Here is a 109,269-nt window from a genome sequence, read left to right as displayed (position 1 = left end):
TTACTCATGTCAGCATTCGCACTTCCGATACCTCCAGCAGCCTTCTCAAGCCACCTTCACTGGCGTACGGAACGCTCCTCTACCGCGCATAACAAAGTTATGCACCCCAAGCTTCGGTTTCGTGCTTAGCCCCGTTAAATCTTCCGCGCAGACCGACTCGACCAGTGAGCTATTACGCTTTCTTTAAAGGGTGGCTGCTTCTAAGCCAACCTCCTGGCTGTCTGTGCCTTTCCACATCGTTTTCCACTTAGCACGAAATTTGGGACCTTAGCTGTGGGTCTGGGTTGTTTCCCTTTTCACGACGGACGTTAGCACCCGCCGTGTGTCTCCCATACAGTCCGTCTTGGTATTCGGAGTTTGCAATGGTTTGCTAAGACGCGATGTCCCGCTAGCCATAACAGTGCTCTACCCCCAAGAGGATACATATGAGGCGCTACCTAAATAGCTTTCGAGGAGAACCAGCTATCTCCGGGTTCGATTAGCTTTTCACTCCTAATCACACCTCATCCCCTACCTTTGCAACGGGAGTGGGTTCGGGCCTCCAGTACCTGTTACGGCACCTTCACCCTGGGCATGACTAGATCACCCGGTTTCGGGTCTACTGCCCGCGACTATGCGCCCTTATCAGACTCGGTTTCCCTTCGCCTCCCCTATACGGTTAAGCTCGCCACGAACAGTAAGTCGCTGACCCATTATACAAAAGGTACGCAGTCACCCCGAAGGGCTCCTACTGCTTGTACGCACACGGTTTCAGGGTCTATTTCACTCCCCTCTCCGGGGTTCTTTTCGCCTTTCCCTCACGGTACTGGTTCACTATCGGTCGGTCAGGAGTATTTAGCCTTGGAGGATGGTCCCCCCATGTTCAGACAGGGTTTCTCGTGCCCCGCCCTACTCGTCTTCACTGAGGTGGCCCTTTCGAATACCGGGCTGTCACCGTCTATGGCGTCTCTTTCCAGAGACTTCTTCTAAAACCATCTCAGCTTAAGGGCTGTTCCCCGTTCGCTCGTCACTACTCAGGGAATCTCGGTTGATTTCTTTTCCTCCGGGTACTTAGATATTTCAGTTCTCCGGGTTTGCTTCCAGCAGCTATGAATTCACTGCAGGATACCTATTGCTAGGTGGGTTTCCCCATTCGGACATCGCGGGATCAAAGCTTGTTGCCAGCTCCCCCGCGCTTTTCGCAGGCTGCCACGTCCTTCATCGCCTCTGACCGCCAAGGCATCCACCGTGTGCGCTTATTCGCTTGACCATATAACCCCAAGTCGCCTCGGGATTGATGTGTTCGCGGGGTACAAATCCGCAAACGCGAATATCAACGACATTCAAGTTTCAGGGGCTCGAAGCCCCCGCCTTAGCCTCAACGACACGTCTAGATGAAAATCTAAAACGCTCGCTACGTCCCAAGTTGTCAAAGAACAACAAGCCGGCCTCAACGCCAAGCTCGTGAAATCTTTTAGTGTGCGCGCAATCCAGAGTTTCGTAGCTGGCCCGACCTGTATTGGTGGGTCTGGGAGGACTCGAACCACCGACCTCACCCTTATCAGGGGTGCGCTCTAACCACCTGAGCTACAGACCCAAAAGTCGAGTTCAGATGGTGGAGCCAGTCGGGATCGAACCGACGACCCCCTGCTTGCAAAGCAGGTGCTCTCCCAGCTGAGCTATGGCCCCGTTTGTGCGGGGTTACTCTGAATGCAGGTTACTTGTGTGGGCGCCTGACAAGAAGCGCTTGTCGTGCTCAAAAGGAGGTGATCCAGCCGCACCTTCCGATACGGCTACCTTGTTACGACTTCACCCCAGTCATCGGCCACACCGTGGCAAGCGCCCTCCTTGCGGTTAAGCTACCTGCTTCTGGTGCAACAAACTCCCATGGTGTGACGGGCGGTGTGTACAAGGCCCGGGAACGTATTCACCGCAGCAATGCTGATCTGCGATTACTAGCGATTCCGACTTCATGGAGTCGAGTTGCAGACTCCAATCCGGACTGAGATGGGGTTTCTGGGATTGGCTCACCCTCGCGGGTTTGCAGCCCTCTGTCCCCACCATTGTAGTACGTGTGTAGCCCTGGTCGTAAGGGCCATGATGACTTGACGTCATCCCCACCTTCCTCCGGTTTGTCACCGGCGGTCTCCTTAGAGTTCCCACCATTACGTGCTGGCAACTAAGGACAAGGGTTGCGCTCGTTGCGGGACTTAACCCAACATCTCACGACACGAGCTGACGACAGCCATGCAGCACCTGTCTCACGGTTCCCGAAGGCACCAATCCATCTCTGGAAAGTTCCGTGGATGTCAAGACCAGGTAAGGTTCTTCGCGTTGCATCGAATTAAACCACATACTCCACCGCTTGTGCGGGCCCCCGTCAATTCCTTTGAGTTTCAGTCTTGCGACCGTACTCCCCAGGCGGCGAACTTAACGCGTTAGCTTCGATACTGGGTTCCAAGTTGAACCCAACATCCAGTTCGCATCGTTTAGGGCGTGGACTACCAGGGTATCTAATCCTGTTTGCTCCCCACGCTTTCGTGCCTCAGTGTCAGTGCTGGCCCAGGTAGTCGCCTTCGCCACAGATGTTCCTTCCGATCTCTACGCATTTCACTGCTACACCGGAAATTCCACTACCCTCTACCGCACTCTAGTCGCCCAGTATCCACTGCAATTCCCAGGTTGAGCCCAGGGCTTTCACAACGGACTTAAACGACCACCTACGCACGCTTTACGCCCAGTAATTCCGAGTAACGCTTGCACCCTTCGTATTACCGCGGCTGCTGGCACGAAGTTAGCCGGTGCTTATTCTTTGGGTACCGTCAGAACAACCGGGTATTAGCCGATTGCTTTTCTTTCCCAACAAAAGGGCTTTACAACCCGAAGGCCTTCTTCACCCACGCGGTATGGCTGGATCAGGCTTGCGCCCATTGTCCAATATTCCCCACTGCTGCCTCCCGTAGGAGTCTGGACCGTGTCTCAGTTCCAGTGTGGCTGATCATCCTCTCAGACCAGCTACGGATCGTCGCCTTGGTGGGCTTTTACCCCGCCAACTAGCTAATCCGACATCGGCTCATCCAATCGCGAGAGGTCTTGCGATCCCCCTCTTTCACCCGAAGGTCGTATGCGGTATTAGCGTAAGTTTCCCTACGTTATCCCCCACGACAGGGTAGATTCCGATGTATTCCTCACCCGTCCGCCACTCGCCACCCAAGGAGCAAGCTCCTCTGTGCTGCCGTTCGACTTGCATGTGTTAGGCCTACCGCCAGCGTTCACTCTGAGCCAGGATCAAACTCTTCACTTAAAACTGCATGCCTTGCGGCAAAGCTTTTAGCTGCAGAATTCGATCACAAGCCTACGTATCGCTTGCATATCTACAATTGACAAGATGCTCATGAATCGAACGTCTGCAAGATGGACAGCTAGTCCTTCCTACAGGCGCCCACACAAGTCACCTGCGCACACTGTCAAAGAGCATCGGAGTCGGCCTCAGCGCCTTTCCCCGTAACCCGACGTTTCCGTCGAGGTGAGCCGCACATTATGGCGGGCTTTTTTCGAATCGTCAATACCTCGTTCGAGGAATTTTTCGATTCGCCCTTCGCCGGGTCGCTTCCGCTTGGAAAGCTTTCCGTCGGAGGGAGCCGCACATTCTGGCCGGTCCTTCCCGGATCGTCAAGTCCTTTTTCAAGGAATTTTTCGATCCGTCCTCTTCGCGAGCCGCTTCCGTAGGGAAGACGTTTCGTCCGAGGGAGCCGATTATTCTAGCCGGCTTTTCGAGAACGTCAACACCGCATCGCGAAGTTTTTCGTTCCCGCCTCCGTCGCGCTCGGCCCGGTTTCGCGGGCCCGACACGTCGAAGGGGCGCGCATTTTGCACATCCGAAAGCGCGTTGGGAAGGGGGTAGCAGCGAGATCGTCGAAACATGCGGCTTTTCGCAGCCGAAATCGCCTAGCCACGCGGCCACGCGCGCTCCGGCGCGCCACCCGCCGACGTTATTTCAGCCGGCAACCAGCCTGACGCGGGCGAAATTGCGCTTGCCGACGGCCAGCACGCCTTCGAAACCCGGCTGCAAGGTCAGCCCCGCATCTTCGACCACGGCACCATCGAGCTTCACCGCACGCTCCTTCAGCTTGCGATTGGCCTCCGAATTGCTCGGCGTGATGCCTGCGGCGGTCAGCAGGGCGGCGATGCGGATGCCTTCCGCGGGGATCGCCACGTCCTTCAGTTCCAGCAGCGTGGTGTCGCCCTGCCCGGTCACCGCCGCATGCCAGCCGGCGATGGCGGTCTCGGCGGCGGCCGCGTCGTGGAAGCGCGCAGCGAGCTCGCGCGCCAGGCGCAGCTTCACGTCGCGCGGATTCAGCACGCCGGAAGCCACCTCGGAACGCATTTTTTCCGCTTCTCCGGCGCTTATTTCGAAGCTCAGCAACTCGATCCATTTCCACATCAGCTGGTCGCCGATCTTCATGGTCTTGTTGACGATGTCGATGGCGGGCTCGGCGATGCCGATGTAGTTGCCCAGCGACTTCGACATCTTGTTGACGCCGTCCAGGCCCTCCAGCAGCGGCATGGTCAGCACGATCTGAGGCGGCTGGCCATGGTGTTCCTGCAGGCCGCGCCCCATCAGCAGGTTGAACTTCTGGTCGGTGCCGCCGAGCTCGACGTCGGCCTGCAGCGCCACCGAGTCGTAGCCCTGCACCAGCGGATACAGGAATTCGTGGATGGCGATCGATTGCTGCGCGGCGTAGCGCTTGGCGAAGTCGTCGCGCTCGAGCATGCGCGCGACGGTGTGCTGCGCAGCCAGCTTGATCATGTCGGCGGCGGTCATCTTGCCGAACCATTCGCTGTTGAAGCGCAGTTCGGTCTTCTCGCGGTCGAGCACCTTGAACACCTGGTCGGCGTAGGTCTTGGCGTTCGCCTCGACGTCCTCGCGGGTCAGCGGCTTGCGGGTGACGTTCTTGCCGGTCGGGTCGCCGATCATCCCGGTGAAGTCGCCGATCAGGAAGATGACCTGGTGCCCCAGATCCTGGAACTGCCGCATCTTGTTCAACAGCACGGTGTGGCCGATGTGCAGGTCGGGCGCGGTCGGATCGAAACCGGCCTTGATCCGCAGTGGGCGGCCGAGCTGCAGGCGGGCTTCCAGCTCTTCGGGCTTGAGGATTTCATCGGCGCCGCGGGCGATCAGGGCGAGGGCTTCGGACAGGGACGACAAGGGGGTTTTCCGTGTTGTGGGCGTCCACGAACATGAACGCCTGGTTAAATCGGGGTTAATTGGTGACCGGAGTCAGAATTGTCAATGAACTCAAGGGTTTGACGCAAACTTTTCGCGTGTTTATGGTACGCGGATTGGCGGCGAGCTGGCCGGGGACACAATAGATGCACGCACACGGTGACGGCCGCGGCCATCGCGAAAATGATCTTAAGCGCTCTTCCGACCGGCAGCGCTTCAAGGAACGCTTGGAAATCCTTCGCGATTCGTCCCTGCACCGTCAAGTGAAGCAGCACCTGGCCGCGCATCGCTGGACGCGTCGGCAGTGGATCCATGCCAGCTTGTTCCTGAGCATCGGCGTGATGCTGGCGACCATCGTGCCGGGCTTTTCCTCGGCCACCCAGGCGCCGTCGATCAGGCCGTTCTCCACCACGACGCTTTCGCTGCCGGCATTGTCCGCGCAGCAGCGCGGCGGTACCGCCGGCGACAGCTGGCAACTGATTAAGGTCAAGCCGGGCCAGACCCTGCGCGCGGTGTTCAAGCAGCTGGGCATCCCGGCCGAAACGATGAAACTGGTGTTGTCGAACCGCAACGCGAAGACGGCGTTGACCCAGCTGAAGCCGGGCAGCGAGCTGGCCTTCGACCTGCCGGTCGGCGGCAGCCTGCGCACGCTGCGCTACGACCGCGATGCCGACCACCGCGTCGAGCTGGCGCTGGATGGCGACCAGGTGCGGGAGAAGGTGATTTCCCGCGACAGCATGACCCGCACCGTGGTGCTCAGCGGCACCGTCGGGCGGTCGCTGAACCGTTCCGCGCGCAAGGCCGGCCTGACCCAGGCCAACCTCAACGCGCTGACCGACGAGATCTTCAAGTACGACATCGACTTCGACTCCGACCTGGATCCGAACGACCGCTTCAGCGTGGTTGTCGACCAGACCTGGCGCGACGGCGAGCTGATCAGCACCGGCCCGGTGCAGGCCGCTACCTTCACGGTCGACGGCAAGCTGCACTCGGGCTTTCGCTTCGCCCGCGCGGGTGGCAAGCCGGAATACTTCACCCCGGAAGGCCGGCCGCTGAAGAAGATCTTCATCCGCATGCCGATCCCGTATGCGCGGCTCAGCTCGCGCTTCGGCAACCGTTTCCATCCGGTGCTGGGTCGCATGCGCATGCACAAGGGCGTCGATTACGCCGCGGGTACCGGCACGCCGATCATGGCCGCGGGCGACGCGCGCGTGCAGTTCGCCGGCCGCCAGAACGGCTACGGCAACGTGGTGATCCTCGACCACGGCCGCGGCTACACCACCCTGTACGGGCACATGTCGCGCTTCGGCAAGATCCGCACCGGCCAGCGCGTCGCGCAGGGCACGGTGATCGGCTACGTCGGCAGCACCGGCCTGGCCACCGGCCCGCACCTGCATTACGAATTCCGCGTCAACGGCGTGCACCGCAACCCGCTGTCGATCACCATGCCGCCGCCGGAACCGCTGGGCGGCGCGCAACTGGCCGCGTATCGCAGCTATACCGCGCGCGCGCTGGCGCAGATCCGCACGGTCGAGAACATCATCTATGCCGATGCCGGATCGACCGCGGACAAACCGGTCGTGGCGGTGGCGGCGAAGCCGAAGAACGGCGCGAAGACGAAGAAGGGCTGAGCTTCAGACGCGGATCTAGGCGGATCAACTCCGCTTCAGTTGCTTTATTCGCGTTTATCCGCGTAAATCCGTGTCCAGCCGCTTTTTCGCTTCCCGCGCATGCCCGATCTCTACCTTGGCCTGATCTCCGGCACCAGCGCCGACGGCATCGATGCGGCACTGGTCGCCTTCGAGCCGCAGCTGCGGCTGATTGCGGGTCGTACCTATGCCTGGAATGCGGCCACGCGCGAGCGGCTGATCGCCTTGGGCCAGGGCGGCGACGCGAAGTCGCTGGACGAACTGGGCGAACTCGACGTGCAGGTCGCGCAGGCCTTCGCGGATGCGGCGACGAAGCTGATCGACGAGGCTGGCGTCGCGCGCGCCGGGGTGCGCGCGCTGGGCTCGCACGGGCAAACCATCCGCCACCGGCCTGAGGCGAAGTATCCGTTCACCTGGCAGATCGGCGATGGCAACGTCATCGCCGAACGCAGCGGCATCGCGACCGTCGCGGATTTCCGCCGCCGCGACGTGGCCGCGGGCGGCCATGGCGCGCCGTTGATGCCCGCTTTCCACGCGGCGATGCTGCATTCGCCGGACGAGGACCGCGCGGTGCTGAACCTGGGCGGCATCGCCAACTTCACCCTGCTGCCGCGCGAAGGCGCGGTGCGCGGCTTCGACACCGGGCCGGCCAATGCGCTGCTGGATGCGTGGTGCGAACGCCACACAGGCGACGCCTTCGATGCCGGCGGTGCTTTCGCCGCCCAGGGCAGGATCGACGAAGCGCTGCTCGCACGATTGCTGGACGAGACCTGGTTCGCCCTGCCGCCGCCGAAAAGCACCGGCCGCGAGCAATTCCACCTGCCTTGGGTCGAATCGCGCCTGCGCGGCGATGAAGCGCCCGCAGACGTGCAGGCGACGCTGCTGGAACTGAGCGCGGCCACCGCCGCCGATGCGCTGCGCGCGACCCAACCGCAGACTAAGCATGTGCTGGTCTGTGGCGGCGGCGTGCACAACCCGTTGCTGATGGCGCGGCTGGCCGCGCGATTGCCCGGCTGCGTGGTCGAATCGACCGCCGCGCACGGACTGGCCCCGGATTTCGTCGAGGCGATGGGCTTCGCCTGGCTGGCCCGCGAAACCCTCGCGGGCCGCCCGGGCAACCTGCCTTCGGTCAGCGGCGCGGCAGGGCCGCGCGTGCTCGGCGTGGTTTATCCAGCCTGACGCGATCCGCTTTGCGTAGCGTCGAGCTTGCTCGACTGCCGTTGCTGTTGCTGTTGTAAAAGCCGGGCTTGTCCCGGCTTGCTTCTTGCTACCGTCATAAGATCAAAAACGTGTCGGGACAAGCCGGCACCTACGAGGCAGGAGCAGTCGAGCAAGCTCGACTCTACACAGGCCTATTCTTGAGTCGCGGCGACGCGGGCCCGCAACCGTGGGGTCAGCAGGATGTACAGCATCATCGCCGGCAGCAGCGCCAGCACGGTGATCACGAAGTACATGCCGTAGCCCGTAGCGGTCGCGATGCCGCCCGCAAAGAAGCCAAGCACCTTGCCCGGCAGGTTCACCAGCGAGCTCAGCAGCGCGTACTGCGTCGCGGTGTGCTCGCGATTCACCAATGAAGACAGGAACGCCACCGTTGGCGGCCCCAACATGCCGAGGGTCAGGTTTTCCGCGGAGATCACTGCAGTCAGCATCCACAGGTTGCCCTGGTTGGGAATCAGCAGCAGGTACAGCAGGTTGCAGGCGCCGCAAACGACGATCATCACGCCAAGCGATTTCCAGGCGCCCCAGCGCGCGACCATCGCGCCGCCGATGAACACGCCAATGATGCCGATCCATACGCCCCAGATCTTGGTGATCGAGCCGATCTCGGTCTTGCTGAAGCCCATGTCGCGGTAGAACGGGCTCATGATGCCGCCGATGGTGGCCTGTTCGGGCACCTTGAACAGCAGGATGAACGCGAGCAGGGTCAGCGCGAGTGCGATGCCGTAACGACGGAAGAAATCGGCGAAGGGGTCGATCACGGCGAGCTGCATCGCGTGCGACCAGCCCTGCGTCTTGACCTGGATGACATCGGGTTCGCGCGCCAGCAGGTTGGCGACGACCGGGATCAGCATGCACGCCGCCATGATCGCGTACACGGTCGGCCATGGGATGTGGTCGGCCATGATCGCTGCGAACGCACCCGCAATGATCAGGCCGATGCGATAGCCCAGCGCGTAGGTCGCGACCAGCGCGCCCTGCGCGGATTCGGGGGCGATTTCGATGCGATAGGCGTCCACGGCGATGTCCTGGGTCGCGCCGAAGAACGCGACCGCCACCGTCGCCAGCACGAAGGCCTGCAGCCGATCCGGGGTGAACGCGGCCATCGCCAGCAACGCCACCACCACGCCCAACTGCGAAAACAGCAGCCAGCCGCGGCGGCGGCCCAGCCGTCCGAAACCCGGCAGGCGCCAGTGGTCGAGCAGCGGCGCCCACACGAACTTGAAGGTGTAGAGCAGGCCCGCGCTGGCGATCATGGTGATCTCCTTCAGCACGATGCCTTCGTCCTTCAACCAGAACGCCAGCGTGCCGGCGACCAGCAGGAACGGCAGCCCCGAGGAGAAGCCGAAGAAGAACATCGTCCACGCGGCCGGCTGGGTGAAGGCCTGCCACACGGAGGGCTTTTTCGCCTTCGCTTCGCTCATTCGGCGTACTCCACCACGTAGGGCGCATGATCGGAGAAGCGCGGCTCGCGGGCGATCGCGCAGGCCTTCGCGCGCTTGCCCAGCGCGGGCGTGGCGAACTGGTAGTCGATGCGCCAACCGACGTTGTTGGCACGCGCGGCGCCGCGGTTGCTCCACCAGGTGTAGTCCTGGCCCTGCGGGTGCAGCGCGCGGTAGCTGTCGACCCAGCCGTTCGGCCGGGCCGGCGTGCCATCGCTGCCGCCGTCGTCACCAAGCATGCCGTTGAGCCAGGCGCGCTCGGGCGGCAGGCAGCCGGAGTTCTTCTGGTTCGACGACCAGTTTTTGATGTCCAACTTGCTGCGCACGATGTTCCAGTCGCCGCACAGCACGTAGTCGCGGCCGCTGGCCAGCCACTGGTCGAGGATCGGCTTGAGCCACTCCATCACTTCGAACTTGAAGCCTTGGCGTTCCTCGCCGGAACTGCCGGACGGGATGTAGAACGACACCACGCTCAACTTGCCGTAGCGCGCCTCGATGTAGCGGCCTTCGTCGTCGAACGGCGCCCAGCCCAGCGACGTGCGCACCTCGTCCGGCTCGCGCTTCGAGTAGATCGCCACGCCGCTGTAGCCCTTCTTGGTGCTCGCGTCGCGGTAGAAGCAGTGGTGGCCGTCGGGGCGGAAGCAGGCGTCGGTCAGCTGGTCTTCCTGCGCCTTGGTTTCTTGCAGGCAGACCACGTCGGCGTTCTGTGGCTTCAGCCAGTCGAAGAAGCCCTTGTTGGCGGCGGAACGGATGCCGTTGGCGTTGAAGCTGATGATTTTCACGGGCGAACCGGATCGGAGGATGGGCGGAAGCATAACCCGCGGCCGTGCGGCGCAAGGTCGTCGCCCGCGATGGGTAAACTAGCCTTCGCCCCCATCCTTCCCCGCGACCATGCACAAGTCCCGATTCCTGCAACTGGCCCTGCATGCCGAGGCGCTCCGCTTCGGCGAATTCACCCTGAAGTCGGGGCGGCACAGCCCGTACTTCTTCAATGCCGGGCGCTTCGACAGCGGCGCGAAGCTGGCCGAACTGGCCGCATGCTACGCGGACGCGATCGACGCGGCCGGCGTGCAGTTCGACCTGCTGTTCGGTCCCGCCTACAAGGGCATCCCGCTGGCCACCGCGCTGGGCTGCGAGTATGCGCGTCGCGGCCGCGACCTGCCGCTGGCGTTCAACCGCAAGGAAGCCAAGGCACATGGCGAGGGCGGCACCCTGATCGGCGCGCCGCTGGCCGAGCGCCGCGTGCTGATCGTCGACGACGTGATCACCGCGGGGACGGCGATCCGCGAGGCGCTGGCGATCATCGCCGATGGCGGCGGCTTACCGGCGGGGATCGTCGTCGCCCTGGACCGGCAGGAAATCCTGCGCGAGGACGACCCGGAACGGCGCTCGGCGGCGCAATCGGTCGCGGTGGAAACCGGCGTTCCCGTGATCGCCGTCGCCAACCTGCACGACCTGCTTGCATTCGCCGGGGAAAACGCCGAACTTGTCGGCCATCGCGACCAGTTGCTGGCCTATCGCGCGCGCTACGGGAGCGCCGCCGCCGGCTGACCCGGGGGAGGTTGCATGAACATGAAGCTGATTCCGTGGCTGGCGCTGGGTTTCGCCGTGCTCGCCGCGCCCGCCTTCGCGCAGCAATCGACGAAGAAGCTGTATTGCTGGAACGACAAGGGCAACCGCGTATGCAGCGACGCGCTGCCGCCCGACGCGGTGAACCGCGCCCGCGACGAGATCAACTCGAAGAGCGGCATGCGCACCGCCAGCGTGGCCGCGCCGCAGACCGAAGCCGAGCGCGCCGCCGCGCAGGCCGCGGCAGCGCAGGCGGACGCGCAGCAGGCGGCCGCCAAGCTGAAGGCTTTCTCCGACCAGGGGCTGCTGCAGAGTTTCGGCGGCGAGGAACAGCTGCAACGGGTGTTCACCGAACGCCGGCAGATGCTCGAGGACAACCTGCGCACCGCGCGCTTCAACCTGGTCAGCCTGCGCGGCGGCCTGATCGCCCTGCTCGACCAGGCCAGCAGCCGTGAACTGGCCGGCAAGCCGGTCGTCGAGCAGATGCAATCGGACATCCGCACCCGCCATGCCGAACTTGCGCGCCAGCAGGCGCTGCTGGTGGGGTTCACCCGCGATCGTGCGGCGCTGGATGGGGAGATTGCGGAGACGTTGGCGAGGTATCGGGCGTTGAAGGCGGGGAGCGCTATCCAGACGGATCCTACCTCGCAGGCGACAACGGCGGCCAAGCAGTAGCGGGCCAACGAATGAGTTTTCTGATCAAGCCAATGCTTGCCCTTTCAGCATTGGGGCTTGCGCTCAGTCTCATCGCCCATCTAGCCGCAATTGCGGGGATCGACCTGAAACTCGGCAATTCGATTTTCGCGCTGCATATCGGCATCTTCGTCGTATGGCTTCCCGCAGTATTGCTGACCGTCAGAATGCGTCGCGACACAAGAAACTCAGCATGGGGCTTCGGAACCATGTCCTGGAAACAAGTTCTCTCTGGCTGCCCCAGCTGGATGACATACTTGTTATACGGTCTCTTTGCCTACGTCTTCTTTAACTTTCTCTTGTTCATGGGGCATGCCGAAAGCGGCGCCTCGTCAGACGAATCGCCTTCTGCGCCGCAAGTGGTTAGAGGATTCTCGGGCCATTGGCTGCTCTTCTATTACGCAGCCTTTGCAATTGCCTACTCGGCATTCAAGAAGCCCGAACTTCTGGGCGACGCCGTGTGCCAAGCGGGACACAAGGCATTGCCGAGCGACAAATTTTGCTCCGAGTGCGGTAGTCCTGTCTCCATCAAAAAGAATTCGTAAGGTGGGCTTCAACCCATCCTAGTTCCTCCATGTCGTCGGAGAAGGCAGCTCAACACCCGCTCTGCGCAATAAAGCATCTCGGCTATAGCCGCCCCCACGAGTCAGCATCGTAGGGTGTAACCCGCGCAGCGGATTCCGCCGTTCGATAACGCCCCACATGCCGGATTTCGTCGGAATAAAGCCCCAACCACGTCCGCGCAGAAGGTCGGGGCGTTACCCCGACCTACGGATTGAGCGGAAAAGCATCGCGGCTGTAGCCGCTCCCGCACTCAGAACGTCGGCTTCAGATCCGCCGCGACTTCGCGGAGATGGTCGCGGAACGCACCTTGGATGCGGCCCAGCGCCTCGCGATTGTCGGCCTCGAAACGCAACACCAGCACCGGCGTCGTGTTCGACGCGCGCATCAGGCCCCAGCCATCCGGCCAGTCGGCGCGCAGGCCGTCGATGGTCGACAGCTCCGCGCCTTCGAAACGCACGGCCCGGACCAGGTGGGCGCGCTGGATGAATCGCGCCACCACCGCGTGCGGATCGCCGCTGGGCACGTCGACCTTGATCTCCGGCGTGGCCACGCCGCTGGGCAGCGCGTCCAGCACCTCGCTGGGCACGTCCGGCCGCGCGGCGAGGATCTCCAGCAGTCGCGCGGCCGAATACAGGCCGTCGTCGAAGCCGTACCAGCGCTCCTGGAAGAAGAAGTGCCCGCTCATCTCGCCGGCCAGCGCCGCGCCGGTTTCGCGCATCTTCGCCTTGATCAGCGAGTGCCCGGTCTGCCACATCAGCGGCTCGCCGCCATGCTGCACGATCCAGCCATGCAGCTTGCCGGTGCACTTCACGTCGTAGATCACCTGCGCGCCCATGTTGCGGTCGAGCACATCGGCGGCGAACAGCATCAGCAGACGGTCGGGGAAGATGTTGTGGCCGTCCTTGGTCACCACGCCGAGGCGGTCGCCATCTCCGTCGAACGCCAGGCCGAGGTCGGCGTCGAACTGGGCGACGCTCTTCACCAGGTCCTCGAGGTTGTGCGGCTCGCTCGGATCCGGATGATGGTTGGGGAAAGTGCCGTCGATGTCGCAATACAGCGGGATCACTTCGGCACCGATGGCTTCCAGCAGCTTCGGCGCGATTTCGCCGGCGACGCCGTTGCCGGCGTCGACCACCACCTTCAGCGGGCGTGCCAGGTGGATGTCGCCGGCGATGCGCTGGATGTAGTCGGGCGCCAGGTCGCGCTGCTGCAGCGACGCATGGGCCGGAGCCTCGAACAGGCGGCCGTCGCGGATGCGGCGGTACAGGTCGGTGATCGCGTCGCCGGACAGGGTCTGCGCGCCGATGACGATCTTGAAGCCGTTGTAGTCCGGCGGATTGTGGCTGCCGGTGACCGAAACGCAGCAACCTGTGCGCAGCTGGTACGCGCCGAAGTAGGCCACCGGCGTCGGCACCATGCCGATGTCGACGACATTGCGACCGGCCTTGCGCAAGCCCTCGATCAGGCCCGCGGCCAGGTCCGGACCGGACAGGCGGCCGTCGCGGCCGACCACGATGTCGTTGAGCCCTTGCTCCTGCATCACCGTGCCGATGGCCTGGCCGATCTGTTCGGCGACACGCACGTCGAGGTTCTGGCCGACCACGCCACGGATGTCGTAGGCGCGGAAGATGCCGGGGTCGAGCTCGTCGGAGCTGGGCGGCGAAGCGGAAGTATTTTCGTGCACGGGAACCGGGGGAGGTGGCGGGGGAACGGGAGCGCGTTGCACGGCCTGCTGCAGGGTCAGCTCGGCTTCTGTCGCCGGCGACTCGCCGCCTTTGCCGCGCATGCGGAACTTGGAGAAGCCGAGACGCGGGCCGACCAGCGCCAGCACGGCAAGAACGACGCACAGCAACGCGGCCACGGCGCAACCCTGCCAGCCGAGACCGAGGGGACCGCTGGCCGCATCGGGCACCGCGGCGACCACGCGCAACGGGCTGCCGGGCACGGCGCGGGCCAGGCTGTCCGAATGTTCGGCCAGCGCGGTGTCGCCCTTTTCCAGCAACACGGCGGTGCCATGGCGCAAGGCGAGGTAGGTGCCCGATGGTGGTTCCGCGCCCTGCAGCACGGCGGTCAACGGCGATTGCGGCAGCATCGCGAATGCGATGCCGTGCAGGCGCTTGTCGGCGTCGTATGCCGGCGCGGCCACGCCCAGCGCGTTGGCGGCGCCGTCGCGCACGCTGCCGGCGACCGCGGCATTGGCCTGCATCGCCCCTTCCAGCAGGGCGAGCCGGGCGTAACCGGACTTGGGCAGGCCAGCGTACGCGGCTTCGAGATCGAAAGGCACGATTTCGACCTGTTTCGCACCGTTCCAGCCTTGCGCCAGCGCGCTCGAGGCGTCGACGAGGTTGCCGGAAGCCAGCGCGGCCTGGACCGGCGGGCTGGCGAGGCGCTGTTCCAGTTGCTTGCGTTGCGCGGCCAGCGCCTGCCCCGCCGAAGCCACGACATGGTCGCGCAGGCCTTCCAGCGCGCGCAGCGTGCCTTCGTCGCGCCACTGGCTGTACGCGCTCCAACCCAGCCACAAGGCCAGCACGCCGAGCAGTGCCGCCAGTGCCTGCCACAGGCGCGCCGGCAGCGCGCCCAGCCTGAAGTCGCCCGTTCTGGAATTCGCCATTTCGTTCCCCTCAGCGCAGCCCCGTGTGGCCGAAGCCCCCTTCGCCACGCGCGCTGTCGGCGAAAGTATCCACTACCTGCAGCTGTACGCGTGCGATGGGCATCACGACCAGCTGTGCGATGCGGTCGCCGGGCTGGATGGCGAAGGTTTCCCGGCCCCGGTTCCAGACGCTGATCAGCAGGGGGCCCTGGTAGTCGGCGTCGATCAGGCCGGTGCCGTTGCCCAGCACGATGCCGTGGCGATGGCCCAGCCCGGAACGCGGCAACACCACCGCGCACAGGTGCGGGTCGGCCAGGTGGATCGCGATGCCGCTGGGCACCAGCGCCGCATCGCCCGGATGCAGGGTCAGGGTAGCGTCCAGCGCGGCGCGCAGGTCGAGCCCGGCGCTGGCTTCGGTGGCGTAGGCCGGCAGCGGCCATTCGTCGCCGAAGCGCGGGTCGAGCAGTTTCACTTCCAGGGGATGGTTGCGACTCATGCGTTCAATCGTTCCACGATCAGTGCGACGAGGTCGTCGGCGAGCTGGGTCTTCGGGGCGGAAGGGAAATCGCGTTCGCCATCGGCCCAGTACGCGGTCATCGCGTTCTGGTCGCTCTCGAAGCCGCCGTCGGCGATGCCGACCCGGTTGGCGACGATCAGGTCCAGCCGCTTGGCGACGAGCTTGCCGCGCGCGTATCCGGCGACGTTGTCGGTTTCGGCGGCGAAACCGACGACCAGCTTCAGCTTGCCCTGGGTCAATGCGGCGACTTCCGACAGGATGTCCGGCGTCCGCACCAAATCCAGCGCCAGCGATTCGCCGGTCTTCTTGATCTTGCTGGCCGCCGCCACGCGTGGCGTGTAGTCGGCAACGGCGGCCGCGCCGATGTAGATGTCGGCCGGGAACGCGGCGAACACCGCCTCGCGCATTTGCGCCGCCGAACGCACGTCGACGCGCTTCACCCCGGCCGGCGTTTCCAGGTGCACCGGACCGGCGACCAGCAGCACGTCGGCGCCCTGCCTCTGCGCTGCCGCGGCGACCGCAAAGCCCATCTTGCCGCTGCTGCGGTTGCCGAGGTAGCGCACCGGATCGAGGTCTTCGTAGGTCGGGCCTGCGGTGACCACGACCCTCAGTCCTTTCAGCGCGCCACCGGGCGCCGCAGCCGCAACAGACTTCGGCTCGACTGGCGCCGCCGCCAGTTCGGCGACGATCGCATCGGGTTCGCGCAGGCGCCCGGGACCGGACTCGCCTTCGGCCAACGGGCCGTCGTCGGGACCGATCACCTGCACGCCGCGCTCGCGCAAAGCCGCGACATTGGCTTGGGTGGCCGGGTTCAGCCACATGCGGTGGTTCATCGCCGGCGCCACCGACAACGGCGCGGTCGTGGCCAGGCACAGGGTCGAAACCAGGTCGTCGGCGTGGCCGTTGGCCAGTCGCGCCAGCAGGTCGGCGGTGGCCGGGGCGACGATCACCCGGTCGGCCCAGCGCGCCAGTTCCAGGTGGCCCATCGCCTGCTCGGCGGCGCTGTCCCACAGGCTGGTGCGGGTGGCGTGGCCGGACAAGGCCTGGAAACTCAGCGGCGTGACGAATTGCTGCGCGCCGGCGGTCATCGCCACCTGCACTTCGGCGCCGGCCTCGCGCAGCCTGCGCACCAGTTCCAGTGCCTTGTATGCCGCGATGCCTCCGCCCACGCACAGCAGGATGCGCTGTGCGTTCAATGCATGCCCTTTCGAAGCTGGCGTCACGTCGGATTTTTCCTACAACCGGACGGGCGAATAGCTTACCCGATGCCCCGTAACGCCCCGATGCCGTTACGGCATGAGCCCATGCACTCTGGTGCCATGCCGGACAGGCCGGCAGAACACTCCCCCGAAACAGCGGCGCACCACCATGCATATCCGCGATTGGCCGGCGGACGAACGTCCGCGCGAAAAACTGATGCACCGTGGCGCCGCCGCGTTGTCGGACGCCGAATTGCTGGCGATCTTCCTGGGCTCCGGCCTGCGCGGCCGCGACGCGGTGCAGACCGCCCGCGAACTGCTGACCGAACACGGCCCGTTGCGCAGCCTGCTGGAGCGCGAACCCGGCGACCTGGCGCAACTGCCCGGCCTGGGACCCGCCCGCGCCTGCAAGTTGTCCGCCGCGCTGGAACTGGGCAACCGCCACCTCGCCGCGGGGCTGGAACGCGGCATCGCCCTGACCGATCCGTTCACCGCCGGCCGCTACTTCGCCCAGCGCCTGCGCCACCGTGCGCACGAGGTGTTCGCGGCGCTGTTCCTCGACACGCGCCATCGCGCGCTGGCTTTCGAGGAACTGTTCCAGGGCACCATCGACGGCTCCGAGGTGCATCCGCGCGAAGTCGTGCGCCGCGCGCTAGCCCACAACGCAGCGGCGGTGATCGTCGGTCACAACCACCCTTCCGGCTGCTCCGATCCTTCCGCGGCCGACCGGGCGATCACCGCCCGGCTCAAGCAGGCCCTGTCGCTGGTCGAAGTGCGGCTGCTCGACCACTTCGTGGTCGGCGACGGCAGCCCGGTGTCCTTGGCAGCACGGGGTTGGGTGTGAAAAAGTAACAATGTGAATGGATGCTTCGTGGAGCTTATGGACAAGCCGAATAGCAGAAGTACCGCCATGTGGGACCGCGCCGTCGAGCTGGTGCCGAAGATCTACGCCGTGGCCCGGCGCCTGCCCTCCGGAAGCGACGCCAACCTGGGCGTGCGCATGCGCGAAGCCGCGGTGTCGGTGGCGGACAACATCGCCCTGGGCCAGGCCCAGCCCGACCCGCGCGATTTCCTGCAGCACCTCAGCCTCGCCAGGGGTTCGCTGGCGGAGCTGCAGGACCTGCTGATCCTGGCCGGAAGCATGGAGTGCCTCTCCGCGCTGGAACTGCGGCGCCTGGAAACGGCCATCACCGAACTGTTCCGCCCGTTGCAACGCCTGGACGAAGTGGTTTTGCGCCAGTCCGCCATCAACGACTCGCGATGACCGCGGGCGGCCGGCAAAAAGCTAAAATGGCCGGCCGTACCTCTGTCGCAGCCCATCCGTGAAAGCCCAGCTCCGCGCCCGCATCGACGGCGCCATCGCCGTCCTGCGCAACGCCGGCACCCTGCCGGCCGATGCCGCCACGCCGGATTTCGTGGTCGAGCGACCCAAGGATCGCGCCCACGGCGATTTCTCCACCAATGCCGCGATGCTGCTGGCGCGCGCCGCCAAGACCAACCCGCGCGCGCTGGCGCAGGCGCTGGTCGAGGCGCTGCCGACCGACGACGACGTGGCCAAGGTCGAGATCGCCGGCCCGGGCTTCATCAACTTCCATCTTTCGCCCGCCGCCTATCAGCGCGAGGTCGCGCTGGCCCTGCGCGAAGGCGCGGCGTACGGCCGCAACGCCTCGGGCAACGGCGTCGTGGTCGGCGTCGAATACGTCTCGGCCAACCCGACCGGCCCGCTGCATGTCGGCCACGGCCGCGCCGCGGCGATCGGCGACTGCATCGCGCGCGTGCTGGCGGCCAACGGCTGGCAGGCGCGGCGCGAGTTCTACTACAACGACGCCGGCGTGCAGATCGAGAACCTGGCGCGCAGCACCCAGGCGCGTCTGCGCGGCCTGAAACCCGGCGATGCCGGGTGGCCGGAAGCGGCCTACAACGGCGACTACATCCAGGACGTGGCCGACGCCTACCTGCGCGGCGATCCGGTCGAGATCGAAGGCCACGTCGTCACCGGCGCGAAGGACATCGAGGACTTCGACGCGATCCGCAAGTTCGCCGTGGCCTACCTGCGCCGCGAACAGAACGGCGACCTGGCCGCATTCGGCGTGTCCTTCGATGTGTACTACCTGGAAAGCTCGCTGTACACCGACGGCATGGTCGAGGAAACGGTGAAGACCCTGACCGCTTCCGGCCACACCTACGAGGAAGGCGGCGCGCTGTGGCTGAAGACCACCGACTTCGGCGACGACAAGGATCGCGTCATGCGCAAGTCGGACGGCACCTACACGTACTTTCTGCCGGACGTGGCCTACCATCTCAGCAAGTGGCAGCGCGGCTACGCGCGCGCGATCACCGAGCTCGGCGCCGACCACCATGGGTCGCTGGCGCGGGTGAAGGCCGGCCTGCAGGCACTGGACGTGGGCATTCCGCAGGACTACCCGGAATACGTGCTGCACCAGATGGTCACGGTGATGCGCGGCGGCGAGGAAGTGAAGCTGTCCAAGCGCGCCGGCAGCTACCTGACCCTGCGCGACCTGATCGACGAAGCCGGCCGCGATGCCACGCGCTGGTTCCTGATCGCGCGCAAGCCCGATTCGCAGCTGGTGTTCGACATCGACCTGGCTAGGCAGCAAAGCAACGACAACCCGGTGTTCTACGTGCAGTACGCGCACGCCCGCGTATGCAGCCTGCTGCGCCAGGCCGGCGAGAAGGGTTACGCCTACGACCAAGCCAACGGGGTGGCGAATCTCGCCCGCCTGGACGACGAAGGTTCGCTAGCGCTGATGGTCGAGCTGTCGCGCTACCCGGAAGTGGTCGAGGCCGCCGGCGCCGCGCTGGAGCCGCACCTGGTCGCGCAATACCTGCGCGAACTGGCCTATGCTTTCCACACCTGGTACGCGGGGACGCCGGTACTGGTGGAAGCCGCCGCGCTGCGCGACGCGCGCCTGGCGCTGGCCGTCGCGGTGAAGCAGGGGTTGGCGAACGGACTCGATTTGCTGGGCGTGAGCGCCCCGGAGAAGATGTAAGTGGCTGCACGACGCAACAAGAACCAGGCCCGCCGCAACGGCGGCAGCAACGGCACGCCCGGCTGGATGTGGCTGGTCATCGGCGCGGTGTTGGCCGCGGCCGCCTTCCTGGTCGTGCCCGGCCTGCTGAAGAAGGACGGTTTCGATCCGCTGAAGCCGACCCCGAACCCCGACGCGCAACCGCCGGCGCAGATCGCCGAAGCCGACACCGACGCGCCGGCCGATGCGCCGGCGCCCGCGGCCGCGGAACCGGCGCAGAAGCCGACCCAGTACGAGTTCTACGACCTGCTGCCGGGCAAGGAAGTGCAGATGTCCGACGCCGAGCTGGCCGCCAGCGCGCGCGAGGAACAGGCGCGCGAAGCGCAGGCCGCGCGCACGCCCGAGCCGGCTGCGGCGACGAATCCCGCGACGACTGCGGCGACCGCGACCACCGCGGCCGGTCCGAAGCCGCTCGACGAAGCCCCGGCCACGCCGAACGGGTCGCCGACGCCGATCGCGGAGAAGCCCGCGACGACGGTCGCCAGCGCCGCCCCGGCGGCGGGCAACGCCCGCTACATCCTGCAGGCTGGCGCCTTCGGCGCTTCGGGCGATGCCGAATCGACCAAGGCCAAGATCGCGATGCTCGGCCTCAGCGCCCGCGTCGAATCGGCGCAGATCAACGGCAAGACCGTGTACCGCGTGCGCATGGGGCCGTACGGCACCGCCAGCGAATTGTCCGAAGCCAAGCAGAAGCTGGCCGGCGGCGGATTGCAGGCGATGGCGATCAAGGCGCAGTAGCCCCCTTCCGCGATGCGCCCGGAGCACCTGTTCTACGCGCTGATCGCGCTCTGGGCCGGTAGCGAATTCCTGCTGGTCGGGCGCAGGCGTGCGAGCAAGGGCGACCAGCACCGCGACCGCGGCACGCTGCTCCTGCTGACCTCGACGATCTATGTCGCGGTCGCTGCCGCGGTCGTGCTGGGCCGATCGCAGGCGTGGCCGTTCCCGGCGGAATGGCGCGCACCTTTGTTCTGGCTTGGCCTGGCCCTGATGGCGGCCGGCCTGCTGTTCCGCTGGTGGGCCATCCGCGTGCTGGCGCAGTTCTTCACCGTGGACATCAGCATCCGCGACGGTCACCGGCTGGTGAACGATGGACCGTATCGCTGGTTGCGCCACCCTTCGTACACCGGCTCGCTGGCCACGTTCTACGGTTTCGGCCTGGCCTGGGGCAGCTGGGCGTCCCTGCTGGCGGTGGCGGTGCCGGTCACGCTGGTGTTCCTGCGCCGCATCCACGTCGAAGAACAGGTCCTGTCCGAGGCCTTCCCGGTGGATTACCCACGCTACGCCTCAACCACCAAGCGGCTGTTGCCCTTCATCTGGTAAACGCCCATGACGCTTCGCCGGATCCTGATCGTCCTCGCCTGCGCAACCTTGACCGCGTGCGCTTCGCACGGTGGCGTGGAGATCGTCCGCGATGCACCGCCGCTGGACCGTAGCGGGGTCGCCCGGATCACCGCGGACGATTTCGTCGCCGCCGACTTCGCTTCCGACGATGGCACCACGCTGGCTTACCGGCTGCTCGCCCCGGAGCGGATCGAGGCCGGCCGCCACTATCCGCTGGTCGTGCAATTCCACAGTTCCGGCGGCATCGGCACCGACAACCGCGCACAGATCGAGAAGGATGCCTCCGCGCGAGCCTGGGCCTTGCCAGAAATCCGCGCAGGCTATCCGGCGTTCGTGCTGGCGCCGCAATTCTCCGCACGCAGCGCCAATTACGACGATCCGAAGACCCCGCGGGTGGCTTTCGCCGCGCCGCAGTTGTCGGCGGCACTGCAGCTGATCGACGCCTTCGTGGCGACGCATCCGGTCGACCCGCAGCGCATCTACGTCACCGGCTTTTCGATGGGCGGTTCGACCGCATGGCTGGCGGCATTGGCGCGGCCGCGGTTTTTTGCCGCCGTGGTTCCCGTCGGCGCCATCGCCCCGGATCGCGAGCAGGCCGCGACGCTGGCGCCGCTGCCGATCCTGGCCTTCCACGGAGACGCGGACACGGAGAATCCCATCGCGTCGGATCGAGAGATGACCGCCGCGATCCGCGCGGCGGGCGGTCGCGATGTCCGCCTGCGCGAATACGTCGGCCTCGAACACCAGCCGCCCGGCGATTTCATTCCCGGCCGATGGTGGCGCGACTGGCTGTTCGCGCAACGCCGCGAAGCCCACTGAACCCTTGCCTTCGAATCCGGAGTCCCCCATGACCCAGACTGCTTTGATCACCGGCGCCACCTCCGGTTTCGGCGCCGCCGCCGCCCGCCGCTTCGCCAATGCGGGTTGGAAGGTCGTCGCCACCGGCCGCCGCGCCGAACGCCTGCAGGCATTGGTCGACGAGCTCGGCGCCGACAAGGTGCATGTGGCCGTATTCGACGTCCGCGACGAGGCCGCGATGCATGCCGCGCTGGACTCGCTGCCGGATGGCTTCCGCGACATCGACCTGCTGGTCAACAACGCCGGCCTCGCACTGGGCACCAAGCCGGCACAGGACGCCTTGCTGTCGGACTGGCGCACGATGATCGAAACCAACGTCCTCGCGCTGGTGAACATCACCCATCGCCTGTTGCCGGGACTGATCGAACGCAAGGGCGCGATCATCAACATCGGTTCGGTCGCCGGCAGTTATCCGTATCCGGGCGGCAACGCCTACGGCGGTACCAAGGCCTTCGTGAAGCAGTTCTCGCTGGGCCTGCGCAGCGACCTGCACGGTACCGGCGTGCGCGTCACCGACATCGAACCGGGCATGGCCGAAACCGAATTCACCCTGGTCCGCACCCATGGCGACCAAGCGGCCTCGGACAAGTTGTATGCCGGGGCGAATCCGATGACCGCCGAGGACATCGCCGAGCAGATCTACTACGTGGCCACCCTGCCCCCGCACCTCAACATCAACCGGCTGGAAATCATGCCGGTGACGCAGAGCTTCGGCGGATTCCAGGTGCGCCGCGATTGAGGCGGGAGTCTTGACCCGCCTCAGGCATTTCAATCGCGCCGCGATGGCCTTGCCGTGCCCCCAAATTCGCCTTAACTGACGGTGTGGGAGTGGGCACGGCACCGCCGTGACCGGTAAGTCGCGAAGCTCTACTGCCAGAAGCAAATAAACACAAAAGCATTCGCGACTTACGTCGCTCCCACGCCGACTGTCAACGCGCGACGCGTCAGCATGCGTTCGCGCAAACGCAGGTACGGCTCATCCACCGTAGCGCGGGAGGGGCGGGTCTTGACCCGCCTCGAAATCGCCAATCGCGCCTTCCGGCTCAGCGCGCCAGAAGCAGGTCGCGCACGGCTTCCGCAGTGCCTGTCGCCGATTGCGGGTTTTGCCCGGTGACCAGACGGCCATCGACGACCGTCTTCGCGGCCCAGTCCGGCGCCGGCTGGTGCAGCGCGCCGCGCTGGCTCAAGGTGCTGGCCAACAGGAACGGCACCACCTTGTCGAGCTTGACCGCGCGCTCCTCGTCATCGGTGAACGCGCTGACTTTGCGGCCGGCGACCAGGTAGCTGCCGTCGCCCAGCTTCACGTTGACCAACGCCGCCGGGCCGTGGCACACCGCCGCGACGACCGCGCCGTTCTCGTAGACCTCGCGGGTCACGCGCTGCACCGCCGGGCTGGTCGGGAAGTCCCACACCGCGCCGTGGCCGCCGGCGTAGAAAATCGCCGAATACCTGCTCGCATCCACGTCGTCCAGTTTCAGCGTGGTGCGGATTGCGCGACGAAACTTCTCGTCGTTCCAGTAGCGCGCATTGGTGGCGTCGTCCAGTTCGACGCCGTCGACCGGCGGCTCGCCGCCCTGGATCGAGGCGAATTCGACCGGAATGCCGGCCGCATCGAACACCGCCAGCGGATGGGTGACTTCGCCGAGATAGAAGCCGGTCGGCTGGCCGGTGTCGCCCTTCACGCCATGGCTGGTCATCACGATCAGCACCGGCTTGGGGACGGGTTGGGAATTCGGGCTGGCGGTGGTGGCGAGGCCGACGGCCGCGGCAAGCAACAGGTTCATGACGGACTCCTTGGATGGGGAAAGCGGCCTTGGCGGCCGTTGGAGAGCACTGTATTGTTTCCATAAGCGCCGAAAAACCGGCTTCGCGGCAATTCACTTTTGCCAACCGAGCACAAATGAGCCTGCGCCGGCTGGACGACATCGAAGCCCTGATCCTTGCGGTCGAGCGCGGCTCGCTGACCGCCGCGGCCACGGCACTGGGCAGCACGCCGTCGGCGGTGAGCCGGGCCATTTCGCGGCTGGAACAACGCCTGGGCGTGCAACTGCTCCGCCGCAGCACGCGCAGCCTGGGCCTGACCGAAGCCGGGCAGCGCTACCTGGAACAGTCGCGCCATGCCTTCGCCCTGCTCGACGATGCCGAGCGCACGCTGCAAGGCCAACGCGAGCGCCTGGCCGGACGGGTCCGGATCAGCGCGCCGACCACTTATGGCCACCATCGCCTGCCGCTGCGATTGCGCGATTTCGCCGCCCGCCATCCACAGGTCGAAATCGAACTGTCGATCGGCAACCGCAACGTCGACCTGGTCGCCGAAGGCTTCGACATCGCGATCCGCGCCGGCGAGTTGCCCGACAGCGGCCTGGTCGCGCGCCCGCTCGAAGACGCCACGTTCCGCCTGGTCGCCGCGCCCGCCTACCTGCAGGCGCATGGCGTTCCCGCCGACCTCCGCGCACTGGCCGCCCACCGATGCCTGGCCTTCGTCATGCCCAGCACCGGCCGGGTGATGCCCTGGCTATTGCGCGAAGACGATCGCGATGTGGACTGGACGCCATCCGCAACACTGAAAGTCGCCGACGATCCACTGGGCCTGGTCGCCTTGGCCCGCGCCGGCGCCGGCATCTGCCAGACCTACGAATTCATCGTCGCCGACGATCTGCGGCGCGGCGACCTGGTCGAAGTCCTGCCGCAGACCCGTGGCCGAACGCGGGGCTTCTCGCTGCTGTACGCGCCGCATCGGCAGCTGTCCGGAGCGGCGCGTGCGTTGATCGAGGCATTGACCTCGACCGCGAGTCGCGAAGCGCTGCTTCCAGGAGAGTGAAGCGATCGCGACTTGCCGGTCACGGCGGCGCCGTGCCCACTCCGACCCCGATTGGCAACGCGCGCCGCGCCAGCGCGCGCTCGCGCAGACGCAGGAACGGTTTTTCCACCGTGTAGTGCAACAGCGCAGCGCCGAGCAATGCGGCCACGCCATACGCGCAGAACGCGATGAAACCGCGGCCTTCCAGCACGTCGCCCCACTGCGCCTGCACCACGTGGAAGATCGCCTTGTGCACCAGGTACAGGCTGTACGACACCGCCGCCAGCCAGCCCGCGCCAGGCACGGACCAGCGGCCGATCAGGCTATTGCGGCTGGCGCCGGCGAACACCAGCAAGGCCAGCCCCAGCGACAGCGCCGGCCAACCGACCGAATTGCCCAGCAGGCCGACGCGGTCGCGGAACAGACACATCGCCAGCGCGACCGTCGCCAGACCGGCCAGCAACACGCCGTTGGCATGGCGCTGTGCGCCTTGCCACCATGTCGGACGGAACGTCTTCACTACCGCCAGCACCACGCCGAACAACAGCCCGTCGAGCCGGCACCAGGTCGGGTAATAGATGTCCTCGATGAACCAGTTGCGCGCATCGAATCCAGGATCGACGGCGTGGCCGTGCAGCCAGATGCCCGCACGCAACGCGATGCCGCCCAGCACCAGCACGGAAACCAGCGCGGCGAACTTCCACGTCGCCGGCCTGCGCAGCAGCCACCACGCCAGCAGCGGGAACAACAGGTAGAAGTGCTCCTCGACGCACAGCGACCACGCATGCGAGAAGGCGGCGTTGTTGCCGTAATCGATCGAAAGGTTCACGAAGAAGCCGGCGAACTTCCACCACGGCTCCATGCCCGGCGCTTCGCGGAACGCGGGCCACAGCAGGTACACCAGCAGCACCGCCCAGAACGCCGGCAGGATGCGGAATGCGCGCTTGGTGTAGAAGTCGCGGAACGACAGGCGCCGCCCTTCGGCCAGCGGCTGCAGCACCTGCGTGCCGATCAGGTAGCCGCTGAGCGCGAAGAACAGGTCCACGCCCATCCAGCCGTAGCGCGACAGCCATGCCCAGTCCGGCCCCAGTCCGCCGACCACGAACGAATGGAATAGCATCGTCCAGACCACGGCGATGGCGCGCAGCAGGTCGAGGCCGGGCTGGCGCGCGGCCGCGCCCGCGCTCAAAGCGGCTCGTCCGACAGGTAGGTGTAGCCGGTCAGGCCGCTTTCCAGCGCCTCGTTCAGGCGCGAGGCTTCCGACTTGGTCAAGTCCGCCGCGCCCACGCGCGCCCGGTAGATGCGGCGCAGGTCGTCTAGCTTGTAGCCGACGTAGTCGAGCATCACGTCGGTGGTGTCGCCGCGACGCTGCTGGCGCAGCTTGTAGCCGTCGCCGTCGACGCTGACTTCGACCGCGTCGGTGTCGCCGAACAGATTGTGGATGTCGCCGAGGATTTCCTGGTACGCGCCGACCAGGAAGAAACCGAGGCGGTAGCTCTCGCCTTCCTTCAGCGGATGCAGCGGCAACGAAGCGTCGAGGCCCTCGTTTTCGACGTAGGTGTCGACCATGCCGTCGGAATCGCAGGTCACGTCGACGACGATGCCGCGGCGCTTCGGTTCTTCGTCGAGACGCTCGATCGGCACGATCGGGAACACCTGGTCGATCGCCCACACGTCCGGCACCGATTCGAACACGCTGAAGTTGACGAAGTATTTGTCGACCAGGCGCTCGTTCAACTCGTCCAGCACCGGACGGTGGCTCTTCTCCTCGCCGGTCAGGCGCGCGCGCACCGCATGGGCGATGGCGTAGAACAGGTCGTCCAGCCGCGCGCGGTGGCGCAGGTCGATCTGGCCCAGCGCGTAGGCGCTCAGGCCTTCGGCGTGGAAATGCTGCGCTTCCTGGTACAGCTCCAGCGGCGGACGCGAATCCAGTTCGGCGTGGATCTCGCGCAGGTGGCGGATCACCGCCGGCTCGTCGTCGTGCGCCTCGGGCACGCGGCCTTCCGGCGCCTGTTCCACCTCCGACACGTTGGCGACCAGCACCGCATGGTGCGCGGTCATCGCGCGGCCGCATTCGGTGACGATGCGCGGCGGCGGCAGGCCGTTCTCCTCGCAGGCCTCGGCCAGCGGCTGCACGATGTTGCTGGCGTACTGGTTCAGGCCGTAGTTGATCGAGCAGTAGCTGCGCGAACGCGTGCCTTCGTAGTCGATGCCGAGGCCGCCGCCGACATCGACGTGGGTGATCTTCGCGCCCAGCTTCGACAGTTCGACGAAATAGCGGGTGGCCTCGCGCATGCCGTTGGCGATGTCGCGCACGTTGGAGATCTGCGAACCCATGTGGAAGTGCAGCAGCCCCAGCGAGTCCTGCCAGGGCGTGTCGCGCAGGCGCTTCCACAGGTCCAGCACTTGGCGCGGCGACAGGCCGAACTTGGCCTTGTCGCCGCCGCTGTTCTGCCACTTGCCCGCACCCAGGGTGGCCAGGCGCATGCGCACGCCGAGGCCCGGCTGCACGTCGAGCGCCCGTGCTTCCTCGAACACCAGGTCCAGCTCGGACGGCTTCTCGATGACGATGAAGGTCTGCAGGCCGATCTTGCGCCCGATCAGGGCCAGGCGGATGTATTCGCGATCCTTGTAGCCGTTGCAGACGATCAGCCCGCCGGGTCGGCTCAACGCCAGCACCGCCATCAGCTCGGGCTTGCTGCCGGCTTCCAGGCCGAAGCCCTCGCCGGTATGCGAGGCCAGCGTGCCGGCGACGCCCTGGTGCTGGTTGACCTTGATCGGGTACACCGCGGTGTAACCGCCGGCGTAGTCCCAGTCGGCCTGGGCCTGGGCGAAGGCGGCCTGCAGCTTGCCCAGGCGCTGGCTGAGGATGTCGGGGAAGCGCACCAGCAGCGGCAGCCGCGCGCCGGCGGCGCGGGCCTTGTCCACCACCTCGGGCAGGGCGATCGCCGGCCCTTCCGAGCCCTGCGGCCTGACCACCACCCGCCCCGCCGCGTCGACGTCGAAATAGCCGTCGGCCCAGTGCGGGATGGAATAGGTCTTGCGGGCTTGGTCGGGCGACCAGGTCATGGCGGTTCCGGGGGGAATGCAGGCGGACGCGCATTCTACAGGCGACTGTCACCCGCGGCCGTTACAATGCGCGCCGCTTCAGATTTCCTTCTCCCGCCGGGAGAAGGTGGCGCGCAGCGCCGGATGAGGGCGGGAGCCTTCCAAACCCGTGGAAGGTTCCCACCGCCGTCATTCTTCCGTCCCAATCCGCCTTCGGGCACCTTCTCCCGGTGGGAGAAGGAAAAGCAAAAGGATTCCCCATGACCGCCAACGACAACTGGTACATCGAACACTTCGAGCCGACCGGCTCGGCCATCGGCTTCCGCATCACCGGCAAGCTGGACGAAGTGCAGTCGCCATTCCAGAAGATCGAGATCTACGACAGCACCGACTGGGGCAAGCTGATGGTCATCGACGGCGCGATGATGCTGACGACCAAGGACAACTTCTTCTACCACGAGATGATCAGCCACCCGGTGCTGTTCACCCATCCCAACCCGAAGCGCGTGGTGATCATCGGCGGCGGCGACTGCGGCACGCTGCGCGAAGTGCTGAAGCACCCGGGCGTGGAGAAGGCGACCCAGTGCGACATCGACGAACAGGTCACGCGCATGTCGGAGAAGTATTTCCCCGAGCTGTGCGAGCGCAACGGCGACCCGCGCGCCGAATTGCTGTTCGACGACGGCGTGGCCTACATGGCCAATTGCGAACCCGGCAGCGTCGACGTGGTCATCGTCGACTCGACCGACCCGGTCGGTCCGGCCGAGGGACTGTTCAACAAGGCCTTCTTCGAGAGCTGCTTCCGCGCCCTGAAGGACGACGGCCTGCTGGTACAGCAGTCCGAATCGCCGCTGGCCCTGCTCGAGCTGATCAAGGACATGCGTGCGGAAATGGGCAAGGCCGGTTTCCGCTCGTTCAAGACCCTGCCGTTCCCGCAACCGTGCTACCCGACCGGCTGGTGGAGCGTGACCCTGGCCAGCAAGCGGGACGGTTTCGGTTTCGGCTTCCGCCAGGCCGATGCCGCGGCCAAGCCGTTCGAAACCCTGTACTACACCGCCCACCTGCACGCCGGCCTCGAGGTGGCGCCGCCGTTCGTGGCCCGGGCGCTGGGCGAATAAGCGCGCCAGGCCTCGGCAGGCGGGGCGATTGCCGGCTATAGTCGGCGCAACTACCGGGGCACCCATGAGCGACGCAAGCGACATCACCCAATGGCTGGACGCCGCGCGCGAGGGCGATCGCGGGGCGATGGACCGGGTGTTGTCCACCCTGTACAACGAATTGCACGGCATGGCCCGGCGCCAGTTGTCCGGGCAGCAGGGCTACACGCTGGATGCCACTTCGCTGGTGCACGAGTCGTATTTCAAGCTGCTGGGCGCGCGCAAGGCCGGGGCCAAGTTCGACAACCGCGCGCATTTCTTCGCCTACGCCGCCTCGGCGATGCGCAGCGTGGTGGTGGATTACGCACGCCAGCGCCTGGCCCAGAAGCGCGGCGGCAGCCTGCGCCGGGTCACCGACCTGACCGAGGACATCGCCGACAACGGCGTGCCGCTGGACGAGGACGTGCTGAGCGTCGACGCCGCGCTGGGCAAGCTGGCCGAGGCCGACGAGCGCCTGGCCAAGGTGGTGGAACTGCGCTATTTCGCCGGCCTGTCCGAACAGGAAATCGCCGACCTGCTGCAGCGTTCCGAACGCAGCATCCGCCGCGACTGGCAGAAGGCGCGGCTGTTCCTGCTCGCCGCGATGCAGGAAAAAACCTGATCCTGGGCGCCCCGGCGGGGAACGGCGATGGATCTCGCGCAATGGCAACGCCTTTCCCCGCTGCTCGACGAATTGTTCGAGCTGGATGCGGAGCGCCGCCGCGCGGAACTGGCGCGCCTGCGCGGCGAGGACCCGGCGCTGGCCGACGAACTGGAACGGCTGCTGGCGCTGGAAGAAGGCCATGAGGATTTCCTCAGCGCGCCCGCGCTGAGCCAGACGCTGGGGCCGGCCAGCGGCGACATGATCGGGCCGTACCGCTTGCTCGGCCTGCTCGGCGAAGGCGGCATGGGCCTGGTCTGGCTGGCCGAACGTGCCGACGGCCTGTATCGCCGCCGCGTCGCGCTGAAGCTGCTGCGCCCGGGCCTGGCCAATCCCGACCTGCGCCTGCGCTTCTCCCGCGAACGGGAAATCCTCGCCCAACTGCAGCATCCGCACATCGCCCGGCTGCTCGACGCCGGCATCGGCGGCGAAGGCCAGCCGTACCTCGCGCTGGAATACGTCGAGGGCGAGCCGATCATCGACTACGCCAAGCACCACGCGTTGAGCGTGGAGGAACGGCTGCAACTGTTCCTGCAGGTCTGCGATGCGGTCAGCCATGCCCACGCCAACCTGATCGTGCACCGCGACCTGAAGCCGTCCAACATCCTGGTGACGCCGGGCGGCGATGTGCGCCTGCTCGATTTCGGCATCGCCAAGCTGCTGCACAGCGAGGAACCTTCGCCGCTCGATCCGCGCACGGAGATACGCACCTTCACCCTGCACTACGCCGCGCCCGAACAGGTGCGCGGCGAACCGGTCACCACGATGACCGACGTCTATTCGCTGGGCGTGGTGCTGTGCGAGCTGCTGGCCGAGGCCCGCCCCTACCGCCTGCGCCGGCAGGGCGACGCGGAATGGGAGCGGGCGATCCTCGAAGTGGAGCCGATGGGCCCGTCGACCGCATTGATGCACATCGAAGGCGACACGCGGCCGCGCAAGGTATTGCGCAAGCTGGCGCGGCGGCTGTCGGGCGACCTCGACAACATCGTGTTGCGCGCGCTGGCGAAGAAGCCCGAACAGCGTTACGCCTCGGTCGAGGCGCTGGCGTTGGACATCGACCGCCACCTGCGCGGTCGCCCGGTGATGGCCAAGCCGCAGGGCTTCCTCTACCACGCGCGCAAATACCTGGTCCGCCACCGCTGGGCGATCGGCCTCGGCGCAATGGTCGCCGCGGTGCTGGTGGCCGCGCTGGTGGTCAGCGTGATGCAGGCCCGCCAGGCCCAGCGCGAGGCGGCGCGCGCGCAAGCCATGCAGAGCTTCGTGCTGGGCCTGTTCGACAATGCCGATTCGGCGCAGCAGGGCGAGCGCTTCGACCTGCGCGCGATGCTGGATGCGGGCGAACGCCGCGGCGAACGCGAACTGGCCCGGCAACCGCTGGCCCATGCCGAGCTGCTCGGCACCATGGCGCAACTGCGCATCGGCCTGGGCGATTACGCCCGCGCGCAGGCCCTGCTCGACCAGCAACACCGTTTGCTGGCGAGCGTCGACGGCGTTCCCCCCAGCCTGCGCCTGCAGGCCGCCACCCAGCAGGGCCGGATGGCCTGGCTGCTCGGCGACAGCCGGCGCTGCCTGGCCACGATGCTGCCGACCTTGCCGCTGGCCAGCCGCCTGCAGGCGCAGTTCGGGTTGCCGGTGGCGGCCTACCTTTCGCAATTGGGCCGTTGCCAGCGCAGCGCCGGCGCGCGCCTGCAGGCCCGCCCGCTGTTCCTGCGCGCGCAGGCGATCCGCCGCGAGCTGAAGGACGAAGTCGGCCAGGCCGAGACCATGGGCGACCTGGCCGCGCTGGACGCCGAGATGAACCGCAGCGGCGACGCCATCGCCATGCTCCGCGAAGCGCTGGCGTTGCTGCGCAATGGCGTCGGCGACCGCCATCCGCTGGTGATCGACCTGCAACGCCAGCTCGGCAACCTGTACCGGTTGCGTGGCGATACCGAGCTGGCGCTGGACACCTACACCGACGCCCTCGCGCTGGCCGAAGACCTGCACGGCCCGCTGCATCCGATGACCCTGACCGTGCGCCGCCAGCAGGTCGCGGTGTTGATCGACCAGGGCCGTTTCAACGACGCCGCCGCCCAATTGCGCCAGTTGCACGTGCTGACCGTGCAGGCCCTGGGGCCGCAGCACCGGGAAACCGGCCTGAGCTGGAATTCGCTCGGCATCATCGCCTGGGAGCGCGGCGACTACGCCGAAGCGGTCGCCGACGTTTCCCGTGCGGTGGCGATCTGGCGCAGCCCCGACGGCGCGCAGCAATTGCCGGGCGGCCTGTACAACCTGGGCATGGTGCTGCACAGCGCGGGGCGCGACACGGAAGCGCTGAGCGCGCTCAACGAATCGCGCCTGCTGCGCGTCACCCAGTACGGCGCCAGCTCGGTGCTGGTCGGCGACACCGACCGCATGATCGGCGAGGTGTTGCTCGCCCAGGGGCGCATGGCCGAAGCCGGCCGACGCTTCGAGCGCGCACGCGCGCTGGCCCGCATCGGCTATCCGGAAGACCACCCGCGCCGGCTCGACGCCGAACTGTCGCTGGCGCATTTCCGGGCCCGCAACGGCCAGGCCGCGCAAGTCCTGCCGACCCTCGACGACTTCGGCCAGCGCGACGGCAAGGGCAGCGAAGGCCCGAAGCTGCGCTGGCGCGCACGCGCCTACGCGGCCGAAGCGCGTTGCGGCATGGGCCAGGCCGCGCGCGGGCGCGCCGATCTCGACGCCTTGCTGGGCGAACTGCGCCGCTTGCAGCCCGATGGCGGCGTGATCCCGCGCGAAGTGCAGGCCATCCGCGACGCCTGTTCCCAATAGGAACAAGCTTGGTGGGAGCGGCTATAGCCGCTCCCACCCATTCCCCCTACAACGGCAGCGGCGCCTGCAGCGGTTCGATGCGACCCTCGCCGCGGCTGATCTTCTTGAACTCCGCGCGGCTGACCGACACGTAGCGCTCGTTGCCGCCGATCTCCACCTGCGGCCCGTCCTGCACCGCGCGGCCGTGCTCGTCGACGCGCACGGTCATCGTCGCCTTGCTACCGGTATGGCAGATGGTCTTGATCTCGCTCAGCTCGTCGGCCCAGGCCAGCAGGTACTGGCTGCCTTCGAACAGTTCGCCGCGGAAGTCGGTGCGCAGGCCGTAGCACAGCACCGGCACGCGCAAGCGGTCGACCACCTCGCTGAGCTGCCACACCTGCGCCTTGCTCAGGAATTGCGCCTCGTCGACCAGCACGCAATTCAGCTTGCCGTGCGCGGCGATGTCGTCCTCCGCCAGCCGCAGCAGGTCGTCGTCGCGGTCGAAGGCGGTGCCATCGGCCTTCAACCCGATCCGCGAGGCGATCACGCCGCTGCCGGCGCGATGGTCCAGCTTCGGCGTCAGGATCAGCGTGCGCATGCCGCGCTCGTGGTAGTTGTGCGCCGACTGCAGCAGCGTCGTGGTCTTGCCGGCGTTCATCGCCGAATAATAGAAATAGAGCTTGGCCATGCGCGCAGTTTAGCCGCTGGCGCCGGCCGGCACCGGCTACAATTCCCCGTCCGATGAACTCCCTCAACCCCCCCCAACGCGCGGCGGTCGCCCACGCCGAAGGTCCGCTGCTGGTGCTGGCCGGCGCCGGCAGCGGCAAGACCCGCGTGATCGTGGAAAAGATCGCGCACCTGGTGCAGTCCGGCCGCTACCCGGCCAAGCGCATCGCCGCGATCACCTTCACCAACAAGTCCGCGCGCGAAATGCGCGAGCGCCTGGCCAAGCGCCTGAAAGGCGACGCCGGCGAAGGCCTGACCGTGTGCACCTTCCATGCGCTGGGCCTGAAGTTCCTGCAGATCGAGCACGCCGCCGCCGGGCTGAAGCGCGGTTTCTCGATCTTCGACGCCGACGACAGCGCCGCGCAGATCAAGGACCTGATGCCGGGCGCGAAGCCCGACGCGGTCGAGGCAATGAAGTCGCTGGTGTCGCGCGCCAAGAACAATGGCCTGTCGCCGGAGCAGGCGCTGGAAGCCGCGCGCAGCACGCGCGAGCGCGAGGCGGCCAAGCTGTACGCGCACTACCAGGCGCGGCTGTCGTCGTTCAACGCGGTCGACTTCGACGACCTGATCCGTTTGCCGGTGCAGATCCTCGAGAACGACGCCGACATCACCGCCGCCTGGCGCGAACGCATCGGCTACCTGCTGGTCGACGAATGCCAGGACACCAACGACGCCCAGTACCGTCTGCTGAAGGCGTTGTCCGGCGAGCGCGGCAACTTCACCTGCGTGGGCGACGACGACCAGAGCATCTACGCCTGGCGCGGCGCCAACCCGCAGAACCTGCAGCAGATGGCGCAGGACTACCCGAAGCTGCAGGTAATCAAGCTGGAGCAGAACTACCGCTGCAGCAACCGCGTGCTGCGCGCGGCCAATGCGCTGATCGCGCACAACCCGCACGAACACGTGAAGAAGCTGTGGAGCGACCAGCCCGACGGCGAGCGCATCCGCGTTTGGGAATGCCGCGACAACGAGCACGAGGCGGAGAAGATCGCCGCCGAGATCTCGTTCCTGCACGTGGCCCGCGATGCGCCGTGGAGCGAGTTCTGCATCCTGTTCCGCGGCAACCACCAGTCGCGGCCGCTGGAAAAGGCGCTGCAACTGTTGCGCGTGCCCTACCACCTGAGCGGCGGCACCGCCTTCCTCGAACGCCAGGAAGTGAAGGACGCGCTGGCGTGGCTGCGCCTGGTCGCCAATCCCGACGACGACGCGGCCTTCCTGCGCGCGGTGCAGTCGCCCAAGCGCGAAGTCGGCGCGACCTCGTTGGCGAAGCTGGCCGAAATAGCCCAGCACGTGCACCTGCCGATGTCGCGCACGGCCGAATCGATGGGCGCATTGAAGGCCTTGCCGCCGCGCGCGGCGAACGGACTGAGCGCGTTCAACGACATCGTCCGCGACCTGCGCGACCACGTGCCCAAACTCAACGCCGCCGACCTGCTGCGCCGGCTATGCGAGCGCTCCGGTCTGCTGGCCGAGCTGCGCGCGCAGTGCAAGGACAACGCCAGCTTCGAACGGCGCAAGCAGAACCTCGACGAACTCGCCGAATGGTTCGAAGGCGGGCGCGGCAGCGCCGGCGACCTCGCCGCACAGCTGGCCCTGCTGTCGCGCAACGACAAGGACGACGGCGGCAACCAGGTGCGACTGATGAGCCTGCACGCGGCCAAGGGCCTGGAATTCCGCTACGTGTTCATCGTGGGCTGCGAGGAAGGCACGTTGCCGCACGAAGCCGCGTTGGAAGAGGGCTCGCTGGAAGAGGAACGCAGGCTGATGTACGTCGGCATCACCCGCGCCAAGCAGGGCCTGTACCTGAGCCACAACCGCGAGACGCGGCGTTTCCGCGAAAAGGTGCGGCTGAAGCCGAGTCGTTTCCTCGACGAATTGCCGCAAAGCGAATTGCAGCGCGACGGCGCCGACCCGGTACTCGATGCGGAACGCAAGCAAGAACGGGCGAAGGCGGGGTTGGCCGCGATCCAGGCGTTGTTCGACGATTGAGTCTTTCCTTCTCCCGCCGGGATCGAAACCGCCGCAAGCGCGTGTTCCGCCCTCATCCGCCCTTCGGGCACCTTCTCCCGTAGGAGAAGGATAAGCAACGACCCGAAGGAAGGCTTGGCGTTGTACGCTTTTGTCATGCCCATCGACAGAACTCGCCACCTGACCCGCTCCAGCCCTGCCTGGCGATGGATCGGCTTCGCCATCGCCCTGCTCGGGGTCGGCTTCAAGTACTGGCAACTGCCCTATGCGCACGCCGAACTGCCGGACGCGCTGTTCGGGCCGGGACTGGCCGCCGTGGCGGTGGTGGCGATGCTGCTGCGCGCGTTCGGCACCGCGCGCTACATGGTGGTGTGGCTGCTGCTTGCGGCCACCGTGCCGGTGGCCGTGGCGATCCGCATCCTCTCGGACCTGGCGCTGGACTCGACCACGCACAACCTGTGGCCGTCCGAACTGCTGATCGCCGCCGGGCTGGGGCTGGCCGCGTCGCTCGTCGGCACCCTCGTCGGCAGCCTGTTCCTGCTGCGCAGCAGCCGCCGGCCGGACTGAGCCGCCCCCCTCGAACGGTGGCTTTCCCTCGAAAGCCGCCCGGAAACAGTGAAACCACGCATGTCCCGTCCGAGACCTGGCGCCCGGTAATCCGGCGCTGCATGCGGTATTCACACTTCCCGACATAACCTTGCCTGGCAGGGGGCTGCAAAGAGTCCGTGCCGTCGTCCGCTTCAGGCGTGAAGCAACGAGGGGTGCGGGTTCGGATTTAGGAATCTCCCAATGGTGAAGGCGCAGCGGCTCGGCAAGGGCCTGGCGATATCGTGTTTGGTTGTGGCCCTGGCAGGCTGTGGCGGTGGTGGTGGCGGAAGTAGTGGCGGCGGTGCTGGCGGTGGATCGGGAGGAGGCGGTACACCGCCGCCATCGAACCGCACCCCGGTTTTCACCTCGGCCGCGACCGCCAGCGTCGCCGAGAACACGGCCGGCGCCTACTACACCGCCGTCGCGACGGATGCAGACGGAGATGCGCTGAGCTACTCGCTGAGCGGCGGCGCGGACCGCAATCGTTTCAGCATCACCAGCGGTGGTGCGCTGTCTTTTTCCACGGCGCCCGATTTCGAGGCGCCCGCCGACAGCAACGGCGACAACGTCTATCTGGTCGACGTGTCGGTCAGCGATGGCAAGACTTCGGCCGTGCTGTCGGTGACAGTGACGGTGACCAATGTCGCCGAAGGCAGCGGTTCGCCACCGGTTTTCACCTCGCCCGCGCGGGTCAGCGTCGCGGAGAACACGGCCGGCGTCTTCTACACAGCCATCGCGACGGACGCGGACGGCGATGCGTTGAGCTACTCGCTGAGCGGCGGCGCGGATCGCAACCGCTTCGGCATCACCGGCGCCGGCGCGCTGTCGTTTGCCGCGGCGCCCGATTTCGAGGCGCCCTCGGACAGCAACGGCGACAACGTGTACCTGGTCGACGTGTCGGTCAGCGACGGCAAGACTTCCGTCGTGCAGTCGCTGTCGGTGACGGTGACCAATGTCGCGGAAGGCGGCACGCCGCAGGGTCTGATCCCGCGTTTCCCCGCCGCTGCCGTGTGGAACCAGAACATCAGCACCGCGGCGCTGCATCCGCAATCGGCATTGATGATCTCCACGCTCGCCGGGCTCGGTGGTTTCGGCTACGGGCGCATGCAGATCGACTTCAGCATGCACATCGTCCGCGCTCCAACCAACGCACCGCTGCGCAGCATCGTCGGTTTTCCTTCCAATGCCGAATACTACGCACCCGATTGCGATGCGGTCGGCACGCAGATCCCGGTGCCGGCCAACGGCGCCATCGAAGGCAGCACCAACCTGACCTGCGACAACAACAACGGCGATTGCCACATGCTGGTGTGGCAGGGCAACAAGCTGTACGAGACCTATCGCTCCAATGCCACCGGTTCCAGCGGACTGCAATCGCAATGCCTGGCCGCATGGAACCTCGACGTGGTCTATCCGGCGAACAACCGCGGCGAGCATTGCACAAGCACCGACGCGGCTGGTTTCCCGGTGGCGCCGCTGCTGTTCAACGCCGACGAGATCCATGCGGCGATGCAGGTACCCAACAGCGACCTCGGCCACGCCATCCGCTTCATCCTGCCGAACGCGCGCATGGGCACGGTATCGGGCCAGCCCGCCTACGTGCGCCCGGCCAGCCATGCCGGCGCGCCGTCGGGGCCCGAGAACAGCGTCCCCTACGGTTCGCGCCTGCGCCTGCGCGCCAATTTCCCGGTGAGTTCGTACTCCGCCGGCGCCCAGGTATTGCTGCGCACGATGCAGCGTTACGGCATCGTGCTGGCCGACGGCGGCAACATCGCCCTGACCGCCGAAACCGACCTGTTCACCACGCATACCTGGAGCGAGGTCGGGATCAATTCGCGCACCTTCGACCAGGAAGTGCCGAGCGCGGCGGTGAAGATCGAGGACTTCGAGGTGCTGGATACCGGCCCGCGCATCGTCGAAACCTACGACTGCGTGCGCAACGGCGCCGGATGACCGCGATCTGGCTGCGGCGGCATGATCGCCGATTGCGCCGGCTGGATTGAATCGATGGTGTCCGGATCTCAGCGGCACATCGAATAGCGACTCCCTCTCCCCGCGTGCGGGAAGAGGGTGCCGGAGGCGGGTGAGGGGGCATCCCGGAGCTGATATCGATTCCGGAGCGAGGTTGCATCGAGTGCAGGGAAAGTCGGGCCCTTCGCACTCGAGTTTCCATCACCCTCCAAAGTGCATCAGCTCCGGGCGCCCCACATCCGGCCTGTCGGCCACCCCCGACTGAAGCACTCGAGGGCAGGCTCTTCTCCCCGCTCGCGGGGAGAAGGAAGTCCGCACCCGATTCCGGATATCCCAATCAATCCGCGTCGCACAACGCAGCCACCGCCGCGCGCAAGGCGGCGACTTCGTTTTCCAGCGCCGCCACCCTGGCCTCCAGTTCGGCGGACGCCGGTTCCGCGGCAGCGTGGACCGGCGGTCGCGCGGCAGCCGCGGCGACATCCACTTCGCCGCACAACAGGTGCATGTAGCGATCCTCGCGCTGGCCGGGACCGCGCGGGATCTGCACGACCAGCGCGGGTTGGCGCTGGATCAAGCGGTCCAGGTGGTGGCGCAGCTCTTCGATGTCGTTGAACTTGCACAACCGCTCGCTGCGTGCAAACAGCTCGAACGCGGTCTGCGCCCCGCGCAACAGCAACAGGCCCAGCAGCGCCACCTGCTGTTGCGGCAGGCTGAAGAACGCCCCGGCGCGATGTTCGTAACGCTCGGCGCGCGAGGAGAACACCTGTTTGGCCAGGCCCCTGGTTTCCAGCCGGCGCAGCGCGTGGTGCACGTCGCCTTCGCTCAGCGCCATCACCGGCTCGCGCGCGGTCTTCTGGTTGGCTGCGGCGAGCGCGGAGTTGACCGTCAACGGATAGGTGTCCGGCGTGGTCGCTTCTTTCTCGATCAGGCAACCGAGCGCACGGGCCTCGGCGGCGTTGAGCACGGGAACATCGGGTGTATCGGACATGCGCGGGCTCGATCGAAGGGGTCGAGCAGGATAACCGTTAAACTTCATCATCCTGCCGAGGAATTCCAGATGCGCCTGTCCCTGATCGCCTGCGCCGTGCTTGCGCTGGCCGCCTGCAAGACCGCCCCGGTCGCGCCCCCCGCACCGCCCGAGCACGCCGCGACCGCGACCGCAGCCGCGGCCGCCAACGACGAGAACCTCAATGCAGTGGCATGGGTGCAGGCCTCGGCCGAATACCGCGCGGTCTGCGAAACCGTCTACCGCGCCGCCACCGACAAGCTGGACGCGGCGCTGAAGCGCAAGGACTGGGACGCGCTGGTGCCCGGGGAACGGGGCAACGCGGCGGCCGGCCTGAAGCCGGCGGTGGTGATGGACGTGGACGAAACCGTGCTGGACAACTCGCCCTACCAGGCGCGACTGGTCCGCAACGGACAGGAATACGACGAAGCGACCTGGGACCAATGGGTTTCGGAGAAGAAGGCGAAGCCGGTGCCGGGCGTGGTCGATTTCGCCAAGGCCGCCACCGCCAAGGGCATCACCCTCCTGTACATCTCCAACCGCGCCGAGCACCTGAAGGACGCCACCCTGGCCAACCTCAAGGCCGTCGGCCTGCCGGTGGCGGACGACAGCGTGTTCCTGGGCCTGGGCACCTTCGTCGAAGGCTGCGAGCAGGACGGCAGCGAGAAAAACTGCCGCCGCCAGCTGGCCGGACGCAAGTACCGCGTGCTGATGCAATTCGGCGACCAGCTCGGCGACTTCGCCCAGATCGTCGCCAACACGCCCGAGGGCCGCGCGCAGTTGCACGACCAGTACGCCGGCTGGTTCGGCGAGCGCTGGTGGATGCTGCCCAACCCGACCTATGGTTCGTGGGAGCCCGCGCTGTTCAACAACGAATGGCGCCAGCCGCGCGAAGCGCGCCGGCAGGCCAAGCGCGACGCGCTGGATGTGGCTCCGTGAGCCGGGCACCTGTGCAGCTGGGCGAACGCGAACGCCTGATCGTCGCCCTGGACGAACCCTCCGGCGCCGAGGCGCTGGCCTGGGTCGACCGACTGGGCGACGCGGTGCAGTTCTACAAGATCGGCATGGAACTGCTGGCCAGCGGCGATTACTTCCGCGTGCTGGACGAACTGGCCCGCCGCGACAAGAAGGTATTCGTCGACCTGAAGTTCTTCGACATTCCCGCGACCATCGCCGGCGTGGTGCGCGGCCTGTCGCGCTGGCCGGTGACCTTCGCCACCATCCACGGCTGGCACGCGCCGATGATGCAGGCCGCGGCCGAAGCCCGCAGCGGCGATCTCCGCCTGCTGGCAGTCACCGTGCTGACTTCGATGGACGGAGGCGACCTCAAATCGATGGGCATCGACGGCGAACCGGCCGACATCGTCGTGCAACGCGCGCGCGCCGCGCAGGCCAGCGGCATCGACGGCGTGATCGCTTCCGGCCAGGAAGCCGGGTTGATCAGGACCGCGACCGGCCCCGGCTTCGCCATCGTCTGCCCCGGCATCCGCCCCGGCCCGGCGCTGGACGACCAGAAGCGCACCGTCGGCGTGGCCGAAGCCTTCGCCAACGGCGCCGACGCCATCGTGGTCGGCCGCCCGGTCCGCCAAGCCGCCGATCCGCGCGCCGCGGCGGAGGCGATTCAAACCGAGATTTCGGGCGCACTTCGATAACAATCAATAGGTTACAGAAAGATAGTTCAGGTATTGCATTAGCTTGGGTCAGCGATTAGGCTGTGCCCGTCCGGCCTTGGCCGGAAATGCGCCACAACACAACGTCCTCCGGCTTCGGCCGGTTTGAGAGACCCGGCTCCGGCTTGCGGTCTCTTTTTTTGTCCGGGGATTTATCGCGGTTTCCTATCCGTGACGGCCGGACTTGCCGGTCCGTAACCGCAGACGCCAAGATGCCGCGGACTTGGGGGGTCGCCATGCATCCACGGGCTTTCGCCATCCTGCTGCTCAGCGCGCTGCTGGCCCTGCCCGGCTGCAAGCCGCGCGCGCCTGTGGAATTGGAAGGCGCGGCCACCGAGCCAGCGACCGCCGTGCGCCAGCTGGCCAAGCGCGTGCACGACAACGACCTGGCCGGTTTCGCCCGCGATGCGCTGCCGCCAGCCGACCTGGCCAGGATGGAAACTGCATGGCGCGAAGGCCGTACGCGCTGGCCGCTGACCGAGCTGCCGCTCGACAACCAGTTGCTGCCGATGCTGCAGGCGCTGTCGGCGCCGGGCGCGGAACAGAAGCTGCGGCGTGGCTTCGACCGCCAGTTCGCCAACCAGAACCGGGACCTGCGCGACGCGGCGCGTTCGCTGGGTCTGTTCGGCGCCAAGTACGTGCAACAACAGGGCGATTACAGCGAAGACGAACGCCGGCATTACCCGCAGTTGATCGCCGCGCTGGGCGCGTGGGCCGAGGACGCGCCGCTGGGCGACCCGAAACGCGCGCACGCGGCCATTCCCCCACTGTGCGCGGCCGCGCGCAGGACCGGGCTGACCAGCGAAGCCGCATTGAACGAAGCCGGGATGCTCGGCAGCCTGCAACGGCTGGGGCCGTTCTTCGCCCAGGTGAAGACCGGCATCGCCAGCTACGGGCTCGACATCGATCGCAGCCTGGCCGACCTGCGCACCGGCCTGGTGGAGCAGAAGGGCGACCAGGCCACCGTGCGCCTGCACTACCCGCTGGCGGATGCCGAGATCGATACCGTCGTGCATCTGCAGCGGCGTGATGGACGTTGGTATCTGGCCGGTTACCTGGCCGAGGCGGACAAGATGGCAGCGATGGAAACGTCGCCGGAAATCACCCCTGAAGCCACCGAAAACCCGACGCCGAAGCCATGACCCGTAGGGTGGGCACGCTTTTCGTGCCCACCTTCGGGTCCCGAGGTTAGGTGGGCACGAAAAGCGTGCCCACCCTACGTATCGCTTCCGACCATGCTGGAGTAGCCGTGAATTTCATCGCCATCCTTTTCGCCATCGCCGGCGCCATCGTGGCGGTGTTCTACGGGCTGGAGTCGTACCTGTCGTTCCAGGCCAACGGCTTCACCGCTGCGCTGCTGCTCAAGCTGTTGGTCTGCGCGGTCGGCGCGCATTTCTGCTGGCGCAGTGCGAAGCGCATCCGCAAGCCGTCCTGAGCCGCCCACACGCGCGTTTCGCGTCTCAGCAGGCCTGATACCGTTGCCGGGCATCGCGGGGCGTAGGCCATAATGCCGGCGATGCCCGAACAGAATCCCCTGCCGTTGCCGGAACCCACGCCGGCCGACTCCCCCACGCCCCCCGCTCCGCTCCGGCCCGAACCGCGCCGGGTGCGCCCGGGCAAGCCGCCGTTGTGGACGCGCCTGATGGGCCGCCTCGCCGAGCCGTGGCTGGGCCTGAGCGTCGAACCGGGCGCCCCAGCCGAGCTGATCGACGAACGCCCAGTCTGCTACGTGCTGGAAGACTACGGCCTGTCCAACGCCCTGATCCTGGAGAAGGCCTGCCGCGAAGCCGGCCTGCCCTCGCCGCTGACCCCGCTGCCCGGCGACCCGCTGGGGCGCAAGCGCGCTTATGTGGCGCTGTCGCGGCGCAACCAGACCCTGGCCCAGCTGATGTCCAGCAGCCTGTCCGGGGTCACCGGCGAACCCCAGCCGACCAAGAAATCGCATTCCGAATCGCTGGCCCGGCTGTTGCAGGCGCACCGCGCCGACCCGACGCTGGACGTGCAGCTGGTGCCGGTGTCGATCTTCGTCGGCCGCTCGCCCGACAAGGCCAGCGGCTGGTTCTCGGTGCTGTTCTCCGAGAACTGGGCCATCGTCGGCCGCTTCCGCCGATTGCTGGCGATCCTGCTCAACGGCCGCGACACCATCGTGCGCTTCTCCGCGCCGGTATCGCTGCGCGAAAGCGTCGAAGAAGGGCTGGAACCGGAACGCACCGTGCGCAAGCTGTCGCGCGTGCTGCGCACCCACTTCAATCGCATCCGCGAGGCGGTGATCGGACCCGACCTGTCGACGCGGCGCGTGCTGGTCGACCAGGTGCTGGCTTCCGAACCGGTGCGCGAAGCCATCGTCGAGCAGGCGCGGCGCGACAAGAGCAAGCCCGAGGACGCGTGGAAGAAGGCCCATGCCTATGCCTGGGAAATCGCCGCCGACTATTCCAACCCGGTGGTGCGCTCGGCCAGCTTCCTGCTCAGCCACGTGTGGAACCGCATCTACGCCGGGGTGCTGGTCCACCACCTGGACAAGCTGAAGGAAGTCGCGCCGGGCCACGAAGTGATCTACGTGCCCAGCCACCGCAGCCACATGGACTACCTGCTGCTGTCGTACCTGCTGTACGAACGCGGCATCGTGCCGCCGCACATCTTCGCCGGCGTCAACCTCAACCTGCCGGTGGTCGGCACCCTGCTGCGCAAGGGCGGCGCGTTCTTCGCCCGGCGCAGTTTCCGCGGCAACGCGCTGTATTCGGCGGTGTTCTCCGAATACATGGCCCAGCTGGTCGCCGGGGGCTATTCGATCGAGTACTTCATCGAAGGTGGACGCTCGCGCACCGGCCGGCTGCTGCCGCCGAAGGGCGGCGCGCTGTCGATGACCGTGCGTGCGTGGCTGCGCCAGCCGAACAAGCCGGTGCTGTTCCAGCCGGTGTACATCGGCTACGAGAAGCTGATGGAAGGCAAGAGCTACCTGGACGAGCTCAGCGGCCGGCCCAAGGAGAAGGAATCGATCTGGCAATTGCTGTGGGGCATCCCCAAGGTGCTGAAGCAGAACTTCGGCCAGGTGGTGGTGAACTTCGGCGAGACCATCCTGCTCAACGACATGCTGGCCACGCACGCGCCGGACTGGAACGGCCAGCCGTTGTCCGAGGACGACAAGCCGAAGTGGCTGTCCGACACCATCGATGCGCTGGCGCTGAAGATCAACACGCGCATCAACGCCGCCGCCGACGTCAACCCGATCAACCTGCTGGCGCTGGCCCTGTTGTCGACGCCCAAGCACGCGATGAGCGAAGCCGACCTGGTCGCGCAGATCGAACTGGGCAAGAAGGTGCTGGCCGAGCTGCCGTATTCCGACCGCATCACCGTCACCCCGCACTCGCCCGAGCGGATCATCGCCCACGGCCTGGAGATCAACGTGCTGCGCCGCATCGCCCACCCGCTGGGCGACGTGATCGACGTGGTCGACGAAGACACCGCGGTGCTGCTGAGCTACTTCCGCAACAACGTGCTGCACCTGTTCACCGCCTCGTCGTGGATCGCCTGCTGCTTCCAGCGCAACCGGCGCATGGCGCGGCCGCGGGTGGTCTCGCTGGGCCGGCAGGTGTACCCGTTCCTGCAGGCCGAGCTGTTCCTGCCGTGGACCGAGGACGAGTTCGCCGAGCGCCTCGGCCGCACCATCGACGTGTTCGTCCGCGAAGGCCTGCTGCAGCAGGTCAGCGACGACGACGGCGGCATCCTCGCCCGCAACGCCGGGCAGACCGACGAGGTGTTCCGCCTGCGCGCGATCGGCCATTCGCTGCAGCAGGCGTTCGAGCGCTACTACATCGCGATCAGCGTGCTGGTGAAGAACGGCCCCGGCACGCTCGGCGCGGGCGAGCTGGAAAGCCTGTGCCAGCAGGCCGCGCAACGCCTGAGCCTGCTGTACGCACCGGCCGCGCCGGAATTCTTCGACAAGACCCTGTTCCGCGGATTCATCCAGAAACTGCGCGAACTGCGCCTGGTGTGGCCGGACGAACGCAGCAAGCTGCTGTTCGACCATCGCCTGGAGGCCTGGGCCAACGACGCCAAGATCATCCTCGGCCGCGAACTGCAGCACACCATCGAGCGGGTCAGTCCCGAAGCGGCGAAGCCGGAAGCGGAAGAGACGCCGGAATAGGCAGGGCGGGCCCTGGCCCGCCTTCCCGCATCCTGTGTCGATGCCGATCCCGCGCAATCGGCGCGATCGATGGCGGGCCTGGGCCCGCCCGCGCCCTACGCAGGTTCGTCGGGGATCAGCGAGCTCTCCAGCCGGGCGATGCAGTCCTTCAGCCACAGCTTGCGCTTCTTCATGCGCTTCACCGCCAGCTCGTCGGCCTGGATGTCGGCGACCAGGCGGTCGATTTCCACGTCCAGCTGGCGGTGCTCGAGCTTCAACTCGGCCACGCGCATCGCGATCTCGGAGGGGCTCATCGGTTCCACGCAGCGAGCATAACCGAGCCGAAGGGCCGGCGGAGGCGGCCGTGGGAGCGACCTTGGTCGCGAATGCTTCTATGGGAATCCCGGTGGTCGTCGAAAAGCATTCGCGGCCAAGGCCGCTCCCACGGGCTCTGGGTACAATGCGCGGCCCATGAACGCCGCCACGCTGCCGCAGATCCTGCCCGACCCGACGCCGCGCGATCCGCGCCGCGCCGGGCGCGAGCACGCCAAGCTGGCCAAGCGCCTGCGCCGCCAGGTCGGCCAGGCCATCGCCGACTACGGCATGATCGAGGCCGGCGACAAGGTGATGGTCTGCCTGTCCGGCGGCAAGGACAGCTACACCCTGCTCGACGTGCTGCTGCAGTTGCAGAAGAAGGCGCCGGTCGAATTCCAGCTGGTCGCGGTCAACCTGGACCAGAAGCAGCCGGGCTTTCCCGAGCACGTGCTGCCCGAATACCTGAAGTCGATCGGCGTGGATTTCCACATCATCGAGCAGGACACCTACTCGGTGGTGACGCGCGTGGTGCCGGAAGGCAAGACCATGTGCTCGCTGTGTTCGCGCCTGCGCCGCGGCGCGCTGTATTCGTATGCCGAGGCGCACGGCTTCACCAAGATCGCGCTGGGCCACCATCGCGACGACATGGCGGCGACGTTCTTCATGAACCTGTTCCACCATGCCAAGCTCAGCGGCATGCCGCCCAAGCTGCTCAGCGACGACGGCAAGCACGTGGTGATCCGTCCGCTGGCCTACGTGCGCGAAAGCGACATCGTCGAGTACGCCGAGGCCAGGGCCTTCCCGATCATTCCCTGCAACCTGTGCGGCAGCCAGGAGAACCTGCAGCGCAAGCAGGTCGGGCTGATGCTGAAGCAGTGGGAAAAGGACCATCCCGGCCGGGTCGAGCAGATCGCGCGGGCGCTGGCCGACGTGCGGCCTTCGCAACTGGCCGACCCGAAGCTGTTCGATTTCCTCTCGCTCGGCCATCGCGATGGCGCCGCGCAGGCCGATGCGCATGCGTGGCTTTCGGGCGAGGCGCCTGGCACGTCGGACGACAGCGACGCCTGATGCCGCGACATTCTTTCCGTCGTCATCCCGGCGAAAGCCGGGACCCAGCTTTTGCCGTTGCTTTCGCTCGTGGATGGCAATGACGAAAGCAAAGGCTGGGTCCCGGCTTTCGCCGGGATGATGAAAAAATCCCCTCCCCCATTCCGAACTAAGAATTCCGGCTACTGAATGTTCTTCCGCAACCTCACGCTGTTCCGCTTCCCTACCTCCCTCGACTTCTCCCAACTCGACGAGCTGCTGCCCGAAGCCGCGCTGAAACCGGTCGGTCCGCTCGACCTGGCCTCGCGCGGTTTCGTCTCGCCCTTCGGCCGGGACGAACCGGCGCTGTCGCACCGCGTCGGCGACGCGATCTGGCTGACCCTTGGCGGCGAGGACAAGATCCTGCCGGCGGCGGTGGTCAACGACCTGCTGGCGAAGAAGCTGGCCGAGATCGAGGAGAAGGAAGGCCGCAAGCCCGGCGGGCGCACGCGCAAGCGGATCAAGGAAGACCTGCTGCACGAGCTGTTGCCGCGCGCCTTCGTCAAGCCGTCGCGCACCGATGCGCTGCTCGACCTGGAGCACGGCGTCCTCGCCGTCGATACCTCCTCGCGCAAGAATGCAGAAGCGGTCGCTTCCGAAATCCGCCACGCGCTGGGCAGTTTCCCGGCGCTGCCGCTGAATGCCGAAGTCGCGCCGCGCAACGTACTGACCGGCTGGATCGCCGGCGAGCCGCTGCCCGACGGGCTGGCCCTGGGCGAGGAATGCGAACTGAAGGACGCGATGGACGGCGGCGCCGTGGTCAAGTGCCAAAACCAGGAGCTGCAGAGCGACGAAATCGCCAAGCACCTGGAAGCCGGCAAGCAGGTCACCCGGCTGGCGCTGACCCTCGACGACCACGTTTCTTTCGTGCTCGGCGAAGACCTGGTGGTACGCAAGCTGAAGTTCCTCGAAGGCGCGGTGGACCAGCTGGAGAATACTGAACGCGACGACTTGCGCGCCGAGCTCGACGCGCGCTTCGCGCTGATGAGCGGCGAAGTGAAGCGCCTGTTCGCGGTGCTGGAACAGGCGTTGAAGCTGAGCAAGGCCGAAAGCTGACCGCCGCTTGTGCGAGCGGCTATGGCCGCGATGAAGACCGCATGAAATCAAAAGCATCGCGGCTATAGCCGCTCCCACGTCGCGCCAGTACCATTTCTCCATGCCCCGCCTGTTGCATCGCCTGCTTGGCCCGCGCCCGCGCACCGTCGAACGCGACGTGGTGAGCCTCGCCCTGGACGACGGTTCCGCCCTCGACGTGCAGCGCGTGCGCGATCCGCGCGCACGGCGGATCAAGCTGAGCGTGGACGAGCGCGGCGCGCGCCTGACCCTGCCGCCACGCGCCAGCCTGGTCGCCGGCGAACGCTTCCTGCACGAACACCGCGACTGGCTGCTCGCGCAACTGGCGCGCTTCCACCACGCCGACGCCATTCCGCAATTGCTCCGCGACGAAACCGCCGCGCTGCCGCTGCGCGGCGAAAGCGTGCCGCTGCACTGGCACGCCGGCCGCTACACCCGCCTGCAGCGCGAAGCCGACCCCGGATCGGGTCCGGGGCAGGCTCTGCACTTCCAGGTCGCCGCGCGCGCAGGCGACGTCGCACTGCACCGCGCGGTGCGCGAGTTCTACGAAGCCGAGGCGCGCGCCGACGTCGGCCGCTGGCTGCCGCGCTACCTGCCCGGCCTGCCGCGCGCGCCAGCGCGGATCCGGCTGAAGGCGATGTCGTCGCTGTGGGGCTCGTTGAGCCCGGACGGTTCGGTCGCGCTGGACCTGTCGCTGGTGCTGGGCCGGCCGTCGGCGTTCGAGTACGTGCTGGTGCACGAGTTGTGCCACCTGATCCATCCCGACCACTCGCGCGCTTTCTGGCGGGAGGTGGAAGCGCGCTTCCCGGCGTGGCGGGACGAACGCGAGTATTTCCATGCGGAAGGCCGGCGTCTGAAAGCCAGTTTGCGTGCCCTGGCGGGCTGAGGGGACTGGCTCTGCCTGGCGCGCTGCAGCGCGTTGATCCGCGCCAGCGCTCGAAGTTTCACGCAATACGATCGACGCCGAAGGCCAGCCCGCGCGCTTTGGCCGGCGGAATCACCGTTCAGCGTTGTCGAGGCAAAGGACCGACGGGTAGACGGTCCCGGAGCACCGGGCATGCGCCTGTCATCCAAGGCTTGCTTCATCCTGTCGTGCCTGCTGGCCACGTCGGCGGCAGGCTGTCGCGGCGACGCGCCGCCGCAGGCGGAACGTCCCTCGCAACCCGAGACCAGCCTGCAGTTGCCGGCCGATTTCCCCGCCGACATCCCCCTGCCCGCAACGTACCGGGTCAACAGCGTGTCCGATCTCGGCACGCTGCTGGTGGCGACGCTGGCCACGCCGGAACCGGTGCCGGAGCTGTTCGCCGAAGCCGGGCAGCGCATGCCCGCGCAGGGCTGGCAGTCTTCGGCCGAGATCCGCCATGCCACCGGCAATGCGATGCGGGTGTACCGCAAGGGCAGGCGCGAGGTATCGCTGTCGTTCGCGCCGCACCGCGGAGGCAACGACAGCATGGTCACCGTGCAGCTGCGCGATCCGCAACGCAGCCTGTAGGAGCGCACTTCAGTGCGCGACCGAATGTGCGCGGCTTGCGGAATTTTCCACGCAGCTTCGTTTTGCCGGTCGCGCACTGAAGTGCGCTCCTACAATCCGCTGGCAGGGTGAATCGTCGTCAGTCGGCGGCCATCCATGAGGAAACCGCCGATCGCCGCCGCGACCGCGGCGGGATCTTCCATGTGCAGGTGATGGGTGCCGGAGATGACGGACAACGCCCCGTCCGGCAGGCGCGCCGCCCGACGGCTGCGCAAGGGTTCGGGGAAATAGCTCTGCGGCGGATCGGCGTAGACCACGTGCGTCGGACAGGCGATGTGGTCGACCACCTCGTCGATCTGCGCTTCGCTCAAGCGCATCAGCGTCGGCAGGGTCAGGCGCGGGTCGGTGCTCCAGACGAAGCCGCCTTCGGCTTCGCGCACCCCGCGCTCGACCAGCAGGCGCGCGGCCGCTTCGCTCAACTGGTTGGCCTGCATGCGTGCGCGCACCGGCGCCTCGAGGTTGGCGAACACGCGCAGGTTCTTGCCCGGCAAGGCGCGCGCGGCGGCGATGGCTTCGCGCATCCGTGCGGCGGTGCGCTCGACGGTTTCCGACAACGCGCCCAACGCCTCGATCGCCACCAGCCGCGTGACGCGTTCGGGTGCGGCGACCGCGGCCAGGCTGGCGATGCCGGCGCCCATCGAATGACCGAGCAGGGCGAAGCGCTCCCAACCCAGCGCATCCGCCGCGTCCAGCACCGCGTTGATTGCCACCGCCGAGGTGTATTCGGCGCCCGGACCGAGATGCGCGCTGCGGCCGTGCCCGGGCAGGTCGAGGGCGAAGAAATCCAGGCTGTCCGGCAGGTGCGCGGCCAGCGGCACGAAGCTGGCGGCGTTGTCGAGCCAGCCATGCAGGGCGATGACCTGCATTCCGCCTTCAACGCCGCCACGCAGGCCCGTCAGCCGGCCGAGCGCCGCGTCGATGGCGAATTCGCGCAGCCTCATGCGCGCGCCTGCGCCAGCGCGGCCAGCGCATCGGCGTGCGCGTCCGCCGCGTTGAGGCAGGGGATGTAACGCAGTTCGCCGCCTTGCGCAGCGAAATCCTCGGCATAGCGCAGCGCGACTTCCTCCAAGGTTTCCAGGCAATCGACGGCGAAGCCCGGGCAGGCCACGTCGACCTTGCGCACGCCGCGTGCGGCCAGGTTCGCCAGCACGTCGGGCGTGGCCGGCTCCAGCCAGCGCGCGCGGCCGAAGCGCGACTGGTAGGCCAGCGTCCACTGGTCCTCGCCCAACCCCAGCGCTTCGGCGATGCGCCGCGCACTGGTTTCGCAGCGCCGCGGATACGGATCGCCGCGGTCGGCCAGGCGTTGCGGCAGGCCGTGGAACGAGAACAGCAGGTGTTCGCCTGCGCCGTTGGCGGCGCGCCAATCGCGGATCGACGCGGCGATCGCGCCGACCCAACCGGCGTCGTCGGAATAGTCCTCGATGAAGGCGATGGGCAGGTCGCGCGCTTCGCGTTCGACCACGTCGGCGACGGAGGCCGTGGTGGTGGTCGAATACTGCGGATACAGCGGCAATACGACGACGCGGCGCATGCCGGCCCCACGCAGATCGCGCAGGATGTCCGCCAGCGCCGGCTCGCCGTAGCGCATCGCATGCATGACACGCCAGTCCGGCAGCCTCACCTGCATGGCTTGGGCCAGCCGCTGCGTGTACACCGCCAGCGGCGAGCCTTCCGGCAGCCAGACCTGCGCGTACTTCTCCGCCGATTGCGCCCCGCGCCGCGGCAGGATCACGCCGCGCAGCAATGGCTTCCACAGCCAGCGCGGCAACGCGACCACGCGCGGGTCGCCGAGGAATTCGCCCAGGTAACGCCGTACCGCTTCCGGCGTGGGTGCCTCGGGCGTGCCTAGATTGACCACCAGCAAGGCGGTATCGGGTGCGTGGGGCATGCGTCATTGTCGCAGACGCCGCATCGGTCCTGGCCTGCGTTAGGAGCGTCCTTCAGGGGGCGACCGTGTCCCGCGGCGCTGCTTCGGTCGCGCCCTGAAGGGGTGCTCCTACAGAGGGCACCATGGCTTTGACTCAGCCGCCATTCACCCATTCACACTCATTTATCAGACACTTGCATAGCCTTTTTGCAGAAACACATCCGGAGCCTGTCATGAAGCGCCTGCCTCGCACCCTCCTGCTGTCGGCCGCGCTCGGCGCCGCCTTTGCGGCCCAGGCCGGAGAACAGGAAGACGCCCGCGCCCGCAACGCCGTGCGCGTGCTGCAGGAAATCCAGAAGATTCCCGAGAACGGCATCCCCGACAAGCTGCTCGACGAAGGCCGCGCCATCGTGGTCATTCCGGACACGATCAAGGCCGGGCTGGTCATCGGCGGACGCCGCGGCCATGGCCTGATGTCGGTGAAGAACCCCGACGGCACCTGGTCGCAGCCGGTGTTCGTCAAGTTGACCGGCGGCAGCATCGGCTTCCAGGCCGGCGTGCAGTCGTCCGACGTGGTGCTGGTGTTCCGCAACGACCGCAGCCTGGACTCGATCGTCAACGGCAAGTTCACCCTCGGCGCCGATGCCGGCGTGGCCGCCGGTCCGGTCGGCCGCAATGCCGCCGCCGCCACCGATGGCCAACTGAAGGCGGAAATCTGGTCGTGGTCGCGCGCCCGCGGCCTGTTCGCCGGCGTCGCCCTCGACGGTGCGGCGCTGCAGATCGACGACGCGGCCGATACCGCCGCCTATGGCGCCAACGCCACGCCGCGGGCGATCTTCGAGAATCGCGCCGGCGCGCCCTCGGCCGACGTCGTCGCCTTCCGCGACCAGCTGGAGGAATCCACCGCAGCGGCTCGCACCGCGCGCGGTGCGCCGGCCAATGCGCCGCGCCCGGTAGTCACCGCCGGCGCACCGGTCGCCAGTCCGGCTCCTGCGCAGGCGGCGCCGAACACCTCGACCGAAGCCCAGACGCAGGGTTTCCAGCCGGTCGAAGACAGCGCCGTCACCACCGCGCCGCTGACCACGCCCTGATCGGCAGCAGCCTTCGTGGGAGCGGCTATAGCCGCGATAAGTCATTCATTGGGGACCAATCGCGGCCATAGCCGTTCCCACCGGACGATCTCCACGCCGCTATTCAGCGAGCACCGCTGACCTCGCAGGCGCCACTGCGTTATCCTGCATGTCTTCCCTCACTTCATGGCAGGCAACGACATGGGCGGTTTGAGCATCTGGCATTGGATCATCGTGCTGGTGGTCGTGCTGCTGATTTTCGGCACCAAGCGCCTGCGCGGCGCCGGGAAGGACCTCGGTGAGGCGGTCAGGGGCTTCAAGGAAGGCATGAAGGGCGACGACAAGCCGGCCCAGCTCGACGACAAGTCGCGCGACAACGCCTCCAGCCAATCCCGCGAAAAGGAACACGACCGCGACGCGCACTGAGCGCGGCGGCAACGGTCCGCCATGTTCGACATCGGCTTCACCGAACTGCTGGTCATCGCCGTGGTGGCACTGGTCGTGCTGGGTCCCGAGCGCCTGCCCAAGGCGGCGCGCTTCGCCGGCCTGTGGGTGCGCCGCGCGCGCGCGCAATGGCATTCGGTGAAGGATGAACTCGAGCGCGAACTGGCCGCGGACGAACTGAAGCGCAACCTCGACGCCGCCCGGCAGACGATGCACGAAACCGAGCAGTCGATCCGCGCCGGCGGCGATGCGGTAAAGCACGAATTCGAGCAGGTGCGCGCCGAAATCGACGAGGACCTGTCGAACAGGAAGGAACCGCCCCCGTCCGACGAAGCGCCGGAGCCGCCGGTCGACGAGCCCGCCGCCGAAACGCAGGCCGGGCCGGATGAGCCGGAGACGCCTGCGGAAGACCATCCGCAATCCGACCTGTTCGGCAATCCGGAACAGCGCCGATGAACCGCGCCACGCCCGATCCCGAGGCCGAAGCGACGCTGATCGAACACCTGATCGAACTGCGCGCGCGGCTGGTCCGCGGCCTGCTTGGCGTGGGCGTCGCGCTGCTGGCCCTGCTGCCGTTCGCCAAGACGCTGTATTCGCACCTGGCCCTGCCGATGCTGCGGCAGCTGCCTGCGACCCAGGCCACACAACTGATCGCCAGCGACCCGACCTCGGGCTTCTTCGCCCCAGTCAAGCTCGCCTTCTTCGGCGCGCTGTTCCTGGCCGCGCCGTGGCTGCTGTACCAGGCTTGGGCCTTCGTCGCCCCGGGCCTGTACCAGCGTGAAAAGAAGCTGGCGCTGCCGCTGCTGGTCTCCGCGGTGACGCTGTTCTACGCCGGCTGCGCCTTCGCCTACTTCCTGGTGCTGCCGGCGGTCTTCCATGCGCTGACCGCGTTCACCCCGGACATCGTCACCATCGCGCCGGACCCCGGCAAATACCTCGATTTCGTGCTGGTGATCTTCCTCGCCTTCGGCGCCAGCTTCGAGCTGCCGGTGGCACTGGTGATCCTGACCCTGCTCGGCTGGGTCACGCCGAAGCAGCTGGCCGAATCGCGTGGCTACGCCATCGTCGGCGTGTTCATCCTCGCCGCGGTGATCACCCCGCCCGACGTGGTCTCGCAGCTGATGCTGGCCCTGCCGATGTGCCTGCTGTACGAGGCCGGCATCCTGGCGTCGAAGTGGATGGCGCCGAAGCGGGAAGCGGAAGCTTGAACGCAGCGTAGGAGCGCCCGTCGGTGCGCTCCTGCGCCTTGATCCGGTGGGACGGCGAGACTCCAGCAGCGACGTAGGTGGGCCCTGGCCCACCCTCCTCAGACTTCGATCCGATCCGGCGGCAACGTCGGCGCTGCCACGGCCTGCTCGGGCGCGCCGAACATCTGTTTCCACGCGAAATAGGTCACGCCGGCGAACAGCGGCATCAGCACCGCCATCATCAGCAGGTTGGCGACGAATACCGCCGTCGCCGTGCCGATCAGCAACTGCAGCACCATCGCCACGATCTGCACGCCGACGGTCAGCGCCAGCAAGGTGACGAACAGCAACAGCAGGAACACCACGAGTGCGGGCAGGTTGTGCAGGCACGCGCGCAGGCTGGTGCGCATGGCCGCCAGTCCATGGCTGCCGGAGAACACCACCTGCGGCACCGCGACGAAGATCAGGAACACCACCACCGGCACCGCGGCCAACGCCAGCAGCAGGCACAACAGCACGCGGCCTACCGGCAAGCTCTGCACCAACGCGGGATCGGGCTGCTGGCCCGCGGCCTGGGCGGCCTGGATCTTCGCGGCGACATCGAACATCTGCTGCATGCCGTCGGTGCCGACCAGGGCGAGGAACAGCAGGGCCAGACCGACGCCCACGGCCAACTGCGGCAGCAACGTGGCCAGCAACGCCGGCGCATGTTCGCCGCGCACCTCATGGAACAGCACGCCCGGCTGCACCGGCCGGCCGCCTTCGACTTCGCGCACCGCCCACAGCAGGCCGGCGAACAGGAACGGACCCAGCAGCGACAGTCCGAGCTGCAATGCCAGGCCGAGGGTCGGATGCAGTGCGCCGCCGGCCAGCGCGAGCAGGGTCAGCGCCCCCCAGGTCACGCCCAGCCGGCCCAATCCCCACGGCGCCCGCCGCAGCAGGGCGAATGCGTCCAGCAGCCATTGCGCGCCGGCACTGGCCGGCAGCTTGTTGATCGGGGTCATCGGAATGTCGGGGGAGGTCGGGGGCTCAGCGCGCGTGCAGGCCACGCGCGTGGCGCACGAAGCGCCGCAATAGTTTGCGCGCCTGCGGCGCCGCCGTCACCTCGCGGGAAATCGAGCGCGGGCAGCGGCCCTCGCTGCGCAGGTGGTCGGCGCGGGCATGCACGTACCCGCGCATGTGGTGGGTGGCGAACTCCGGGTGGAATTGCACGCCCCAGGCCCGGTCCCGCCAGCGGAAGGCGTGGCAGGCGTCCTGTTCGGATTTCGCCAGCACGGTGGCATCCCGCGGCGGCTTGGCCACGGTCTGCACGTGGGTGGCGTGGGCGAGGAAACGGCTGGGCAAGGCGGCGAACAGCGGATCGTCGCCGGCCTGCGGATGCAGGTCGATGTGCACGGTGCCGGACTCGCGCCCGGCCGGGTTGTAATCGACTTCGCCGCCCAGCGCGTGGGCCAGCAGCTGGTGGCCGTAGCAGATGCCGAGCAGCGACATGCCCTCGTGGGCGGCGTCGCGCAGCCACTCGGCGCTGCGTTCGCTCCAGTCGTGGCGATCGGTGACCATCGCCGCCGAACCGGTGACGATGACCCCGGCGAAACCCTCGCGCCGCGGCAGCGGATCGCCGGCTTCGACGTTCACCACCACCGCCTCGTCGGGCTCCAGTCCCGCCGCGACCCGGATCCAGTGGGGGAAGCCACCGTAGCGCTTCATCGCGGCCACCGGCTGACCGGTTTCGACGATCAGGAAAGGCTTGTCGAAGCGGCGGGTCTTGGCGGCGCGATTCACGGGAAAAACATGGGTCGGCAGGGGTTCGCCCGTATACTAGCCCGCTTTTCCGCAGTGCACGATCACGCGATGGCCGGCCCGACCTTCCAGGAACTCATACAGAAGCTCAACGCCTACTGGGCCGCGCAGGGTTGCGTGCTGATCCAGCCGCTGGACCTGGAGGTCGGCGCGGGTACTTTCCACCCGGCGACCTTCCTGCGCGCGCTGGGCCCGGAGCCGTGGAATGCCGCATATGTGCAGCCTTGCCGCCGTCCCACCGACGGCCGCTACGGCGAGAACCCGAACCGCCTGCAGCGTTACTACCAGTACCAGGTGGTGATGAAGCCGAACCCGGACAATATCCAGCAGCTATATCTGGATTCCCTTTCGGCATTAGGCGTCGACCCGCGCGTGCACGATCTGCGCTTCGTCGAGGACAACTGGGAATCGCCGACCCTCGGCGCCTGGGGCCTGGGCTGGGAAGTCTGGTTGAACGGCATGGAAGTCACCCAGTTCACCTACTTCCAGCAGGCCGGCGGCCTGGAGTGCAAGCCGGTGCTCGGCGAGATCACCTACGGCCTCGAGCGCCTGTGCATGTACCTGCAGAACGTCGACAACGTGTTCGACCTGGTGTGGACGCACGGTCCCGACGGCACGCCGGTGACCTACCGCGACGTGTACCACCAGAACGAAGTCGAGCAGAGCGCGTACAACTTCGAGCACGCCGACGTGGCCGAGCTGTTCCACCGCTTCGACGCTTGCGAGGCCGAAGCGAACAAGCTGATCGAAGCCGGCCTGCCGTTGCCGGCCTACGAGCAGGTGATGAAGGCCAGCCATTCGTTCAACCTGCTCGACGCGCGCCGCGCGATCAGCGTGACCGAACGCCAGCGCTACATCCTGCGCGTGCGCACGCTGGCGCAGAGTGTGGCCAAGGCCTACTTCGCCCAGCGCGAGAAGCTCGGCTTCCCGGGACTGAAGGATGAAGCCGCGCGCGCGAAGCCGGGCCTGTCGCCGTTGAACGCGCAGGACGCCGCATGATCCTGGTCGGCATGTTCGATTCGCCGTACGTGCGCCGCGTGGCGATCAGCGCCGCGCAGCTCGGCTTCGATTTCGAACACCGCAACTGGTCGGTGGGCAAGGACGCGGCGCTGATCCGCCAGTTCCATCCGCAGGGCCGCGTGCCGGTGCTGGTGCTGGACGACGGCGAAGCGCTGACCGAGTCGGCAATCATCCTCGACCACCTCGACCAGATGGCCGGCCCGCAGCGGGCACTGCTGCCCGCGTCCGGCAAGGAACGACGCGATGCGCAAAAGCTGGTCGCGCTGGCCGTCGGCGCGCTCGACAAGGGTATCCAGCTGGTCTACGAACGCATCTTCCGCCCCGCAGAAAAGCACCACGCGCCGTGGCTGCAGCGCTGCCGCAGCCAAGCCGAAGCCTCGCTGGCCGAACTCGACGCCGCCTGCGCCGCGCGCGAAGGTCGCGACTGGCTGGTCGGCGACGCGATCACCCAGGCCGACATCACCCTCGCCTGCGTGGTCACCTACCTGCGCGACGCCGTGCCCTTCGACCTGGCACCGTTCCCGGCGCTGCAGGCGCGCGTCTCCCGCTACGAAGCGCTGCCGTTGTTCGCGCGCTTCTACCTGCCTTTCGATGCCCCGAATCCGAGTTGAAGCCCCTCTTCCTCGGGAGAGGGGTTGGGGTGAGGGTACGGCGCAGACGCGATGCACGAATGCCGATACATCCTGCAACGTTCACCCGCCCTGTTCCGCCGAACCCCGCCGCCTGAAGCGGCTTCGATTTCCGGCGCTTCGCGCCACCTTTTCCCGGAGGGAGAAGGGAACTGCAAGCAAGGTTTGATGACATGAGCCAACAACTTCCCCTGCTGATCGAACTGGGTACCGAGGAACTGCCGGTCAAGGCGCTGCCGGGACTGGCGCAGGCGCTGTTCGATGGCGTGATCGCGGCGCTGGAAAAGCGCGGCATCGCCTGCGAACACGACGGCGCCAAGCCGCTGTACACGCCACGCCGCTTGGCCGTGTTGTTGCCGCGCGTCGCCGCCGAGCAACCGGAGCAAGCTTCGGAAGTGCTGGGTCCCTACCTCAACATCGCGCTGGACGCGAACGGCGAACCGACGCCCGCGTTGAAGGGCTTCGCGGCCAAGGCCGGCGTCGAGTGGACCCAGCTGGAGAAGCTGGCCGACAACAAGGGCGAGCGCTTCGTCCATCGTTCGGTCAAGGCCGGCGCGAGGACCACCGAGTTGCTGCCGGAAATCCTGCGCGAGGCCATCGCGGCGATGCCGATCCCCAAGCCGATGCGCTGGGGTGCGCGCGAGCACGCCTTCGCCCGCCCGGTGCACTGGCTGGTGCTGCTGTTCGGCAACAACGTGGTCGACACCGAAATCCTCGGCGCCAAGGCCGACCGCATGAGCCGCGGCCATCGCTTCGAAAGCAACAAGCCGGTGTGGATCAACCAGCCGGGCGATTACCTGGACGCGCTGCGCGCCGCGCGCGTGCTGGCGGACCCGGACGAGCGCCGCACGCGCATCGTGCGCGAGGTCGAGGCCGCGGCGAAGCAGGCGGGCGGCGACGCGCGGATCAGCGACGACAACCTCGAGCAGGTGGTGTGCCTGACCGAGTGGCCGACCGCGGTGCCGTGCAGCTTCGAGCCGGACTTCCTCGCCGTGCCGCAAGAAGCGCTGATCGAGACGATGGAGATCAACCAGAAGTTCTTCCCGGTGCTGCGCGACGGCAAGTTGACGGAGCACTTCATCGGTGTCGCCAACATCGAGTCGAAGGACGTAGCCGAGGTACGCAAGGGCTACGAGCGGGTGATCCGCCCGCGCTTCGCCGACGCCAAGTTCTTCTTCGACGAGGATTTGAAGCAAGGCCTCGCCTCGATGGGCGAAGGCCTGAAGACGGTGACTTACCAGGCCAAGCTGGGCAGCGTCGCCGACAAGGTGCAACGCGTGGCGGCATTGGCCGAGACCATCGCCAGGGAAGTCGGCGTCGATCCGGCGCAGGCGCATCGCGCGGCGGAACTGGCCAAGAACGACCTGCAGTCGCGGATGGTCAACGAATTCCCGGAACTGCAGGGCATCGCGGGTCGCCACTACGCCATCGCCGCTGGCGAATCGAAGGAAATTGCGCTGGCGATCGACGAGGCTTACCAGCCGAGGTTCGCGGGTGATGACATCGCGCTCTCGCCGCTGGGCAAGGTGCTCGCCATTGCCGAACGCCTCGACACGCTCGCGGGCGGCTTTGCGGCGGGCCTGAAGCCGACAGGCAACAAGGACCCGTTCGCGCTGCGGCGCAATGCGCTCGGCCTTGCGCGGACCATCATCGAAAGCGGGTTTGATCTCAAGCTATTGCATTCGACAAGACACAACTTACTTGATCCAAAAGATATTCCAGTAGGACAGCGGAGCGTTGTCGCCGTAATCCGGCAAGATGGCTTGCTAGATGTGGCTTATCAGGGCGCATTCGACGCAATCGGCCGGGTCGAGCTTGAGAAGAAGCTAACGACGGGAAAGAAGGCAGCCGAAGAAGGTGTGAAGGTTGACCGCTTTCAGAGCGTTAACCAGACCTATGGCCCTGCGGTCCCCGGGGAAATATACGACTTCATCCTCGACCGCCTGCGCGGCTACTACGCCGACAAGGGCGTCCCGGCGACGCATTTCAACGCCGTCGCCGAACTGAAGCCCGCCTCGCTGTACGACTTCGACACCCGCCTCGACGCCATCGGCCAGTTCGCCGCATTGCCCGAAGCCGAAGCGCTCGCCGCCGCCAACAAGCGCATCGGCAACATCCTGAAGAAGGCCGACATCGCCATCCCCGACGCCATCGACCACGACCTGCTCACCGACCCGATCGAAGCCGCGCTCGGCGAAGCCGTGGCCGCCGCGCTCGGCGATACCGACGAGGCCCTGCACCACCACGACTACGTCAAGGTGCTGAACCGCCTCGCCCAGCTGCGCCCGCAGGTGGACGCGTTCTTCGACGGCGTGATGGTCAACGTCGACGACCCGGCCGTGCGCGGCAACCGCCTGGCGCTGCTCAAGCGACTGGCCGATCGCTTCCGCGCGGTGGCAGCGATCGAGCATTTGTCGAACTGACGCTTTTCCTTCTCCCTCCGGGATCGAAGCCGCATCAAGCGGCTGAGGGTGCCCGAAGAGCCCGCCCCGTACTTGATACGGGGGCGGATGAGGGCGGAGCACGCGCTTGCGACGCAGGCTCCATGAGCCGTAACCCTCCCGCCCTCATCCGGCGCTACGCGCCACCTTCTCCCGGGTGGGAGAAGGAAACACAAACATCATCCGGCGTTAACCCGATTCAGCCCGCGCCCGGTATCCTCTGCCGATGCGACCCGTCCTCCGTCTGGCTCCGGCCGCCCTGCTGATCTTCGCCTGCCCGACGTGGGCCGCGGCGATCATCGACAAGGTCCAGGTCAAGGGGCTGGATCCGAAGGACGCAACCCAGGCGCTGATGATCGAGAACATCGAACTGGCGCTGTCGCTGAGCGACTCGCTGGGCAAGCGCGTAGGCGAATCGCGGCTGGAATACCTGCTGACCGAAGCCGTGCCCGAGGCCAGCGAAGCGCTGGAGCCGTTCGGCTACTACGCCGCGGAAATCACCGTCGATGCGCCGCGCCCGAACCGGGTGCAGGAAGAAGCCTCGCCCGATGCCCCCGCGACGGAGCCGGCCGACGCCGCGCAACCGCGCCAGCAACGCCCGGCCGACCACCTGACCGTGACCCTCCACGTGAAGCTGGGCGAACCGGTGCGCGTGCGCAACTCGCACATCGCCATCGAGGGCGAAGGCGGCAGCGACAAATACCTGAAGGAAGACCTGCAGGAATTCCGTCCGCAGCCCGGCGAGGTGTTCGACCACACCACCTACGAGGCCAGCAAGACCAAGATCGTGCGCCGGCTGGCCGAACGCGGCTATTTCGATGCCGACTTCACCAACCGCAAGGTCGAGGTGACCCGCGCCGACCGTGCCGCCGACATCGACCTGAGCTGGATCAGCGGCATCCGCTACGACATGGGGCCGACGCGCTTCCACCAGGACTACTTCAAGCCCGGCCTGCTGGAACGACTGGTGTATTGGGAGGAAGGCAGCTACTTCCACCAGGGCAAACTGGACCGCCTGCGCCAGTCGCTGGTCGGGCTGGACTACTTCGGCAGCATCGACATCCAGCCGAACATCGACGAAGCGGTCGACGGCCGCGTGCCGACCGACGTCAACCTGGAACTGGCCAAGCGCGACGTCTATACCTTCGGCGTCAGCTACGGCACCGAAAGCGGCCCCGGTATCCGCGCCGGGCTGGACCGCCGCTACGTCAATCGGCGCGGGCACAAGGCCAGCATTGCGCTGGACTACGCGCAGAAGCGCAAGAGCCTGACCACGCTGTACCGCATTCCGGCGTTCAAGTGGCTGGACGGCTGGTACGGCATCGCCTTCCAGGCCTATGACGAACAGACCGACTACATCGACACCCGGCGCATCGAGCTGATCGGCAGCCGCAGCGGCCAGTTGAACGACCAGTGGACGGCGATCGCGTCGATCCACGCACTGCGCGAACGCTGGCGCTACGACCAGACCCTGCCCGACTTCAACTATTCCACCTTGCTGTATCCGGAAGTCAGCGGCCAGTACTCCGGCGTCGACGATCGCGCGTTCCCGCGCCGCGGCTTCAGCGGCAACGTGTCGCTGCGCGCCGGCGCGGGCGGTGCCGGTTCCGACACCAGCTTCGCCCAGCTGCACCTCATCGCGCGCTGGTACCACGGCATCGGCGACAACCAGCGCCTGCTGGTGCGTGGCGAAGCCGGCACGACCTGGACCAGCGACCTGGTGTCCCTGCCGCCGAGCCTGCGTTTCTTCGCCGGCGGCGACCGCAGCATCCGCGGCTATGCCTATCGCGAAGTCGGACCGCGCCTGAGCAACCGTTTCGCGCTCGGCGCCAAGCACGTGCTGACCGGCAGCGTCGAATACGAGTACTACCTGCCCGACAGCCCGTGGGGCGGCGCAGTGTTCGTCGACAGCGGCAGCGCGTTCGACGACACGCCCGACTTCAAGACCGGCGTGGGCATCGGCCTGCGCTGGCGTTCGCCGGTGGGACCGGTACGCGTGGACATCGCGCGCGGCTTGAACGATCCGGATTCGTCCGTGCAGCTTTATCTGAACATCGGGGCCGACCTGTGAACCTCCCCGCCGACCGCGATCGCTTCGGCCGCAGGTTGTGGCGGCGCCGGCTGCCGGACAACCTGACGCCGGAAGAGCGCGAAGCGCGCATCGCCGAGTTGCGCGAGAAGCGGCGCAAGCGCATGCGCGTGCTGGCGATCCGCAGCGCGATCGGCACCGGCGTGCTGTTGGTGTTGACCGGCGTGCTGCTGTACTGGCTGCTGCAGACCATCGCCGGCCGCGACGTGTTGCTGGCGCAGATCGTCGCGCGGTTGCCGGCCGGGTCCAGCTTCACCTGGCAACGCATCGAGGGGCCGCTGGCTGGGCCGCTGACCCTGCACGGCGTCGAGTTCCGCTACGAGAAAATCCACTTCACCGCACAAAGGGTCTATCTGGATCCCGACCTACGTCCGCTGCTGGGCAAGCGCCTGCGCCTGGACGCACTGGAAGTGAGCAACGCCACGCTCGACGTGCCCAAGAGCGACGAGCCGTTCGAGCTGCCGAAATGGCCGGACGTGCTGCCGAAGATCGAAATGCCGCTGGCGATCCAGGCCGATGCGCTGAAGATCGACGGCCTGAAGGTCAGCCAGGAAGGCAAGCCTCTTGTCGATGTGCGCCATGCGCAGGGCGGTATCGATGTCGGCGATGGCTACTTCCTCGCCGACAAGCTCGGCGTCGACAGCGACCGCGGCCGCTTCGGCATCGACGGCAGCTACCGGCCCAACCGCCAGTACCGCACGTCGCTGGTCGCCACCGGCGTGTTCCCCGCTGCCAGTGGACGTACCCCGGCGCGGCTGGGCCTGGTCGCGCGCGGCAATCGCGCGAAGATGGATCTCGCCGTCGCCGGCCATGCGCCGGCACCGGTGACGATCACCGCGACCGTGCGCGGCGAAAAGAATCCGGAATGGCACTTCCGCGGCCGCACCGAATCGCTCGACCTGGCCCTGCTCGGCGTCGTCAAGGAACCGATGCCCCTGGCCTTCGATCTGCGCGCGGACGGCGTCAATGGCGCGGCGACGCTGCAGGGCCGCATCGAACAGGACAAGTTCGTCGCGGTGATCGAGCCTTCGCGGATGCGCATCAGCGACGACAAGGTACTGACCGTCGAGCCGTTGGCGCTGCGCGTGCTGGACGGTTACGCCAGCCTGCGCGGCACCGCCGACTTCGGCGACGCGGAGAACCCGAAGTTCAAGTTCGCGATCAACGCGCGCCGGCTGGGCTGGGGCGACGATCCGAAGACGCGGATCGTCGGCAGCGGCGATTTCGGCGTCGCCGGTCAGTTGAAGGACTGGGCCGCGGTCGGCGCGGCCACGCTGCTGCGCGACCGACAACGGGCGAAGCTCGAGTTCGACGGTCGCGGCGACGACCGCCAGGTCGTGTTGAAGAAACTGCTGGCGACGATGCCCACCGGCAAGCTCGACGCCACCGGCACCGTCGGCTGGGCGCCGCAACTGCGCTGGGACGTGGGCGCGAAGCTGGCCGGTTTCGATCCGGGCTATTTCATCGCCGGCTGGAACGGCAACGTCTCCGGCAACTTCAGCAGCAAGGGCGCGATGCGCGATCCCGCTGCCGGCCAGGGCGAAGGCTTCGATGCCACGCTCGACGTGCCGAAGCTCGCCGGCACGCTGCGCGGCCGCGCGCTGGACGGACGCGGCAAGTTCGCCCTGCACGGCAACGATGGCGAAGGCGAAGTGGCGCTGCGCCTGGGCGGCAGCCGCGTCGACGCGAAGGGCAAGGTCGGCGCCGCGCTCGACATCGACGCGAAGTTGCAACCGTTGCAGTTGAGCGACCTGCTGCCCGAGGCGACCGGCCATCTGGCCGGCACGCTGAAGCTGACCGGCAAGCGCGATGCGCCGAACATCGACGCCAATTTGTCCGGCGGCGACCTGAAGTGGGCCGATTACGCCGCGCAAAGCATTGAGCTGCACGGCAGGCTGCCGTGGCAAGGTTCCGGCGGCCAGCTCGCCGTGCAGGCCAGCGGCGTGCAGGCCGGCCTGCTGCTGGATTCGTTGCGCCTCGACGCACGCGGCGCGGTGGAGAACCTGCACCTGGACGGCGATGCGCGCAATGCGATGGGCGCGATCGCGCTGTCCGGCACCGCGCTGCGCCGCAACGGCAACTGGCAGGGCGCGCTGGAAGCGTTGCGCATCGCCCCGGTCAAGGGCGAGCCGTGGATCCTGCAGCAGCCGGCACGCTACGCGCAGAACGGCAATGCGTGGACGCTGTCGCAAAGCTGCCTTGCAGGCGGCGGTGGCGCGCTGTGCGTGCGGGCCGACTGGCCGCGCAATGGGGCCAGCGCGCACGCGGGTTCGTTGCCGCTGACCCTGATCCAACCCTGGCTGCCGCCGAGCAAGGGACGTCCGCTGCAACTTCGCGGCGCGATGAAGCTGGACGCCAACTTCAAACCAGTCGGCAAGGCATGGCGCGGCGAAGTGCACGTGGCTTCGCTCGACGGCGGCATCAAGCTGGGCGCTAACACGCGCGGCGAGCTGATCCGCTACGACAACTTCACCCTGGACGTGGAAGCGACGCCGCAGGCGATCAGCGGCCGGCTCGGCACCGGCTTCAAGGGCGACGGCTACGTCGACGCGCGCATGGCGACCGGTTGGGACGACTACGCGCCGCTGAAGGGCGACATCTACTTCCACAACTCGCGGCTGTTCTGGATGGAACTGTTCTCGCCCGACCTGGTGCGCCCGGACGGCGTGCTCGCCGGGCACATCGGCCTGGCCGGCACCCGCGGCAAGCCGGCATTGAGCGGCGAGGCGAAGCTGACCGAGTTCACCGGCGAGCTGCCGGCGCTGGGCATCACCTTGGTCGAAGGCGAGGCGACGCTGGCGGCGCTGGCCGACGGCAGCGCGACGATCCGCGGCGCGCTGAAGTCGCAATCCTCGACCGGCGGCAGCGCGACCGGCGGCGTGCTCAACATCGACGGTTCGCTGAGCTGGCTGGAAAGCAACACCACGCCGTTGCAGTTCAACGTGCGCGGCAACGACTTCCTGATTTCGGACACGGCCGACCTGCGCGCGGTGGCTTCGCCGAACCTGCAGGTCGGCTTCGTCGACAAGGCCATCCAGGTGCGCGGCGAAGTCTCCGTGCCGACCGCCGACATCGACATCGACAAACTCGACGCCGGCGTGTCGGCGTCCGAAGACGTCGTGGTGCTGGATCCGGCCGATCCCGAACGCGCGCCCAGTTCGCGCCTCGACCTGGACCTGGCGATCACCCTCGGCAACGCGGTGAAGCTGAAAGGTTATGGCCTGGAGGGCACGCTGACCGGTACCTTGCGCGCGCGTTCGCGCCCGGGCCGCGAGATGGTCGCCACCGGCCGCCTCGATGTCGACGGCCGCTACCGCGCCTACGGGCAGAAGCTCGACATCACCCGCGGCGAACTGGTCTGGAGCAATTCGCCGATCTCCGATCCGAACATCCGCATCCGCGCCGAGCGCGAAGTGGTCAGCGCCGACGTCACCGCCGGCATCGACGTGATGGGTCGCGCCAGCCAGCCGGAAGCGAAGGTGTGGAGCATTCCGGCCAGTTCCGAACAGAACGCGCTGGCCTACCTGGTGCTGGGCCGTCCGTTGAGCACCGCCAGCGGCACCGAAGCGCAACAGATCAACGCCGCATCGTCGGCGCTGACCGCGGGCGCTGGCCTGCTGGCTTCGCAGCTGGGCGCGAAGATCGGCCTGGACGACGCGGGCGTACTCGAATCGCGCACGCTCGGCGGCGCGGTGTTCGGCGTCGGCAAGTACCTGTCGCCGAAGCTGTACGTCAGCTACGGCGTATCGATGGTCGGCAGCGGTTCCGCGCTGACCCTGAAATACCTGATGCGCAAGGGCTTCGACGTCGAAATCGAATCCAGCACCATCGAAACGCGCGGTTCGGTGAACTGGCGCAAGGAAAAGTGACGGCTCCGATTTGTGGAGCCGAGTTCACTCGGCTGCTTCTTCTTTGCGGGTGGCGGGCTTGTCCCGGCACGCCCTTTGGCTTCCGGGCGACAAGCGAAAGGCAAGCCGGGCCAAGCCCGGCTTCTACAAGAGCAGAAGCATGAGCAGCCGAGCAAGCTCGGCTCTACAAAGCGGTGAGTGCGCGGCGAAAACGGCGCGGTTGCCCGCGCCGTTTCGTTGCCTGCATATCGCGGATCACCAGCTGAAACCCGCACCCGCCGAGATGCTGTTCTCGTTGCCCGAGAACGCGCCGCTGATGGACACGCTGGCGTTCGGGCGCACTAGGCGCTGGTAGCCGACGGCGACCGCCGAACGGCCGCCCTGCATGCCGAAGCCCACGCCGACGCGGTTCTGCCCGGGCAGGCCGGCGGTGTTCAGCGCCGCCGCCGCCATCGCGCCGCTCATCGCGCCCATGTGGTCGATGCGCTTGTCGGTACGAGCGAAGCGCTGGTCCACGTCCTTCTGGAACTGGGTAAAGCTGTCGTTCCAGCCGGCGAACTTGCTGTCGGCATAGGCCTTGGCCGAATTCAACGTCTGGGTCGACTGGGTGTCGGTGTACGACTTCGATTCGGTCAGCGTCTGCGCATCGCCGGCGTCGGCATGGGCATTGGCCGAGGCAAGCGTGGCCGCGTCGGCGTTCTGCATCTGCTGCACGTTCACCGCATCCATCGGCTCGACGCCTTCGGCGAGGTTGCGGATACGCGTGCCTTCCTGGCCGTTCAAGGTCACGGTATCGTGGCTCGCGTCGTAATGCACCGCATCGGCGTCGTAGCCACCGCTGCCGCCGCCCAGCGAGGCCAGCCATTCGGTTTCGGTGCCGACGAAGCCGTTGGCGACAGCGACTTCATACGCGCTGGCGCCATCGGCACCGGTTGCGCCCGTCGGACCGATCGGGCCTTCCGCACCGGCTGGACCCGTCGGACCGGTCGGGCCTTCCGGACCCGCAGGGCCGGCGGGACCTTCGGGACCCGGAATGCCGTTCAGGCCGCCCAACGCGGTCAGCTTCGAATCCACTGCAGCAAAGGCCGAGGCGACGTTGTTGTAGTTCGCGCCCTGGATGCTGAAGGTCGGTGCCGTGAAATTGCCGCCGAGCCAGCTGGCGCCGCCGCCAAACGCCGCGGCGAACGGCGACAGGTCGGGCATGACGCCACCGACCGGGAAATCGGCTACGCCGAAGTTGCCTGCGGCATCGGTGGTGACCATCTTCAACGCGCCGGTCTGGTAGCTGTTGCCGTTGGCGATTCCGGCGACGGTGAGCGACTCGAACTGGGTACCCAGCGCGATCTGGCTGTTGCGCGTGGTCACCGCGCTCATGCCAAGGGCCGTAGATTGGGCGTGCGCCGCGACGGCATAGGCGCCCAGCGCCAGCGAGCCGGTGCCGGCTCCCTTCGACTGGAAGCCGAATGCGCTGGCGTATTCGCCGGACGCAACCGACACATTGCCGAATGCCATGGATTGGCGTGCCGTCGCTTTCGATCCGGTGCCAAAAGCGTTGGCTTCTTCGCCAGACGCAGTAGAAGCCGTGCCCACCGCGATCGAATCCAGACCGCTTGCGCTCGCATTGGTGCCGTGAGCGACCGCGTTGCCTCCTGTGGCACGCGCGTTTTCTCCGATGGCGATCGTCCACGCGTTGGTCGCTCTTGCCAGCGTGCCCAAGGCAATCGACGAAGAACCCGTCGCTTCGGAACTGGAGCCCAGGGCAATCGCATGGTAGTAGCCCGCGAGCGCATTGTTGCCGAAGGCATTGGAAGATTCGCCCGTAGCCTTCGCGCTATCGCCCACGGCGATGGCGCGAAGGGCGGTAGCTTCGCTGTTCCAGCCCAATGCCACGGTTCGAATGGCGGTAGCCTTCGCGCCAGTACCCACCGCGGTGGCGGATATATTCGCTACGGAGGCGCTGCCCAGCGCGGTCGCGTCGTCACCGTTGGCTCTCGACAGATAGCCGAACGCCGAGGCGGCTATGCCATCCGCTTGGCTTTGGTGCCCGACCGCCGAGCTGAACATCGCCGTGGGGGACGTCCAGGCCGCGTTCCCGAAGGCGATCGAACCATATCCCAAAGCGGATGCGCTGTAGCCGAAAGCCACCGCATATGAGCCGGCAACCGAGCCATAGCACCAGGTGTCCCTGCTGGGGCCGTCATCGTAGTAGCAATCCATGTCGGTCTGGTCCGCGAAGGCTGGCAGCGAACCCATCGACAACAGGGCAAGCGCAAGAGCGGAAAAGCGCGGTTTGTTGCGAATCATGCCAGTGGAACGTTTCATGTCGATTCTCCTGTGAGTGGTCTCGTACCGGCGGCGTTTCCGCGCCGGGTTCACTCATGGAATCGACGGTTCTCCGCCGGACCCGCCAAATCTTTTTAAAGTTCAATTTTCGCGGGCTTGTCCGCCTGCGCGCCCCGATTGCGTAACGGGGGGCTGGCCGCCTTGGTCGGCGGGTTCGTCGCCGCGTCGCAAGCGGAAAGAAAAGACAACTCGCAGTCTGGACCCGATTCCGGACAGCGATTTCACTTTTATCGCCGTTTTCCCCGGTTTTGTCCGCCCACTGGCGAACTTCGCGTATCGGCGGTACTGCCATTCGGGTTATCGACGGACCGTGACGGGATTGGCGCCCTTTTGACGATTAACGGTTCAGGACACCGAACCAGAGACAGGAACCCGCCATGAACGCCATGCTGCATGCCACCACCGATTCCCCACCCGAACCCGTCATCGCCCATGCGTGGCTGACCGCGGAGGAAATCCGGATCATCCGTTCCCAGTTCGCCCGCGTTGGCGAAGATGCCGACGGCTTCGCCAGGGATTTCTACAGTTCGCTGTTCTCCATCGCGCCGCTGTTGCGCGCGATGTTTCGCGGCGAGATGGCCGAACAGCGTGCCAAGCTGGTGCACATGCTGGCCATGCTGGTATCGCAACTCAAATCCCCCGAAGCGCTGATCGCCCCGCTGGCCGCGCTGGGCGAACGGCACCGCGGCTACGCGGTGATCCCGTTGGATTACGAATGCGTGGGCCGGGCGCTGATGCGCGCGCTGGCCCTGCGCCTGGGCGACGATTTCGACGTGGCCTCGCACGCCGCCTGGAACAAGCTGTACGGGCACGTCGCGGCAATCATGCAGGCCGGCGCGCTGCGCGGCTGAGCGATTCGACCCTATCCCCACCCACCTTCCCCTTGAAGGGGAGGGCTTACAAAACCTGTTCCACCTGTCGTTGCAGCCAGGCGCGGGCAGTGGCCCAGTCGCGCTGCACGGTACGTTCCGAGATATCCAGCGCCTCGGCCGTCTCGCGTTCGCTGTAGCCGGCGAAGAAACGGCATTCGACGATCTGGGCCAGCCGCGGCGAACGTTGCGCCAGCGCCTGCAAGGCGTCGTTGATGGCGAGGATCTTCTCGTCGTCGGCGATTTCGATGTCCAGCGCCTGCTCGAAGCCGACACGCTGGAATTCGCCGCCACGCTTGACCCGGACCTGCGCGCGGATGGATTCGATCAGGATCCGGCGCATGGCGATGGCCGCCACCGCGAGGAAATGGCTGCGGTTGCCGAAGCCCGGCGACGCGGCCAGGCGCATGTACACCTCGTTGACCAGCACGGTGGTCGCCAGGGTGTCGCCGACGGAAAAGCGCTTGCGCTCGCGCCGCGCGGTGCGGTGCAGTTCCTCGTACAGCAGCGGCACCAGTTCGTGCACCGCGGCCAGCACCTGCGGCGAATGGGTGGCGTCAAGCAGGTCTGCGCCCTCGTCGGGCGACGCGGTCTCTTCGCTGCTCTCTGCCATGGCGATCCTCCCCCGGACGTGGGGTACATTCTGGCATCCGCGTCCGGCTTGCAAGCCGGACCGCATCGACCGACCGGGGACAGGCATGGCCGCGCAGAACGATCCGTCTATCGACTGGGCCAAACTGGAGCGCTTGTTCCCGGATCTGCTGGAATCGCCGGCGGAGCGCCGCGCCGGGTTCCTGGACCGACATTGCCGCGACGAACCCGCGCTGCGCGCAGAACTGGAAGCGATGCTGGCCGCTTCCGAACGCGATTCGGTGCTGGACCACATGCCCCAGGTACGGGCGCAGGGCGTAGATGGCACCGACGGCATCCAGCCGTTGGCGGCGGACACCCGCGTCGGCGCGTGGCGCATCGTGCGCATGATCGGGCGCGGCGGCATGGGCGAGGTGTATCTGGCGCAACGCGCCGATGGCGGCTTCGCCCAGCAGGCCGCGATCAAGCTGCTGCATGGCGACGCCGCACGGCATGCGCAACGCTTCGAGGAAGAGCGCCGGATCCTTGCGCAGCTGTCTCACCCGAACATCGCGCGCCTGCTGGACGGCGGCTTGCATGGCGAACGTGCGTGGATGGCGATGGAGTTCATCGAAGGCCGTAGCATCACCGAACACTGCCATAGCCGCGGATTGCCGCTGTCCGCACGGCTGAAACTGTTCCATCAGGTCTGCGCCGCGGTGGCGCATGCGCACGCCTCGCTGATCATCCATCGCGACCTGAAGCCGTCGAATATCCTGGTGAACGATGCCGGGCAGGTAAAGCTGCTGGATTTCGGCATCGCCAAGCTCATCGACCCGAACGTCGCGCCGTTGCCGACGCATACCACCGCATTCACACCCGACCATGCCGCGCCGGAACAGATCGAAGGCGGCCAGGTCACCACCGCCACCGACATCTACGCGCTGGGCGTGGTGTTGTACGAAACACTGGGCGGGCGCTTGCCATGGTCGTTCGGCGATACGCCATTGTCGCGCGCGATCGACCGCCTGCTGCGCGAAGACCCGCCGCCGATGTCCGGCGCCGCTACCGAAGTTGGCGCGGGTGCGGTACCGGCGCAGGAATTGCAGGGAGACCTGGATGCCGTCGTCGCTCGCTGCCTGCGTCGCCTGCCGCAGGATCGCTACGCCACCGTGCAGGCCCTGCAGGAAGACCTGGATCGCCATGCACGACGCGAACCTGTTTTGGCGCGACAGGGCGGGCGCAGCTATGTCGTGCGGCTGTGGCTGCGCCGGCACCGGATGTTCGCCGCCGCCGCCGCCGTGGCCTGCCTTTCGTTGCTGGCGGGACTGGGACTGGCGCTGTGGCAGGCCGGCATCGCACGCGAACGGGCGCAACAGGCGCAGCAGCAGGCGCAACGCGCAGCGCAGGTGAAGGATCTGGTGCTATCGATCTTCCGCGAGCAGGATCCGCTTTCGCGCGGCAAGGCGGAGAACCGGCCCCCTGCGAAGATCATCGGAGAAGGCGTTCGCGCCTTGAATGCGCGGCTGGTGAACGACCCGGCGCTGCATGGCGAACTGATGGACGACCTCGGCGAACTGCAGACCAACGTCGGCGACCTGCAGGGCGGGCAACAGACGCTGGCCACCGCCCTGCAGGAACGCAGCGCCCTGTACGGCAATGACAGCACGCAAGCCGCGGTTACGCTGCGCAAGCTGGCGTTCGCGGAACAGCTGCTGGGTCGCAACGATGAAGCCAGGAACCATGCCAGCCGTGCGCTGGACATCTGGACCCGAAACAAGCAGCCGCATTCGATAGAAGCGGCGCGCGCGAAAGTGATCCTCGGTTCCGTACTGGTCAACCAGAAGGAACGCGATCAGGCCTTCGCCTTCAGTCGAGCCGCCGTGGACGATCTCACCAGGGAGTTGGGACCGAACCATCCGGAAACGATCGATGCATTATCCCGGCAGGTGAGGATGCTGATCCAGGCGAACAAGGACAAGGAAGTCGAAGCCGGGCTCCGCAACATCATTGCCCGCATCGAAGCCACGGAAGGCCGGGAGTCTGCACGGTTGATCACGCCACTGACCACGCTGGGATGGATGTCCCTCGGGCGCTTGCGGAATTTCGATGAAGCAGAAAAGACGTTGCCCCGCGCGATTGCGCTGACGCGACGTCATTATGGCGACAGGAGCGACAGACTGGCCGTCGCGCTGACACATTATGCAGTGCTGAAATGGCAGCAGGGAAAGAACGATGCCGCACGTGCATTCTTTGCCCAGGCGGGAGCCGCCATGCCCGACAATGGATCGACCATTCTGAGCATGGTGCTGGTGAATCGCGCCGAGTTCCATCTGGACATGGGCGAATTCCATGCTGCCGAACGCGATTACCGGCGCGTCTTCGACTTCAAGCGGGAGACGCTTGGCGAGGAAAACATGGAAACCTGGCTTGCCGCCAGCTTATGGGGACGTGTCCTGGCGCGCGAAGGCAAGGTGCGGGAGGCCGAAGATGTCCAACGCAACGCCCTGGCACAGCTGTCGCGCATCGTGGGAGCGGATGACTACACGAACGTCACCGCACATTTCACGCTGGCCGAGACACTGGCGTTCGCGCACCGGTTCGATGAAGCGGCAGATCAACTCGAACGGTGCCTGGCACTGATCGCCAGAAAGCACTCGACCAGCCATCCGGACTACCTGGAGGCGAAGGAACTGTTGGAGAGGGTCCGACAAGGGAAGCCCCCGCTGGATTGAGGTCGGATGACGCGAAAACGGCGCGGTGGCCCGCGCCGTTCTCATCCTTCGTCATTGCATTTACCAACTGAAGCCCGCACCGGCCGATACACTGCTTTCATTGTCCGAGAACGCGCCGCTGACCGACACGCTGGCATTCGGACGCACCAAGCGCTGGTAGCCAACGGCGATCGCGGAGCGGCCGCCCTGCACACCGACGCCGACGCCGACCCGGTTCTGCCCCGGCAGGCCGGCGGTGTTCATCGCCGCCGCCGACATCGCGCCGCCCATGGCGCCCATGCGGTCGATGCGCGCGTCGGTCTTGGCAAAACGCTGCTCCACGTTGTTCTGGAACTGGGTGAAGCTGTCGTTCCACGAAGCGAACTTGCTGTCGGTGTAGGCATTGGCCGAGGCCAGCGTCTGCGTGGACTTGGTGTCGGTATAGGTCTTCGAAGTCGCCAGCGTCTGCGCGTCGCCGGCTTCCATCTGCTGAACGTTCACCGCGTCCATCGCATCAACACCATCGGCGACATTCTTCACCTGCGTGCCGTTCTCGCCCTTCAACGTCGCGGTCGCCTTCCCGGCATCGTCGTACTCCACCGCCAGTTCGCTGCCCGCGCCGGCCGGGCCGGGTTCGCCCTGCGGGCCTTGCGGACCCATCGGACCTTCCGGACCCGCCGGCCCCATCGGACCTTCGGGACCGGCGGGGCCTTGTTCGCCACCGCCGCTGCCGATCTGGCCATACAGATAGCTCAGCGCATCGCCGACGTTGCCGAACGAACTGCCGCCCAATACGTAATTCGGGCCGGTGAACGTGTTGGTGGCGGAACTCCACGACGCTCCTCCGCCCAGTGCGGTGGCGACCGGAGTGAAATCGGCGGCCACGCCGCCACCGCCCGCCACGCCGGCGATGGCCGCATTCAACTGGCGCAGGTTGACCGCGTCCGTGTCCTGGGTGCCATCGGCCAGATGGATGATCTGGTGCTCGCCGCCGCTCTTGCCGACCGAGATCGCATAGTCGCGATCCGCGACGGACTGGTAGCCGATGGCGACGCTGCCGGTGTTAGTGGCCAGGCTGCCGATGCCAAGAACCATCGCGTTCGGGGCCGTGGCCGCGTTGTTCAGGCCAACGGCCACCGCGTTCGTCCCGCTCGCGATGTTGCCGATACCGAACGCATTACTGTTGCTGCCCCCCGCGGTGTTGTTGTAGCCGAAGGCGTTGCTGTTCGCGTTGGAGGCGGTATTGGCATGGCCGACCGCGCTGCTCCTCACCCCTTCGGCCCGGTTGGAAGAACCGACGGCGCTGGCGTATTCCTTGTTCGCCTCGTTCTGGTTGCCGACCGCGCTGCTTTCGGCCGCAAGGGCTTCGTTGCTGTAGCCAAACGCGACGCTACGGACGCCTTGTGCAGTGTTGTAACGGCCGAATGCGCCGCTGCCATCGCCGCTGGCGGTATTCAGCGAGCCGAAGGCCATCGCACTGGCGGCGCTGGCCGCGTTGTTCGCGCCGAAGGCCATCGCGCTGGCGCCGGTGGCGGCGTTCGTGTGGCCGAATGCACCGCTGTACAGTCCGCCGGCGATGTTGTCGAAGCCGAACGCGCTGGCGTTGTCCTGCTGGGCCTCGTTGGAATAGCCGTAGGCGCTGCTGCGCAGGCCCATCGCATCGTTGGAGCGACCCATGGCACTGGAGGCCGCGGCACGCGCGCGATTCTGCACGCCGAACGCTGCTGCAACTTCCGCCTCGGCGGTGTTGTTGTAGCCCATCGCGGCGCTGTCGAGGCCGGATGCGGAGTTGAAATAGCCGAACGCCGACGCATGCGTGGCCATCGCTAGATTGCGGAAGCCGAAAGCACTGCCCTCGATCCCGCTGGAGTAGTTGAGATAGCCCATCGCGCTGGAATAGTCGCCGTCGGAGGTGTTGCCGTACCCGTACGCGGAAGATCTGGTCCCGTTCGCCTTGTTGTTGATTCCGCAGGAGGAAGCATTGCCGCCGTTCGCGGTGGAGCCGCCCTGGGTCCAGTCGAGGATCTCGTTGTAGGAAATGGCACAGCCGCCGAACTCATCCGCGGCTCTCGCCACGGTGGGAGCGAGCAGCAGGACCGAGAGCGCGAGTACCATTGGATGACGTTTGTTGTGGGTATTCATGGTGGTTTCCTTGTTTATGGAATGGGTGTCCGCGCCATGCGCGCGTGACTAGATGCGTGCGTTTGCCGCCTGCGCGGGGGAAGAGCGCAGAAGGCGAATGAGGAACCGCGCGTTACAGGTCGAAACCGAAGCCGGCGCCGGCGGAGTTCTCTCCGCTGCTGAAGCTCGCGCCCAGCGAGAACGAACCACGGTCGCCGATACGCTTGCCGTAACCGATCGACACCGCGCCCTGGCTGCCTTGCGTGCCAATGCCGACGGCAATACGGCCCTTGGCGCCGCTGCCATTGGCTGCGTTCACCGCCATGTGGGTCATCGCGCTGCCCATCGCACCGATGCGGTCGATGCGGCGGTCGGTCTGGGCGAAGCGGCGGTCCACTTCATGCTGGAACTGGGTGAAGCTGTCATTCCAGGAAGCGAACTTATGGTCGGTGTAGGCCTTGGCCGACTGCAGCGTCTGCGTGGATTTGCTGTCGGCGTACGACTTCGATTCCGTCAGCGTTTTCGCATCGCCGGCATCGGCATGCGCGTTCGCGGAGGCCAGCGTGGCCGCGTCTCCGGCATCGACATAAGCCTGTTCGACGCCACTACCACCGCCCAGCGAGGCCAGCCACTGTTCTTCGGTACCGGGGAAGCCATTGGCCACCGCCACTTCGTACGCACTGGCACCATCGGCGCCGGCCGGACCCATCGGACCCGTTGCACCGTCCACACCTGCCGGACCCTGCGGACCGGTTTCGCCTTTCAACGAAGCCAGCCATTCGGTTTCCGAACCTGCGTAGCCGTTGTCCACCGCCACCTGGTAGGCGCTGTCGCCGGCCGGACCAGCCACGCCGCCCAGACCCGTCAAGGCACTCAGCCTGGAATCCACCGCGGCGAACGCAGCGCCGACGGTGCTGTAGTTGGAACCCTGGATCACGAAGGTCGGTGCGGTGAACACGCCACCCACGAAGCTGGCGCCGCCGCCGAACCAGTTGGCCAGCGAACGCAACTGACGCACGTTCACCGCGTCGAAGTCCTCGGTACCGTCGGCCAGATGGATGATCTGGTGCTCGCCGCCAGCCTTGCCGACCGATACCGCAAAATCGCGATCTGCAATCGCCTGGTAACCGATGGCCGTACTGCCTTCGTTCACGGCCTGCGACGCGGAACCGAAGACGCTGCTGTGCACGCCGCTTGCGGTATTGCTCTGACCGAATGCGCTGCTGTAGTCGGCACCGGCGATGTTGTTGACGCCATATGCGGAGCTATAGAGGGCCAGGGCGTCGTTGTTGTGGCCAAAGGCCGCGCTATTCATGCCCGCAGCCATGCTTTCGCGGCCAAATGCGAGGCCGCCTTCACCGACGGCTCTGTTAGTGATGCCGAAGGCGATGGCGTTCATGGCCGAAGCCTCGTTGTTGCTGCCCATTGCCACCGCGCCGTAATCATCCGCATTGTTCTGGGCGCCGATCGCAATGCTGCGATAGCCGTTGGCGTAATTGGCGTAGCCCAGTGCATTGGCCTGCTCTCCCACTGCCTTGTTGTCGGCCCCCATGGCCGTCGCTTGCACGCCGGTTGCATAGTTGTTGTAACCAAACGCACTGGACCGCAACGCGCTGGCTATGTTTCCGTAACCCATGGCGCTGCTGTAACCGCTGGTAGCGGCGTTGACCGTACCGAAGGCACTGCTCCAGTCACCCGCAGCCCCGTTGGCGTAACCCATTGCTGCGGAGCGCATGCCTTCGGCGCGGTTGTTGTGGCCAAGCGCGCTCGCGTTTTCGCCCAGCGCCTCGTTCGAATAGCCCATCGCGCTGCTGCGCAGACCGCTGGCCACGTTCGAGCGGCCCACCGCGGTTGAAGCGTCGCCACTGGCGGTATTGGTCACGCCGATGGCGGTGCTGACTTCCCCGCTGGCCTGGTTCTCCCGTCCGCAGGCGAAAGCATTGACGCCGGTCGCGGTCGAACTGGAGCCGCTTTCGCCTGCAGCGGCGGTATCGCAGAGGTCACCTGCGTGGGCGCCGGAGGCGCAAGCCACGTACAAGGCAATGGCGAGCGGGCTGTATTTGAAGATCTGGTGCATGGAGTTCTCCCGGGCTCCTGGCCCTGCGTTGGCGGCCGCGAATCGGCCTTGCCTATCCCCCTCGCAACGTGGCGCCGAAACAGGACATCGGCCCTGCGAGGGGACTGGCGGCGGCACGGCCATCGCCCGGTACATGCCGGGTGGATGACTGCGGCATCGGCCCGTGCCGCCGCCGGTCCGCTTTCTGACTCGCAATCCGTTATCCAGACCGGACATCGGCTTGCCCGTCCGCCGCCCGTTCGGCGAACCTAGGCACCGAAAACCCAGGGGGATGGATGGAATCCGAATCGATCACGCTGCTGCTCTCGCGCTCGCGCGGTGGCGACGAAGACGCGGGCAACCGCGTCTATGCGTTGCTCTACGAGCGCCTGCGCATCGCCGCCCACCACCAGCTGCGCCGGCGTGGCGGCCGGCAGACGCTGTGCACGACCATGCTGGTCAACGAAGCCTGGCTGAAACTCGCCGGCGCCGATGTCGACGTGCGCGATCGCGAGCATTACTTCGCCCTTGCCGCACTGGCGATGCGTCGCATCGTGGTCGATCAGGCCCGGCGTGCGCTGGCAGAAAAACGCGGCGGCCACGATATCCGCGTGACCCTCAACGAAGACATGGCCCAGGCCGATGTCAGCGACGCCGACGTGCTCGCCCTCGATGCCGCGCTGAACCGGCTGGCAGAACTCGACCCCCGCCTGGCCCAGGTCGTCGAATGGCGCTATTTCGGGGGAATGAGCGAAACCGAAATCGCCGCCGCGCTGGACGTGACCGAACGCACCGTGCGTCGCGACTGGCGCAAGGCGCGCGCGTTCCTGTACAGCGACATGGCCGGGGCCACGCCGTGAGCAATCGTGCCAGGCGGGCGCTGGAATTGTTCGATGAATGGGTGGAACTGCCACCCGCGCAGCGGCAACAGCTGCTCGATACGCTGGCGATACAGGACCCCGCACTGCACGCCGAGCTCGCGGCCCTGTTCGCCGCCGATGCGGAAGCCGGCCTCCTGGAACGCTCCCCGGAGACATTGCTGGCGGCGACCGCGGGCAGGGAGGACAACGAAGCCGCCTTCATCGATCGACGCATCGGCCCCTGGCGGGTCACCGGCATCCTCGGCAGCGGCGGCATGGGCGCGGTGTACCGCGGCGAACGCGTGGCAGGCGATTTCCAGCAGCAGGCCGCGATCAAGCTGATCCGCATCGGCATGGACCAACCGGAGCTGCGCAAGCGATTCCTGCGCGAACGGCAGATCCTCGCCCGGTTGCGGCATCCGAACATCGCGGCCCTGCTGGATGGTGGCGTCGACGACCAGGGAGCGCCCTACTTCGCGATGGAGCTGATCCAGGGCGAACGCATCACCCGCTGGTGCGATGCGCGCGCGCTGGATGTGCGCGGCCGCGTGCGCCTGTTCCTGCAGGTGCTGGACGCGGTGGCGTTCGCGCATCGCCAACTGATCGTCCACCGCGACTTGAAGCCATCGAACATCCTGGTCGATGCCAACGGCAAGGCTTACCTGCTCGACTTCGGCATCGCGAAACTGATCGAAGACGAGGACGACGCCGACCACACCCGCACGGGCGAACGCGCCTTCACCCCGGAATACGCATCGCCCGAGCAATTGCATGGCGAGCCCATTTCCGCCGCCACCGACCTGTATCAGCTCGGCGTACTGCTATACGCCCTGCTGGCGCATTCGCACCCCTACGGCCTGACCGGCGACACGCCGCTGCGCACGCGCCTGGTACGCATGGACGGCAATCCGCAACCGCTGTGGGAAGCGGCGAAGCAATCCTCCATCGCCGACGCCGCCTGCCGCGACAGCACGCCGACGCAACTGGCCTCGCAACTACGCGGCGACCTCACCGCCATCGCGCAACGTTGCCTGGAGAACGATCCGAAACTGCGCTATGACAGCGTCGATGCATTGCGCGCGGACCTGATTGCATGGCTGGACGGGCGTGCGGTGGCCGCACAGACCCCGAGCTTCCGCTACCGCGCGAGCCGTTTCCTGCGCCGGCATGCAGTGGCGTCCGCCGCTGCCGCAGTCGCCGTGATCGCGTTGCTCGCGGGCACTGGCATATCGTTGTGGCAGGCCGGCATCGCACGCAAGGAAGCGCAACGTGCGCAGGAACAGCAGCGCCTCGCCGAACGCCAGACCGAATTGGTGCGGATGCAGGCGGACAGCTCCATCGCCGTGCAGGAACTGCTGAATGGCATGTTCGCGCGCTCGCTGGCAATGGATGGCGGCACCGGAACTACCGTCCGCGACCTGGTCGACGCCACTCGCGCGATGGGGACGCATGGCGACATGCTGGACGATCCTGCACGCGCTCAATTGCTGCTGCACCTGTTGCGTATCGGCGCGGCCGGCGACGAAGCCGGCGAACGCGCGATGCTGGCGCAGTTGCGTCCGCTGGTGGCGAAGGCGGGCGCAGCGCGTCCACGGTTGCTGGCGCAGCAACTGGATGCGCAACTCACCTCTGCCGAGAAACGCCATGCCTTGCCAGAAATGATGCAACTCGCCCCACCGCTGCTGCGCTTGCTGGACAGCCTGCCGCAACCGCTGGACGAGGAAATGCTGCAGCTGCGCCTGCGCACGTTGCGCTCGCAGGGCTGGGCGCTGGACCAGCTTGGCCGCGCCGACGAAGCCATCGAAAGCAGACGGCAAGCACGGCAAGCCACCGTCGCCCGTTACGGCCCTGCGCATCCCCGCAGCCTCGTTTCACAGTCCTCGCTTGGCCGTGCGCTGGCCTTGCAGGGACGTTACTCGGAAGCCGCGGAACAGATCCGCGCATCCCTGAACGGCTGGCAGGCGGTATCGAAACCCTCGCCGCACGACCAGATCGCCACCGGCATTTCCCTGGTCGAATCGCTACGCCAGACCAATGCAGGTCGCCCCGAATCCATTCGCCTGCTCGCCTCGATGGAAGCCCAGGCGCGTGCGAATGAAGCCGAGTTGATGCCGTTCTTCCTGCCATGGCTGCAAGCCATGCGCGCCGACCTGCTGCGCGAGCAGGGCGACCTGCCTGCCGCCGCCGCACTGCTGCAACACGCTTCGACCTTCCAGCCGGATATGACGCAGCGCGAATCGCGTGGCGTGCGCCTGGTCGTGCTCACCGCGCAGTCCGACCTGGCTTGGGCGCAGCGCGATACGACGGGAGCGGCTGAATTCGCGAAGGAAGCGCTCGCCATCATCGGCACGCCGTCCAGCCAGGATAACGGCGATCTGCGTCGCGCCCTCGGCTTGCGCCTGCGCGTGTTGCGCGCGCAGGCAAGATCGATGCCGCCCGAGCAGCTCCGCGCACAGGTCGATGCCGTCCTTCGTGCCTGGGACTCCGTGAAAACCCCGCTGCGCTCGCCCTATCTGACGATGGCGGCCGAAACCTTGCGGCTTGCCGGGATTGCCGACAAGAACCTGGCGCAACGCGCGGTGACCTCGGCCGACTCGGAAATCGAACCCAATGCGCAGCGACAGGAAGCCGCACGCCGCGAACTCGCGCTGGCGCGGCAGCAGACGGCGTAGTTCCTCCGCTCAGGGTTCGATGCGCGCGCCCTGCAGTCGCGGCGCGCCATCGACGATGTCGACCCATACCAGTCGCGCGCCATCGCCATCCGCAAGCAGTTGCGGGAAGCCGGTGGCCCGGCCGCGGCCCTGCAACCTGGCGACGGTCGTGCGCGCCATCTCCTGGGAAAGATCCCGCGTAAAGCGTGCCAGCTGCAGCGATTGGCCCTGTGCATCCTCGCGTATCCAGGCCAGCCACACCCTCTCATCGCTGGCCGCGACCGCGACACGCCCTTGCACCGCTGGGCCGGCATCGACTTCGACCGGCGCGGCGAACGTGTCGCCAGCATCAGCGGAGAACGCCAGACGCACGCGCGGCGCATCGTTGGCGGCGGTGTACCACGCGACCCAGGCGCGTTCGCCGCGCGCGGCGACGGCAGGTCCGTTGACCGGGCAGGCCGGCATCTTCCAGCCATCGTCGTGCACCTTGCGCGCGGGCGTCCAGGCAGTGCCGTCGCGACGGGCAACCACGATGTCGCGGATCTCGTCTTCATCGCGGTCACGCCATGCCAGCAGTGGACCGCGCGAAGTCTGCGCCATCGCGGTCTGGCAGCAATCGCAGGTGCGGGCGTCGAGTTCGCTTTCGGAAAGGCGCTGGCCGGCGGCATCGAATGTCGCCGTGCGCAGGGTCATCGCGCCACCGTGGCCTTCGTGCCCACCGTGCCCTTCGCCGCCGGCATTGCGTCCATCCAGCCAGGCGATGCCGAGACCGCCCGCGGCTTCGGGCCACAACGAGACGAAGCCGTGTTCGCCCGGCTTGCCGTCGGTGTTCACGGCAATCGGCGTCGACCAGTTTGCGCCTTGGTCGTCCGATCGGGAAAGCACCACGTCGTAGGCATAGCCGCCAGCGCCTGACTTGCGCAACCAGTGCGCCCACAAGGTGTTTCCGCTGGCGGCGACATGCGGCGTGTCGGCCCAATTGACGAACCAGTCGTCGCCCTGCGCGACAGTGCGCGGCGCGCTCCATGCTTTTCCGTCGAATTCGGAAAGCTTCAATGCATGGCTGTCGTCTTGGCTTTCGATCCACGACAACAACGAGCGGGCGTCGGGCACTTCGACCAGGTCGGGTTGCGCGGAAGAGGTTGCCTCCGGGAGCTCCCACACAATTGCCCGTAGTCCTGCCTCTTCTTTCCTTTGATGCGGAACCGCCGTTTGCCCGCAGGAGGCCAGCAGAAGGCAGGCGGCCGCTATCCGTAGTGCTCTCATGTCTGCCCCAAAGTCTGCCGGAAGAACGCATCGAGATTTTCCGGATTGCCACGAATGGAGGAAAGCTTCGGCGGCGATCGCTGCATCCGTTCGATTTCGGCTTCCAGATAGTCGCTGATACTGGCGATTCGAGGGCCCTCGCCAACCTCCTTGCTGACCCGCTTTTTTTCCAGGAGGGCATCGATTGCATCGCGCAACACACCTGATGGCAGCAAGCGCTCCAACAGCAACTCAAAGGCCATGGGCGGCGGGTCGGGCTCGTTCTCTATCCATCGACACGCGAGCACGGGCCGCAATACGTACAGGTATTTCTTCGTACGCACGCGATCGCCTTTCAAATATCCGCGGAAGTTTCCCTTGGCCATGCTGAAGTAATGATGCCAAGCGGCTACCGGAGAATAGAATTCATCCGCCAGTTTTTCCAATCCGGCCTTCATGGTTTCGTCGCACCGGTACACAATCGGCGAGCGCAGCCATTCCAGCAACGTCGGATTCGACTTGGATACCAACCGCAACGCTTTGCGCAAATCCCAGCCGCTGACGTCCAATTCATCGTCTATCGGCAATTCGATCACGTCGCGCTGAGGCTGGCCGGGACCGGTACGCTCATTGACGGTCAGGTACCACGATTGGCGATGCACATAGACGAAGCGCGCATCGTAGTCACTATCGGGTGAGGAGAAGCCCCATCCACGGCTGCCCGATTCACAGGCGAACACGATGCGAACGTCGTGTTCGGCCTCGATCCGGGCCAGTGATTCGAGTACGGCTTGTCGCTTCTCGGGCGCTATCGGATGGATATCCATACCCGATTGTCGCAGCTTCGACGCGACGTCACGCCACCCGGCTGCGCCGCGCCCGTTCCAGGTGCACCAGCAACAGCGAAATCGCCGCGGGCGTCATGCCGGGAATGCGCTGCGCCTGGCCGATGGTCTGCGGGCGCACGCGCTCGAGCTTCTGTTGCACCTCGGCCGACAACCCTCGCACGCCGGCGTAGTCGAAACCGTCGGGGATCGGCGTGCCCTCGTGGCGCTGCTGGCGCTCGATCTCCTCGCGCTGGCGGTCGAGGTAGCCGGCGTACTTCACGCCGATTTCGACCTGCTCGGCCACCTTCGCGTCGTCCACCGCCGGGCCGATGCCGGGCACCGACGTCACCTTGGCGTAGTCCAGCTCGGGCCGCTTGATCAGGTCCAGCACGTTGGTTTCGCGGCTGACCGTGACGCCGAGCGTGGCCTCGACTTCGCGACCCAGCGCATTGCCCGGCGTGGCCCACAGCGCGCGCAGTCGTTGCGTCTCGCGTTCGACGGCTTCGCGCTTGGCGGCGAACTTCGCCCAGCGCGCGTCGTCGACCAGCCCGAGTTCGCGGCCTACCGGCGTCAGGCGCAGGTCGGCGTTGTCTTCGCGCAATTGCAGCCGGTATTCGGCGCGGCTGGTGAACATGCGGTACGGCTCGTTGGTGCCGTGGGTGATCAGGTCGTCGACCAGCACGCCGAGGTAGGCCTCGTCGCGACGCGGCGACCAGGCGGTCCGCCCCTGCACGTGGCGCGCGGCGTTGAGGCCGGCGAGCAGGCCTTGCGCGGCGGCCTCTTCGTATCCCGTGGTGCCGTTGATCTGGCCGGCGAAGAACAAACCGGAGACGAGCTTGGTTTCCAGTGAGGATTTCAAACCGCGCGGATCGAAGAAATCGTATTCGATCGCGTAGCCCGGACGGGTGATGTGCGCGTTCTCGAAGCCGCGGATGCTGCGCACCAGTTCCAGCTGCACGTCGAACGGCAGCGAGGTCGAAATGCCGTTCGGGTAGATCTCGACGACGTCGAGGCCTTCCGGCTCGACGAAGATCTGGTGGCTGGCCTTTTCGGCGAAGCGCACCACCTTGTCCTCGATGCTCGGGCAGTAACGCGGGCCGATGCCTTCGATCTGCCCGGAATACAGCGGCGAGCGATGCAGCGCTCCGCGGATGATCTCGTGGGTGCGCTCGCTGGTGTGGGTGATCCAGCACGACACCTGGCGCGGATGCTCGCGCACGTCGCCGACGAACGACATCACCGGCAGCGGATCGTCGCCGGGCTGTTCGTCCATCACCGAGTAGTCGAGGGTGCGGCCGTCGATGCGCGGCGGCGTGCCGGTCTTCAGGCGATCGATCGCGAACGGGCGCTCGCGCAGTTTCGCGGCCAGCGTCGCCGACGGCGGATCGCCCATGCGCCCGGCGGCGTACTGGGTTTCGCCGACATGGATCTTGCCGGCGAGGAAGGTGCCGGCGGTCAGCACCACGGCTTGCGCTTCGAAACGCAGGCCGGTCTGGGTGATCGCGCCACGCACGGCGTCGCCATCGGACGCGTTGTTTTGAATCAGCAGGTCGTCGACCGCGGCCTGGAAGATCGTCAGGTTCGGTTGCGCTTCGACGATGCGCCGGATCGCGGCGCGATACAGCGAGCGATCGGCCTGGCAACGCGTTGCGCGCACCGCCGGGCCCTTCGACGCGTTGAGCGTGCGCCACTGGATGCCGGCCAGGTCGGCCGCGTGCGCCATCGCCCCGCCGAGGGCATCGATTTCCTTGACCAGATGGCCCTTGCCGATGCCGCCGATGGCCGGGTTGCAGCTCATCGCACCGACCGTTTCGACGTTGTGGGTCAGCAGCAGCGTGCGCGCGCCGGCGCGCGCCGACGCCAGCGCGGCCTCGGTGCCGGCATGGCCGCCGCCGATCACGATGACGTCGTAGCGGTGGAAATCGTTGCCCGGTTTCATAAGCCGCTGATTTTACCGGCCTTGCGGGCGGCGGTGGGCGCGGAGTTGGCACGGAACCTGCTGAATACTTCCTGTACCCGTCGCAGCAAGCGACCAGGGGCGCGGGATGGCAGATACAGGGGGGCCAGCCTTGTGCGCGATGGGTGCCCGGGCCGGCAGTCGGGGGACTGCCGGCCTTTTTTATTGCCCGGACCCGGCCAAGGTGGCCATGGCTTCCCTTTTCGACTGGCGGAAGGAGAAGCCGACGCCCGGTGGTGGCCGGAACAGGGGGGATCCGGGGGCACGCGGCCGGGCGCCGACAAGCGTCGACTTAACCGACAACGTCAAAAAACGACGCACTCGGTCAACCCTTACGCGGCCAATGGGTAGGCCCGGAATCAGGGCTCCTGCTGGGCCTGGCGGGCACGCTGGATCATCCGCGACATGCGTCCGCCGCCCTGGTCGCCGGATTGCGGGCGCGGCGCGGGCATTACCCGCGGCGCAGCCTGCGGCATGGAGCTGCGTGGCATCGGCTGCATCTGCTGGCGCTGGGCTTCGCGTCGCTCGCGCAGGCGCTGCAGGTCGCGCCACGCCGGACGGTCGCCATCCGGCTGCCGCGTGACCGGCGGTTGCGGTTGCGGTTGGCTGCCCCCGTTGTCGGGTCTCGGCCGCGGGCGCGGATGATAGGGATAGTAGCGGTACGGGTAACGGCTGCCGTAGCTGTAGGGATAGGTATAGCCGCCATAGGGATACCCGTAATAGCCATAGCCATAACCGCCATAGCCGTACGGGTAGCCGTAGCCACCGTAGTAGTCGACCTCCGGCCGGCCGGAGTAATAGCCGCCCGGCGCACTCCCTCCGGCGTAGTCGTAGGTGGCGCAGCCGCCCAACGCGGCCAGGGCCACGGCGGCAACGGCGAATGCTCGGAATTTCATGGTGTAACCCCCCGCAGGCGATCCTGCATGCTCGCAGATTCGGCCCCGCGCATTGAATCCGTGCTTAATCCCGCCGTGGCGCGTGCGGACGCAGCGTTCCGTCGCCGCGCCGCTTCGGAACGCCAACGCCTATGGGTTAACCTTTGCCGCATGCTTCCGCTTCCCGACTTCGACGCCGTGCTGGCCGCCGCCGCGCGGATCGCGCCGCATGCGCACGCCACCCCGGTCCTGACTTCGCGTTCGCTGGACGAACTCGCCGGCGCCCGCGTGCATCTCAAGGCCGAACACCTGCAGCGGGTCGGCGCGTTCAAGTTCCGCGGCGCCTGCAACGCGGTGTGGTCGCTGGACGAAGCCACCGCCGCGCGCGGAGTGGTGACCCATTCCTCGGGCAATCACGGCGCGGCGCTGGCGCTGGCGGCGCGCACGCGTGGCATTCCCTGCCACGTGGTCGTGCCCGAAGGCGCGGTGGCGGCGAAACTGGCCTCGATCCAGCGCTATGGCGCGGTACTGCACCGCTGCGCGCCGGGCATCGCCGCGCGCGAAGCGACCTGCGCGCAGGTGCAGGCCGACACCGGCGCGGAACTGGTGCATCCCTACACCGACGCGCGGGTCATCGCCGGCCAAGGCACCGCCACGCTGGAGCTGTTGAACGCGACCGGCGCGCTCGACGCGCTGGTGGTGCCGGTCGGCGGCGGCGGCCTGGCCAGCGGCACGGCGATCGCCGCCGCCGCGCTGGCGCCGGGCTGCAGGATCTTCCTGGCCGAACCGGCCGGCGCCGCCGATGCCGCGCGTTCGCTGGCCGCGGGCGAACGCCGCGTCGATTTCGTCCCCGACACGATCTGCGACGGCCTACGCGGCACGCTGGGCGAACCGAACTTCGAACTGCTGCGCCGCTTCGACGCGCAGCCCATCGTGGTCGAGGATGCCGAAACCGTCGCCGCGATGCGCCTGCTGTGGCAGGTCGCCAAGCAGGTGGTCGAGCCCTCTTCGGCGATCGCCCTGGCCGCGGTGCTGCAACGACGCGAAATCTTCGCCGGACTGCGCGTGGGCATCGTCCTGTCCGGCGGCAACGTCGACCTGGATGCGCTGCCCTGGAGCGCGGCGTGAACGCTTCTGGCCGTCGCAGGAAACGCCGCGGCCCGCTCGGCTGGCTGTGGCGCTTGCTGTTGCTGGCGCTGCTGTGGCTGCTCGGCGTGGCCGCGTACATCGTATGGGTCGGCAACCGGGACCAGGCGGCGCCGGCCGACGCGATCATCGTGCTGGGCGCGGCGGCCTACGACGCGCGGCCTTCGCCGGTGTTCGAGGAACGCCTGCGCCATGGCATCGACCTGTACAAACGCGGCCTGGCCGGGCGGCTGATCTTCACCGGCGGCTACGGCGGGCACGGCGCGCGTTTCTCCGAATCGCAGGTCGGCCGCCGCTACGCATTGCGCCACGGCGTGGCCGAAGAGGCGATCCTGATCGAAAGCGTGTCGCGCACCACCCGGCAGAACCTGCAACAGGCGGCGACGCTGATGCGCAACAACGGGCTGCACCGCGCCATCGTGGTCAGCGACCCGCTGCACATGGCGCGCGCGTTGCGCCTGTCCCGCGAGGCCGGCATCGAAGCGCTGGGCTCGCCGACCCCGACCACGCGTTTCCGTACCTTCAGCACGCGCTGGAAATTCCTGCTGCAGGAAGTCTATTTCTTCCATCGCGACCTGTTCGTCGAATCGGCTTGAGGCGATCGGCTTGTCCGCCGCCCGGATGAAGGAAACCGTTCCCGCTCGCCGCCTCGCCCGGGCCGACCGTGGTGGCATGTCGAGGCGGATCGGGCACGGTATTCCGACATCGTCGTAACCCGCACGGTCCTAAAAGCTTCATCGCAAACCGCCATCCTGCTTCGCCGCCCCCGTCCGGACGACGCATGAACCCGCTTCCCCGCCTTCCTCCCATCGTGTCGACCGCGTTGCTGGCCCTCGTGCTGGCGTTCGCGTTCCTGGGCACGCGCGGCATCTGGGACCCGGACGAAGGCCGCTACACCAACGTGGCGATGAACATGCTCGACACCGGCGACTGGATCCATCCCAGGCGCAGCCACGAGGTCGGGCACTGGACCAAGCCACCGCTGACCTACTGGGCCATCGCCGCCAGCGTGGCGACGTTCGGCCGCGAACCCTGGGCGGCGCGATTGCCGGCGGCGCTGGCCTACCTGCTGTGCACGTGGCTGGCTTGGCGGATGGCGCGCCGGCTGTTGCCCGAATCCCGCGACGGTCCCGTGCAGGCCGCGCTGGTCTACGCGACGATGCTGCTGCCCGTGGGCGCGGCGCAGATGATCACCACCGACTACGTGCTGGCCGCCTGCGAAACCCTGGCGATGTGGGGGTTCGTCGAAGCGCGCTTCGGTTCATCGCGCCGCCCGCGCGCGTGGCTGGTGCTGATGTGGCTGGGCTTCGCCCTCGCCTTCCTCGCCAAGGGGCCGCCGGCGCTGGTGCCGTTGCTGGCGCTGCTGGCCTTCAACCTGTGGGTGCCCGGACCGCGGCGGCATGTGTTCCAGTGGTCGGGCCTGCTGGTGTTCGTGCTGCTGGCGTTGCCGTGGTACGTCGCGGTGATCCTGGATACGCCGGGCCTGTTCCGCTATTTCATCGGCGACGAAGTGGTCAACCGGGTCACTACCAACGAATTCGGCCGCAACGGCCAGTGGTACGGCTGGCTGGCGGTCTACTTGCCGACCTTGCTGTTGGGTGCGCTGCCGTGGACCGGTGCGTTGCTGCGCAGCGCGAAAGGCCTGCCCGGACATTTCCGGCGCTGGTGGCGCGAACCCGCCGCGCGCGCGCAGGACGCACCGCGTTTGTTCCTCGTCCTGTGGCTGGCATTGCCGCTGCTGGTGTTCTGCCTGGCCCAGTCGCGGATGCCGCTGTATCTGTTGCCGCTGTTCGCACCGCTGGCATTGCTGGTCGCGAGGCAACGCAACGAAGAAGGCAAGGGATTCCCGCGCGCATGGCGGCTGCTGGCGTGGTTGGCCGTCGTGTTCGCCCTGCGCATCGGCGCGGTGCATTGGCCCACGCACAAGGACGCGGCCGCCTGGGCGCAGGCGATCCGCGAACGCAGCGACGGGCCGGTCGAGGAAGTCGTGTTCGTCGACGACATGGCCCGCTACGGTCTGCATCTGGAACTGGGCGCGGAAGTCGAGAAGATTTCGCTGGCGCCGCTGCCGCAACCTCAACCGAAGTTCAGTCCCGAGTACGACGAAGACCTCGCCAGCGAACTGGCCGAGCACGAGCCCGGCGTGGTCTGGGTTTGCAAGCAGGCGGCGTGGCCGGGCGTGCAGGCGCGGGTGGTGGCGTCGGGCTACCGCGTCGAAGTCCTGGGCGCGCCCTACGAGGGGCGCGTGCTGTTCCGGGTGGAACGCGCCGCGCAGGAACCGGGAATTGGCACCCGCGAGCGAAAGCCCGTTATTCCTGCACGTTCCTAACCCTTGCGCCGGATCGGAATGGCCGACACCGGCACCGACGCGACGTCGTGCCCGCCCATGCGGATCGGCGCGCCCGGTTCCGGCGCCCAGGCATGGGCATAAATCGCTTCCCAGGTCGCGGGCAATCCCGCCTCGCGGCGCAGCTTTTCGTAAGCCGCGCCAGCCGCGGCGAAGCGCATGCGGCCGGTCAGCGTATGCCGGCGCGTGCGCAGCGCGTTGGTCGCGCCCATCGCGCGCAGTTCGCGCATCAGCGCCGGCAGGTCGGGATAGTCGAGGACGAACAGATCGCGGTCCAGCACCGGATCGCGGAAGCCCGCCGCCATCAGGGCATCGCCGAATTGCGCGATCGACGCGAACGGACTCACGTGCGGCGCCTCGTCGGCCGCGGAGAAAGCCTCGCGCAATTCGACCAGCGTGTCCGGGCCGAAAGTGGAGCACAGCAGCAGACCACCGGGCTTGAGCACGCGGCGGAAGCCGGCGAACGCAGCGGGCAGGTCTTCGACCCACTGCAGGCACAGGTTGGTGAACAATACGTCGACACTGCTTTCCGCCAACGGCAGTGCACGCGCATCGGCGCAGACGCGGGCGAAGTCGGCGCCCACGGTGCGCTGCCACCATGGCGTGCGCTTGCGCGATTCCCGCAGCATCGGCAGGGCCATATCCAGGGCGACCACCTGCGCCTTCGGCCAGCGCTTGCGCATTGCCGCCGCAGCGCGCGCCGGGCCGCTGCCGACATCCAGCACGACCTGCGGCACGCGATCCTCGAGGTAGTCCAGCGATTCGAGCAGGCGCGATTCGATCTCGTGCTGCAACGCCGCCGCCGCATCGTAGCTGGTGGCGGAGCGCGAGAACGCGCGGCGGATGTGGCGACTGTCGAACACGAAACTCATGCATCCAATCCTTCGACGAAACCGGCAAGCTTCTCCGCGACGAAATCGGCGTGCCCGATGAACGGCGCATGCGCACCCCGCGCGATGCCGACGAATTCGCCGCGCGCCAGCTCCGCCGCCATGCGCATGCCCGCGGAGGGCACCAGACGATCGCGATCGCCCGCGATCCACAAGCTCGGCATGCCCAGGCCCGGCAGCAGATGGCGCAGGTCGCTGCGCTCCAGCAGGCGCAGGCCTTCCTGCAATGCTCGCGGCGCCGGTTCGCCGCGCGCGACCAGCGCGTCGCGCAGGCTGCGCAGCTCGGCGCGGCCGTGTTCGGAGCCCAGCGTGTCCAGCGCGAGGAAACGTTCCAGCGTGCCGCGGAAATCCTGTTGCAGCTCCGTGCCGAACTGCGCGAACACCGAGGCCTCGACCGCATCCGGCCAGCCTTCGCCGCGGACGAAGCGCGGTGTCGCCGCGATGATCGCCAGGCCGCGCACCTGCGGCTGCATCGCGGCCGCCTTCAACGCGAACAGGCCGCCCAACGACCAGCCCAGCCACACGGCCGGCGGCGTGCGCGCGGCGACTTCGTCGACCACCGCGTCCAGCGCCAGCGGCATCGTGGCGTCGCGGCTGTAACCATGACCGGGCAGATCGACCAGATGAAAGGTGAAGCGATCCGACAGCCGCTGCACCAATGGCGCGAACACGCCACCGTGCAGTGCCCAGCCGTGGATCAGCACCAGCGCCGGGCCCTGGCCGACGGTTTCGATATGCAAGCCGCTCATGTGCCGTGTTCCGTACGCAGGACTTCGGTTTCGCGCGCATCCGCTACCGGCCGCGACGCGACCCAGGCGAACAGGCCGATGCCCCCGATCACCAGCAATGCACCCCACAGGGCCATGCCGCGGGGCCACGATTCGCCCAGGAACGCCACGCCCAGCAAGGTGGCGAACAACAGCTCCGCGGCCTGCATGGCCTCGGCCGCGGCCAGCGCCGTCGCATGATCGCGCACCATGCCGGTGGCGCGGAAGAACAGCACCGTGGCGACGACGCCGGCACTGAGCGCGACGCCTGCGGCGAGCCAGACCTGCGTCGCCTCCGGCCAACCCGCTCGCGTCCAGCCGAATGCCGCCAACGCCCACCACAGCGGCTGGCTGGCCAAAGTCAGGCCGAACACGCGCTGGGTGGCGTCGAGCCGTTCGCCGGTACGCTCCAGGTGCAGCAGCAACAGGCGGTTGCCTAGCGGATAGGCCACCGCCGACACCAGCACGCAGCCCAATGCGATCCAGCCGGCGCGATCGAGCGCGCCGTGGGCATGGCCGAACTGCATCAGCAGTACGCCGGCGACGATGACCCCGCCAGCGGCCAGCGCCGGCAATGGAATGCGCCGGCGCGCATCCCGATACAGCAAGGGCGCGCACAACATCCCGGCGATGACCGTGAACTGGAAACTGCCCGCCACCAGCCACGACGGCCCGCTGGCGGCGGCATAACTCAGCGATGCATAGAACACGAAGAACCCGATGCCGGCGTACAACAGCCAGGGCCACGGCGCGGTGCGGATCGAGCGCCACACGGGCGCGAACCCGCCTCCGCGCAACACCAGCGGCAACAGCAACGGCAAAGTGATCAGGTAACGCAGCGAAGCGATCCACGCCCAATGCGCGTCGGCGCTGGCATTGGCGCGGTTGAGCACATAGGTCAGGGTGAAGAACAACGCCGCCAGCAGCGAGATTCCGACCGCGAACAACGCCCGGTGCGACGGGCGCCCTTGCGTTTCCGTCATGCCGCGGCCCCGTCGCGGATGGCGTCGCGCGCCATCGCCAGCGCCTCGACCAGCGCATCGACCTGCGCCGGTCCGTGCGCCGCCGACAGGGTCACGCGCAACCGCGCCTTGCCGTCCGGCACGGTCGGCGGACGGATCGCGGTGACCAGGTAGCCGGCGCGTTCCAGCGCCGCCGACATCGCCAAGGCGGTGGCGTTGTCGCCGCACAGCAAGGGCTGGATCGGCGAATCCGAATCCATTGGCGCCAGTCCGTGCCGCGCCACGCCGCGACGGAAACGCGCGATCAGTTCGTTCAACTTGTCGCGCCGCCACTGGTCGCGCCGCGCATGCTTCACTGCGGCGGTGGTCGCCGCGGCCAACGCCGGCGGCAACGCGGTGGTGTAGATGTAGGGCCGTGCGGTTTCGGCCAGATGGCGGACCAGCGCTTCGTCGCCGACCACGACGGCGCCGTAACCGCCCAGCGCCTTGCCCAACGTGGCCAGCTGCAGCGGCACTTCGCCCGGACCCAGGCCAGCGGCGGCGACGCTGCCGCGCCCTTCCGGGCCGGACACGCCCACGCCATGCGCATCGTCGACGTACAGCAGTGCCTTCTGCGCGCGCGCCACCAGGGCCAGGTCGCGCAACGGCGCCACGTCGCCGTCCATGCTGAAAACGCCGTCGGTGGCCAGCATTGCCGCGCCATCGGCTGCGAGGCGCAACTGGCGGATCGCGCCCTCCGCATCGGCATGCGGATAGCGGCGCAAACTGCAGCCGGCCAGCCGCGACGCGTCGATCAGGCTGGCGTGGTTGAGCCGGTCCTGCACGCAGACGTCGCCACTTTCGGACAGCAATGCCTGTTGCACGGCGAGGTTGGCGAGGAATCCGCTGCCGAACAGCAATCCGCGCGGATAGCCGAGCCAATCGGCGACCTCCCGCTCCAGCGCCTCGTGCGCGGCGTGATGCCCGCTGACCAAGTGCGAAGCGCCCGCGCCGACGCCATGGCGCGCGGCGGTGTCCTGCAGGGCGTTGACCACTTCGAACTGCTGCGCCAGGCCCAGGTAATCGTTGCCACAGAACTCGACCAGCCAGCGGCCGTCGATTTCGACCCGGGTGCCGTCGCGCCGCGTCACCGTCCGCCGCGTCCGCACGCGGTCCTGCGCCATGCGCTGTTCGCGCTGCAAGCGGACGCGTTGGTGGAGGTCGGGGCGGGACATGTTGGGTTCTTTGGCTTTGGCGTTGGTTTTGGCTTCTGTCTTTGCGCTTTGGGCTCCGTCCGCAGTGGCGGAGCCGGTGGGTAAACCCCGCAGGGGCGGCGCACAGGGATGTGCGCCGTTTCCGGAGCAACAGGATGTTGCTTCCGGAAATTCCCGCCGGCTCCGCGGACCTTCGCGCGCAGCGCGAAGGGCGCGAGGCAGGGTGTGCTTTCTTTAGTTACTTTCTTTGCACAAGCAAAGAAAGTAACCCGCCCGTCAGGGCGGAATGCTTCTCCCACGAGTCACAGAATCGCAGGCCGATGCGCTCCTTTCCGTGCTTCATGTCCAACATCACGACAGGAGTCCCATCGACTTCGGGCTCGCCCCCATCCGCCTTCGGCACCTTCCCCCGCAAGCGGGGGAAGGACCCAGGATCAGGCCGCCGCCTCGACGATATCGGCATGCACGGTGCCGCCATGGTCGTGCCCATGCGTATCCACCTGCACCGCCATCGGCCGCAGCCCCAGCCGCGCGAACAGCGCCTGGTCGCGCTCGACATCCGGATTGCCGGTGGTCAGCAGCTTCTCGCCGTAGAAGATCGAATTCGCGCCGGCCGCGAAGCACAGTGCCTGCAGCTCATCGGACATTGACTCGCGGCCGGCCGACAGCCGCACCATCGACTTCGGCATCACGATGCGGGCGACGGCGATCGTGCGCACGAACTCGAACGGATCGAGCAGTGCGGTGCCGTGCAGCGGCGTGCCTTCGACCTGCACCAGCCGGTTGATCGGCACCGAATCCGGGTGCGCCGGCAGGTTGGCCAGCGCCTGCAACAGGCCGGCGCGCTGTTCGCGCGACTCGCCCATGCCGACGATGCCGCCGCAACAGGTCTTCATGCCGGCGTCGCGCACGTGTTCCAGCGTGTCGAGGCGATCCTGGTATTCGCGGGTATGGATGATCTCGCCGTAGAACTCCGGCGCGGTGTCCAGGTTGTGGTTGTAGTAGTCGAGGCCGGCATCGCGCAGCGCGTGCGCCTGCCCGTTCGAGAGCATGCCGAGCGTCGCGCAGGTCTCCAGGCCGAGCGCCTTCACCTCGCGGATCATTTCGGCGACCTTCGGGATGTCGCGATCCTTCGGCGAACGCCACGCTGCACCCATGCAGAAGCGCGATGCGCCGGCGGCCTTGGCCGCGCGCGCCTTGTCCAGCACCGCATCCAGTTCCATCAGCTTCTGCGCCTCGACCCCGGTGTGGTAGCGCTGCGCCTGCGGGCAATACGCGCAATCCTCGGGGCAGCCGCCGGTCTTCACCGACAGCAGCGTGGAAACCTGCACCTCGGCCGGATCGAAGTGCTCACGGTGCGTGCTGGCGGCGCGGTGCAGCAGTTCGGGGAAGGGCAGGTCGAACAGCGCGAGCAGCTCTTCGCGCTTCCAGTCGTGGCGCAACAACGTCATTTTCGGAGTTTCCTGACAGACATCCGGCGGGAAGGCAGGCAGTCTGGTCGGCATGTCCGGACCTGTCAACCAAACCCACCCCGGAAAAGTTGACGGCTGGCCGCGCCGGCTGGCCCGGCTGTTGCTGCCCCCGCGTTGCCTGCTGTGCGGCGAATCCGGTGCCGATGGTCGCGACCTGTGCCACGCCTGCGCCGAGGCCCTGCCCTGGAGCCGCCACGCCTGCCCGCACTGCGCGCTTCCGTTGCCCCAGTCGGAACCAGTCTGCGGGGAGTGCCTGCGCCATCCGCCGGCGCTGACCCACGCGCATGCGGCTTGCGTATACGGCTTCCCCTTCGACCGGCTTGTTCCGCGCTTCAAGTTCCACCACGACTTGGCCGCCGGCAGGTTGATGGCCGAACTGCTGTGCGAATCGTTGGCCGATGTTCCGCGTCCGCAGGCCCTCATTCCGATCCCGCTGCACGCCTCGCGGCTGCGCAAACGCGGCTACGACCAGGCGCTGGAGCTGGCGAAACCCGTTTCACGCGAGCTGGGTATTCCGCTGGTTGTCGATGCGTTGTTGCGCGTCCGGCCCACGGCGCCGCAATCGGAGCTCGATGCGGAAGCGCGGCACCGCAATCTGCGCCATGCATTTGCCGTGCGAGCCGGCGTCGCTTTGCCAGCGCATGTTGTGTTGATCGATGACGTGATGACCACCGGCGCGACGCTCAACGCGGCAGCGAAAGTCCTGTTGCGCGCGGGCGTCGCGCGCGTGGATGCATGGGTTTGCGCGCGAGTGCCATGAATCTGCCGTAGGTCGGGGGTAATGCCCGACTTACGCGGAGACGTTCGGGGCGTTACCCCGACCTCCGGCACTGTGCGAATCGCTGACTAGCATCTCGCGCAGGCAATTGAACGAGGTGATGAGTACAAGCACGACGCTCAACGCAGCAGTAAGGACGGTGCTGCGCACCGTGTAACCCGCATGGGTCTGTGCGCGTGTGCCGTGGCAGTTTCGCCTTCCTTGCAAACTCAGTTGGAGTTGATCAACTTGAATGGAGAATCGAGCACCACTTGGTCATACTCATAACCTGTGGCCGCTTCGCATTCGAGCGATTTCCCTTTCGTTTCATCCTTCTCCGCTCTGCGCAACCGCCTTCCATTCGTTGCATTCCCAAGTGAAAAATCCACTGGAACCGTGGTTCGTGTTCGAACTGGTTGGCCGGCGACCTGTTCCGGCTCGAAGCGCAATCGTGCAATCCACTCCCGAACAGAAGCATCGAAATCCCGAGCCGCTGGGGGCCTAGCGCCCCTGAACTTCATTTCTTCCAGAGTCGCGTTTCCATCGGACTCCACTGCATAGGTAACATCCATGTTTGCTTCGTTGCCCGCGCGGGCCGCATTGGGCGGATACCGCGGCGGCGTCAACCAATCTTTCGGCAAGCCTGGCCCGTTACTCTTAAAGTCCATGCCCAGCCGATAGCCTTCCTTCGCGGGCATCGCACACGCACCGAGAACCACATATGTGACCCCACCAACAGGAACGCCTTCCCGCTGCGGCACGTCGAAACGCCACCCTGCGATCCGACGCTCGATATAACCGCGGACGGCATCAGGCAGATCCTCCGACGCTTGCACACTAGTTGGTTTTCCCGTCGCATCAACGGCCACGCGCGCACCGGCGCGGAATACGACTGGCTTCGACGCGTCCGTTCCATTCGGCGTGGCTATCGAAGTCGCAAATAGCAACGGCAAAACCACCATGCTTGCGACGATTTTCATGCGCTTACTCCCTAGCGCCGCGTGGCAAGGCCGACGCGATCCGTTTTGCCCTTCTCCTACAACGCATCCGCATCCAACTCACCCGTACGGATCCGCACCACCCGCTCCAACGTATGCACGAACACCTTGCCGTCACCGATCTTGCCGGTACCGGCGGCCTTGACGATGGCCTCGACCACGCGGTCGACCTGGTCGTCGGTCACCGCGATCTCCAGCTTCACCTTGGGCAGGAAGTCGACCACGTATTCCGCGCCGCGGTACAGCTCGGTATGGCCCTTCTGCCGGCCGAAGCCCTTTACCTCGGTCACGGTAATGCCGGTCAGGCCCACATCCGCCAGCGCCTCGCGCACGTCGTCCAGCTTGAACGGCTTCACGATGGCCGTGATCATCTTCATGTCATGTCCTCGGGTCAGGCTGCACGCAGGATAACGCGTCGGACGCCGGCGGTAGCCGGCCGGGGGCGGGGCCTGTAGGATTTTCCCTACCTCGCATTGCAGCTTCGCCCGATGGCGCCGCCCTGCCCCCCAGGCTCAGGCTGGTCTCGTCATCGGACCCAACGGAACACAGCCGCCATGATCGACCTGAACCACATCGACGAACTGGCCCGCCGCCTCAGCGACCTAGTGCCGCCGGGCCTGCGCGAGGGACGCGAGGAACTGCAACAGACCTTCAAGGGCGCCCTGCAGTCCGGCCTGGCGAAGCTGGACCTGGTCACCCGCGAGGAATTCGACGTGCAGCGCGCCGTGCTGCTGCGCACCCGTGAGAAGCTCGACGCGCTGGATCGCGCGGTAGCCGCGCTGGAAGCCGCCGCCCCGTCGTCCGCGCCGCCGCTGCGCCCGCAGCAGCACTGAGGCCGCCGCCATGGGTTTGGCGCTGGTGCACAGCCGTGCACGGGCGGGCGTTTCCGCGCCGCCGGTACGGGTCGAAGTCCATCTGTCCGGCGGGTTGCCGCGAATCAACCTGGTCGGCCTGCCGGAAGCCGCGGTACGCGAATCCCGCGACCGCATCTTCGCCGCGATCCTGTGCGCGCAGTTCGAATTCCCGGCCCGCCGCATCACGGTCAACCTGGCGCCGGCCGACCTGCCCAAGGATGGCGGGCGCTTCGACCTGCCCATCGCCCTGGGCATCCTCGCCGCCAGCGGACAGATCGACCGCAACGCGCTGGGCGAATACGAATTCCTCGGCGAACTCGGCCTGACCGGCGAACTGCGCGCCGTCGACGGCGTACTGCCGGCCGCGCTGGCCGCCGCGAAGGCCGGGCGCAAGCTGATCGTTCCGCCCGGCAACGGCCCCGAAGCCGCCTTGGCGCGCGATGTCGAGGCCTACACCGCACGCACCCTGCTGGAAGTGTGCGCGATGCTCAACGGCAGTAAGGCGCTGGTGCCGGCCGAAGCCGCGCCGCCGCAATTGTCCGTGCTCCCCGACATGGCCGACGTACGCGGCCAGGCCCAGGCGCGCCGCGCCCTGGAGGTCGCGGCCGCCGGCAACCACCACATACTGCTGGTCGGCACGCCCGGTTGCGGCAAGACCCTGCTTGCCTCGCGCTTGCCGGGCTTGTTGCCGGAAGCCAGCGAAGCCGAGGCGCTGGAAACCGCGGCGATCGCTTCGGTCAGCGGGCGCGGGCTCGATCCTTCGCGCTGGCGCCAGCGGCCGTATCGCTCACCTCACCACACCGCCAGCGCGGTCGCGCTGGTGGGCGGAGGCGCCGATCCGCGCCCGGGCGAGATCAGCCTTTCCCATAACGGCGTCCTGTTCCTCGATGAATTGCCCGAATGGGACCGCCGCGCACTGGAAGTGCTGCGCGAGCCGCTCGAATCCGGCACCGTCACCGTCTCTCGCGCCGCGCGCAGTTCTGAATTCCCTGCACGCTTCCAGCTGGTCGCCGCGATGAACCCCTGTCCCTGCGGCTGGGCCGGCGATCCCTGTGGGCGCTGCCGCTGCAATCCGGAAGCGATCCGCCGCTACCGTGCGCGCATTTCCGGCCCGCTGCTCGACCGCATCGACCTGCATGTCGAAGTGCCGCGCCTGCCGCCGCAGGAACTGCGCCCGGATGCGGCCGCTGGCGAGAGCAGCGCGGACATTCGCGCCCGCGTCGAACGCGCCCGCATGGTTCAGCTGGCGCGCGCCGGCAAGACCAATGCACAGCTCGGCCAATCGGAAACGATGCAGTGGTGCCGCTTGCGCGAAAAAGATCAGGCACTGCTGGAACGCGCGATCGAACGCCTGCAGCTGTCCGCCCGATCGATGCACCGCATCCTGCGCGTGGCCCGCACCATTGCCGACCTCGTCGGCAGCGACACTATCGACACCGCGCACCTCACCGAGGCGATCGGGTACCGGAAACTGGAACGCGGTGAGCGCACCCAACGCGCGGCGTGAGTAGCCCCAGCACCGTCGGAGCGCTATAGGCGCTATAGCCGCGATAGCTCCATCTTTGTAGAGCCGAGTTCACTCGGCTGCCTTAGGCCTTGTAGGTGCCGGGCTTGTCGGCACGCCTTTGCTCCACGCCGAAGGGTAAAAGCAGCCGAGACAAGCCCGGCTTCTACAAGGGCCGAAGCAAGAACAGCCAAGCGCACCTGGCTCTGAGAATGCGAGGACAACAGGCAGTCGCGAACGCGATTCAGTCCACGGCTCCCCATCGTGCTCCCCTGCGCAGGGATGACGAGCAAGCATGCAGGCAGTCCGGATTCTTTCAGCGTGGCCAAGCCCGGCGATTCGGATCGAGTTCATAGGTCTGCATCGTCGGTGCACGCAGACCCAGCCCGCATACGGCCAACGGTCCCTCGCTCCAATGGGTCAACCCGAATGCGCGCTCCAGATCGGCTTCGTTGATCGCGGCGGTGATATAGCTGCCCAGCCCCAATTCGGTCGCGCTCAGCAGCAAAGTCTGCGACAGATGGCCGACGTCGAGGATGCAGACGCGGTACGCCTTGGGGTGGTTGCGGTATTTCCAGAAATTGCGCACGAAGCGCGGCGCCAGCACGCACAGCACCGGCGCATCGGCGAACCATTGCTGGCCGCCGACGGCGATCCACGACAGGAATTCCAGCGCATCCATACCCTGCGCGTCGGCGTGCCGACCGGCTGCCGCAAGGATGCTGCGTTCGTCTAGGGGCAGCGGCTGCAAGGCGTGATCGAGGGGGCGATAGTGATAAAGACCTGGCGGAAGTCCTTCGACCTTGCGCGCGATCAGGTAGCACTCGGCGGGATGCAGCGCGCCGCCGGAGGGGCTGGTCTTCTTCAGCACGTCGAAGTCGTCGGCGCCATGCACCTGGCCACGCGCGCCGAAGGCGCGCTCAAGCACCTGTGCCAGCTGCGCGAGCGGCAACGGGCGCGTGGTATCGAAGTTGCGGCAGGTCGCGCGCGCGTCGAGCAGGTCGTCCAATGTCGTTCGCGCTGCGCGCGGCAGGCCGAAGCGCGCATCTGCGTCGCCGCGCTCGTGCAGCATCGGCGGCGGCGCGCCATAAGCTTCGCGCAAGCCTTCGGCGGTCAACAGGCCGGCTTCCTCCACCTCGCCGGCGGCATCGATGCCGTCCCAGCGCGAGGCGGCGTGCCATGTCGCGGCCAGGCCGTGCCAATGCTGGCCGCGCAAGCGTTCGTCGGTCTCGCGTTGCGTCGCCCATTGCTTGGTGCTGCCAATCAGCAAGCCTGCCTGCAGCAGACGACGGATCCGTGCAGCGCCATGCGCCTCGCGCAGCGGCGTGGCCGACACCCAATCCGATGGGCTCAGGCCACCCAGCAGGGAGACATCATCGGGGTCGAGTTCCACCGGCACGGACAGTTGCGGCGCGTGCGCGAACCATTGCATCCGGCTCACCACCCCGGTGTCCCCGGCGAGCAGGCGCTCCAGCTCGAAATGCGCCACTTCGCGCGGCTCCAACCACAGCACCGCGCAACGTCGAACCCGCATGCATTACTCCCCTGAGAGACCTGATCTTGGGCTTGCCGGCAACGCCTTGGCAAGGTTAACTTTGCGATTGTCGTCACATTCGTCGACTAGGGGAAAACCATGGCAACCAAGAAAGGGCCGAAACCGGCCCCGCTGGATCCGAGCGTCATCAAGAAACTGCTGGACAAGCTGTCTAGCGACAACGAATTCCGCCGGTTGTTCAAGAAGGACGCAGGCGCAGCCTTGGCCAAGGTCGGCTACAAGATCGGCGCGGACGCCGCTTCGGCGGGCACGTGCCTGCAGCTGAAGGCGACGGATCGGATCGCACCGAAGGGCAAGATCGTGCGGGATCGGGCGAAGCTGGAGAAGACGCTGAATTCCATCGTCAACTTCGACTGCGCCCGTGGGTTCAGCGCCGACTGATCGCGCTGGCGCAAACTTCCAGCCATGCCATCGCTGCACGATGGCATGGCTTTTTTATCGGATGGCGCTTCCCGTAGTGCGTTCGACACGCGATGCTTCCGCCGATACCGCCACATTGAAGAACCGCAACACGTCGGTTGTCGTGTTTTCCGCGAAGACTCGCCCCCGATGTGTCGCAAGCCAGTGCGTCTGCCCTTTGGCGGCTTCGACGTTGCCAGCGTCGCGTTCGGCACGCATCAATGCCCAATGCACGACCACCAACGCCGTATCCTTCGCCGCCAGGGGCCGCAGTCGCGCGGCCGCCGCCTGTGGCTTACCGGCCAAACGCTCTTGTTCGGCCAACACTGCCTGCTGCAACTGGAATACCGTTGGATAGTCGCCCACGGCGGAATTTCCCTGTACGCCTTGCAGGGCATCGGCCACCATGGCCGCATCGTTTCCGTATGCCGCAAGCAGGCCGGCGAGCAAACGAAGTTCAGCGGAAGCCGGCGGATAGATCGCATCGACTTCCTTCGCGCGGGCCCTGGTGGCATCGCGCAAGGCAACCACTTCGCGAGAGGCGTCCGGCCGCACCGACATCACCGCCAAGCTGGCGATCGCCGCGCGCGCGCGCAGGCTCTCTGCCGTGTCGTTGGCAGCGTTTGCCTGTTGTTCCCAGGTACGAGCAGCCTCAGTCGCTGCAGCCCATTGGCCGCGGTCGATCTCGGTCACAACACCCGCTTCGCCCTTCCATCCATTACGCCCTTCGCCGCTGGCGAAATATATCTTGTCAGCTTCCGCATGCTGGCCACGAGCGTCGTACACCCGTGCATGCATTTCGCCGGAACCGGTGAATCCACCTTGGTTGGCGCCACGGAAGTGGGTAAGCGCCTCGTCATAGCGTTCCTGGCCAAGCAGGGCGATCGCCAACCCATATCGATGGACCTCGCGACGCTCGGCCTGGGGCTTCATTGCGCGACTGCGACTGGCCTCGGCCAAGCGGAAGTCGTTGAGGTGATGCCACTGCAGGTCGCCGAGGCGGCCAATTATCCGGTAGTCGTCCGGATACAGGGCCAGATATTCGTCCGCCTTGCGGAAATAGGGTCCCGGAGCGCCATATTGCTGAAGCAGCAATTCGATGCGCGCACGTTCCTGCGCCGACAACCGTTGCGGAATCGACAGCGCCAGGCGCCGTTCTTCGCCGGCCTTGGCGACTTCGCCGTACGACGAATACACGTCGGCCATGTCCGCATGCACCAACGCGAACTGCGGATCCAACTGCAGGGCCCGCCGATAAAGACCCATGGCCTGCTCACGGTCGCGGCTGGTCAGCATCACCTTGCGCGCCACCGCAAACGCCTTCAACGCATCCAGACTCGGCGTAGCGACATTCGGCAGCGTCACCGACGTCTTCTCGACCGATTGCAATGCTTCGCCGAGCTGCTCGCGCAACTGGCCGCTGACCTTGTCGATGGACGCCAGCGCGGAACCGATGCCCTTGCCGTCCGCCGACAGCGCGTACACCGTAGTCTGGGTGCGTGGATCCACCACTTCCACGCTGACCCGCAGGCGGCCACCGACTTCGGCCACGGTGGGCAGCAGCAACGCGCGCGCGCCGTCGCGTTGGGCGATTTCCGAGCCGAGGCTGCGGTCCACCGCCGTGGTTTCCGAACGCTGCATGCGCTGCAGGGTCTCGCGCACCTTAAGGTCGCTGAGCAGGTTGACGTAGCGCGACTGCTCCAGGCTGATGCGGAAGGCCTGTTCCAGCGATTCGTCCAGCCGCGCGTCGCCGGTGAGATTGCGCAGGTCGCCGACCACCACCCAGTCGCGTTCGTTGAAGGCGATGGCCGGCTGCGGCTTGGTCAGGTACCAGATGCCGACGGCGAAGGCGCACAGCAGCAGCGCTTCGGTTGCCAATGCCGCGGGGCGTCGCCACAACGGGATGTCGCGCCAGGCCTTGCCGCTGCTGGCCGGCGCGCGCAAGGGCGCGATGCCGACTTCGCCGACTTCGTGGATTTCCTGCGCCTGCGGCATGCCCTTGAAGCGCCAGCGCCCGTACGACTTCCACAGCAGGTGCTCGCCGCGTTCGCCCAGTTCGCGCGCTGCGCGATGCGCCAACGGCTCGGCCACCGCCGACAGCAGGATCTGCCCGGGCCGCGCCAGTTGCATCAACCGCGCGGCCAGCGGCTTGGCCAAGCCCTCGACTTCCATCGGCTTGGCGCCGGCCTCGATCGCTGCATCGCTGTTGTTCCAGGTCAGCACTTCGCCGACATGCAGGCCGGCGCGCGCCTGCAGCTGCAGGCCGCGCGACTGTCCCAGGTCGCGCAGCGCGTGGACGTAGTCCAAGGCGAAGCCGAGGCCATCGATCGGCCGTTCGAACAACAACAGCAAGCCGTCGGAACGGTCGATCAGCCGGCCGCGCCAGCGCCGCTGCAATTCCAGTACCGCGCTGTCGTGCTCGCGGAACAGTTCGGACGCGGCGACATCGCCCATTTTTTCCACCAGTTCGGTGGAACCGGCCAGGTCGGTCAGCAGCAGCGTGCGCAGCCGCGGGCCATCGTCTTCGCCGACAGGGCGGCCAGAGTCCGCCGCGCCCATCAGTCCTGCCACTCGACGCGATTGCCGCCCACGCGCTTCGCACGATACAGCGCGGCATCGGCGCAGACGTACCAGTCGTCCCAGTCGCCGGTCGGGTCGACCAGGTAGGCGCCGACGCTCAATGTGGTGATCAGCGGCGGCGAATGCTGGGTCATGCGCAACGACTGCGCGGTGCTGACGATGTAGTTGGCGTAGCGCAGCAGTTCTTCCGGCGCCGCATGCATGACCAGGCAGAACTCGTCGCCGCCGAGGCGGCAGGCGAAGTCGTTTTCCCCGGGCAGCGAGCGCAGGATGTTGGCCACGCTCTGCAGCACGCGGTCGCCGATGAGGTGGCCGTATTCGTCGTTGACCGCCTTGAAGCGGTCGCAGTCGATCAGCATCAGGCCATAGCCGTGCAGGCCGTCCGCATTGGCCATCCGCTCGAGGAACGCGTTCAGGCCGCGGCGATTCGCCAGCGAAGTCAGTTCGTCGGTGCGGTTGAGCTCTTCGCTCTGGTTCAGCCGATGCGCGGTGACGCGCAGGTCGTCGAGCGCGGACTGCAGTTCGGCGTTGCGGCCGCGCAGGCGGCGGATCAGGTCCTGTTCGCTGGACACCACCCGCACGATCGCCCGATGCATGAAGCGCGACACGGTCGCCGGCTCATGGTCGATCAGCGTCTGCAGGTCGCGACCCTTCAGTTCCAGCAGTTTGCAATCGCTGGCCGCGATCGCCGCCGCGCTGCGCGCATGGCTGTCGATCAGCAAGCCCAGTTCGCCGAAGAATTCGCGCGGGCCCAGCCGCTTGCCCTGGACGTCGTCGCCGAAGTCCAGGTCGACCTCGCCCTCGAGCACCACGAACAGGCTGTCGCCGCGCACGCCGCGAGTGAAGATCTCGCCGCCCATGGGGAACGAACGGACGCTGCCGCAACGCGCGAACAGCGCGCACTCCTGCTCCGACAGCACGGCCACGCCCTGGCCGCCGCCCTGTGCACCGTCCACGATTGAAAGCGCGGGGCCCGGGCCCAAGGCCAAGGCCGCATGCTCCGGATTCATGCGCCATCCCCTTAGCAAACGGCGGAGTGCCACTCCAAAAGCCGTTGCGGCCGCACCCCTTGCCGCAGTGCGGCACAGTCTACCCTACGGGCAGGCGGGCCGCTTTGCCCCCCATCGGCCGCCCGTCCGCGGGCTCGGTCAAGTTGGGAGCGGCCCTCAATGCTGAGGGCACAGGGCAAGGCGGCGGGATCGCTGATCGATGATCAGCACGGATTGCTGCAGGGCATGGGCACCGACGAGCAGTTCGGGATACCGCTCCGATACGCGCGCTTCGACCCTCGACAGGGCGATGTTGCCGATGCGGATCGGTCCTTGCACGGTCGTGCGCCAGGTATCGACCGCGCCATTGGCCAACTGGCCCTGTCCGGCCGCCCGCAGGGGACCGGCATCCAGGCGGTCATAGAGTGCCTTGGGCAGAACCAAGGCGACGTTGGCGCCGGTGTCGAGGTTGCCCACGGCCTGCAGCGCACCGATGGAAAGCGGAATGCGGAACGCCCGCTGGTAGGCAAGCGCGTTCCTGTCGTCGGACGCAATCGATTTCGTCCGGCTGAAGGTCAGGCGTTGCGCCGGATAGTCGATGACCAGCAGGCCATCGGCGAAGAACTCCCGCGCGAGAATGCCGTCGAAGGCACCTTCCGGCGTCGAGCGGCCGCGGTAATCGCGGGTGATCGCTTCGATGCCGCTGCGACCCAGGCCGCCAAGCTGCAGCGTGTCGAAGCGGACCGAGTCGACTTCGGCCACCTTCACCCCATCCGAATTGGCGGACCTGCCCTGCACGGGAAGTCGCAGCGTCGAAACCAGCTTCGCATCGGCGCGCGCCAGGCCGCTGGCGCCGGTGTCGACGGCAAAACGAAATGGGCCTTGGCCGTTGGCGCGGGCTTCGACATAGATCCGTCCGTCGACCAGTTCGAACGGCACCTGCGCCACGATGTCGGCCGCAGGGATATCCCGCAGCCGACAGGCGTCCTGCTTCCCGGCCTGCGCAGGTCCGGCGACGGCGAACACGGCCGCCATCCATGCCGCCACGGCGGCCCTCGCTGCGGCGGACATGGCAGCGCTCAGGCGAACTTGCGCGAGGCCGCGAACGAAGCCAGGTTGCCGATGCCGACGGCGCCGACCAGCACCGCGATCACGCCGGGGGTGATGTCCTGCCAGCCGGCCGCTTCGACGATGCCGAAGCCCAGCGCCAGCGCGACCAGAGTGATGCCCCAGCGCAGCGAGGACAGGCGGCGGTTGGCTTCGTCGCCGGCCAGGATGCTGGCGACCAGTTCCGGCGCGCCGTTGCTGGCGACCAGTTGCTTGCGCACGCGGGCGTCGACCACCGCCTTGATCGAATAGGCGATGCAGGCGAACAAGGCGATGGGGACCAGAATTCCGAATTCCATGGGGTTCTCCTCGGGTTGGGCCGGCTCCGGGTCTGGTGCCGTTCGGGCAAAGGGATACGGCGGCCACGCGACCGGTTGCAGCCGCCGGTCGCTAAAGCCTTGCAACCGTCCGCCCCCTGGGCGTATCCCATGCCCCATGGATGCCGACCGCGCCCTCGTCGAAGCCGTGCTGGCGAACCGCCCAGGCGCGTTCGAACGGCTCGTGCGCGAGTACCAGGGCCTGTGCTGGCACGTGATCCAGCGCATGGTCCGGCACCCGGAAGATACCCGCGAGCTGTGCCAGGAGGCCTTCCTGCGCGTGCATCGCTACCTGCACCAGTACCGCTACGACAGTCCCCTGAAATCGTGGATCGGCCAGGTCGCCTACTCGGTGGCCCGCCGCCATCTGGAGCGCAAGCGCATTCCGCTGGCCGAAGCCGCGGACGACGAAGACGGCCTGTCGCTGCTGGACAACATTGGCGACGGCACCGACCTGCAGGCCGAACACGCCGGCGCCGAGGAAGAACGCGAGCTGCATGCCGCGATCGAAGCGCTGCCGCCGCTGCAACGCACGATATTGACGCTGTATTACCTCGAAGAGCTGCCGATCGGCGAAATCGCGTCGATCATCGGAATAGCCGAAGGCTCGATCAAGAGCCATCTGTTCCGCAGCCGCCAGAAACTGCGCGAGAGGCTCGAATCGCGCATCGGAGTCGCCGCATGAACACCCCGCCCCGCAACCACGAATTCGACGAACGCCAATGGCAGGCTCAGGAACGCGCGCGCATCGCCGCACGCGAAGGGCATGCCGACGCGGATCCCGACGAACTGCGCATCGCCCGCGCCCTGCGCCGCGCCCCGGCGATGGACCTGCCCGCCGATTTCGCCGCGCAGGTCGCGGCGCAGGCGCACAGCCAGGCCGCCGTCGATGCGAAGTTCGAACAGCGCCTGCTGCGTGGGCTGGGAATCGTGCTCGGCCTGTCTGCCGCTGCGACCGTGGCCTGGTTCGGTCGCGACTGGGTGTCGGCGTTGTCCGCCACATTGCCCGGCGGCGCCGACGCAACGGGCTGGAGCATGGCCGCCGCGCTGTGCCTGCTGGCCAACTGGGGCTGGGGCGCGATGAAGCGTTTGCGCGAGGTTTGAACCGGGCGCCGTTCCCACCTGACGCTGTCCTCCCAAGCCTACCGAGGGATCTGCTCTGGCTTTCCTGGCTCGTCATTCCCGCGAAGGCGGGAACCCAGCGACTTTCGTCCAGATAGCGACCCGCCGTACGAAGAGCAAGGGCACGGGATTCCCGCCTTCGCAGGAATGACGGCCTTCGATGCCGACTTCCCGCAGGACGTGCAAACGAAAACGCCGGGCGATGCCCGGCGTTTTCCATCCCGCTGAAACAATCGCTCAGGCCGCAACCTTCTCCCCGTGGAACTGCTCTTCCTCGGTCGAACCGGTCAGCGCGGTGACGCTGGACGCGCCGCCCTGGATCACCGTGGTCACGTCGTCGAAATAGCCGGCGCCGACTTCCTGCTGGTGCGAGACGAAGGTATAGCCCTGCTCGCGCGCCTTGAACTCCGGTTCCTGCACCTGCTCGACGTAGTGGCGCATGCCTTCGCCGCGCGCATAGTCGTGGGCGAACTTGAAGGTGTTGAACCAGTTGATGTGGATGCCGGCCAGGGTGATGAACTGGTACTTGTAACCCAGCGCGGCCAATTCGTCCTGGAAGCGGGCGATGGTCGCGTCGTCCAGGTTCTTCTTCCAGTTGAACGAAGGCGAGCAGTTGTAGGCGAGCAGCTTGCCCGGATGCGCCTTGTGCACGGCCTGGGCGAACTCTCGGGCGAAGCCGAGGTCCGGCGTGCCGGTTTCGCACCAGACCAGGTCGGCGTACGGCGCATAGGCGACGCCGCGGCTGATCGCCTGTTCCAGCCCGTTCCTGACCCGGTAGAAGCCTTCCGCGGTGCGCTGTCCGCTGACGAAGGGCTGGTCGTTCGGATCGAAGTCCGAGGTCAGCAGGTTCGCCGCTTCCGCGTCGGTGCGGGCCAGCACCACGGTCGGCACGCCGAGCACATCCGCGGCCAAGCGCGCGGCGACCAGCTTCTGGATCGCCTCCTGCGTTGGCACCAGCACCTTGCCGCCCATGTGCCCGCACTTTTTCACCGCGGCCAGCTGGTCTTCGAAGTGCACCGCCGCCGCGCCGGCGACGATCATGTTCTTCATCAGCTCGTAGGCGTTGAGCACGCCGCCGAAGCCGGCCTCGCCGTCGGCGACGATCGGCAGGAAGAAATCGACCGCATCCTCGGCCCTGATCTTGCCGTCGACGATGCCCTTCCACTGGATCTCGTCGGCGCGCTGGAAGGTGTTGTTGATCCGGCGGACCATGGTCGGCACCGAGTCGTAGGCGTACAGCGACTGGTCCGGGTACATGGTTTCGGAGGTGTTGCCGTCGGCGGCGACCTGCCAGCCGGACAGGTACACCGCTTCCAGCCCGGCCTTGGCCTGCTGCATCGCCTGGCCGGCGCTGATCGCGCCGAAGGCGTTGACGTAGCCCTTCTTCGAGGTGCCGTTGACCAGCGACCACAGCTTCTCCGCACCGCGGCGCGCGAGCGTGTATTCGGGTTGCAGGCTGCCGCGCAGGCGCACCACGTCGGCGGCGCTGTAGTCGCGCTTCAGGCCTTTCCAGCGCGGGTTGCTGTCCCAATCCTTCTGCAGGGCGGCGATCTGTTGCTGCGGGGTGCTCATGGATGCGGTCTCCGGAATGTGGGGGTTCGTGCGGATGGGTCGGATCAATCGATGCGTTCGTAAGCCGGCAGGGTCAGGAACTCGGCCAGTTCGTCGCTGCGGCTCAGCTCATCGAGCAAGGCGATGGCCTCGTCGATCTTCGAACCGCCGGGAATCGCCGCGCGGTCGCCGAGCTTGCCCGGCAGGTTGCGCAGGGTCGCGTCGAGCAACGCGAAGTCGATCGCGGTGCCGTCGGCCAGATGCACGTCGTCGTTGTGCAGCCACTGCCACAGCTGCGTGCGCGAAATCTCGGCGGTGGCCGCGTCTTCCATCAGCCAGTGGATCGGCACGCAGCCGTTGCCGTCCAGCCACGCGGCCAGGTAGCGCACGCAGACTTCGACGTTGCCTTCGAAACCGGCGCGGGTGATCGTGCCCGCGGACGGCGCAATCAGTTCGTCGCGGCCGACATGCACGTCCTCGCGCAGCACCTCGTGCTGGTTCGCCTGCGGCATGTGCTCGTCGAAGATCGTGCGGGCGATGGAGATCAGCGCGGGATGCGCGACCCAGGTGCCGTCGTGTCCGGCGGTCACTTCGCGCAGCTTGTCGGCGCGCACGCGGGCCAACGCCTGTTCGTTGGCGGCTTCGTCGTTGTTAATCGGGATCTGCGCGGCCATGCCGCCCATCGCGTGCGCGCCGCGACGATGGCAGGTCTGGATCAGCAGTTCCGAATACGCCTTCAGGAACGGCTGGGTCATCGTCACCTGGCCGCGTTCCGGCAGCACCTTGTCGCGATGGCGACGGAAGGTCTTCAGGTAGGAAAAGATGTAATCCCAGCGGCCGCAGTTCAGGCCGGCGATGCGATCGCGCAGCGCGTGCAGGATCTCGTGCATCTCGAACGCCGCCGGCAGGGTCTCGATCAACACGGTGACCTTCATCTGCCCGTGCGGCAGGCCCAGCGTCGCCTCGATGTGCGACAGCGCGGTTTCCCACAGGGCCGCCTCTTCCATCGACTGCAACTTGGGCAGGTAGAAGTACGGGCCGCGATCCTTCGCCGCCAGCGCCTTGGCGTTGTGGAAGGCGAACACGGCCAGGTCGAACAGGCCGCCGGCGATCGGCTGGCCGTCGACCCGCACATGCTTCTCGTCCAGGTGCCAGCCGCGCGGGCGCACCAGCAACACCGCCTGCTGGTCGAACGGCTTCAGCGCGTACTGCTTGCCGTTGTCGGCGGTGAAGCTCAAATCGCCGCGCACCGCGCCGATCAGCGCGCGCTGGCCAGCGACCAGGTTGGCCCAGGTCGGCGAGGTCGAATCCTCGAAGTCGGCCATGAACACCTTGGCGCCCGAGTTCAGCGCGTTGATCACCATCTTCGGGTCGACCGGCCCGGTGATCTCGACGCGACGGTCCTGCAGCGCGGCCGGCAGCGGCGCGACCTTCCAGTCGCCTTCGCGGATCGCGCGGGTGTCTTCGCGGAAGTCCGGAAGGCCGCCGGCGTCGAAGAAGGCCTGGCGCTCGCGGCGCGCGGCCAGCCGAGCCTGGCGCTCGGGCTCGATGGCCCGGTGCAGCGAGACCAGCAAGGCCAGGGCGGCCGGCGGCAGCAGGCTTTCCTGGCCGACCAGGTTGGCGGTCAGGGCGATGCCCGGTGTGGGACGGGACGGGCGGGTGTCGCGGGGCGACGCGGCGTAAGCGGGTGCGGACATGGGGGGACTCCTTCGGACAAACCGGCATCGAAGCCGTGTCCGCACCGTGCGCTGCAACAAACTATTTGACAACACAGTTTTTGCAATGCAGGTTATAAGTTTGATTTATAATTTTCGAAACAATGCCCGACAGCACCGCCGCAAGTCCGCGATTTGCCTACAAATCCGACCGCCTGAAGCCACTCCGCGCGTTCTGCCAAACCGTGCGACTGGGCTCGGTATCGCGGGCGGCGGAGGCCCTGTTCGTCAGCCAGCCGGCGATCACCCTGCAGTTGCAGGCCCTGGAACGCGAGCTGGGCGCGGTGTTGTTCGAACGCCACGGCCGGCGCCTGACCCCGACCCGCGAGGGCCAGCTGCTGTACGAACTGGCCCAGCCGCTGGTCGAAAGCGTCGATGCGCTGCCGACCGTGTTCCGCGACAAGGCCAGCGGGCTGGACGCGGGCGAACTGAACGTCGCCGCCAACAGTTCGACCATCCTGTACCTGCTGCCGAAGATCGTCGCCGGCTTCCGCGAGCGCCATCCCGAGGTACGCCTGACCCTGCACCCGACGATCAGCGCCGACGGCACCGAACTGCTGCGCGCCGATTCGGTGGACCTGGCGGTCGGTTCGATGCTCGACGTGCCCAGCGACCTCAGCTACGCGCCGGTGTACCAGTTCGAACCGCTGCTGATCATGCCGCCCGAGCATCCGCTGGCGCGCAAGTCGAAGCTGGACTTGCACGATCTGTCGCCGTTCCCGCTGATCCTGCCGCCGAAGCGGCAGATCACCTACCGGCTGGTCGACCTGGTGTTCCAGAAGAACCGCGTGCCGTATACGGTGGCGCTGGAAGTCGGCGGCTGGGAGGTGATCAAGCAGTACGTGGCGATGGGCATGGGCATTTCCATCGTCAGTTCGATCTGCGTGACCGATGTCGATCGTGAGCGCCTCGCCACCCGTTCGCTGCGCGAATGGTTCCCGGCACGCAGCTACGGGGTGGTGGTGCGCAAGGGCAAGGTGCTGTCGCCGCAGGCACGCGCCTTCATCGAGCTGATCAAGCCGGACCTGTTCCACCAGCGCGATTACGACGAAACCGGGCATTCGGAACGCTGACATCGTCCTGACACAAATCCGTAGCGCCCGTCGCCGCTGGCGCAGCCGCGCATGCGGCATCCATCGGCGAATTCAAGAGTGGATTCCCCGATTGGCGCTCCTGTTCGCCAGGTGCAT

The 109,269-nt window shown here is 67.0% G+C and carries 89 protein-coding genes, 2 tRNA genes and 2 rRNA genes (1 of these 93 running past the window's edge); 51 read left to right on the top strand and 42 right to left on the bottom strand.

Features of this window, described 5'->3' with window-relative positions; genetic code table 11:
* From J5837_RS07090 to tyrS, 5 genes are all read right to left on the bottom strand, one after another.
* Positions 1–1,249 (bottom strand): 23S ribosomal RNA (locus J5837_RS07090); it reaches 1,616 nt to the left of the window's first position.
* 250 nt (positions 1,250–1,499) lie between these two features.
* Positions 1,500–1,576 (bottom strand) — tRNA-Ile (locus J5837_RS07085).
* Between the two features lie 16 nt (positions 1,577–1,592).
* Positions 1,593–1,668, bottom strand: a tRNA-Ala gene (locus J5837_RS07080).
* 70 nt (positions 1,669–1,738) lie between these two features.
* Positions 1,739–3,283: ribosomal RNA gene (locus tag J5837_RS07075) — 16S ribosomal RNA — on the bottom strand.
* Together the 16S and 23S rRNA genes with 2 tRNA genes alongside form the textbook arrangement of a ribosomal RNA operon.
* A 693-nt stretch (positions 3,284–3,976) precedes the next feature.
* Positions 3,977–5,188, bottom strand: a complete 1,212-nt coding sequence (tyrS, locus tag J5837_RS07070) for a tyrosine--tRNA ligase (protein WP_210535970.1) — start codon at positions 5,186–5,188, stop codon at positions 3,977–3,979.
* A gap of 164 nt (positions 5,189–5,352) precedes the next feature.
* Here tyrS and J5837_RS07065 point away from each other — a divergent pair, with 164 nt between their 5' ends.
* Together J5837_RS07065 and J5837_RS07060 are read left to right on the top strand one after the other, a co-directional pair.
* Positions 5,353–6,837 carry a M23 family metallopeptidase gene (locus J5837_RS07065; RefSeq protein ID WP_210535969.1) on the top strand — a complete coding sequence of 495 codons (1,485 nt, stop codon included), beginning with the start codon at positions 5,353–5,355 and terminating at the stop codon, positions 6,835–6,837.
* Positions 6,838–6,936: 99 nt separating this feature from the next.
* Positions 6,937–8,034, top strand: coding sequence for an anhydro-N-acetylmuramic acid kinase (locus J5837_RS07060; RefSeq protein ID WP_210535968.1), 1,098 nt, complete (start codon positions 6,937–6,939; stop codon positions 8,032–8,034).
* Between the two features lie 173 nt (positions 8,035–8,207).
* Here the strand turns inward: J5837_RS07060 and J5837_RS07055 are convergent, their stop codons facing one another.
* Positions 8,208–9,497: an AmpG family muropeptide MFS transporter gene (locus tag J5837_RS07055; RefSeq protein WP_244755694.1), complete on the bottom strand. Its 1,290-nt coding sequence runs from the start codon at positions 9,495–9,497 to the stop codon at positions 8,208–8,210.
* The gene (locus tag J5837_RS07050) at positions 9,494–10,297 is read right to left on the bottom strand and encodes an exodeoxyribonuclease III (RefSeq protein ID WP_210535967.1); all 804 of its coding nucleotides are present in this window, start codon (positions 10,295–10,297) and stop codon (positions 9,494–9,496) included. Before J5837_RS07050 ends, J5837_RS07055 begins: the two co-directional genes overlap by 4 nt.
* A 109-nt stretch (positions 10,298–10,406) precedes the next feature.
* On the opposite strand from J5837_RS07050, the gene pyrE reads away from it, so the two are divergent.
* The 3 genes from pyrE to J5837_RS07035 are packed head-to-tail and all read left to right on the top strand — an operon-like array spanning position 10,407 to position 12,322.
* Entirely contained in the window at positions 10,407–11,066 is a 660-nt protein-coding gene (pyrE, locus tag J5837_RS07045) for an orotate phosphoribosyltransferase (RefSeq protein WP_210535966.1), read from the top strand.
* A 15-nt stretch (positions 11,067–11,081) separates the two neighbouring features.
* Entirely contained in the window at positions 11,082–11,759 is a 678-nt protein-coding gene (locus J5837_RS07040) for a hypothetical protein (RefSeq protein WP_425504821.1), read from the top strand.
* Positions 11,760–11,770: 11 nt separating this feature from the next.
* Positions 11,771–12,322: a hypothetical protein gene (locus tag J5837_RS07035; protein ID WP_210535965.1), complete on the top strand. Its 552-nt coding sequence runs from the start codon at positions 11,771–11,773 to the stop codon at positions 12,320–12,322.
* 269 nt (positions 12,323–12,591) lie between these two features.
* Here the strand turns inward: J5837_RS07035 and J5837_RS07030 are convergent, their stop codons facing one another.
* Genes J5837_RS07030 through coaBC form a run of 3 tightly spaced genes read right to left on the bottom strand, consistent with a single transcriptional unit; the run spans position 12,592 to position 16,671 of the window.
* Entirely contained in the window at positions 12,592–14,952 is a 2,361-nt protein-coding gene (locus J5837_RS07030) for a phosphomannomutase/phosphoglucomutase (protein ID WP_210535964.1), read from the bottom strand.
* Positions 14,953–14,962: 10 nt separating this feature from the next.
* Positions 14,963–15,427, bottom strand: coding sequence for a dUTP diphosphatase (dut, locus tag J5837_RS07025; protein WP_210535963.1), 465 nt, complete (start codon positions 15,425–15,427; stop codon positions 14,963–14,965).
* A complete protein-coding gene (gene coaBC / locus J5837_RS07020; protein WP_210535962.1) occupies positions 15,424–16,671 on the bottom strand; it encodes a bifunctional phosphopantothenoylcysteine decarboxylase/phosphopantothenate--cysteine ligase CoaBC in 1,248 nt (415 codons plus the stop codon). Before coaBC ends, dut begins: the two co-directional genes overlap by 4 nt.
* 145 nt (positions 16,672–16,816) lie before the next feature.
* Between coaBC and radC the strand changes: the two genes are divergently transcribed.
* The 7 genes from radC to J5837_RS06985 all read left to right on the top strand — a co-directional run bounded on the left by radC (position 16,817) and on the right by J5837_RS06985 (position 22,635).
* Positions 16,817–17,491, top strand: a complete 675-nt coding sequence (gene radC, locus J5837_RS07015) for a RadC family protein (protein WP_210535961.1) — start codon at positions 16,817–16,819, stop codon at positions 17,489–17,491.
* 66 nt (positions 17,492–17,557) lie between these two features.
* Positions 17,558–17,911, top strand: coding sequence for a four helix bundle protein (locus tag J5837_RS07010; protein WP_210535960.1), 354 nt, complete (start codon positions 17,558–17,560; stop codon positions 17,909–17,911).
* A 58-nt stretch (positions 17,912–17,969) separates the two neighbouring features.
* Positions 17,970–19,658 (top strand): arginine--tRNA ligase, encoded by a 1,689-nt coding sequence (gene argS / locus J5837_RS07005; protein WP_210535959.1) that lies wholly within the window; start codon positions 17,970–17,972, stop codon positions 19,656–19,658.
* Entirely contained in the window at positions 19,659–20,435 is a 777-nt protein-coding gene (locus J5837_RS07000; RefSeq protein ID WP_210535958.1) for an SPOR domain-containing protein, read from the top strand.
* A gap of 12 nt (positions 20,436–20,447) precedes the next feature.
* Entirely contained in the window at positions 20,448–21,017 is a 570-nt protein-coding gene (locus J5837_RS06995; protein ID WP_210535957.1) for a methyltransferase family protein, read from the top strand.
* Between the two features lie 6 nt (positions 21,018–21,023).
* Positions 21,024–21,857, top strand: coding sequence for a carboxylesterase family protein (locus J5837_RS06990; RefSeq protein WP_210535956.1), 834 nt, complete (start codon positions 21,024–21,026; stop codon positions 21,855–21,857).
* Between the two features lie 28 nt (positions 21,858–21,885).
* Entirely contained in the window at positions 21,886–22,635 is a 750-nt protein-coding gene (locus tag J5837_RS06985; protein WP_210535955.1) for an SDR family NAD(P)-dependent oxidoreductase, read from the top strand.
* A gap of 304 nt (positions 22,636–22,939) precedes the next feature.
* On the opposite strand, the gene J5837_RS06980 is transcribed toward J5837_RS06985, so the two are convergent.
* The gene (locus J5837_RS06980; RefSeq protein WP_244755686.1) at positions 22,940–23,680 is read right to left on the bottom strand and encodes a type 1 glutamine amidotransferase domain-containing protein; all 741 of its coding nucleotides are present in this window, start codon (positions 23,678–23,680) and stop codon (positions 22,940–22,942) included.
* A 116-nt stretch (positions 23,681–23,796) separates the two neighbouring features.
* On the opposite strand from J5837_RS06980, the gene J5837_RS06975 reads away from it, so the two are divergent.
* Positions 23,797–24,717: a LysR family transcriptional regulator gene (locus J5837_RS06975; protein WP_210535954.1), complete on the top strand. Its 921-nt coding sequence runs from the start codon at positions 23,797–23,799 to the stop codon at positions 24,715–24,717.
* Between the two features lie 19 nt (positions 24,718–24,736).
* Here the strand turns inward: J5837_RS06975 and J5837_RS06970 are convergent, their stop codons facing one another.
* Complete coding sequence (locus tag J5837_RS06970; RefSeq protein ID WP_210535953.1) at positions 24,737–25,885, bottom strand: acyltransferase family protein; 1,149 nt, start codon at positions 25,883–25,885, stop codon at positions 24,737–24,739.
* Positions 25,882–27,765 carry an arginine decarboxylase gene (gene speA, locus J5837_RS06965; protein WP_210535952.1) on the bottom strand — a complete coding sequence of 628 codons (1,884 nt, stop codon included), beginning with the start codon at positions 27,763–27,765 and terminating at the stop codon, positions 25,882–25,884. Before speA ends, J5837_RS06970 begins: the two co-directional genes overlap by 4 nt.
* A gap of 239 nt (positions 27,766–28,004) precedes the next feature.
* Between speA and speE the strand changes: the two genes are divergently transcribed.
* From speE to J5837_RS06950, 3 genes are all read left to right on the top strand, one after another.
* Complete coding sequence (gene speE, locus J5837_RS06960) at positions 28,005–28,862, top strand: polyamine aminopropyltransferase (RefSeq protein WP_210535951.1); 858 nt, start codon at positions 28,005–28,007, stop codon at positions 28,860–28,862.
* Positions 28,863–28,926: 64 nt separating this feature from the next.
* A complete protein-coding gene (locus J5837_RS06955) occupies positions 28,927–29,502 on the top strand; it encodes an ECF-type sigma factor (protein WP_210535950.1) in 576 nt (191 codons plus the stop codon).
* A 27-nt stretch (positions 29,503–29,529) separates the two neighbouring features.
* Positions 29,530–32,334: a serine/threonine-protein kinase gene (locus tag J5837_RS06950; RefSeq protein ID WP_210535949.1), complete on the top strand. Its 2,805-nt coding sequence runs from the start codon at positions 29,530–29,532 to the stop codon at positions 32,332–32,334.
* Between the two features lie 46 nt (positions 32,335–32,380).
* Here J5837_RS06950 and J5837_RS06945 read toward each other — a convergent pair whose 3' ends face one another.
* Entirely contained in the window at positions 32,381–33,001 is a 621-nt protein-coding gene (locus J5837_RS06945; RefSeq protein WP_210535948.1) for a thymidine kinase, read from the bottom strand.
* A gap of 53 nt (positions 33,002–33,054) precedes the next feature.
* Between J5837_RS06945 and J5837_RS06940 the strand changes: the two genes are divergently transcribed.
* The 3 genes from J5837_RS06940 to J5837_RS06930 all read left to right on the top strand — a co-directional run bounded on the left by J5837_RS06940 (position 33,055) and on the right by J5837_RS06930 (position 37,548).
* Positions 33,055–35,028 carry a UvrD-helicase domain-containing protein gene (locus tag J5837_RS06940; RefSeq protein ID WP_210535947.1) on the top strand — a complete coding sequence of 658 codons (1,974 nt, stop codon included), beginning with the start codon at positions 33,055–33,057 and terminating at the stop codon, positions 35,026–35,028.
* A 135-nt stretch (positions 35,029–35,163) separates the two neighbouring features.
* Complete coding sequence (locus J5837_RS06935) at positions 35,164–35,574, top strand: hypothetical protein (protein ID WP_210535946.1); 411 nt, start codon at positions 35,164–35,166, stop codon at positions 35,572–35,574.
* 222 nt (positions 35,575–35,796) lie between these two features.
* Positions 35,797–37,548, top strand: coding sequence for a cadherin repeat domain-containing protein (locus J5837_RS06930; RefSeq protein ID WP_210535945.1), 1,752 nt, complete (start codon positions 35,797–35,799; stop codon positions 37,546–37,548).
* 355 nt (positions 37,549–37,903) lie between these two features.
* On the opposite strand, the gene J5837_RS06925 is transcribed toward J5837_RS06930, so the two are convergent.
* A complete protein-coding gene (locus J5837_RS06925) occupies positions 37,904–38,554 on the bottom strand; it encodes a YceH family protein (protein WP_210535944.1) in 651 nt (216 codons plus the stop codon).
* A gap of 69 nt (positions 38,555–38,623) precedes the next feature.
* On the opposite strand from J5837_RS06925, the gene J5837_RS06920 reads away from it, so the two are divergent.
* From J5837_RS06920 to plsB, 5 genes are all read left to right on the top strand, one after another.
* Entirely contained in the window at positions 38,624–39,511 is an 888-nt protein-coding gene (locus J5837_RS06920) for a 5'-nucleotidase, lipoprotein e(P4) family (protein WP_210535943.1), read from the top strand.
* Complete coding sequence (pyrF, locus tag J5837_RS06915) at positions 39,508–40,224, top strand: orotidine-5'-phosphate decarboxylase (protein ID WP_210535942.1); 717 nt, start codon at positions 39,508–39,510, stop codon at positions 40,222–40,224. Before J5837_RS06920 ends, pyrF begins: the two co-directional genes overlap by 4 nt.
* 254 nt (positions 40,225–40,478) lie before the next feature.
* The gene (locus tag J5837_RS06910) at positions 40,479–41,384 is read left to right on the top strand and encodes a hypothetical protein (protein WP_210535941.1); all 906 of its coding nucleotides are present in this window, start codon (positions 40,479–40,481) and stop codon (positions 41,382–41,384) included.
* Between the two features lie 107 nt (positions 41,385–41,491).
* Positions 41,492–41,677, top strand: coding sequence for a hypothetical protein (locus J5837_RS06905; protein WP_210535940.1), 186 nt, complete (start codon positions 41,492–41,494; stop codon positions 41,675–41,677).
* A 72-nt stretch (positions 41,678–41,749) separates the two neighbouring features.
* A complete protein-coding gene (gene plsB / locus J5837_RS06900) occupies positions 41,750–44,386 on the top strand; it encodes a glycerol-3-phosphate 1-O-acyltransferase PlsB (RefSeq protein ID WP_210535939.1) in 2,637 nt (878 codons plus the stop codon).
* Positions 44,387–44,481: 95 nt separating this feature from the next.
* Here plsB and J5837_RS06895 read toward each other — a convergent pair whose 3' ends face one another.
* Positions 44,482–44,679 (bottom strand): YdcH family protein, encoded by a 198-nt coding sequence (locus tag J5837_RS06895; RefSeq protein WP_244755682.1) that lies wholly within the window; start codon positions 44,677–44,679, stop codon positions 44,482–44,484.
* 157 nt (positions 44,680–44,836) lie between these two features.
* Between J5837_RS06895 and ttcA the strand changes: the two genes are divergently transcribed.
* The 4 genes from ttcA to J5837_RS06875 all read left to right on the top strand — a co-directional run bounded on the left by ttcA (position 44,837) and on the right by J5837_RS06875 (position 48,332).
* Positions 44,837–45,748: a tRNA 2-thiocytidine(32) synthetase TtcA gene (gene ttcA / locus J5837_RS06890; RefSeq protein ID WP_210535937.1), complete on the top strand. Its 912-nt coding sequence runs from the start codon at positions 44,837–44,839 to the stop codon at positions 45,746–45,748.
* Positions 45,749–45,916: 168 nt separating this feature from the next.
* Positions 45,917–46,822, top strand: coding sequence for a recombination-associated protein RdgC (locus J5837_RS06885; RefSeq protein ID WP_210535936.1), 906 nt, complete (start codon positions 45,917–45,919; stop codon positions 46,820–46,822).
* A 100-nt stretch (positions 46,823–46,922) separates the two neighbouring features.
* Entirely contained in the window at positions 46,923–47,726 is an 804-nt protein-coding gene (locus J5837_RS06880; RefSeq protein ID WP_210535935.1) for a M48 family metallopeptidase, read from the top strand.
* A 171-nt stretch (positions 47,727–47,897) separates the two neighbouring features.
* Positions 47,898–48,332 carry a hypothetical protein gene (locus J5837_RS06875; protein ID WP_210535934.1) on the top strand — a complete coding sequence of 145 codons (435 nt, stop codon included), beginning with the start codon at positions 47,898–47,900 and terminating at the stop codon, positions 48,330–48,332.
* Between the two features lie 89 nt (positions 48,333–48,421).
* Here the strand turns inward: J5837_RS06875 and J5837_RS06870 are convergent, their stop codons facing one another.
* Both J5837_RS06870 and hemH read right to left on the bottom strand, forming a co-directional pair.
* Positions 48,422–49,312, bottom strand: coding sequence for an alpha/beta fold hydrolase (locus tag J5837_RS06870; protein ID WP_210535933.1), 891 nt, complete (start codon positions 49,310–49,312; stop codon positions 48,422–48,424).
* Positions 49,309–50,259, bottom strand: coding sequence for a ferrochelatase (hemH, locus tag J5837_RS06865; protein WP_210535932.1), 951 nt, complete (start codon positions 50,257–50,259; stop codon positions 49,309–49,311). Before hemH ends, J5837_RS06870 begins: the two co-directional genes overlap by 4 nt.
* A gap of 212 nt (positions 50,260–50,471) precedes the next feature.
* Here hemH and J5837_RS06860 point away from each other — a divergent pair, with 212 nt between their 5' ends.
* From J5837_RS06860 to tatC, 4 genes are all read left to right on the top strand, one after another.
* Positions 50,472–51,329: a lipid-binding SYLF domain-containing protein gene (locus J5837_RS06860; RefSeq protein ID WP_210535931.1), complete on the top strand. Its 858-nt coding sequence runs from the start codon at positions 50,472–50,474 to the stop codon at positions 51,327–51,329.
* 180 nt (positions 51,330–51,509) lie between these two features.
* The gene (gene tatA, locus J5837_RS06855) at positions 51,510–51,734 is read left to right on the top strand and encodes a Sec-independent protein translocase subunit TatA (RefSeq protein ID WP_210536180.1); all 225 of its coding nucleotides are present in this window, start codon (positions 51,510–51,512) and stop codon (positions 51,732–51,734) included.
* Positions 51,735–51,755: 21 nt separating this feature from the next.
* Complete coding sequence (gene tatB / locus J5837_RS06850; protein ID WP_210535930.1) at positions 51,756–52,208, top strand: Sec-independent protein translocase protein TatB; 453 nt, start codon at positions 51,756–51,758, stop codon at positions 52,206–52,208.
* On the top strand, positions 52,205–52,960 hold the full coding sequence (gene tatC / locus J5837_RS06845) for a twin-arginine translocase subunit TatC (RefSeq protein ID WP_210535929.1): 756 nt from the start codon (positions 52,205–52,207) through the stop codon (positions 52,958–52,960). Before tatB ends, tatC begins: the two co-directional genes overlap by 4 nt.
* 98 nt (positions 52,961–53,058) lie before the next feature.
* Here tatC and J5837_RS06840 read toward each other — a convergent pair whose 3' ends face one another.
* A complete protein-coding gene (locus J5837_RS06840; protein ID WP_210535928.1) occupies positions 53,059–53,943 on the bottom strand; it encodes a BPSS1780 family membrane protein in 885 nt (294 codons plus the stop codon).
* A 25-nt stretch (positions 53,944–53,968) separates the two neighbouring features.
* Entirely contained in the window at positions 53,969–54,721 is a 753-nt protein-coding gene (locus J5837_RS06835; RefSeq protein WP_342345512.1) for a glutamine amidotransferase, read from the bottom strand.
* A 69-nt stretch (positions 54,722–54,790) separates the two neighbouring features.
* On the opposite strand from J5837_RS06835, the gene glyQ reads away from it, so the two are divergent.
* The 5 genes from glyQ (at position 54,791) to J5837_RS06810 (ending at position 64,787) form a co-directional block, all read left to right on the top strand.
* On the top strand, positions 54,791–55,738 hold the full coding sequence (gene glyQ / locus J5837_RS06830) for a glycine--tRNA ligase subunit alpha (protein WP_210535927.1): 948 nt from the start codon (positions 54,791–54,793) through the stop codon (positions 55,736–55,738).
* On the top strand, positions 55,735–56,370 hold the full coding sequence (locus tag J5837_RS06825; RefSeq protein WP_210535926.1) for a glutathione S-transferase family protein: 636 nt from the start codon (positions 55,735–55,737) through the stop codon (positions 56,368–56,370). The genes glyQ and J5837_RS06825 overlap by 4 nt, the downstream gene beginning before the upstream one ends.
* A gap of 191 nt (positions 56,371–56,561) precedes the next feature.
* Positions 56,562–58,811: a glycine--tRNA ligase subunit beta gene (glyS, locus tag J5837_RS06820; protein WP_210535925.1), complete on the top strand. Its 2,250-nt coding sequence runs from the start codon at positions 56,562–56,564 to the stop codon at positions 58,809–58,811.
* Between the two features lie 244 nt (positions 58,812–59,055).
* Complete coding sequence (locus tag J5837_RS06815) at positions 59,056–60,900, top strand: autotransporter assembly complex protein TamA (RefSeq protein WP_210535924.1); 1,845 nt, start codon at positions 59,056–59,058, stop codon at positions 60,898–60,900.
* Positions 60,901–61,022: 122 nt separating this feature from the next.
* Complete coding sequence (locus J5837_RS06810) at positions 61,023–64,787, top strand: translocation/assembly module TamB domain-containing protein (RefSeq protein WP_210536178.1); 3,765 nt, start codon at positions 61,023–61,025, stop codon at positions 64,785–64,787.
* Positions 64,788–65,021: 234 nt separating this feature from the next.
* Here J5837_RS06810 and J5837_RS06805 read toward each other — a convergent pair whose 3' ends face one another.
* Complete coding sequence (locus J5837_RS06805) at positions 65,022–67,088, bottom strand: YadA-like family protein (protein WP_210535923.1); 2,067 nt, start codon at positions 67,086–67,088, stop codon at positions 65,022–65,024.
* Positions 67,089–67,486: 398 nt separating this feature from the next.
* Here J5837_RS06805 and J5837_RS06800 point away from each other — a divergent pair, with 398 nt between their 5' ends.
* Positions 67,487–67,960: a globin domain-containing protein gene (locus tag J5837_RS06800; protein ID WP_210535922.1), complete on the top strand. Its 474-nt coding sequence runs from the start codon at positions 67,487–67,489 to the stop codon at positions 67,958–67,960.
* Between the two features lie 46 nt (positions 67,961–68,006).
* Here J5837_RS06800 and J5837_RS06795 read toward each other — a convergent pair whose 3' ends face one another.
* Positions 68,007–68,591: an ECF-type sigma factor gene (locus J5837_RS06795; RefSeq protein WP_210535921.1), complete on the bottom strand. Its 585-nt coding sequence runs from the start codon at positions 68,589–68,591 to the stop codon at positions 68,007–68,009.
* Between the two features lie 85 nt (positions 68,592–68,676).
* On the opposite strand from J5837_RS06795, the gene J5837_RS06790 reads away from it, so the two are divergent.
* Positions 68,677–71,283: a serine/threonine-protein kinase gene (locus J5837_RS06790; RefSeq protein ID WP_210535920.1), complete on the top strand. Its 2,607-nt coding sequence runs from the start codon at positions 68,677–68,679 to the stop codon at positions 71,281–71,283.
* Between the two features lie 60 nt (positions 71,284–71,343).
* Here the strand turns inward: J5837_RS06790 and J5837_RS16485 are convergent, their stop codons facing one another.
* Entirely contained in the window at positions 71,344–73,404 is a 2,061-nt protein-coding gene (locus J5837_RS16485) for a YadA-like family protein (protein ID WP_210535919.1), read from the bottom strand.
* A gap of 112 nt (positions 73,405–73,516) precedes the next feature.
* Complete coding sequence (locus J5837_RS06780; RefSeq protein WP_210535918.1) at positions 73,517–75,460, bottom strand: YadA-like family protein; 1,944 nt, start codon at positions 75,458–75,460, stop codon at positions 73,517–73,519.
* A gap of 275 nt (positions 75,461–75,735) precedes the next feature.
* Here J5837_RS06780 and J5837_RS06775 point away from each other — a divergent pair, with 275 nt between their 5' ends.
* Both J5837_RS06775 and J5837_RS06770 read left to right on the top strand, forming a co-directional pair.
* Complete coding sequence (locus J5837_RS06775) at positions 75,736–76,299, top strand: ECF-type sigma factor (RefSeq protein ID WP_210535917.1); 564 nt, start codon at positions 75,736–75,738, stop codon at positions 76,297–76,299.
* Complete coding sequence (locus J5837_RS06770; protein ID WP_210535916.1) at positions 76,296–78,971, top strand: serine/threonine-protein kinase; 2,676 nt, start codon at positions 76,296–76,298, stop codon at positions 78,969–78,971. The genes J5837_RS06775 and J5837_RS06770 overlap by 4 nt, the downstream gene beginning before the upstream one ends.
* Before the next feature lie 9 nt (positions 78,972–78,980).
* Here the strand turns inward: J5837_RS06770 and J5837_RS06765 are convergent, their stop codons facing one another.
* From J5837_RS06765 to J5837_RS06750, 4 genes are all read right to left on the bottom strand, one after another.
* Positions 78,981–80,114, bottom strand: coding sequence for a sialidase family protein (locus J5837_RS06765; protein WP_210535915.1), 1,134 nt, complete (start codon positions 80,112–80,114; stop codon positions 78,981–78,983).
* Positions 80,115–80,212: 98 nt separating this feature from the next.
* Complete coding sequence (locus J5837_RS06760) at positions 80,213–81,022, bottom strand: nucleotidyltransferase domain-containing protein (protein ID WP_210535914.1); 810 nt, start codon at positions 81,020–81,022, stop codon at positions 80,213–80,215.
* A 28-nt stretch (positions 81,023–81,050) separates the two neighbouring features.
* Positions 81,051–82,961: a tRNA uridine-5-carboxymethylaminomethyl(34) synthesis enzyme MnmG gene (mnmG, locus tag J5837_RS06755; protein WP_210535913.1), complete on the bottom strand. Its 1,911-nt coding sequence runs from the start codon at positions 82,959–82,961 to the stop codon at positions 81,051–81,053.
* Positions 82,962–83,338: 377 nt separating this feature from the next.
* A complete protein-coding gene (locus J5837_RS06750; RefSeq protein WP_210535912.1) occupies positions 83,339–83,875 on the bottom strand; it encodes a hypothetical protein in 537 nt (178 codons plus the stop codon).
* Between the two features lie 150 nt (positions 83,876–84,025).
* Here J5837_RS06750 and J5837_RS06745 point away from each other — a divergent pair, with 150 nt between their 5' ends.
* The 3 genes from J5837_RS06745 (at position 84,026) to J5837_RS06735 (ending at position 87,329) form a co-directional block, all read left to right on the top strand.
* On the top strand, positions 84,026–84,982 hold the full coding sequence (locus tag J5837_RS06745) for a pyridoxal-phosphate dependent enzyme (RefSeq protein WP_210535911.1): 957 nt from the start codon (positions 84,026–84,028) through the stop codon (positions 84,980–84,982).
* Entirely contained in the window at positions 84,967–85,596 is a 630-nt protein-coding gene (locus J5837_RS06740; protein WP_210536177.1) for a YdcF family protein, read from the top strand. Before J5837_RS06745 ends, J5837_RS06740 begins: the two co-directional genes overlap by 16 nt.
* Before the next feature lie 185 nt (positions 85,597–85,781).
* A complete protein-coding gene (locus tag J5837_RS06735; protein ID WP_210535910.1) occupies positions 85,782–87,329 on the top strand; it encodes an ArnT family glycosyltransferase in 1,548 nt (515 codons plus the stop codon).
* Here J5837_RS06735 and bioC read toward each other — a convergent pair.
* The 5 genes from bioC to bioB form a co-directional block, all read right to left on the bottom strand.
* Positions 87,326–88,219 carry a malonyl-ACP O-methyltransferase BioC gene (gene bioC / locus J5837_RS06730; protein WP_210535909.1) on the bottom strand — a complete coding sequence of 298 codons (894 nt, stop codon included), beginning with the start codon at positions 88,217–88,219 and terminating at the stop codon, positions 87,326–87,328. The genes J5837_RS06735 and bioC overlap by 4 nt on opposite strands.
* Positions 88,216–88,977 carry a pimeloyl-ACP methyl ester esterase BioH gene (gene bioH / locus J5837_RS06725; RefSeq protein WP_210536176.1) on the bottom strand — a complete coding sequence of 254 codons (762 nt, stop codon included), beginning with the start codon at positions 88,975–88,977 and terminating at the stop codon, positions 88,216–88,218. Before bioH ends, bioC begins: the two co-directional genes overlap by 4 nt.
* 5 nt (positions 88,978–88,982) lie before the next feature.
* A complete protein-coding gene (locus J5837_RS06720; protein WP_210535908.1) occupies positions 88,983–89,987 on the bottom strand; it encodes a multidrug resistance efflux transporter family protein in 1,005 nt (334 codons plus the stop codon).
* Positions 89,984–91,180 (bottom strand): 8-amino-7-oxononanoate synthase, encoded by a 1,197-nt coding sequence (gene bioF / locus J5837_RS06715; RefSeq protein ID WP_210535907.1) that lies wholly within the window; start codon positions 91,178–91,180, stop codon positions 89,984–89,986. The genes J5837_RS06720 and bioF overlap by 4 nt, the downstream gene beginning before the upstream one ends.
* A gap of 413 nt (positions 91,181–91,593) precedes the next feature.
* Positions 91,594–92,610 carry a biotin synthase BioB gene (gene bioB, locus J5837_RS06710; RefSeq protein WP_210535906.1) on the bottom strand — a complete coding sequence of 339 codons (1,017 nt, stop codon included), beginning with the start codon at positions 92,608–92,610 and terminating at the stop codon, positions 91,594–91,596.
* Positions 92,611–92,662: 52 nt separating this feature from the next.
* Between bioB and J5837_RS06705 the strand changes: the two genes are divergently transcribed.
* Positions 92,663–93,391 (top strand): ComFC family protein, encoded by a 729-nt coding sequence (locus J5837_RS06705; RefSeq protein WP_210535905.1) that lies wholly within the window; start codon positions 92,663–92,665, stop codon positions 93,389–93,391.
* 227 nt (positions 93,392–93,618) lie between these two features.
* Here the strand turns inward: J5837_RS06705 and J5837_RS06700 are convergent, their stop codons facing one another.
* Both J5837_RS06700 and J5837_RS06695 read right to left on the bottom strand, forming a co-directional pair.
* On the bottom strand, positions 93,619–94,368 hold the full coding sequence (locus J5837_RS06700; RefSeq protein ID WP_210535904.1) for a TonB family protein: 750 nt from the start codon (positions 94,366–94,368) through the stop codon (positions 93,619–93,621).
* 56 nt (positions 94,369–94,424) lie between these two features.
* Complete coding sequence (locus J5837_RS06695) at positions 94,425–94,763, bottom strand: P-II family nitrogen regulator (RefSeq protein ID WP_210535903.1); 339 nt, start codon at positions 94,761–94,763, stop codon at positions 94,425–94,427.
* A 177-nt stretch (positions 94,764–94,940) separates the two neighbouring features.
* On the opposite strand from J5837_RS06695, the gene ubiK reads away from it, so the two are divergent.
* On the top strand, positions 94,941–95,219 hold the full coding sequence (gene ubiK / locus J5837_RS06690; RefSeq protein ID WP_210535902.1) for a ubiquinone biosynthesis accessory factor UbiK: 279 nt from the start codon (positions 94,941–94,943) through the stop codon (positions 95,217–95,219).
* Positions 95,220–95,229: 10 nt separating this feature from the next.
* Positions 95,230–96,747 carry a YifB family Mg chelatase-like AAA ATPase gene (locus tag J5837_RS06685; RefSeq protein WP_210535901.1) on the top strand — a complete coding sequence of 506 codons (1,518 nt, stop codon included), beginning with the start codon at positions 95,230–95,232 and terminating at the stop codon, positions 96,745–96,747.
* A gap of 313 nt (positions 96,748–97,060) precedes the next feature.
* On the opposite strand, the gene J5837_RS06680 is transcribed toward J5837_RS06685, so the two are convergent.
* Positions 97,061–98,278, bottom strand: coding sequence for a putative peptide maturation dehydrogenase (locus tag J5837_RS06680; protein WP_210535900.1), 1,218 nt, complete (start codon positions 98,276–98,278; stop codon positions 97,061–97,063).
* A gap of 99 nt (positions 98,279–98,377) precedes the next feature.
* Here J5837_RS06680 and J5837_RS06675 point away from each other — a divergent pair, with 99 nt between their 5' ends.
* On the top strand, positions 98,378–98,680 hold the full coding sequence (locus J5837_RS06675; protein WP_210535899.1) for an NHLP-related RiPP peptide: 303 nt from the start codon (positions 98,378–98,380) through the stop codon (positions 98,678–98,680).
* A gap of 54 nt (positions 98,681–98,734) precedes the next feature.
* On the opposite strand, the gene J5837_RS06670 is transcribed toward J5837_RS06675, so the two are convergent.
* The 4 genes from J5837_RS06670 to J5837_RS06655 all read right to left on the bottom strand — a co-directional run bounded on the left by J5837_RS06670 (position 98,735) and on the right by J5837_RS06655 (position 103,673).
* Positions 98,735–101,257 carry a putative peptide modification system cyclase gene (locus tag J5837_RS06670; RefSeq protein ID WP_210535898.1) on the bottom strand — a complete coding sequence of 841 codons (2,523 nt, stop codon included), beginning with the start codon at positions 101,255–101,257 and terminating at the stop codon, positions 98,735–98,737.
* Entirely contained in the window at positions 101,257–102,288 is a 1,032-nt protein-coding gene (locus J5837_RS06665) for a GGDEF domain-containing protein (protein ID WP_244755679.1), read from the bottom strand. The genes J5837_RS06670 and J5837_RS06665 overlap by 1 nt, the downstream gene beginning before the upstream one ends.
* A 156-nt stretch (positions 102,289–102,444) precedes the next feature.
* Positions 102,445–103,338 carry an aspartyl protease family protein gene (locus J5837_RS06660; RefSeq protein ID WP_210535897.1) on the bottom strand — a complete coding sequence of 298 codons (894 nt, stop codon included), beginning with the start codon at positions 103,336–103,338 and terminating at the stop codon, positions 102,445–102,447.
* Positions 103,339–103,346: 8 nt separating this feature from the next.
* Positions 103,347–103,673 (bottom strand): hypothetical protein, encoded by a 327-nt coding sequence (locus J5837_RS06655; protein WP_210535896.1) that lies wholly within the window; start codon positions 103,671–103,673, stop codon positions 103,347–103,349.
* 136 nt (positions 103,674–103,809) lie between these two features.
* Here J5837_RS06655 and J5837_RS06650 point away from each other — a divergent pair, with 136 nt between their 5' ends.
* Together J5837_RS06650 and J5837_RS06645 are read left to right on the top strand one after the other, a co-directional pair.
* Positions 103,810–104,376, top strand: a complete 567-nt coding sequence (locus tag J5837_RS06650) for an RNA polymerase sigma factor (RefSeq protein ID WP_210535895.1) — start codon at positions 103,810–103,812, stop codon at positions 104,374–104,376.
* Positions 104,373–104,795 carry a hypothetical protein gene (locus J5837_RS06645; RefSeq protein WP_210535894.1) on the top strand — a complete coding sequence of 141 codons (423 nt, stop codon included), beginning with the start codon at positions 104,373–104,375 and terminating at the stop codon, positions 104,793–104,795. The genes J5837_RS06650 and J5837_RS06645 overlap by 4 nt, the downstream gene beginning before the upstream one ends.
* A 255-nt stretch (positions 104,796–105,050) precedes the next feature.
* Here J5837_RS06645 and aceA read toward each other — a convergent pair whose 3' ends face one another.
* Both aceA and aceB read right to left on the bottom strand, forming a co-directional pair.
* Complete coding sequence (gene aceA / locus J5837_RS06640) at positions 105,051–106,385, bottom strand: isocitrate lyase (protein WP_210535893.1); 1,335 nt, start codon at positions 106,383–106,385, stop codon at positions 105,051–105,053.
* Between the two features lie 44 nt (positions 106,386–106,429).
* On the bottom strand, positions 106,430–108,061 hold the full coding sequence (gene aceB, locus J5837_RS06635) for a malate synthase A (protein ID WP_210535892.1): 1,632 nt from the start codon (positions 108,059–108,061) through the stop codon (positions 106,430–106,432).
* A gap of 122 nt (positions 108,062–108,183) precedes the next feature.
* On the opposite strand from aceB, the gene J5837_RS06630 reads away from it, so the two are divergent.
* Positions 108,184–109,152 carry a LysR family transcriptional regulator gene (locus J5837_RS06630; RefSeq protein ID WP_210535891.1) on the top strand — a complete coding sequence of 323 codons (969 nt, stop codon included), beginning with the start codon at positions 108,184–108,186 and terminating at the stop codon, positions 109,150–109,152.
* Positions 109,153–109,269: the final 117 nt, after the last annotated feature.

It is taken from the genome of Pseudoxanthomonas helianthi (assembly GCF_017939625.1).
Lineage (GTDB): Bacteria > Pseudomonadota > Gammaproteobacteria > Xanthomonadales > Xanthomonadaceae > Pseudoxanthomonas_A > Pseudoxanthomonas_A helianthi.
The sequence above is the reverse complement of the archived record's forward strand: the minus strand, read 5'-3'. Positions and strand labels throughout refer to the sequence as shown.

Excerpts from the sequence above, each read along its gene's own strand:
- J5837_RS06735 (WP_210535910.1), top strand. The coding sequence starts at position 85,782 with ATGAACCCGCTTCCCCGCCTTCCTCCCATCGTGTCGACCGCGTTGCTG.
- J5837_RS06945 (WP_210535948.1), bottom strand. The coding sequence starts at position 33,001 with ATGGCCAAGCTCTATTTCTATTATTCGGCGATGAACGCCGGCAAGACC.
- J5837_RS06805 (WP_210535923.1), bottom strand. The coding sequence starts at position 67,088 with ATGAAACGTTCCACTGGCATGATTCGCAACAAACCGCGCTTTTCCGCT.
- J5837_RS06665 (WP_244755679.1), bottom strand. The coding sequence starts at position 102,288 with ATGAATCCGGAGCATGCGGCCTTGGCCTTGGGCCCGGGCCCCGCGCTT.
- ubiK (WP_210535902.1), top strand. The coding sequence starts at position 94,941 with ATGATCGACCTGAACCACATCGACGAACTGGCCCGCCGCCTCAGCGAC.
- J5837_RS06745 (WP_210535911.1), top strand. The coding sequence starts at position 84,026 with ATGCTTCCGCTTCCCGACTTCGACGCCGTGCTGGCCGCCGCCGCGCGG.
- J5837_RS06985 (WP_210535955.1), top strand. The coding sequence starts at position 21,886 with ATGACCCAGACTGCTTTGATCACCGGCGCCACCTCCGGTTTCGGCGCC.
- J5837_RS06675 (WP_210535899.1), top strand. The coding sequence starts at position 98,378 with ATGGCAACCAAGAAAGGGCCGAAACCGGCCCCGCTGGATCCGAGCGTC.
- speA (WP_210535952.1), bottom strand. The coding sequence starts at position 27,765 with ATGACCTGGTCGCCCGACCAAGCCCGCAAGACCTATTCCATCCCGCAC.
- J5837_RS07040 (WP_425504821.1), top strand. The coding sequence starts at position 11,082 with ATGAACATGAAGCTGATTCCGTGGCTGGCGCTGGGTTTCGCCGTGCTC.
- J5837_RS06925 (WP_210535944.1), bottom strand. The coding sequence starts at position 38,554 with ATGTCCGATACACCCGATGTTCCCGTGCTCAACGCCGCCGAGGCCCGT.
- J5837_RS07030 (WP_210535964.1), bottom strand. The coding sequence starts at position 14,952 with ATGGCGAATTCCAGAACGGGCGACTTCAGGCTGGGCGCGCTGCCGGCG.
- bioF (WP_210535907.1), bottom strand. The coding sequence starts at position 91,180 with ATGTCCCGCCCCGACCTCCACCAACGCGTCCGCTTGCAGCGCGAACAG.
- J5837_RS06815 (WP_210535924.1), top strand. The coding sequence starts at position 59,056 with ATGCGACCCGTCCTCCGTCTGGCTCCGGCCGCCCTGCTGATCTTCGCC.
- J5837_RS06825 (WP_210535926.1), top strand. The coding sequence starts at position 55,735 with ATGATCCTGGTCGGCATGTTCGATTCGCCGTACGTGCGCCGCGTGGCG.
- tatC (WP_210535929.1), top strand. The coding sequence starts at position 52,205 with ATGAACCGCGCCACGCCCGATCCCGAGGCCGAAGCGACGCTGATCGAA.
- J5837_RS06790 (WP_210535920.1), top strand. The coding sequence starts at position 68,677 with ATGGCCGCGCAGAACGATCCGTCTATCGACTGGGCCAAACTGGAGCGC.
- J5837_RS07010 (WP_210535960.1), top strand. The coding sequence starts at position 17,558 with ATGTGGGACCGCGCCGTCGAGCTGGTGCCGAAGATCTACGCCGTGGCC.
- J5837_RS06810 (WP_210536178.1), top strand. The coding sequence starts at position 61,023 with ATGCGCGTGCTGGCGATCCGCAGCGCGATCGGCACCGGCGTGCTGTTG.
- J5837_RS06750 (WP_210535912.1), bottom strand. The coding sequence starts at position 83,875 with ATGAAATTCCGAGCATTCGCCGTTGCCGCCGTGGCCCTGGCCGCGTTG.
- J5837_RS07035 (WP_210535965.1), top strand. The coding sequence starts at position 11,771 with ATGAGTTTTCTGATCAAGCCAATGCTTGCCCTTTCAGCATTGGGGCTT.
- J5837_RS06910 (WP_210535941.1), top strand. The coding sequence starts at position 40,479 with ATGCATCCACGGGCTTTCGCCATCCTGCTGCTCAGCGCGCTGCTGGCC.
- J5837_RS06700 (WP_210535904.1), bottom strand. The coding sequence starts at position 94,368 with ATGAAAATCGTCGCAAGCATGGTGGTTTTGCCGTTGCTATTTGCGACT.
- J5837_RS06975 (WP_210535954.1), top strand. The coding sequence starts at position 23,797 with ATGAGCCTGCGCCGGCTGGACGACATCGAAGCCCTGATCCTTGCGGTC.
- J5837_RS07065 (WP_210535969.1), top strand. The coding sequence starts at position 5,353 with ATGCACGCACACGGTGACGGCCGCGGCCATCGCGAAAATGATCTTAAG.
- speE (WP_210535951.1), top strand. The coding sequence starts at position 28,005 with ATGACCGCCAACGACAACTGGTACATCGAACACTTCGAGCCGACCGGC.
- J5837_RS06840 (WP_210535928.1), bottom strand. The coding sequence starts at position 53,943 with ATGACCCCGATCAACAAGCTGCCGGCCAGTGCCGGCGCGCAATGGCTG.
- J5837_RS06875 (WP_210535934.1), top strand. The coding sequence starts at position 47,898 with ATGCGCCTGTCATCCAAGGCTTGCTTCATCCTGTCGTGCCTGCTGGCC.
- J5837_RS06940 (WP_210535947.1), top strand. The coding sequence starts at position 33,055 with ATGAACTCCCTCAACCCCCCCCAACGCGCGGCGGTCGCCCACGCCGAA.
- J5837_RS06645 (WP_210535894.1), top strand. The coding sequence starts at position 104,373 with ATGAACACCCCGCCCCGCAACCACGAATTCGACGAACGCCAATGGCAG.
- J5837_RS06980 (WP_244755686.1), bottom strand. The coding sequence starts at position 23,680 with ATGAACCTGTTGCTTGCCGCGGCCGTCGGCCTCGCCACCACCGCCAGC.
- J5837_RS06660 (WP_210535897.1), bottom strand. The coding sequence starts at position 103,338 with ATGTCCGCCGCAGCGAGGGCCGCCGTGGCGGCATGGATGGCGGCCGTG.
- J5837_RS06990 (WP_210535956.1), top strand. The coding sequence starts at position 21,024 with ATGACGCTTCGCCGGATCCTGATCGTCCTCGCCTGCGCAACCTTGACC.
- aceB (WP_210535892.1), bottom strand. The coding sequence starts at position 108,061 with ATGTCCGCACCCGCTTACGCCGCGTCGCCCCGCGACACCCGCCCGTCC.
- tatA (WP_210536180.1), top strand. The coding sequence starts at position 51,510 with ATGGGCGGTTTGAGCATCTGGCATTGGATCATCGTGCTGGTGGTCGTG.
- ttcA (WP_210535937.1), top strand. The coding sequence starts at position 44,837 with ATGAACGCCGCCACGCTGCCGCAGATCCTGCCCGACCCGACGCCGCGC.
- J5837_RS06995 (WP_210535957.1), top strand. The coding sequence starts at position 20,448 with ATGCGCCCGGAGCACCTGTTCTACGCGCTGATCGCGCTCTGGGCCGGT.
- J5837_RS06800 (WP_210535922.1), top strand. The coding sequence starts at position 67,487 with ATGAACGCCATGCTGCATGCCACCACCGATTCCCCACCCGAACCCGTC.
- J5837_RS06950 (WP_210535949.1), top strand. The coding sequence starts at position 29,530 with ATGGATCTCGCGCAATGGCAACGCCTTTCCCCGCTGCTCGACGAATTG.
- mnmG (WP_210535913.1), bottom strand. The coding sequence starts at position 82,961 with ATGAAACCGGGCAACGATTTCCACCGCTACGACGTCATCGTGATCGGC.
- J5837_RS06895 (WP_244755682.1), bottom strand. The coding sequence starts at position 44,679 with ATGAGCCCCTCCGAGATCGCGATGCGCGTGGCCGAGTTGAAGCTCGAG.
- glyS (WP_210535925.1), top strand. The coding sequence starts at position 56,562 with ATGAGCCAACAACTTCCCCTGCTGATCGAACTGGGTACCGAGGAACTG.
- J5837_RS06655 (WP_210535896.1), bottom strand. The coding sequence starts at position 103,673 with ATGGAATTCGGAATTCTGGTCCCCATCGCCTTGTTCGCCTGCATCGCC.
- pyrE (WP_210535966.1), top strand. The coding sequence starts at position 10,407 with ATGCACAAGTCCCGATTCCTGCAACTGGCCCTGCATGCCGAGGCGCTC.
- radC (WP_210535961.1), top strand. The coding sequence starts at position 16,817 with ATGCATATCCGCGATTGGCCGGCGGACGAACGTCCGCGCGAAAAACTG.
- J5837_RS06860 (WP_210535931.1), top strand. The coding sequence starts at position 50,472 with ATGAAGCGCCTGCCTCGCACCCTCCTGCTGTCGGCCGCGCTCGGCGCC.
- J5837_RS06775 (WP_210535917.1), top strand. The coding sequence starts at position 75,736 with ATGGAATCCGAATCGATCACGCTGCTGCTCTCGCGCTCGCGCGGTGGC.
- J5837_RS06930 (WP_210535945.1), top strand. The coding sequence starts at position 35,797 with ATGGTGAAGGCGCAGCGGCTCGGCAAGGGCCTGGCGATATCGTGTTTG.
- plsB (WP_210535939.1), top strand. The coding sequence starts at position 41,750 with ATGCCGGCGATGCCCGAACAGAATCCCCTGCCGTTGCCGGAACCCACG.
- J5837_RS06695 (WP_210535903.1), bottom strand. The coding sequence starts at position 94,763 with ATGAAGATGATCACGGCCATCGTGAAGCCGTTCAAGCTGGACGACGTG.
- J5837_RS06920 (WP_210535943.1), top strand. The coding sequence starts at position 38,624 with ATGCGCCTGTCCCTGATCGCCTGCGCCGTGCTTGCGCTGGCCGCCTGC.
- J5837_RS06670 (WP_210535898.1), bottom strand. The coding sequence starts at position 101,257 with ATGGGCGCGGCGGACTCTGGCCGCCCTGTCGGCGAAGACGATGGCCCG.
- J5837_RS06760 (WP_210535914.1), bottom strand. The coding sequence starts at position 81,022 with ATGGATATCCATCCGATAGCGCCCGAGAAGCGACAAGCCGTACTCGAA.
- J5837_RS06795 (WP_210535921.1), bottom strand. The coding sequence starts at position 68,591 with ATGGCAGAGAGCAGCGAAGAGACCGCGTCGCCCGACGAGGGCGCAGAC.
- glyQ (WP_210535927.1), top strand. The coding sequence starts at position 54,791 with ATGGCCGGCCCGACCTTCCAGGAACTCATACAGAAGCTCAACGCCTAC.
- J5837_RS16485 (WP_210535919.1), bottom strand. The coding sequence starts at position 73,404 with ATGAATACCCACAACAAACGTCATCCAATGGTACTCGCGCTCTCGGTC.
- J5837_RS06780 (WP_210535918.1), bottom strand. The coding sequence starts at position 75,460 with ATGCACCAGATCTTCAAATACAGCCCGCTCGCCATTGCCTTGTACGTG.
- J5837_RS06955 (WP_210535950.1), top strand. The coding sequence starts at position 28,927 with ATGAGCGACGCAAGCGACATCACCCAATGGCTGGACGCCGCGCGCGAG.
- J5837_RS07060 (WP_210535968.1), top strand. The coding sequence starts at position 6,937 with ATGCCCGATCTCTACCTTGGCCTGATCTCCGGCACCAGCGCCGACGGC.
- J5837_RS06685 (WP_210535901.1), top strand. The coding sequence starts at position 95,230 with ATGGGTTTGGCGCTGGTGCACAGCCGTGCACGGGCGGGCGTTTCCGCG.
- J5837_RS06680 (WP_210535900.1), bottom strand. The coding sequence starts at position 98,278 with ATGCGGGTTCGACGTTGCGCGGTGCTGTGGTTGGAGCCGCGCGAAGTG.
- aceA (WP_210535893.1), bottom strand. The coding sequence starts at position 106,385 with ATGAGCACCCCGCAGCAACAGATCGCCGCCCTGCAGAAGGATTGGGAC.
- J5837_RS06935 (WP_210535946.1), top strand. The coding sequence starts at position 35,164 with ATGCCCATCGACAGAACTCGCCACCTGACCCGCTCCAGCCCTGCCTGG.
- J5837_RS06880 (WP_210535935.1), top strand. The coding sequence starts at position 46,923 with ATGCCCCGCCTGTTGCATCGCCTGCTTGGCCCGCGCCCGCGCACCGTC.
- bioB (WP_210535906.1), bottom strand. The coding sequence starts at position 92,610 with ATGACGTTGTTGCGCCACGACTGGAAGCGCGAAGAGCTGCTCGCGCTG.
- J5837_RS07055 (WP_244755694.1), bottom strand. The coding sequence starts at position 9,497 with ATGAGCGAAGCGAAGGCGAAAAAGCCCTCCGTGTGGCAGGCCTTCACC.
- hemH (WP_210535932.1), bottom strand. The coding sequence starts at position 50,259 with ATGCCCCACGCACCCGATACCGCCTTGCTGGTGGTCAATCTAGGCACG.
- bioC (WP_210535909.1), bottom strand. The coding sequence starts at position 88,219 with ATGAGTTTCGTGTTCGACAGTCGCCACATCCGCCGCGCGTTCTCGCGC.
- J5837_RS06720 (WP_210535908.1), bottom strand. The coding sequence starts at position 89,987 with ATGACGGAAACGCAAGGGCGCCCGTCGCACCGGGCGTTGTTCGCGGTC.
- J5837_RS06630 (WP_210535891.1), top strand. The coding sequence starts at position 108,184 with ATGCCCGACAGCACCGCCGCAAGTCCGCGATTTGCCTACAAATCCGAC.
- J5837_RS06870 (WP_210535933.1), bottom strand. The coding sequence starts at position 49,312 with ATGAGGCTGCGCGAATTCGCCATCGACGCGGCGCTCGGCCGGCTGACG.
- dut (WP_210535963.1), bottom strand. The coding sequence starts at position 15,427 with ATGAGTCGCAACCATCCCCTGGAAGTGAAACTGCTCGACCCGCGCTTC.
- J5837_RS06885 (WP_210535936.1), top strand. The coding sequence starts at position 45,917 with ATGTTCTTCCGCAACCTCACGCTGTTCCGCTTCCCTACCTCCCTCGAC.
- J5837_RS06650 (WP_210535895.1), top strand. The coding sequence starts at position 103,810 with ATGGATGCCGACCGCGCCCTCGTCGAAGCCGTGCTGGCGAACCGCCCA.
- tatB (WP_210535930.1), top strand. The coding sequence starts at position 51,756 with ATGTTCGACATCGGCTTCACCGAACTGCTGGTCATCGCCGTGGTGGCA.
- J5837_RS06705 (WP_210535905.1), top strand. The coding sequence starts at position 92,663 with ATGTCCGGACCTGTCAACCAAACCCACCCCGGAAAAGTTGACGGCTGG.